83 protein-coding genes and 2 tRNA genes are annotated in these 83,299 nt (G+C 71.7%); 46 read left to right on the forward strand and 39 right to left on the reverse strand.

Going from position 1 to position 83,299, the window contains the following annotated elements; translation table 11 throughout:
• The first annotated feature begins 28 nt into the window (after positions 1-28).
• The 5 genes from AAHG09_RS22585 to AAHG09_RS22605 all read left to right on the forward strand — a co-directional run bounded on the left by AAHG09_RS22585 (position 29) and on the right by AAHG09_RS22605 (position 6,241).
• A complete protein-coding gene (locus tag AAHG09_RS22585) occupies positions 29-1,150 on the forward strand; it encodes a DSD1 family PLP-dependent enzyme (RefSeq protein ID WP_342109748.1) in 1,122 nt (373 codons plus the stop codon).
• A 132-nt stretch (positions 1,151-1,282) separates the two neighbouring features.
• Entirely contained in the window at positions 1,283-2,245 is a 963-nt protein-coding gene (locus AAHG09_RS22590) for an ornithine cyclodeaminase family protein (RefSeq protein WP_342109749.1), read from the forward strand.
• Between the two features lie 41 nt (positions 2,246-2,286).
• The gene (gene cobF, locus AAHG09_RS22595) at positions 2,287-3,087 is read left to right on the forward strand and encodes a precorrin-6A synthase (deacetylating) (RefSeq protein WP_342109750.1); all 801 of its coding nucleotides are present in this window, start codon (positions 2,287-2,289) and stop codon (positions 3,085-3,087) included.
• Between the two features lie 222 nt (positions 3,088-3,309).
• Positions 3,310-5,040: a DEAD/DEAH box helicase gene (locus AAHG09_RS22600; RefSeq protein ID WP_342109751.1), complete on the forward strand. Its 1,731-nt coding sequence runs from the start codon at positions 3,310-3,312 to the stop codon at positions 5,038-5,040.
• A gap of 856 nt (positions 5,041-5,896) precedes the next feature.
• Positions 5,897-6,241, forward strand: a complete 345-nt coding sequence (locus tag AAHG09_RS22605) for a hypothetical protein (protein ID WP_342109752.1) — start codon at positions 5,897-5,899, stop codon at positions 6,239-6,241.
• A 43-nt stretch (positions 6,242-6,284) separates the two neighbouring features.
• Here the strand turns inward: AAHG09_RS22605 and AAHG09_RS22610 are convergent, their stop codons facing one another.
• The 3 genes from AAHG09_RS22610 to AAHG09_RS22620 form a co-directional block, all read right to left on the reverse strand.
• Entirely contained in the window at positions 6,285-6,503 is a 219-nt protein-coding gene (locus tag AAHG09_RS22610) for a hypothetical protein (protein WP_342109753.1), read from the reverse strand.
• Positions 6,504-6,776: 273 nt separating this feature from the next.
• Positions 6,777-7,415 carry a hypothetical protein gene (locus AAHG09_RS22615; protein WP_342109754.1) on the reverse strand — a complete coding sequence of 213 codons (639 nt, stop codon included), beginning with the start codon at positions 7,413-7,415 and terminating at the stop codon, positions 6,777-6,779.
• A 117-nt stretch (positions 7,416-7,532) separates the two neighbouring features.
• On the reverse strand, positions 7,533-8,627 hold the full coding sequence (locus tag AAHG09_RS22620; RefSeq protein WP_342109755.1) for a replication protein RepA: 1,095 nt from the start codon (positions 8,625-8,627) through the stop codon (positions 7,533-7,535).
• Positions 8,628-9,385: 758 nt separating this feature from the next.
• Here AAHG09_RS22620 and AAHG09_RS22625 point away from each other — a divergent pair.
• Together AAHG09_RS22625 and AAHG09_RS22630 are read left to right on the forward strand one after the other, a co-directional pair.
• A complete protein-coding gene (locus AAHG09_RS22625; protein ID WP_342109756.1) occupies positions 9,386-10,243 on the forward strand; it encodes a TrmH family RNA methyltransferase in 858 nt (285 codons plus the stop codon).
• A gap of 121 nt (positions 10,244-10,364) precedes the next feature.
• Entirely contained in the window at positions 10,365-10,619 is a 255-nt protein-coding gene (locus tag AAHG09_RS22630; protein WP_243997257.1) for a hypothetical protein, read from the forward strand.
• 65 nt (positions 10,620-10,684) lie between these two features.
• Here the strand turns inward: AAHG09_RS22630 and AAHG09_RS22635 are convergent, their stop codons facing one another.
• The gene (locus AAHG09_RS22635) at positions 10,685-11,581 is read right to left on the reverse strand and encodes a polysaccharide deacetylase family protein (protein WP_342109757.1); all 897 of its coding nucleotides are present in this window, start codon (positions 11,579-11,581) and stop codon (positions 10,685-10,687) included.
• Positions 11,582-11,791: 210 nt separating this feature from the next.
• Positions 11,792-12,991 (reverse strand): acetylornithine deacetylase, encoded by a 1,200-nt coding sequence (argE, locus tag AAHG09_RS22640; protein ID WP_342109758.1) that lies wholly within the window; start codon positions 12,989-12,991, stop codon positions 11,792-11,794.
• A gap of 159 nt (positions 12,992-13,150) precedes the next feature.
• Here argE and AAHG09_RS22645 point away from each other — a divergent pair, with 159 nt between their 5' ends.
• The 5 genes from AAHG09_RS22645 (at position 13,151) to AAHG09_RS22665 (ending at position 18,054) form a co-directional block, all read left to right on the forward strand.
• The gene (locus tag AAHG09_RS22645) at positions 13,151-13,495 is read left to right on the forward strand and encodes a hypothetical protein (RefSeq protein WP_342109759.1); all 345 of its coding nucleotides are present in this window, start codon (positions 13,151-13,153) and stop codon (positions 13,493-13,495) included.
• 69 nt (positions 13,496-13,564) lie between these two features.
• Positions 13,565-14,431, forward strand: coding sequence for an alpha/beta hydrolase (locus AAHG09_RS22650; RefSeq protein ID WP_342109760.1), 867 nt, complete (start codon positions 13,565-13,567; stop codon positions 14,429-14,431).
• Positions 14,432-14,673: 242 nt separating this feature from the next.
• On the forward strand, positions 14,674-16,587 hold the full coding sequence (locus AAHG09_RS22655) for a sensor histidine kinase (protein WP_412760075.1): 1,914 nt from the start codon (positions 14,674-14,676) through the stop codon (positions 16,585-16,587).
• Positions 16,588-16,957: 370 nt separating this feature from the next.
• Positions 16,958-17,275, forward strand: a complete 318-nt coding sequence (locus AAHG09_RS22660) for a hypothetical protein (protein ID WP_342109761.1) — start codon at positions 16,958-16,960, stop codon at positions 17,273-17,275.
• A 104-nt stretch (positions 17,276-17,379) separates the two neighbouring features.
• Positions 17,380-18,054, forward strand: a complete 675-nt coding sequence (locus AAHG09_RS22665) for a carbonic anhydrase (protein WP_342109764.1) — start codon at positions 17,380-17,382, stop codon at positions 18,052-18,054.
• A 237-nt stretch (positions 18,055-18,291) separates the two neighbouring features.
• Here AAHG09_RS22665 and katG read toward each other — a convergent pair whose 3' ends face one another.
• From katG to AAHG09_RS22685, 4 genes are all read right to left on the reverse strand, one after another.
• The gene (gene katG / locus AAHG09_RS22670) at positions 18,292-20,613 is read right to left on the reverse strand and encodes a catalase/peroxidase HPI (RefSeq protein ID WP_342109765.1); all 2,322 of its coding nucleotides are present in this window, start codon (positions 20,611-20,613) and stop codon (positions 18,292-18,294) included.
• Between the two features lie 258 nt (positions 20,614-20,871).
• Positions 20,872-22,035 carry a hypothetical protein gene (locus tag AAHG09_RS22675; RefSeq protein WP_342109766.1) on the reverse strand — a complete coding sequence of 388 codons (1,164 nt, stop codon included), beginning with the start codon at positions 22,033-22,035 and terminating at the stop codon, positions 20,872-20,874.
• Positions 22,036-22,156: 121 nt separating this feature from the next.
• The gene (locus AAHG09_RS22680; RefSeq protein ID WP_342109767.1) at positions 22,157-22,522 is read right to left on the reverse strand and encodes a CCDC90 family protein; all 366 of its coding nucleotides are present in this window, start codon (positions 22,520-22,522) and stop codon (positions 22,157-22,159) included.
• 312 nt (positions 22,523-22,834) lie between these two features.
• Positions 22,835-24,076, reverse strand: coding sequence for a sensor histidine kinase (locus AAHG09_RS22685; RefSeq protein WP_342109768.1), 1,242 nt, complete (start codon positions 24,074-24,076; stop codon positions 22,835-22,837).
• 149 nt (positions 24,077-24,225) lie between these two features.
• Between AAHG09_RS22685 and AAHG09_RS22690 the strand changes: the two genes are divergently transcribed.
• Entirely contained in the window at positions 24,226-24,489 is a 264-nt protein-coding gene (locus AAHG09_RS22690) for a hypothetical protein (protein WP_342109769.1), read from the forward strand.
• A gap of 12 nt (positions 24,490-24,501) precedes the next feature.
• On the opposite strand, the gene AAHG09_RS22695 is transcribed toward AAHG09_RS22690, so the two are convergent.
• A complete protein-coding gene (locus tag AAHG09_RS22695; protein ID WP_342109770.1) occupies positions 24,502-25,143 on the reverse strand; it encodes a DNA-3-methyladenine glycosylase family protein in 642 nt (213 codons plus the stop codon).
• A 206-nt stretch (positions 25,144-25,349) separates the two neighbouring features.
• Here AAHG09_RS22695 and AAHG09_RS22700 point away from each other — a divergent pair, with 206 nt between their 5' ends.
• The 3 genes from AAHG09_RS22700 to AAHG09_RS22710 all read left to right on the forward strand — a co-directional run bounded on the left by AAHG09_RS22700 (position 25,350) and on the right by AAHG09_RS22710 (position 26,650).
• A complete protein-coding gene (locus AAHG09_RS22700; protein WP_342109771.1) occupies positions 25,350-25,907 on the forward strand; it encodes a metallophosphoesterase in 558 nt (185 codons plus the stop codon).
• 35 nt (positions 25,908-25,942) lie between these two features.
• A complete protein-coding gene (locus AAHG09_RS22705) occupies positions 25,943-26,248 on the forward strand; it encodes a hypothetical protein (protein WP_342109772.1) in 306 nt (101 codons plus the stop codon).
• Between the two features lie 153 nt (positions 26,249-26,401).
• Entirely contained in the window at positions 26,402-26,650 is a 249-nt protein-coding gene (locus AAHG09_RS22710) for a hypothetical protein (protein WP_342109773.1), read from the forward strand.
• Between the two features lie 234 nt (positions 26,651-26,884).
• Here the strand turns inward: AAHG09_RS22710 and AAHG09_RS22715 are convergent, their stop codons facing one another.
• Entirely contained in the window at positions 26,885-27,673 is a 789-nt protein-coding gene (locus AAHG09_RS22715; protein ID WP_342109774.1) for a sigma-70 family RNA polymerase sigma factor, read from the reverse strand.
• A gap of 138 nt (positions 27,674-27,811) precedes the next feature.
• Entirely contained in the window at positions 27,812-28,795 is a 984-nt protein-coding gene (locus AAHG09_RS22720) for an SDR family oxidoreductase (protein ID WP_342109775.1), read from the reverse strand.
• Positions 28,796-28,990: 195 nt separating this feature from the next.
• Here AAHG09_RS22720 and AAHG09_RS22725 point away from each other — a divergent pair, with 195 nt between their 5' ends.
• From AAHG09_RS22725 to AAHG09_RS22750, 6 genes are all read left to right on the forward strand, one after another.
• Entirely contained in the window at positions 28,991-30,160 is a 1,170-nt protein-coding gene (locus tag AAHG09_RS22725; RefSeq protein ID WP_342109776.1) for a YihY/virulence factor BrkB family protein, read from the forward strand.
• Between the two features lie 449 nt (positions 30,161-30,609).
• Complete coding sequence (locus AAHG09_RS22730) at positions 30,610-31,320, forward strand: Crp/Fnr family transcriptional regulator (protein ID WP_342109777.1); 711 nt, start codon at positions 30,610-30,612, stop codon at positions 31,318-31,320.
• Positions 31,321-31,443: 123 nt separating this feature from the next.
• Positions 31,444-32,802 carry a nickel pincer cofactor biosynthesis protein LarC gene (gene larC, locus AAHG09_RS22735; RefSeq protein WP_342109778.1) on the forward strand — a complete coding sequence of 453 codons (1,359 nt, stop codon included), beginning with the start codon at positions 31,444-31,446 and terminating at the stop codon, positions 32,800-32,802.
• Positions 32,799-33,620, forward strand: coding sequence for an ATP-dependent sacrificial sulfur transferase LarE (gene larE / locus AAHG09_RS22740; protein ID WP_342109779.1), 822 nt, complete (start codon positions 32,799-32,801; stop codon positions 33,618-33,620). The genes larC and larE overlap by 4 nt, the downstream gene beginning before the upstream one ends.
• The gene (gene larB / locus AAHG09_RS22745) at positions 33,617-34,297 is read left to right on the forward strand and encodes a nickel pincer cofactor biosynthesis protein LarB (RefSeq protein WP_342109780.1); all 681 of its coding nucleotides are present in this window, start codon (positions 33,617-33,619) and stop codon (positions 34,295-34,297) included. The genes larE and larB overlap by 4 nt, the downstream gene beginning before the upstream one ends.
• A gap of 55 nt (positions 34,298-34,352) precedes the next feature.
• Positions 34,353-35,477, forward strand: coding sequence for an aldo/keto reductase (locus tag AAHG09_RS22750; RefSeq protein ID WP_342109781.1), 1,125 nt, complete (start codon positions 34,353-34,355; stop codon positions 35,475-35,477).
• 213 nt (positions 35,478-35,690) lie between these two features.
• Here the strand turns inward: AAHG09_RS22750 and AAHG09_RS22755 are convergent, their stop codons facing one another.
• Positions 35,691-37,967: a xanthine dehydrogenase family protein molybdopterin-binding subunit gene (locus AAHG09_RS22755; protein ID WP_342109782.1), complete on the reverse strand. Its 2,277-nt coding sequence runs from the start codon at positions 37,965-37,967 to the stop codon at positions 35,691-35,693.
• Between the two features lie 537 nt (positions 37,968-38,504).
• Entirely contained in the window at positions 38,505-39,074 is a 570-nt protein-coding gene (locus tag AAHG09_RS22760) for a PepSY domain-containing protein (protein WP_342109783.1), read from the reverse strand.
• Positions 39,075-39,234: 160 nt separating this feature from the next.
• Between AAHG09_RS22760 and AAHG09_RS22765 the strand changes: the two genes are divergently transcribed.
• Positions 39,235-39,483, forward strand: a complete 249-nt coding sequence (locus tag AAHG09_RS22765) for a hypothetical protein (RefSeq protein ID WP_342109784.1) — start codon at positions 39,235-39,237, stop codon at positions 39,481-39,483.
• A gap of 171 nt (positions 39,484-39,654) precedes the next feature.
• Here the strand turns inward: AAHG09_RS22765 and AAHG09_RS22770 are convergent, their stop codons facing one another.
• Positions 39,655-40,419 (reverse strand): 3-hydroxyacyl-CoA dehydrogenase, encoded by a 765-nt coding sequence (locus tag AAHG09_RS22770; RefSeq protein WP_342109785.1) that lies wholly within the window; start codon positions 40,417-40,419, stop codon positions 39,655-39,657.
• Between the two features lie 342 nt (positions 40,420-40,761).
• Between AAHG09_RS22770 and AAHG09_RS22775 the strand changes: the two genes are divergently transcribed.
• Together AAHG09_RS22775 and AAHG09_RS22780 are read left to right on the forward strand one after the other, a co-directional pair.
• The gene (locus AAHG09_RS22775; RefSeq protein WP_342109786.1) at positions 40,762-41,604 is read left to right on the forward strand and encodes an SGNH/GDSL hydrolase family protein; all 843 of its coding nucleotides are present in this window, start codon (positions 40,762-40,764) and stop codon (positions 41,602-41,604) included.
• A 59-nt stretch (positions 41,605-41,663) separates the two neighbouring features.
• On the forward strand, positions 41,664-41,924 hold the full coding sequence (locus AAHG09_RS22780; protein ID WP_342109787.1) for a hypothetical protein: 261 nt from the start codon (positions 41,664-41,666) through the stop codon (positions 41,922-41,924).
• A gap of 45 nt (positions 41,925-41,969) precedes the next feature.
• On the opposite strand, the gene AAHG09_RS22785 is transcribed toward AAHG09_RS22780, so the two are convergent.
• On the reverse strand, positions 41,970-42,842 hold the full coding sequence (locus AAHG09_RS22785) for a GNAT family N-acetyltransferase (RefSeq protein WP_342109788.1): 873 nt from the start codon (positions 42,840-42,842) through the stop codon (positions 41,970-41,972).
• 356 nt (positions 42,843-43,198) lie between these two features.
• On the opposite strand from AAHG09_RS22785, the gene AAHG09_RS22790 reads away from it, so the two are divergent.
• Positions 43,199-43,594: a DUF3307 domain-containing protein gene (locus AAHG09_RS22790; RefSeq protein ID WP_342109789.1), complete on the forward strand. Its 396-nt coding sequence runs from the start codon at positions 43,199-43,201 to the stop codon at positions 43,592-43,594.
• A 283-nt stretch (positions 43,595-43,877) separates the two neighbouring features.
• Here the strand turns inward: AAHG09_RS22790 and AAHG09_RS22795 are convergent, their stop codons facing one another.
• From AAHG09_RS22795 to AAHG09_RS22805, 3 genes are all read right to left on the reverse strand, one after another.
• Positions 43,878-44,300: a DUF2852 domain-containing protein gene (locus AAHG09_RS22795; protein WP_342109790.1), complete on the reverse strand. Its 423-nt coding sequence runs from the start codon at positions 44,298-44,300 to the stop codon at positions 43,878-43,880.
• A gap of 210 nt (positions 44,301-44,510) precedes the next feature.
• Positions 44,511-46,754 (reverse strand): cyclic nucleotide-binding domain-containing protein, encoded by a 2,244-nt coding sequence (locus AAHG09_RS22800; protein ID WP_342109791.1) that lies wholly within the window; start codon positions 46,752-46,754, stop codon positions 44,511-44,513.
• Between the two features lie 743 nt (positions 46,755-47,497).
• Positions 47,498-47,860 carry an acyl-CoA dehydrogenase family protein gene (locus AAHG09_RS22805; RefSeq protein WP_342109792.1) on the reverse strand — a complete coding sequence of 121 codons (363 nt, stop codon included), beginning with the start codon at positions 47,858-47,860 and terminating at the stop codon, positions 47,498-47,500.
• On the opposite strand from AAHG09_RS22805, the gene AAHG09_RS22810 reads away from it, so the two are divergent.
• From AAHG09_RS22810 to AAHG09_RS22820, 3 genes are all read left to right on the forward strand, one after another.
• The gene (locus AAHG09_RS22810) at positions 47,859-48,653 is read left to right on the forward strand and encodes an enoyl-CoA hydratase/isomerase family protein (RefSeq protein WP_342109793.1); all 795 of its coding nucleotides are present in this window, start codon (positions 47,859-47,861) and stop codon (positions 48,651-48,653) included. The two genes, AAHG09_RS22805 and AAHG09_RS22810, sit on opposite strands and share 2 nt — an antisense overlap.
• A gap of 197 nt (positions 48,654-48,850) precedes the next feature.
• Positions 48,851-49,021, forward strand: coding sequence for a hypothetical protein (locus AAHG09_RS22815; RefSeq protein ID WP_342109794.1), 171 nt, complete (start codon positions 48,851-48,853; stop codon positions 49,019-49,021).
• A 409-nt stretch (positions 49,022-49,430) separates the two neighbouring features.
• On the forward strand, positions 49,431-49,676 hold the full coding sequence (locus tag AAHG09_RS22820) for a hypothetical protein (RefSeq protein WP_342109795.1): 246 nt from the start codon (positions 49,431-49,433) through the stop codon (positions 49,674-49,676).
• Positions 49,677-49,729: 53 nt separating this feature from the next.
• Here AAHG09_RS22820 and AAHG09_RS22825 read toward each other — a convergent pair whose 3' ends face one another.
• Positions 49,730-51,301 (reverse strand): GGDEF domain-containing protein, encoded by a 1,572-nt coding sequence (locus tag AAHG09_RS22825; RefSeq protein WP_342109796.1) that lies wholly within the window; start codon positions 51,299-51,301, stop codon positions 49,730-49,732.
• Between the two features lie 232 nt (positions 51,302-51,533).
• Between AAHG09_RS22825 and AAHG09_RS22830 the strand changes: the two genes are divergently transcribed.
• Complete coding sequence (locus AAHG09_RS22830; RefSeq protein WP_342109797.1) at positions 51,534-51,761, forward strand: hypothetical protein; 228 nt, start codon at positions 51,534-51,536, stop codon at positions 51,759-51,761.
• A 167-nt stretch (positions 51,762-51,928) separates the two neighbouring features.
• On the opposite strand, the gene AAHG09_RS22835 is transcribed toward AAHG09_RS22830, so the two are convergent.
• Positions 51,929-52,186 (reverse strand): hypothetical protein, encoded by a 258-nt coding sequence (locus AAHG09_RS22835; protein ID WP_342109798.1) that lies wholly within the window; start codon positions 52,184-52,186, stop codon positions 51,929-51,931.
• Between the two features lie 211 nt (positions 52,187-52,397).
• Between AAHG09_RS22835 and AAHG09_RS22840 the strand changes: the two genes are divergently transcribed.
• Positions 52,398-52,688: a hypothetical protein gene (locus AAHG09_RS22840; protein ID WP_342109799.1), complete on the forward strand. Its 291-nt coding sequence runs from the start codon at positions 52,398-52,400 to the stop codon at positions 52,686-52,688.
• A gap of 112 nt (positions 52,689-52,800) precedes the next feature.
• On the opposite strand, the gene AAHG09_RS22845 is transcribed toward AAHG09_RS22840, so the two are convergent.
• The 7 genes from AAHG09_RS22845 to AAHG09_RS22875 form a co-directional block, all read right to left on the reverse strand.
• Entirely contained in the window at positions 52,801-53,604 is an 804-nt protein-coding gene (locus AAHG09_RS22845) for a class II aldolase/adducin family protein (RefSeq protein WP_342109800.1), read from the reverse strand.
• A gap of 401 nt (positions 53,605-54,005) precedes the next feature.
• On the reverse strand, positions 54,006-54,374 hold the full coding sequence (locus AAHG09_RS22850; RefSeq protein WP_342109801.1) for an HVO_A0114 family putative DNA-binding protein: 369 nt from the start codon (positions 54,372-54,374) through the stop codon (positions 54,006-54,008).
• A complete protein-coding gene (locus tag AAHG09_RS22855) occupies positions 54,371-54,670 on the reverse strand; it encodes a toxin-antitoxin system TumE family protein (protein ID WP_342109802.1) in 300 nt (99 codons plus the stop codon). Before AAHG09_RS22855 ends, AAHG09_RS22850 begins: the two co-directional genes overlap by 4 nt.
• 901 nt (positions 54,671-55,571) lie before the next feature.
• Positions 55,572-56,858, reverse strand: coding sequence for an amidase (locus tag AAHG09_RS22860; protein ID WP_342109803.1), 1,287 nt, complete (start codon positions 56,856-56,858; stop codon positions 55,572-55,574).
• A gap of 153 nt (positions 56,859-57,011) precedes the next feature.
• Positions 57,012-57,791 (reverse strand): SDR family oxidoreductase, encoded by a 780-nt coding sequence (locus AAHG09_RS22865; RefSeq protein WP_342109804.1) that lies wholly within the window; start codon positions 57,789-57,791, stop codon positions 57,012-57,014.
• A gap of 87 nt (positions 57,792-57,878) precedes the next feature.
• Positions 57,879-58,187 (reverse strand): hypothetical protein, encoded by a 309-nt coding sequence (locus AAHG09_RS22870; protein WP_342109805.1) that lies wholly within the window; start codon positions 58,185-58,187, stop codon positions 57,879-57,881.
• Between the two features lie 86 nt (positions 58,188-58,273).
• Complete coding sequence (locus AAHG09_RS22875) at positions 58,274-58,411, reverse strand: hypothetical protein (protein WP_342109806.1); 138 nt, start codon at positions 58,409-58,411, stop codon at positions 58,274-58,276.
• A 197-nt stretch (positions 58,412-58,608) separates the two neighbouring features.
• Between AAHG09_RS22875 and AAHG09_RS22880 the strand changes: the two genes are divergently transcribed.
• Positions 58,609-58,863: a hypothetical protein gene (locus tag AAHG09_RS22880; protein WP_342109807.1), complete on the forward strand. Its 255-nt coding sequence runs from the start codon at positions 58,609-58,611 to the stop codon at positions 58,861-58,863.
• Positions 58,864-58,876: 13 nt separating this feature from the next.
• Here AAHG09_RS22880 and AAHG09_RS22885 read toward each other — a convergent pair whose 3' ends face one another.
• A complete protein-coding gene (locus tag AAHG09_RS22885) occupies positions 58,877-59,341 on the reverse strand; it encodes a hypothetical protein (RefSeq protein ID WP_342109808.1) in 465 nt (154 codons plus the stop codon).
• On the reverse strand, positions 59,338-59,883 hold the full coding sequence (locus AAHG09_RS22890; protein WP_342109809.1) for a hypothetical protein: 546 nt from the start codon (positions 59,881-59,883) through the stop codon (positions 59,338-59,340). Before AAHG09_RS22890 ends, AAHG09_RS22885 begins: the two co-directional genes overlap by 4 nt.
• A gap of 194 nt (positions 59,884-60,077) precedes the next feature.
• On the opposite strand from AAHG09_RS22890, the gene AAHG09_RS22895 reads away from it, so the two are divergent.
• The gene (locus AAHG09_RS22895) at positions 60,078-60,335 is read left to right on the forward strand and encodes an SMP-30/gluconolactonase/LRE family protein (RefSeq protein WP_342109836.1); all 258 of its coding nucleotides are present in this window, start codon (positions 60,078-60,080) and stop codon (positions 60,333-60,335) included.
• A 61-nt stretch (positions 60,336-60,396) separates the two neighbouring features.
• On the opposite strand, the gene AAHG09_RS22900 is transcribed toward AAHG09_RS22895, so the two are convergent.
• Positions 60,397-60,675 (reverse strand): hypothetical protein, encoded by a 279-nt coding sequence (locus AAHG09_RS22900; RefSeq protein ID WP_342109811.1) that lies wholly within the window; start codon positions 60,673-60,675, stop codon positions 60,397-60,399.
• An 89-nt stretch (positions 60,676-60,764) separates the two neighbouring features.
• Positions 60,765-60,839, reverse strand: a tRNA-Val gene (locus tag AAHG09_RS22905).
• Between the two features lie 442 nt (positions 60,840-61,281).
• Between AAHG09_RS22905 and AAHG09_RS22910 the strand changes: the two genes are divergently transcribed.
• The 8 genes from AAHG09_RS22910 (at position 61,282) to scpA (ending at position 72,578) form a co-directional block, all read left to right on the forward strand.
• A complete protein-coding gene (locus AAHG09_RS22910) occupies positions 61,282-63,468 on the forward strand; it encodes a glycosyltransferase family 2 protein (RefSeq protein ID WP_342109812.1) in 2,187 nt (728 codons plus the stop codon).
• 156 nt (positions 63,469-63,624) lie between these two features.
• Positions 63,625-64,956: an MFS transporter gene (locus tag AAHG09_RS22915; protein ID WP_342109813.1), complete on the forward strand. Its 1,332-nt coding sequence runs from the start codon at positions 63,625-63,627 to the stop codon at positions 64,954-64,956.
• A gap of 179 nt (positions 64,957-65,135) precedes the next feature.
• Entirely contained in the window at positions 65,136-66,326 is a 1,191-nt protein-coding gene (gene cyoA, locus AAHG09_RS22920; protein ID WP_342109814.1) for a ubiquinol oxidase subunit II, read from the forward strand.
• A 75-nt stretch (positions 66,327-66,401) separates the two neighbouring features.
• Complete coding sequence (cyoB, locus tag AAHG09_RS22925; RefSeq protein WP_342109815.1) at positions 66,402-68,402, forward strand: cytochrome o ubiquinol oxidase subunit I; 2,001 nt, start codon at positions 66,402-66,404, stop codon at positions 68,400-68,402.
• Between the two features lie 4 nt (positions 68,403-68,406).
• A complete protein-coding gene (gene cyoC, locus AAHG09_RS22930) occupies positions 68,407-69,039 on the forward strand; it encodes a cytochrome o ubiquinol oxidase subunit III (protein ID WP_342109816.1) in 633 nt (210 codons plus the stop codon).
• Positions 69,036-69,434: a cytochrome o ubiquinol oxidase subunit IV gene (gene cyoD / locus AAHG09_RS22935; protein WP_342109817.1), complete on the forward strand. Its 399-nt coding sequence runs from the start codon at positions 69,036-69,038 to the stop codon at positions 69,432-69,434. Before cyoC ends, cyoD begins: the two co-directional genes overlap by 4 nt.
• 14 nt (positions 69,435-69,448) lie before the next feature.
• The gene (locus tag AAHG09_RS22940) at positions 69,449-70,240 is read left to right on the forward strand and encodes an SURF1 family protein (RefSeq protein ID WP_412760076.1); all 792 of its coding nucleotides are present in this window, start codon (positions 69,449-69,451) and stop codon (positions 70,238-70,240) included.
• Between the two features lie 172 nt (positions 70,241-70,412).
• Positions 70,413-72,578: a methylmalonyl-CoA mutase gene (gene scpA, locus AAHG09_RS22945; protein ID WP_342109819.1), complete on the forward strand. Its 2,166-nt coding sequence runs from the start codon at positions 70,413-70,415 to the stop codon at positions 72,576-72,578.
• Positions 72,579-72,787: 209 nt separating this feature from the next.
• On the opposite strand, the gene AAHG09_RS22950 is transcribed toward scpA, so the two are convergent.
• Positions 72,788-73,900: an alpha/beta hydrolase gene (locus AAHG09_RS22950; RefSeq protein ID WP_342109820.1), complete on the reverse strand. Its 1,113-nt coding sequence runs from the start codon at positions 73,898-73,900 to the stop codon at positions 72,788-72,790.
• A gap of 209 nt (positions 73,901-74,109) precedes the next feature.
• Here AAHG09_RS22950 and AAHG09_RS22955 point away from each other — a divergent pair, with 209 nt between their 5' ends.
• On the forward strand, positions 74,110-75,744 hold the full coding sequence (locus AAHG09_RS22955) for an alpha-D-glucose phosphate-specific phosphoglucomutase (RefSeq protein WP_342109821.1): 1,635 nt from the start codon (positions 74,110-74,112) through the stop codon (positions 75,742-75,744).
• 84 nt (positions 75,745-75,828) lie between these two features.
• Here AAHG09_RS22955 and AAHG09_RS22960 read toward each other — a convergent pair whose 3' ends face one another.
• Complete coding sequence (locus tag AAHG09_RS22960; protein WP_342109822.1) at positions 75,829-76,329, reverse strand: GNAT family N-acetyltransferase; 501 nt, start codon at positions 76,327-76,329, stop codon at positions 75,829-75,831.
• A 190-nt stretch (positions 76,330-76,519) separates the two neighbouring features.
• Between AAHG09_RS22960 and rpsD the strand changes: the two genes are divergently transcribed.
• Complete coding sequence (gene rpsD / locus AAHG09_RS22965; RefSeq protein ID WP_091716735.1) at positions 76,520-77,137, forward strand: 30S ribosomal protein S4; 618 nt, start codon at positions 76,520-76,522, stop codon at positions 77,135-77,137.
• A 67-nt stretch (positions 77,138-77,204) separates the two neighbouring features.
• Here the strand turns inward: rpsD and AAHG09_RS22970 are convergent, their stop codons facing one another.
• A complete protein-coding gene (locus AAHG09_RS22970; RefSeq protein ID WP_342109823.1) occupies positions 77,205-77,522 on the reverse strand; it encodes a hypothetical protein in 318 nt (105 codons plus the stop codon).
• A gap of 114 nt (positions 77,523-77,636) precedes the next feature.
• On the opposite strand from AAHG09_RS22970, the gene AAHG09_RS22975 reads away from it, so the two are divergent.
• Complete coding sequence (locus tag AAHG09_RS22975) at positions 77,637-78,005, forward strand: DUF2293 domain-containing protein (protein WP_342109824.1); 369 nt, start codon at positions 77,637-77,639, stop codon at positions 78,003-78,005.
• A 74-nt stretch (positions 78,006-78,079) separates the two neighbouring features.
• Positions 78,080-78,289, forward strand: coding sequence for a TOBE domain-containing protein (locus AAHG09_RS22980; protein WP_342109825.1), 210 nt, complete (start codon positions 78,080-78,082; stop codon positions 78,287-78,289).
• A 76-nt stretch (positions 78,290-78,365) separates the two neighbouring features.
• Here the strand turns inward: AAHG09_RS22980 and AAHG09_RS22985 are convergent, their stop codons facing one another.
• Positions 78,366-79,376, reverse strand: a complete 1,011-nt coding sequence (locus AAHG09_RS22985; protein WP_342109826.1) for a 1-aminocyclopropane-1-carboxylate deaminase — start codon at positions 79,374-79,376, stop codon at positions 78,366-78,368.
• Positions 79,377-79,626: 250 nt separating this feature from the next.
• On the opposite strand from AAHG09_RS22985, the gene AAHG09_RS22990 reads away from it, so the two are divergent.
• Positions 79,627-80,091: an Lrp/AsnC family transcriptional regulator gene (locus AAHG09_RS22990; RefSeq protein WP_342109828.1), complete on the forward strand. Its 465-nt coding sequence runs from the start codon at positions 79,627-79,629 to the stop codon at positions 80,089-80,091.
• Positions 80,092-80,097: 6 nt separating this feature from the next.
• Here the strand turns inward: AAHG09_RS22990 and AAHG09_RS22995 are convergent, their stop codons facing one another.
• From AAHG09_RS22995 to AAHG09_RS23005, 3 genes are all read right to left on the reverse strand, one after another.
• Positions 80,098-81,441 (reverse strand): replication-associated recombination protein A, encoded by a 1,344-nt coding sequence (locus tag AAHG09_RS22995; RefSeq protein ID WP_342109829.1) that lies wholly within the window; start codon positions 81,439-81,441, stop codon positions 80,098-80,100.
• A gap of 60 nt (positions 81,442-81,501) precedes the next feature.
• Positions 81,502-82,953: a Do family serine endopeptidase gene (locus tag AAHG09_RS23000; RefSeq protein WP_342109831.1), complete on the reverse strand. Its 1,452-nt coding sequence runs from the start codon at positions 82,951-82,953 to the stop codon at positions 81,502-81,504.
• A 229-nt stretch (positions 82,954-83,182) separates the two neighbouring features.
• Positions 83,183-83,259, reverse strand: a tRNA-Met gene (locus AAHG09_RS23005).
• Positions 83,260-83,299 lie beyond the last annotated feature (40 nt).

Genomic DNA, 83,299 nt, shown 5'->3' on the forward strand with positions numbered 1-83,299 from the left:
GACGCAACAAGATCCGGAGGAGACACCCATGCGCAACAACATCCCCGCCACCGTCGGGATGCCGGTCGAGGCGGTCGACACCCCCTGCCTGCTGGTCGATCTCGACGCCCTCGAGCGCAACATCGACAAGCTCGGCGGCTTCATGAAGGAGCGCGGCCTGCGCCACCGGGCGCATGCCAAGACCCACAAGTCGTCCGACATCGCCACCCTGCAGATCGAGCGGGGCGGCGCCTGCGGCGTCTGCTGCCAGAAGGTCAGCGAGGCCGAGGCGCTGGTGAGCGCCGGCATCCGCGACGTGCTGGTCTCCAATCAGGTGACCGCACCGCAGAAGATCGAGCGCCTCGCGGCCCTGGCCAAGCGGGCGCGGGTGCTGGTCTGCGTCGACGACCTCGGCAATGTCGACGACCTCTCGGCGGCGGCGGTCCAATACGGCGTCACCCTCGAATGCCTCGTGGAGATCGATGTCGGGGCCGGCCGCTGCGGCGTCGCGCCGGGCGAGCCTGCGGTGGCGATCGCCAAGAGGATCGCGGCGGCGCCGGGCTTGAGCTTCGGGGGCCTGCAGGCCTACCAGGGCAAGGCCCAGCACGTGCGCGATTTCGGCGAGCGCAAGGCCCTGATCCAGACGGCGATCGACGAGACGAAGCGCACCGTCGACCTGCTCAAGGCCGAGGGGCTCGCGTGCGCCATCGTGGCGGGGGCCGGCACCGGCAGCTTCGCGATGGAGGGCGGCAGCGGCGTCTACAACGAGCTGCAATGCGGCTCCTACGTCTTCATGGACGTGGACTACCAGCGGGTGAAGGACGCCGAGGGGCGCCCGATCACCGATTTCGAGAACAGCCTGTTCATCTATACGGCGATCATGAGCAAGGCGAAGGCGGATGTCGCGATCTGCGACGCCGGCCTGAAGGCGCAGAGCATCGACAGCGGCCTGCCGAAGGTCTTCGGCCGGGACGACGTGGAGTACATCAAGTGCTCCGACGAGCACGGGGTGCTGAGCGATCCCGGCAACGTGCTCAAGCTCAACGAGCGCCTGAAGCTGATCCCCGGCCATTGCGACCCGACGGTCAACGTCTACGACTGGTACGTGGGCGTGCGGGACGGCCGGGTCGAGGCGATCTGGCCGGTCACCGCCCGCGGCATGACGCTGTAACGGGATCCCAAAGGGCCGAGGCCCTTTGGCGGGTTCTCAGGGCGGAGCCCTGAGGTATTCACCAGGGCTCTGCCCTGGACCCGCAAAAGGTCTCGACCTTTTGAAACCATGACTCGGGAGGTCCAAGAACCCATGCGCTTCATCTCGGAGGAGGAATCGGCCGCGCTGGTCGATCACGCCATGGCGTTCGACGCGGCCCGGGAGGCGCTGATCGCCGCGGTGGCGCCGGGCACCACCCTGTTCCCGGCGGTGCTCGGGCACGGCTCGGAGCCGACCAACCGGTTCTCGATCAAGTCGGGCGCGACCGCCGACTATGCCGGGCTGAAGGTCGGCTCGTTCTGGCCCGGCAACCCGGACCGGGGCCTGCCCCGGCACAATTCGGTGATCCTGCTGTTCGACCAGGATGTCGGCCGGGTCGACACGGTGATCGAGGCGGGCCGCGTCAACGCCTACCGGACCGCCGCCGCCGATGCGGTGGCGGCCAGCGTGCTGGCCCGGCCGGATTCGGCGGTGCTCGCCGTGTTCGGCGCCGGCAACCAAGCGGAGTTCGAGGCCGCGGCTTTGGCCCGGGTGCTGCCGATCCGGACCGTGCTGGTCGTCGCCCGGGATGCCACCAAGGTCGCGGGCTTTGCCGAGCGCCTGGCGGGGCAGGGGGCCTCCGGGCTCGACGTGCGGGCGGTCTCACCGCAGGAGGCCTGCGAAGCCGCCGACGTGATCGTCACGGCGACGCCGGCCCGGGCGCCGCTGTTCGAGGCCGCATGGGTCCGCCCCGGCACGCATGTCGCCGCCATGGGGGCCGACGCCAGGGGCAAGCAGGAACTGCCCCCGGCCCTGCTGGAGCGCGCGGCCCTGTTCTGCGACCTGCCCGAGCAGTCGCGCACCATCGGCGAGTTCCAGCACGCCTCCGCACAGGCTCAAGGCGGTCTCACGGCGATCGGCGACGTGCTGCGGGGCGGGCAGGGGGGCGAGAAGGGGGGCGGTAACAGGGGTCGCGCCAGTGCAGAGGCGATCACCGTGTTCGACTCCTCCGGCATCGCCCTGCAGGACCTGACCATCGCCCGGGCGATCCTCGCCAAAGCCGACGCGCGCCTGTAGGGCAAGCCGGCGCCGGCCCTCCCCTGTCGGCGGAGGGCGGCATGCAGGACAGACAGATCCGGGTCATCGGCATCGGCACGGGCGATCCCGAGCACCTGACCCTCCAGGCGGTGCGGGCGCTCGCGGATGTCGACGCGGTGTTCGTGCTCGACAAGCGCGCCGAGACCGCCGACCTCGTCGCGATCCGCCGGCGGATCTGCGCGGCCCATATCGCCAAGCCCCATCGCGTCATCACCGTGGAGGATCCGCCCCGGGAGCGCCGTCCGGCCGATTACGGCAGCACCGTCGCGGCCTGGCACGCGGCCCGGGCCGAACGGCTGGAGGCGGCCTTCGCGGAGCATCTCGGGCCGGGGGAAGTGGGGGCGATTCTCGCCTGGGGCGATCCGGCCCTCTACGACAGCGTGCTGCGCATCCTCGACCGCATCGCCGCCCGCGGGCAGGTGGCGTTCACCCGGACGGTGATCCCCGGCCTGTCGAGCGTGCAGGTGCTCGCCGCCCGCCACGGCGTGCCGCTGAACGGCATCGGCGGATCGGTGCTGATCACCACCGGCCGGCGTCTCGCGGCGGGCTGGCCCCAAGGGGTCGAAGACGACGTCGACAGCGTCGTGGTGATGCTCGACGGCGATCCCGCCTTCGGCCCTCTCGACCCGGACCTGACGATCTTCTGGGGCGCCTATCTCGGCAGCCCGGACGAGATCCTGATCGCCGGACGGCTCGGTGACGTGGACGCGGAGATCCGCCGGGTCCGGGCCGAGGCCCGGGAGCGCCACGGCTGGATCATGGACATCTACCTGCTGCGCCGTGACCGCGCCGCCACGGACAAAGCCGACGGGTCCCGTTAGAGGGCGCTTCCACCGCGCAAGAATCCGGGATTCAAAAGGTCTGCGACCTTTTGCGGGTCCAGGGCAGAGCCCTGCTGTCGGGCTTCGCCCGATCGTCGGGCTCTGCCCGAGATCGGGGCTCTGCCCCGACACCCCGCCAAAGGGCCGAAGGCCCTTTGGGATCCCGGGATCAGGACCGATCGGGCTGGGGTGAAGACGGGCATGTCGGGACCGGAGCAGGGTATGCGCCTGCGGGATTATCAGCGGGCCAGCCTCGACGCGCTCGCGGCCGCCTGGGGGCGGGGAGGGGTGGAGACGGCAGCGCCCGGGCACCTGATCGTGCTGCCCACCGGCGCCGGCAAGTCGCTCGTGATCGCGGCGCTGGCCCGGGAGACCTTGGACGAGAACCCCCTCGCCCGGGTGGTGATCGTCACCCACAGCCGCGAGCTCGTCGCCCAGAATTTTTCCGAGCTCACCCGCGCCTGGCCGGAGGCGCCGGCCGGGATCTTCTCCGCCGGGCTCGGGCGGCGGGAGGCGGGCGCGCAGGTGCTGGTCTGCGGCATCCAGTCGGTGGCCGACCGGCTCGACGCCGTGGGGCCCCGCGACCTCGTGATCGTCGACGAGGCCCACCTGATCCCCCGGGCCGCCGAGACCCGCTACGGCCGGTTCCTGGCGGGCCTGCGGGCGCGCGCACCCGGGATGCGGGTGGCGGGCTTCACCGCGACCCCCTACCGGCTCGATTCGGGCCGGCTCGACGAGGGCCCGCATCGGCTGTTCTCCGGCATCGCCTACGAGGCCGACACCTTCACGCTGATCCGGCAGGGTTTTCTGGCGCCCCTCGTGTCCAAGGCGACGCTCACCCAGCTCGACGTCTCGGGCGTCGGGCGGCGCGCGGGCGACTACATCCCGGGGGAGCTGGAGGCGGCGGTCAACCGCGACGCCATCACCCGGGCCGCGGTGGCCGAACTCGCCGACTATGGACGCGGGCGCCGGGCCTGGCTCGCCTTCTGCGCCGGGCTCGCCCATGCCGAGGCCGTGCGCGACGCCGTGCGGGCGGAGGGCTATGCCTGCGAGACCGTCTCGGGCGAGACGCCCCGCCGGGAGCGCGACCGGATCGTCGCCGCCTTCCGGGCCGGACGGATCCGGTGCCTGACCTCGGTCGGCGTGCTGGGCACCGGCTTCAACGTCCCCGAGGTCGATCTCGTGGCGCTGCTGCGCCCGACCCGCAGCACCGGCCTCTACGTCCAGCAGGTCGGCCGGGCCCTGCGCCGTGCGCCGGGCAAGACCGACGCGCTGATCCTCGATTATGCCGGGCTGGTGCGGATGCACGGTCCGGTGGACGCGGTGACCGCCCGGAGCGCCGGGGAGATCCAGAGCCAGTTGCTGGGCGGGGCAGGGGGCCTGCGGGCCAAGCCCTGCCCCGGCTGCGGCGCCCTGATCCCCCTCAACGCCTCGACCTGCGAATCCTGCTGGACCGAGCCGGAGGTGGACGCGGAGGCGGATGCCCCGCACGCGGCCGCGGCCGACGACGAATGGCCGATCCTCTCGGCCGATCCGGGCGCCCAGGACCCCGGATCGGCCGGCCCCGCCCCCGCGGCGGACGGCGGCGGACAGGACGCGCCCAGGGACGCGCCCTGGCATCCGGTCACGGCGCTGGGGCTGGAGGCCGCGCCGGACGGGCTCGATCTCGTGCTCGGCTGGCGCGACGGGGCCGTGGAGGCCGCTTGGCACGTCCGCCTGCACCCGGAGCGCAGCGGCTACGCGCGCGAGAAGGCCGTGCAGTGGTGGCGCGGCCTCGGCGGCGGCCGGGATGCGCCCATGAGCAGCGCCGGATTCCTGGAGCGCGCCGATCGCCTGGTCCGCCCCGTGGCGATCCGGATCCGGCCGGGCCGGCTGACGGAGCAGATCGAGTGCCGGGCGGAGGACGGGCGCATCCTCGGCGATACCCGTCGGCGGTCCGGACGTGCGGCGTGACACGGGTGCGGGGAGGGGGCCGGGACCGCCCTCACCCGGATCCGCAGCGCCTCGGCCTGACGCCGGGCGGCTGGAAACCGGCACGCGCCCACGACGCGGCGTCGATCCGCCGACCGCTCCGGCCGGGAAACGCCCGCCTCGGCCGGCCGCGCCCCCGTCAGGCGTGCTTGCGAGGAGGCGGGTCGAACCACGGCGTCTCGTCGAACCACGGCGTGTCGAACTGGCATACCAAGCCCCCCTCACCCGGGCGGCGCAGCGCTTTGGTTCCATAATATATCTTATGCGAACACCGGATGGGGCGGCCGGGGGTTGGTCGGTGGAGGTCGTCGGGTGGCGTCTGGCTCGGCGGCATGATCACGGGTAGCGGGACGCCGGGCGGGCGCCCGCAGATGCCCGGCTGGAGCCTCCACCGGAGGACCTGCGGCGCGACAGGATTGGCGGTGCGCCACCGGGCGAGGGCCGTTCGGGCGCCCTCCCCGCCAAGGCCGCATCCGAGGCCATTTCCAAGACCGGCCCTGAGCAAGACCGGCCCCGAGAGCCGCACGCCCTCAGGGCCGCGCGCACCCGCGATATCGGCTGCGCGGCTTCGGGCAGGACGTTCGCGGCGAACGGTGTGGGGCAGGCGGTTCACCCGCACCCGTCAGCCGGGTCCGGGAGCGGTGCAGGGCGCCGCCGGCCTCGCGCCTGGGTCCTGATCAAGATTGATCGATCAGGCCCAGGACCGCCGGGAAATGATAAACCCTTGTTCATCCTAAATCTTTGTCCGTCCTTAACGGGCTCCGCCCTAGATTCGACCGCCGCCCGGTCTCGGCCCGAGAGTCGGGCGGCGGGATCGTTCGCATCAGGAGCTTCGTCGATGCTCAGGTTCCTCACGGCTCCGGCCGCCTGTCTGATCCTGTGCGGTGCCGCCGCCGCGCAGGACATGCCCGGGCTCGCGACGCTGGCCCCGCCCGATCTGGCGCAGTCGAGCGACCGGGCCCCCGAGCTGAAGGTCGATACCGGCCCCATCGAGACCCGTGCCCCCGAGGGCGATCCGTCCGTGTCGCGCGTGCTCGCGACCGGCGAGAGGCCCCCGCGTGGCGCCGAGGCGGGCGCGGGCCAGGCCGTCGCCGATCTGAAGGCCCCGCCCGGCCCTGCCCGGCCCTGGTGCGCGCAGGAGCGCCGGATCGGAACCGGGGCCGGCTTCTGCATGATCAACTGAGCCGCCCGGCCGGCGCATCACGGGGCCGCCTCATGGGACTGCTTCACGGGGCCGCGTAGACCGTGACTTCGTCGAAGCTGCCATCCGGCCCCGGCGCGTAGGTGAGGGAGGCGGCGAGCAGCAGCAGCACGGTCGTCCCGATCGCCACGGCGACCAGCAGGCGCGTGAGAACCTCCGCGTGGGCCCGGGCGGCATGGATCACCGCGCAGCCGAGCACGAAGGCACAGGCCTGCGCGGCCGGATTGGCGAGCGCCCCCGTCACCGCGCAGGTCCCGGCGCGCGCTCGAGGCCCCGATCCCCGCCGTTTCCGTCCATGACACCCCTACCCGGCCCGTCCGCGGCCCGGGCCCGAGCCCGGGCCCGGCATGGCCCCGCCGCGCCGCCAGCGCGCCCTGCCGGCGTGGAGACCGGCGCGACGGACGCGCGCGTCGCACCACGCGCCCGGAATCGATCCGATTGTCCGGCGCTGCACGACCCCACTATGAAGGACGCGGGGCCGGGCCGGGCCGGCCGTCGCGCATTCGTGACCGGCCGATCAGGCCGAGACCCCGTCCGCCGCCAGGGCGTAGGTGGCCTCGCCGACCCGCCGGAGGGGGCCACCCGGTCCGGACCGTTTCCACAACCGGGTGTTGAGGGCCGCCACGGGGTCGCGGCCCGGCAGGGTGAAGCCCTGCGCCGAGAGGGCGTCGAGGATCTCCGCCGCGTGCAGCGGCCGGCCGGCCCGCGCGAGGGCCGCGCAGGCGGCCTCCACCAGGGCCCGGCCGTAGCGTCGAGCCCCGGCGACGTCGTCCGCGAAGGCGATGGCCGGCGGGGCCGCCTCCGGTTCCGCCCAGGCCTCGGAAGGCCCCGGCGGGGGCGATCCGGTGGGCGCGCTTCCCCGGCCGGCCGCGCGCGCCGCGCCCGGCGCGGGATCCTCCGGAATCGCTCGGGCCGCAGCGGGGTGGGGGGCCGGGCTCGTGTCCCGCGGGCCGGTTCGCTCGGGCACCGGCGCCGGGACAGGCCCGGGGTCCGGAGCAGCATCCGGATCGGGTCCGCCGGCCCCTGCCCTCACGGACCCGAAGCGGCGGCCGAGTTCCCGATAGAGCACGAGATCCGCGATCTCCCGGTCGAGCGCCTCGCGCTGGCGCCGCAGCGCCGCCAGCCGCATCTCGATCTCGGCATCCGACAGGCCCATCGGTCATTCCTTCGCGTCGGAAGGAATATAACGCCTGTTCCAGGCAATGGGAATATCCCGGGCCGCGAATTCGGCCCCGGCAAGGGAATGTATCTTCCTTCCCGACCCAGCACCATTCTATTCCCTGTGGCGCGCCCGCATTCCCTTCGAGGCCGGCCGGGGCGGCACCAGCAGGGTGCTGGGATCGGCCGGATGCAGGGTCAGGCCGTTGTCGTCGAGCACGACCGGCAGGCGCGGAAAGACCTCGCGCAGATGGGCGAGATCCGCCTTGAAGGCCTGCCGGAAGCTGCGGATCGAGGCGTTCTCGGCCCCGAACTGCGCGTGGAGGTTGGTCCAGGTCAGCCGGAGCGGGCGCTGGAGCGACCGCAGCCGGTAGCCGGTCCAGAACAGCAGGTCGAGCTTGCGCGCCGAGCCCGAGAAGGCCCGGGCGGCCCGGATGTCGACCGGCAGGGCGTGCCGGATCAGGGTCTCGTAGAATTCCGGATCGAAGCGCACGGTGCGCTCCGCGGTCTCGTCCCCCTCGCCGGCCCGGGGGCGCCACAGCTCCAGGCTGCGGAAGGGCGGGACGTTGAGGGTGGTGGCGCTGTCGCGCCCGTCCCAGAGGCCGATCTGCATCGAGCAGGCGGCCAGCCGGTTCAGCTGTTCCTTGAACTGCCGGATGGTGCCGCGCTCGCCGCCGGTCACCGCGAACCCCATCTCGCGCATGAAGCCCGACAGGGTCTCGGCGACCTTCACGGTGGGGCTGCGCTGGCGCACCGCCTCGGTGCAGAGGTGGAGCAGCATCAGCCGGGCCTTCGGCCCGTAGGGCAGGCCCTGGGGCTCGAAGGCGCCGGTCTCCGGATCCTTGATCCGCCCGGCGATCAGGCTCAGCGAGTTGCGCCCGTAGGTGCGGGAGAATTCGCGCACCGGCCCGGGATCGCGGTAGGGCAGGCCGCACAGCGCCAGCACCGAATGGATGTGCTGCAGGCTCGACGGCAGGGCCGGCTCGCTCTCGATCACGAGCCGCACGGCGTCGCGGCGGCGCTGGTCGCGGGACAGGTTCGACCGTCGGCGCTCCTCCTCGCCGAGGAGGGCGGCCTGCGCGTCGCGCTCGCGCTGCCGGTGCAGCACGTGCTCGACGATCTGCGCGAACAGGAAGCCGCCGCGCGCCGCCTCGACCTCGGCCCGCAGGTCCGGATCGTGGATCCCGGCGATCTTCTCCTCGATGGTCATCGCCCCTCGGCTCGCGTCGCCCGGACGCGCCCTCCCCCGTGGACGGGATGGCGGCCCGATCCTGCCATGCCACGATTCGGCCGCCGGGGCCCGGGTCCGATCCGGTTTGTCCCGGCAATCCACGCTTCCCCACGGGGTCGCCCGAGGTGGTTGCCCGAAGTGTTGCCCGAAGAGCTGCCCGCGGGGTTAGAAGCGGAACCGCGCAGAGTCGCATACGGCCCGCGCCGGCCCGGTCCGGTCACGCAGAGTTCGATACGCCCCGGTCCCCGCATTCCGTCCCCGTTATCCACCGCCGCCGGCCGGATTCCGCGCCGAATTCGATACGCGGATGCGCAGACTCCGATACGGCACCCCGCCGACCCGGCGCAGACTCCGATACGCGGGCGCGCAGAGTTCGATGCGGCCCCGCGCAGAGTCGGATGCGCGAAGTGCCACCAACCCCCTGGCAGGACTGACGGATTTCGGACCGCATATAACCCACTGAACTGACTCTCTGAAAGACTCTTCCAGATAATCTTCCTACGTCGCCGAGCAGCGTTCGTTTCATCGAACGGCGCTGGGCAGAAGGAATTTTCACAGGGATTGAAGGGAATATCCGCGCCTTGTCCACAATCCGGGGGGACCCTCGATCGCGGGACGCGCCGACGCTCTGTGCCGAAGGCCCGCTTGACGTGGACGATGACGCCCGGTTTCTCGGGTCCTCCGAAGAGGGCGCCGCGAAAGGCCAAGCCGATGTCCCGCTCACCCGTCGCGTCCCCATGACGGACCGCCGCAACGACGATCGCCCGGCCAAGGGCCGGTCACCGGGCGGGCGTCCGCCCGGTTCCTGGCGACCGGGCGGGCGGCCCGGCCATCACCCCGCCCATCACCCCGCCTCGGCCGGTCCCCGGCGGGAGGCCGGGGCCGACGGGGCTGCCGTGCTCTACGGCTGGCACCCGGTGGTCCAGGCGCTGGGCAACGCGGACCGGGGCCTGCACCGGCTGCTCGCCACCGAGAACGCCGCCGCGCGCCTGGAGGCGGAGTTCGGCGGTGCCCTGCGGATCGCGCCCGAGCTGGTGCGGCCGAGCGAGATCGGCCGGCTGCTCGGGCCGGATGCGGTCCACCAGGGCCTGTATCTCGAAGCGGAGCCCCTCCCCGCCCCCGGGCTCGACGACCTGCCGGCCGACGCCCTGCTGCTGGCGCTCGATCAGATCACCGACCCGCACAATGTCGGGGCGATCGTGCGCACCGCCGCGGCCTTCGGGGTCGCGGGGATCGTCACCACGGCCCGCCACGCGCCGGGCGCCACCGGGGTCCTGGCGAAATCCGCCTCCGGCGGGCTGGAGCACGTGCCGTTCGTGACCGTGCGCAACCTCGCCGAGGCGCTGATCGAACTGGGCGAGCGGGGCTATACGCGCGTCGGGCTCGATTCCGAGGCGCCGGAAAGCCTCGACACCCTGACGGTCGCCCGGCCGCTGGTGATCGTGCTGGGCGCCGAGGGCAAGGGCCTGCGCGAGCGGACCCGGAGCTGCTGCGACGTGCTGGCCCGGATCCCGTTCTCGGGGGCGATCCGCAGCCTCAACGTCTCGAACGCCGCCGCCATCACCCTCTACGCCCTGGGCCGATCGAAGGCTTGAGCGGGCCGGATACATCCGGAAACACGGTCTTGGCGCGGTGTGGTGTTGTTTCATCTAGGCGATTACGGGAACCTGCCGTAAACTACGCGACGAGGGGGGCGTAGCCTCGAGGCGGCGCCGGATGTTGGACGATGCGTTTACCTACGGGGGCTGGGCCATCAGCCTGGTCGCCGTCGGCGTGTGGCTGTGGCTCGCGCGGCGGGCCTTCCCGAGCTTCGACGCCTTCGTGAGGGGGTTCGAGGACGAATTGCAGCTGGGCGCGAGCTCGGAGGAGCGCGCGCGCCATGCGCGCTGGCATCAGGTCCGGCAGGCCGCCGTGGCGCTGACCGCCGTGGCGGCCCTGTGCCTGTCGATCGGCTTCGCGATCCCGGACTGAATCGGGCGAGACCCGAGCGTCGGGGCCTGAGCGTCGGGGCTCGGCCCCGACACCCCGCCCAAGGGCTATCGCCCTTCGGGATACCGTGATGCGGCCGCGTAGGCTTGTTCGGCGATCGCCCCTGCCGTGGTGAGCCAGATCCGGTCCCGGTGGGCCGCGATGTGGGCGAGCGCCGCCCGCAGGGGCCGCAGCCTTTGGGGCTGCCCGACGATGTAGGGGTGGAGCGCGATCCCCATCACCAGGGGCGCCGCCGCGGATTGTTCCAGCATCTCGTCGAAGGCGTCGACGATCGCGTCGGCGAACTGGCGGCCGGTCTCCTTGCGGGCGACGATCGCCGGGATGTCGTTCAGCTCCTGGGGGTAGGGCACCGCGAGGATCTTACCCCCGCCGCGGGTCGCCATCCAGGTCGGCTGGTCGTCGTGGCACCAGTCGAGCAGGTAGCGGTAGCCGGCCTCGGCCAAGAGGTCGGGCGTGACCCGGGACTGCGAGATCCACGGGCCGAGCCAGCCCGCGGGCGCCCGCCCCTCCGCCCGGGTGAGGATCGCGGTCGCCTCCGCGATCAGGGTGCGCTCCTCCGCCTCCGGCAGCGTGCCCTGCCGCTCGGCATTGGTGCGGCCGTGGCCGACGATCTCGTCGCCCCGCGCCCGGAAGGCCTCGATCAGGCCGGGGCAGTCCCGGTAGAGCCGGCTGTTCGCCAGGACGCTCGCCGGCAGGCCCAGGGCGTCGAAGGTGTCGCGCAGCCGCCACGCCCCGACCCGGTTGCCCCAGTCCCGCCAGGCGTAGTTCAGCACGTCGGGCTGCGGGCCGCCCGGGGCCAGCTCGGCGCCGAGCCCCGTGCCGAAATCGAAGGTCTCGAGGTTCAGCGCGACATAGACGGCGAGCCGCCGCCCGCCGGGCCAGTCGTAGACCGGGCGGTCGGGCAGGGCGCTGTAGCCGTAGCGGCCGTGTCGGGCATCGTCCATCGCAGGGTCCGGGGTTCGGATCAGATCCCCGCGAGATAGGGCGGCGCACCGGCGAAGGTCATGGTTTCGAAAGGTCGAGACCTTTCGCGGGTGCAGGGCAGAGCCCTGCGGTACGGATCCCGGACCCCCTTCTCGGGGGTCCGGGATCCGTATGTCGGGGTTTCACCCCGACGCCCCACCAAAGGACTCGTCCTTTGGGATCCCCAGACCTCAGGCCCGGCACGTCGCGATCAGGCGGCGTAGGAAGCCCGCGCAGGCGTCGAGCTCGGCCCGGGTCACGTACTCGTCGGCCCGGTGGGCGCGGGCGATCGAGCCGGGGCCGATCACCACCGCGGGCACGCCGCCGAGCCGCTCGAACAGCCCGCCCTCCGTGCCGTACGAAACCTTGGCGTGGCTGTTGCGGCCGGCGAGCCGCTTGGCCAGGGTCACGACCGGCGCCTCCGGGTCGGTGTCGAGGCCCGGATAGTCGATCAGCGGCTCGACCGTGACCCCGCAGGCCGGGTCCACGGCCCGCATCAGCGGCGCCAGCGTGTCGGTGGCGTAGGCGATCGCCGACGCGGCCAGCGCCCCGGCATCGTCCGCGCCGATCGCCCGGTACTCGAAGCTGACGTGGCAGGTGTCGGGCACGATGTTGAGCGCCGCGCCGCCCTGGATCACGCTCGACAGGCCGGTGGTGTGGGGCACGTCGTAGAGGTCGTCGCGGGCGCCGTCCCGGGCCAGCGCCTCCGCGGACAGCCGGACGTGCTCGATGAACCGGGCGGCGTATTCCACCGCGTTGACCCCCTGGGGCGCGAGCGCCGAATGGCTGGCCCGGCCCCGGAAGGTGAGGCGGGCGGCGGACTTGCCCTTGTGGCCGACCACCACCTCCAGGCCCGTCGGCTCGCCCACGAAGCAGCCGAGCGGCGTCGGGTAGCGCTCCAGCATCCGGGCGATCAGCGGGCGCACGCCCAGGCAGCCGACCTCCTCGTCGTACGAGATCGCGAGGTGGAGCGGGGTCGCGAGATCCGCCGCGACCATCTCGGGCAGGAGCGCGAGGCAGACCGCCAGGAACCCCTTCATGTCGGAGGTGCCCCGCCCGTAGAGCCGCCCCCCCTCCTCCCGGAGGGTGAACGGGTCCGACGACCAGGGCTGGCCCTCCACCGGCACCACGTCGCTGTGGCCGGACAGAACGTAGCCGGGGCGGTCCGCGGACGGGCCGACGCTGAGGAGCAGCGCCGCCTTCTGGCCGGTGGCGTCCGGCACCCGCTCCACCGCGGCGCCGTGGCGGTGGCCATAGGCCTCCACCCAGTCGATCAGCGGCAGGTTCGAACGGTCGCTCACCGTGTCGAACCCGACGAGGGTGGCCAGCAGCGCCGCGGGATCGGGGGCGTCGGCGGGGGGCAGGGCGGTGGAGGGATCGGATTCTGGCATGGACCGCGCGACTCGTTCCGGGACAGACAGCTGTGTACGGGGTTTTCGGGCCGCCGGGGATCCCGGAACCGGAGCGGCCTGTGTCGCGTAGCTGCCGCAAGGCCCCTCCCCCGCCGGGCCCGCCCCGGACCTGCCCCGAACTTGCCCCGAGCCCATCGCATGCCCCCGTCGCCCCGGGCCCTCTTCGCCCTCCCGATTCGTGCCCTGTCGATCCTTGCCCTGCCGATCGTCGCCCTCCCGGTTCTGGCGGCGCTGCTGCCCGCCCCGGCCAAGGCCCGCCCGCACCGGCACCACCCGCGCCACGCGACCGACACCGACCGCACGATCGCCCGGATGGCCGCCCGCGACCGGCTCCGGGACTGGCAGGGGTGGCAAGAGTCCTGGCAGCAGGCCCGGCCGCTCGCCCGGATCTTCGCCCCGGCCACGCGGGAGCGGGTGGCGGCCCCGCCCTTCACCGGCTGGGGCTACGGCGGCACGATTCCCGGGGCGCCCCCCGGCTTCTGAACCCACCTCGACCCGGCTCCCCCACCCTGCCATGGTGTGCGAGCCGGGAGGTGCCGGAGACAACCCACAATGGTTCAAGCGTTCCGCCTCGACGATCCGACCCCGGCGGATCCGCGCCGCCGCTGGGCGTCCCTCGATCCCGACGCCCGGGACGCCTGCTACGACAACACCCGCGCGGTGGCCGACAGCGCGCAGCGGGTCGCCGCCCGGGACGCCGCCTCGGCGGCCTACCGGGCCGCGCATCCGGGGGCCCTCGACCGGCCCTACGGCCCGGGGCCCCGCAACGCCGTCGACCTCTATCCGGCCCGGGACGGCACGGCGCCCTGCCTCGTCTTCCTGCACGGGGGCTACTGGCAGCGGGGCGCCCGGGAGCTGTTCGCCTGCTTCGCGCAAGGCCCCAACGCCGCCGGCTGGTCGGTGGCGATGGTCGGCTACACCCTCGCCCCGGAGGCGAGCCTCACCCGGATCGCGGCCGAGATCGGGGCGGCCCTCGATTGGCTGGCCGCGCAGGGGCCGGGGCAGGGGATCCGCGGCCCGCTCGTCCTGTCGGGCTGGTCGGCGGGCGGGCTGCTCGCCGCGCTGCAGCTCGGCCACCCGGCCGTGGCGGCGGGTCTCGCCATCTCGGGCGTCTACGACCTCGCGCCCATCCGCGAGACCTATCTCGACGCCAAGCTCGCCCTGACCGACGCGGAGATCGAGACCCTCTCGCCCCTGCGCCGGCCGGTCTGCCCAAAGCCCCTGTGCATCGCCTACGGCACGGCCGAGCTGCCCGCGCTGATCCACGACGCCCGCAACCTCCACGCCCTGCGGGCGGCGGCCCATGCCCCCGGCCCCCTGCTGCCCGTGGCCGGGGCCGAGCATTTCTCCGTGCTCGACGCCCTGCGCCGGCCGGACGGGATCCTGGTGCGGGCGGCGCACGCCCTGCTCGGGGGCTGACGAGGAGGGTGACGACGCGGCTGACGACCCCGGACATGTCGAGTCATATTTGCAACTGGGGATAGAGATTCCGAGCTGCCGGATGACGATCGCACCTTGCTGAGCGCCCTGTCCCATGGTGAGACAGGCATCGGGACGACGGGGCGCCGAACCGGTTCGGCGGGCGCGGTCTCCGGCGGGGTCGGCCGGATCCGAGGGGGGATCGGATGCGGGTTTTCGCGCGATCGGACGCCCCTGCTGCCGTGCTGCCTCCGACGGCCCCACCTCTGTCCGAAGCCCCGGCCGGTCAGGCCGAGCCCCGGGTTCAGCCCTCGGTCGATCCCTCGGTCGATCCCGGGGCCGATTCGGGGGCCGATTCGGGGGCCGATGCCCGCATCCGCACCGGCCTGCGCCGCGGATGGCCGGTGCCCCGGCTGCGCGTGGTGCTGGCGCTGGGCTTCGGCACCCTCGGCCTGCTCGCCACCCTGGTGCTGGCCGCCCTGGTGAGCCGCGACGCGACCGCCCGGCTCGAGGCGGAGGTCGGCGGCCAGCTCGCCGAGATCGCCGGCCAGATGGCCCGCAGCCTCGATCTCGGCATGTTCGAGCGCTGGCGCGACATCCAGATCGCCGCCGCCTCCGACAGCCTGCGCGATCCGCGGTCCGGCACGGCGGCCAAGCGCGCCCTGATGGCGCGGCTGCAGGCGACCTACCCGGCCTACTCGATCATCGGCCTGATCGACGCGGACGGGCGCGTCGCGGTGACCAGCACCGGCGCCCTGGAGGGGGCGGACGTCTCCGGCCGCGACTATTTCCGCGCCGGCCGCGAGAAGCCCTTCGTGGGCGACGTGCATCCGGCGAAGCTCCTGCAGAGCCCGACCGCGCGGGAGCCCCTGCGTCTCCTCGACCTCGCGGCCCCGGTGCGGGGTGCGGATGGCCAGCCTGTCGGGGTGCTGGCCGCCCATCTCGACTGGACCTGGGCGCGCGACATGGCGCGCCTGCTCGAAGGCGCGTTCCGCGGCCATCGCGCCGGGGCCGAGATCCTGATCCTGGCGCGCGACGGCAGCGTGCTGCTCGGGCCTGCCGCCCTGCAGGGTTCCCCCCTCCCCGCGGATGTGCTGACCGGCGGGCGGCCCCTCGATCCGCAGGGCGCGAGCCGGGTCGGCCTGTGGCCCGATTCGACCGCGTCCTATCTCAGCGCCCGCGCCGCCACGGCCGGACACCGGGACTATCCCGGGCTCGGCTGGCAGGTGGTGGTGCGCCAGACCGCCGACCGGGCCCTGGCACCGGCCGCCGCCCTGCGCCGGCGCATCCTGATGGCGGGCAGCGCCGTGGCCCTCGCGGCGGCTTTGCTCGCCTGGCTGCTCGCCGGCCTGATCGCCCGGCCCCTGCGGGAGCTGGCCCTGGCCGCCGGCGCCCTCGGCAGCGACCGGCCGTTGCCGCCCCTGCCCCGCTCCCTGGTGCGCGAGGGCGCGCTGATCGCCGATGCCCTGGGCCATGCGGCGGACGAGCTCGCCCGCCGCGGCGAGGCCCACCGGCTGCTGATCGACGAACTCAACCACAGGGTGAAAAACACCCTGGCCACCGTGCAGTCGATGGCGGCGCAGAGCCTCAAGGATCTCGGCGGCGGCGCCGTCGCCGGGCGCGACGCCTTCGAGGCCCGCCTGCTCGCCCTGTCGCGCGCCCACGACATCCTGACCCGGGAGAGCTGGGCGAGCGCGGACCTGCGCGGGATGGCCGACCAGGCGGTGCGCCCCTTCCAGGGCGAGCCCGGCCCCGGCCGGGTCCCGCGCGTCGCCCTGGACGGGCCGGACCTGCGGCTGCCGCCCGAGGGAGCTCTGGCGCTCACGATGATCCTGCACGAATTGTGCACCAACGCGGTCAAGCACGGCGCCCTGTCGGTCCCGGGCGGCCGCGTGGCCCTGGCCTGGACGCTGGAGAGCGCTCCGGAGGGCCGGACCCTGCGCATGACCTGGCGCGAGCGCGGCGGTCCCCCGGTCGTGCCGCCGTCCCGGATGGGGTTCGGCACGCGCCTGCTGGAGCGGGGTTTTGCGGGGCGGAACACCGCGAGCCTGACCTACGCGGCCGAGGGTCTCGTCTACGCGGCGGCGAGCCCCCTGCCCGCGGGCTGCGCGGAGACCGGGCCGGCGCCGCGGCGCCTCCGGGCCGGGCGCGCTTAGGCGGGGCGCCTCCCGAGTGGGAGCGCGTTCGGACAGGGGGGTCTACTGACCTGCTTCCGAGCGCAGGGGCGAAGCAGAGGCTGCTCAGCCCTCCTGATGACACGGCACGAAGCGTCTGCCGTCCGGAAGTCTTCGCCGCTACGCGCAGCCGCACGACGCAATCCCATCGTGCGGCGTAATCCCGCTGCCGCGGGCGGATGTATTTCAACGTGCGCCTACGCACACAGTAATACTTGAGCCAAGGATTAAATTTCTCCCAATTCTACTGTGCTTAGACGCACATCGGTCCGGTCTGGTCATGCCTATGTTCACGACATCAGCGGCGACGCCCGGTCGTCCGCAGAGCCAGACCAGACATGGAGACACGACGATGCGCGCACGCCCCCTCTCCCTCCTCCGCCCGGCCCTCGGCCTCGCCGCCCTGGCCGCCGCCGTCGCGGCGCCCCTTGCGGCGCAGGCCGGCGAGGGCGGCGGCGGGAGCCGCCAGGTCGCCGGCGGCGGCCATATGAGCTCCTACGTCAGCGATCCCCACCACGATCCGCGCTCGCTCCACTCGCAGCGCCTGGGCACCGGCCAGATCCTCGGGGCGCCGATGCTCCACGAGCGGGCCGGGGCCGCGATGGTCCGCCGCCCGGTCGAGCCCCACTGGGCCTCCGGCACCGCGCCGCGCCGTCAGGTCCTGCGCTGACGTTATCCGGCCGCCGGGCCACGGCCCGGCCGGCCCTCCCCGCCCCTTCCCCGCTTCCTTCCCCGCTTCCTTCCCCCGCTTCCGCCCGTGTCAGGGATCCGCTCATGAACAACCTCGTCCAGGGCATCGCCAGCTTCCAGGGCACCGTCTTCCCCGGCCAGCGCGCGATGTACCAGCAGCTCGTGCGCGACGGTCAGCACCCGAGCGCGCTGATCATTGCGTGCGCGGATTCCCGGGTCTCGCCGGAGCACATCACCCAGGCTGGGCCGGGCGAGCTGTTCGTCTGCCGGAACGCCGGCAACATCGTGCCCCCGGCCTCCGACGTGATCGGCGGCGTGTCCTCAGCGATCGAGTACGCCGTGGTGGCCCTCAAGGTGCGCGACATCGTGGTCTGCGGCCATTCCGATTGCGGCGCGATGCACGGGCTGATGCACCGGGACGCGCTGGCGCGGATGCCCGCGGTCGCGGCCTGGCTGCGCCACGCGGAGGCCGCCGAGCGGATCGTCTGCGAGGCCTATCCGGAGGACATGGACGAGACGGCCCGCCACCACGCCCTGGCGCTGGAGAACGTGGTGGTGCAGCTCGCCAACCTGCGCACGCATCCGAGCGTCGCGGCCGCGCTGGCCAAGGGGACGCTGCGCCTGCACGGCTGGTTCTTCGAGATCGAGACCGGCGCCCTCCTGGCCTATGACGGCACGGACGGCCGCTTCCGGCCGATCGCGGAGGCCGACATGCCGGTGGCCCAGGCGTCCGGCGGCAGCCACCGGCGGGCGGCCTGAGCGGGCGGCGCCGGTCCTCTCTTCCCCTCCCGCCTGCGGGCCTTGCGGATTTACACTTTTAAGTCTGACGTCAACGCGCTGAAATGACAGCGCTTTTCCCCTCCCCCTTGTGGGGAGGGGCCAGGGGTGGGGGCGGTGCAGGATCGAACGTGACGGTGCCGTCTGCACCACCCCCACGCGGGATCTGCGATCCCCAAACTCCTCCCCACAAGGGGGAGGAGAGAGAGCTGCCCGATCTCAGGCCGCCATGGGCGCGTAGCGCTTGTGGCCCTTCACGTCGTAGCGGTCGAGCATCATGACCTTGTCCCAGACCCGGACGAAGTCCCTGACGAACCGCGCCTCCCCGTCGCGGCCCGCATAGGCGTCCGCGATGTTGCGCAGCTGCGCGTTCGACCCGAACACAAGGTCGCTGCGCGTGGCCTGGTACTTCGGCTGACCCGTCGCCCGGTCCTTGAGCGTGAAGGTCATGCCCTCCGCGTCGGCCTTCTCCCAGACGAGGTCGGTGTCGGTCACCGCCTTGAAGAAGTCCGTGCTCAGCACGCCGACCCGGTCGGTGAAGACGCCGTGGCGTCCGCCGTCGTGGTTGGCGTTCAGGGCCCGCAGGCCGGCGGTCAGGACCGCCCATTCCGGGGCCGTCAGGGTCATCAGGTTGGCCTTGTCGAGGAACAGCTCCTCCGGCGAGACGTTGCGGGCCACCGACCCGAACCCGTCAGCGACGTAGTTGCGGAACCCGTCCGCCACGGGCTTCAGCCACTCGAACATCTCGATGTCGGTGAGCTCCTGCGTGGTGTCGACCCGGCCCGGGGTGAACGGCACCGGGATTGCGGCGCCGGCCTCCGAGGCCGCCTTCTCCACGGCGACGCAGCCCCCGAGCACGATCAGGTCGGCGAGCGAGACCCGCTTGCCGTCGCTGCGGCGATCGTTGAACGCCGTCATCACCCCGCGCAGGGCCTCGACCACCGGGGCGGCCCTGCGGTTGACCGCCCAGTCCTTCTGGGGCGCCAGCGCCAGCCGCCCACCATTGGCGCCGCCGCGCTTGTCGCTGTCGCGGTAGGTCGCGGCCGCCGAGAAGGCCGTGAAGGCGAGGTCCGAGACCGACAGGCCCTTGTCGAGGATCGCCTGCTTCAGCGCGGCGATCTCGGGCTCGCCGACCGGCGCGTAGGCGGCGTCGGGCAGCGGGTCCTGCCACAGGAGCCCGTCCTCGATCGTCACCTCCGGGCCGAGGTATCGGTGCTTCGGCCCCATGTCGCGGTGGGTGAGCTTGTACCACGCCTTCGAGAAGGCCTGCGTGAAGGCGTCGAAATCCCCTAAGAACTTCTCGCAGACCTTGCGGTACTCCGGATCGACCTTGAGGGCGATGTCGGAGGTCATCATCATCAGCGGGTGCATCTGGCCCTCGACATGCGCGTCGGGGGTCTTGGGCGCATTCGGGTCCTTCGGGGTCCACTGCAGGGCGCCGGCCGGGCTCTTGGTCTGCTCCCACTCGTACTTGAAGAGGTTCTCCAGGTAGGCATTGTCCCACTGGGTCGGATCGGGGGTCCAGCTGCCCTCGATGCCGTTGGTCATCGTGTCCTTGCCGGAGCCCGCGCCTCGCGGGTTGTGCCAGCCCAGGCCCATCGCCTCCATGGGCGCCATCTCGGGCGGCGGGCCGATCTCCTTGGCGGGGGTCATGCCGTGGCTCTTGCCGAAGGCGTGGCCGCCCGCGATCAGCGCCACCGTCTCCTCGTTGTTCATGGCCATGCGGGTGAAGGTGACGCGGATGTCGTTCGCCGAACCCTGCGGGTCGCCGTTCGCGTAGGGCCCCTCCGGGTTCACGTAGATCAGCGACTGGTGGGAGGCGGCCAGCGGGTTCTCCAGGTCGTAGTCGGCATCGCCGTTCTTGCCGCGCCAGCGCTTGTCGCGGTTCACCATGTCGTCGAAGCTCGACACGCTGCCCATGTCGACCACCTCGGGCCCCCAGTAGGTGGCGTTGTCGGCCTCCCAGGCGTCGAGCCGGCCGCCGGCGAAGCCGTAGGTCGGCAGGCCCATGATCTCCAGGGCGCAATTGCCGGTGAGCACCATCAGGTCGGCCCACGACAGGGCGTTGCCGTACTTGTGCTTGATCGGCTGCAGGAGGCGGCGCGACTTGTCGGTGTTGCCGTTGTCCCACCAGCTGGAGATCGGCGCGAAGCGCTGCATGCCGGTGCCGGCGCCGCCCCGCCCGTCCGCGATCCGGTAGGTGCCGGCCGAGTGCCAGGCCATGCGGATCATCTGCGGCCCGTAATTGCCGTAGTCGGACGGCCACCACGCGACCGACGAGGTCAGGAACTGCTTGATGTCGTCCTTGAGCGCGTTGAGGTCGATCTTGGCGAACTCGGCGGCGTAGTCGAAATCCGGGCCCAGCGGATCGGCGGCCAGCCCGTTCTGGTGCAGCAGCTCGACCCGCAGGCGATGGGGATACCAGTTCTCCAGGGCAGGGCGGCCGCCGAAGGCACCGCCGATCCGGTCGCCCCCGAAGGGACACTGGCCCTTCATCTCGAACGTCTCGGTGTTGGTCTTGTCGATCCGCATGTCGTCCATCGGGAATCCCCTGTCTCGCGCGACCGGCGCGGACGGCCTGCGCCACAGTCCCGGAGGACGCGGCGGGCGAGGCGCCCGACGGCGGTCGGTGTCTGTCAACGTTCAGACTCCCGGCGAAATCTGGCCGCGGCCCCGGAAATCAAGGGCCTCCCGGCCCGCCGCGGGCTGCGCGGGTGTCGCCCGGCGTCACGTTCCGGCGACCAAGCCCATGGCCGGGCCGGTGGCTTGGCCGGCCGGCAGCGGCATTTTGCCCGATCGTCAGGGAAACCGCGGCCGCAGCCGGGCGAGGAGGTTTTGGCCCGGAAACCGGGCCGGCGGCCTCGGCAGGGCGGGCTCGGGGGCATCCCCGGGGATCGGGCCCACGGCGAAGCGCGCGCCGATCGACCAGAAGCCGTCCCGGCGGGTTCCCACCATGCCGAGGCCGATCGGCTCGGCCGTGACCTCGGGGCGCAGCCGTCCCGCGGCCCAGACGCGCTGCCAGCAGCCGCGCCGCGACAGGTCGGCGTCGCGCCAGCCGAGCCGGGCGTAGCCGGCCGCCGCGAAGATGCGCGTCCCGGAAAAATCCTCCGGGATCCAGACCCAGCTCGAGAACACGTGGATCGCGTCCCGGTCGAACCCGGCCGGATCGACCGTCCGGGTGAAGGCGCTGATCGCCGGCTCCCGGTGGCGGCCGACATGCCGGCGCAGGCGGCCCGACAGCGCCAGCGCCTCCGGGAAGGCCTCGGCCCCCAGGCGGGTCGGGCCTGCGCCGTGAACCAGCGCGTAGGCCCCGTCGACGAGGTGCATCCAGGGTTCCAGATCGGGTTCCCAGGCCTGCTCCGCCGGCGCGAACCGGCGCACCCGTCCCGCGATCAGGTGATCGCCGACGCGCCGGACGGGCTCCGGCCTCCAGGCTTGCCCGGCCTCGGTGACGCAGAGCAGCGTCGCGGGCCCATGCGCCCGGACCGCCTCGGCGAGGCGCGCGAAGCCGGAATCCGGCGCGTCGCGGCCGAGCTTGCGCACCAGGATCTTCGAGCCGTCGGCGAGCTCGTCCAGGAACTTGCGCTTGAGATGGGCGAGCCGGCCGTATTCCCGCTCCAGCAGCGCCTCCGGGGCGATCGAGCCGGCCGGGTGCCCGGTATTGGCCCAGATGTTGTACGCGAGGCTGTGGCAGTAATAGGTGCCGCCCGCGCTCACCGACAGGCGCAGGTCACCCGGCCCGCCGAAATCCGCGAAGCCGCAGCGCAGGCCGCGGATCAGGTCCTCCAGCGGCGTGTAGGAGAAGCGCAGCAGGCCGGAGGGCTCGACCCCGCCGTAGCGCTGCACGAACCCGAACTCGCAATTGTCGCCGAGGCTCCGGAAGGCGTGGAGCCGCCGGGCGAGGGCCTTGGCTGTCCCCTCCCCGCCCCCGGTCTCCGCCCCTGTCGTGTCGTGTTGCGCCATCGCGCCAGATCGCGGCGGCACGGGGTGTTTGTCCAGCCCTGCGGTTCGATCCGGAAGCCGGGCGTGAGCCTTTCGGGATGATCCGCGCCTCCGAGCCGGGAGCCCGGCGGGCGCGCGTGGCTCAGTGCAGACCCCGCGCGAGGGCCACGACCGCGCCGACGATCACGAGCGCCTGAAACCCGATCGAGCCGACCACCCATTTGATGATCTCGCCCTTGGTGGCCTCGATCCTGGCCTCCAGGCGCAGCTCCGCCTCGCGCAGGTCGGCCTTCGTGGAAAGCCGCAGTGCCTCGACATCGGTCTTCGTGGAGAGCCGCAGCGCCTCGATATCCGTCCGGACCATGGCGATGTCGGTCTTCGTCGCCAGATCGTTCTGGATCGCCTCCGAGACGGCATCGGCCAAGCCCTCCGCCTGCTCCGGCGACATCTTCGCCTTCTCGCGGAGCGTGCGGACGAAGCGGAGCGTATCGAAGGCGACGGCGGTCATGCGCCGAGACCCAGCCCGTGACCGGGCCTCTGCGCCATCGCCTGCGGCTCGGGGGCGGTCATCGGGGTCGGCCAGCGCGGCGGTTCGGATGCAATGACCGTGAGCCTAGCGATGCGCGCATCACGTGCAAGGGTCTCGTCCTGAAGGATCAGGTCCCGATCCCGGAAAAAAAGGATGCGTACACACAGTCTCAGCCCAGGGTTTTAGCCTTGGTCACACGTCCAATCTTTCGGGCGATGCCGACAGGGGCCGGATCCGGGCGGCGGTGATCGTCCGCTGCGCGGATCGTACGTCTCGATCGCCCTGCGCGGCTCAGGTGCCCAGCGGCACCTCCAGCCGGAAGCAGGCGCCCCGCGGCGTCTCCGGCGTCGTGAGCTGGCCGCCGAGCTGGCGGGTCAGGCTGCCGACGACCCGCATGCCGAGGCTCTTCGAGGCGCGCCCGATCTCGAAATCCGGCGGCAGCCCGACCCCGTCATCCGCCACCTCGACCACGAGGCTGCCGGGCCGGGGCTCCGCCCGGACCCGGATCTCGCCGCCCTCCGGATGCGTGTCCGGCGGGTAGGCGTATTTGAGCGCGTTGGTGACGAGTTCGTTGACCAGGAGCCCGATCGGGATCGCCCGGTCGGCCGAGATCCGGTACGGGGCGGCCGCGCAGGCGATCCGCTGGTCCGGACGGCCGCCGGCGAGGTTGGCCACGAGCTTCTCGAGGAACGGCGCGAGGTCGAGCTCGCCCGGGACGCCTTCCCCCTCCCCGTCACCCTGCCGCCAGAGCTGGTCGTGGACCCCCGCGATCGCCTCGACGCGGCTGCGCGCATCCGTCAGGGCGGCCTGCACGGCGGGCTCGGCCTCGGCGGCGCGGGCCTGGAGGGCGAGCAGGCTCGCCACGATGGCGAGGCTGTTCTTGACCCGGTGGCTCATCTCGCGGGCGAGCAGGTCCTGGCGGGCGAGCGCCGCGCGCAGCAGGCTCTCGGTGCGCTGGCGCTCGATGGCGCCGCCGAGCAGGTTGGCGAAGCCCTGCATGAAGGCGATGTCGGCCTCCGCGAACATGCCCTCGCGGGTGTCGTCCACCTCCAGCACCCCGAAGGCACCCTCCCGGTTCTCGATCAGCACGTTGATCGCCCGGCGGATGCCGTGCTCGGCCATGAGCTGGGGCGTGCGGAAGCGGGTCTCGTCCGCGAGGTGGTTCGAGATCACCGGCCGGCCCGTCTTCAGCGCGAAGCCCGCCGGCGAGGCGAGGTCGGCGCCGACCCGGGCCTTGCCGATCACGTCCGGTCCCCAGCCGACGCCCGCCCGCACCAGCAGCGTGTCGGCGCCGGGCCGGTATTCCAGGGCCTTGCAGAACTCCGCGCCCATGCCCTCCGCGCACAGCTCCGCGGCCCGCTGCAGCAGGTGGTCGACATCGGTCCCGCGCAGGGCCTCGACGCCGAACTCCGACAGGATGATCTGCTGGCGCAGACGGTAATCCAGATCGGGGTGCCCGGCATCGGGGCGTGCGGGCTCGGGGGGCGCGCTGGGGCTGGGTTCCACGGCGGTGAGGTCGGGTTTTGCGGTCATGGATCCCGACAGATTAGCAGGAAGGGCGTCCCGGCGCGACGCGTGCGTGCGGATGCCGCCGCACCCGTCGTCGCACCCCCGCCGCCGGCCGGAGCCCTCGGGGTCCGGCCGGCGTTCGTCCGTCGAACCCGATGCGAGGAGCGCACAGCATGGCCGACGACGTGAACGGACTCTCCGACAAGGCGCTCTCGATCTTCGCCTTCGCGGCCTACCATCGGCTGGTCAGCGGCGAGCGGGTCACCTCGGTGATCCGCAAGGACGGCGCCGGCCACGAGGCCGACCCGCAGGGCGTGATGGAGCTGGAGGAGCGCGGCCTCGTCACCGCGGGCGAGACCGATATCGAGCTCGGCGAGGCGGCGCAGCAGGCGGTCGAGACGATGGTGGCGGCGCTGCGCCGGGAGGTCGGCCGCTGAGGCCGAGGGCCGTCACGCGGGCGGCGCCTCCGCGGCGGGGCCTGCTTCCTGGCCCGTATCCTTGATGTGCCAGAGGGCGCGGGCCAGGATCGAGCGGTACGGCGCGAAGCCCGCCGCGACCGCGCGCGTGTCGGTCCGGCCGATCAGCCGGCGCAGGCAGCCCGCAGCCGCCACGTCGCCCTCCGGCCAGATGTCGGGGTCGTGGAAATGGAAGATGCCGACCATGTCGGCGGTCCAGGGGCCGACGCCGCGGATGCCGCACAGGATCGCGGCGCGCTCGGGATGCGGCAGCCCGGCCAGCTCCGGGCCGAGCAGGCCCGCCGCCTCGGCGGCGACGATCGCCTGCAGGGCCCGGACCTTGTTGCCCGAGAGGCCGCAGGCCCGCAGGCGATCCGGGTCGCCAGCCGCGAACAGCCCGCGCGGATCGCAGGCGGCCGCGACCGCGGCGGCCTCGATCCGCGCCCAGATCGCCCCGGCGGCCCGGGTGGAGAGCTGCTGGTTGACCACCGCGACGAACAGGCGCTCGGCCACGCATGCATGCGCCGCCGGCGCGATCCGGATCGGGCCGGTCCGCGCCAGGGCATCCCGCAGGGCCGGATACGCGCCGGCCGCCGCCAGGAGATGGGCATGGATGGCGGGATCGAGGGGTTCCAAAGGGCTACGCCCCTCGGTGGGGTGCCGGGGCGAAGCCCTGGCGCGTCGGGCGAAGCCCGACGACCGGGCGCTGCCCTGCACCCGCAAAAGGTCGCAGACCCTTTGAAACCAGGATGTTCGAGATGATCGCCATCGTGTGGAGCTATGATCTTGAGCCCGTTCGATAAACGGCTCTCGGCCAGCGGGCAATCGATCGGGCGGGCGTCATGACGGTCTTCTTCACCGCGGACACGCATTTCGGCGATCCGCACATCCTCCGGCACCAACGGCCCCGGTTCGGCACGATCGAGGCCCACGACGAGGCCCTGATCGCCCGGTGGAACGCGATCGTCGGCCCCGGGGACAGCGTCTGGCACCTCGGCGACTTCGCCGCCCATGCGAGCCGCGCGCATTGCGCGGCCGTCTTCGACCGGCTCAACGGGACGAAGCGCCTCGTCCGCGGCAACCACGATTCGAACCGCGTGCTGGACCTGCCCTGGGCCGAGCCGCCCGTGGACAGCGCCCGCCTGTCGCTTCCGGACGCCGAGGGCCGGGAACACCGGCTGTTCCTGTCGCACTACGCGCACCGGGCCTGGCCGGGCCTGTGGCGGGAGACGCGCCACCTCTACGGCCACAGCCACGGCTGGCTCGCCGACACGACCCGGTCCTGCGACGTCGGCGTCGATGCCTGCGAGGGGCGTCCGGTCACCCTCGACGCGATCCTGGCGCGGCAGGCGGCGGCCACCCTCGTGCCGGAGGAACTCGCCGCCCACGGTCAGCGCTGATTCCCATGCCGATTCCCTCAGGAGGCCGCACCGCCATGACCGACACACCTGCGCCACCGCCCGGCTGGGCCGAAGCCGCCCTCCAGGCCGGGACCGAGCTCGGACTCGGGAGCGCCTTTACGGCGATGGACCCGGCGGATCGGGACCGGGTCTGCCGCCGCGCCGGGCAGATCCTCGCCGGCCAGGGGCAGGCCCTGCCGCCCGGCGGGGACCGCGCGATGACGCGGCTGCTCGGCGGCGCCGATTCGGATGCGCCGGCCGACGACGCGCTCGCGCGCGACACGGCCGACACCGTCCTGGCCGAGACGGGCGAGGTGTTCGCGCCCGAGGACGACGCCTGAGAGCCCGGGCCCTGAGCTGCTCGCCAGGGCCCTGCCTGGACCCGCTTTCGAAACCGGAACGGGCTCGAAAAGGCCGGTGCACAGCCGGACCTTCGAAAAACTCCGTGGTGCCGGACGGTTGCCGTCGCCCGGGCCGGGGCCGATGTAGGGGGCATGCCCCAGTTCGACCCGCAGCGCGCCGACACGAGACCCGCCGCACGGACCGCCCCCGGCGGGACACAGCCCGCCCTGCGGGTGGTCCCGATCGCGGGCCGTCCGAACCTCGACGCGCAGACGCGCGTGCGCCTCGGCCACGAGCTGCGGGCGCTGTACGATCCGGTGATCGACGAGGCTCTGGATCCGCGGCTGGCGGAGCTGCTGCAGCAGCTCGACGCGGACCGGGCGGGGGGCGCTTCGGGCTGACGGCCCGGCCCGGGGAGCCGACGGGCCCCCTGAAGGGGGCTCCCATCGGTGGATCGGGGGGATGTCACACCGACGGGAGCCGAGCCGAGCCGACGGATCGACCCAACCCGCTTCATATCGCCCAGGTCTGCACCCGGGCGCTTTCACCTAAGTCAAATTCCGCGCCGAATACATCCGGATAAGCGCCGAATTTTCATATTCGGCGTTGAAAACCCGGCCCGGTGCGGGCGCCGGTCAGGCCGTGGTGCCGGTCACCGACAGCATGACGCCGTCATTGCCGATCTCGGCCCCGCTGTAGCCGAGCATCCGGGCGAGCTGCTCCCGGGCGCGCCAGACCCGGCTCTTCACCGTGCCGATCCGGCAGTTCATCACGGCGGCGGCCTCCTCGTAGCTCAGGTTCTCGATCGCCACGAGGACCAGCGCCTCCCGCATCATCGGCGCGAGCCGGTCCAGGGCGGCACGCACGTCCTGCAGGTCGAGATGTCCGCCCTGCTCGGGGATGCTGGTCAGCCGCTCGGCGTGGTTGCCGTCGGAATCCGCCACCTCCCGGCCCTGCTTGCGGTGCTGGCTGTAGAAGACGTTGCGCAGGATCGTGAACAGCCACGCTTCCAGGTTGGTGCCGGGGGTGAAGCCGCCCCGGCCGCGCCAGCCGCGCAGCAGCGTGTCCTGCACGAGGTCGTCGGCCGCCGCCGGGTCGCGGGTCAGCGAGACGGCGAAGCGGTGCAGCGCCGGCACCACCTCCAGCAGCCCGGCGCGGAACGTCGCCTCCCGCTCGCCCGCGGCCTGGGCGAGGGCGGTCTCGAGCCGGGCCAGGAGCTCGGCGAAGCGGTCCGAGGCGGTCCCCTGCGCCGGGCCGATCCGGTCGTAGGCGTGGCCGAGCAGGGTGCCCAGATGCGTGCGCACCGCCTCCGGCAGGCCGTGCCGGGGGTCCGCGGCGGCCACATCGTGAGCGACATCCTCGACGGGGTCCTCGAAAGGATCGGCGACGGGATCGAGGCGGGATGAGCCTTCGGGTGCGGGCATTCAGGTCCGGTCGTCGGCGATCGGGCCGGTCGGACCCGTGGACCGGTTGTGGCGCGCCGGGGCGGCCCATGCCGCAACATGGGTTAGCGGTTTGTTCGAACGCCAATCGGCCGCGGAGGCCCTGCGGGACCTCGGGCGTCAGGCCCGCCGCCGTGCCGCCGCGACCCCGGCCAGCAGGGCCGCACAGGCTGCCGCGGCGGCGAGGCCGACGCTCAGCGTCCCCGCGGAGGGCACGCCCTTGGCGGCGCGCATGCCCCCGCTGGCGGAGGTCCCCTGCGGCACCGGCTCGCGCAGGGCGCCGTAGGTGCGCGGGCCCGGATCGGCCCGGTCCAGGGCGCGGCGGAAGCCGAAGCCCATCAGGTGCTCGGTCGGGTACGGGGCCAGCGCGTAGCCGACCTGCGCGAGGCGGGCCGGCCAGCCGACCGCGACCTCGTCGCGGGGGTGGTGCACGAGGCGGAGGAAGGTTTCGGCCACCGCCTCGGGGGCGTAGAACAGGTGGCCGGGGTTGAGCCGCTTGGCCGTGACGTTGGCGCCGTGCTCCAGGCCCGGCGTGTCGACGATGGCGGGAAACACCCCGCAGACGTGGATGTGCCGGTGCCGGGCGAGTTCCTGGCGCAGGCTCGCCGAGAAGCCGCGCAGGCCGAACTTGCTCGCCGTATAGGCGGCCGCGAAGGGCGTCGGCGCCCAGCCGCCCATGGAGATCGTGTTGATCAGCGTGCCCCGGCCGCGGTCGAGGAAGTGCGGCAGCACCGCGTAGGCCCCGTGGATGGCGCCCAGCAGGTTCACCGCGATGGTCTGCCGGTGCAGGTCGAGCGGCGCGTCGAGCAGGGGGCCGAACACGCCGGTGCCGGCGTTGTTGATCCAGACGTCGATCCCGCCGAAGCCGCGCAGGGCCTCGGCGGCCAGGGCCGCCACGGCCTCCGGGTCGGTGACGTCGGTGGGCACCGCCAGGGCCTCGGCGCCGGCCGCGCACAGGTCCCGGGCGAGGCGATCGAGCACCCCGGCCCGGCGGGCGGCGAGCACCACCCGGGCGCCCCGGGCCGCGAAGGCCTCGGCGGCGGCCCGGCCGATGCCGCTCGACGCCCCGGTGATGACGACGGTGCGGCCGTTCAGGTGGGCCATGCCGGTTCTCCAGGCTGGGTTGCGATCGCCCGCGTGAGGATGGGGTGCGAGGATGGGGTGCGATGGGCTGCGGCTGCACGGCGAACCGCAGCGCGCGATGGGGCGTTCCCCCTGACGGCTGCGGCTTTTCGAACGCGCCGTCGCGCGCCGGACTGCCGTGCCTGCTCCCTGCTCCCGTCCGCCCGAGGTCCGCCGATGCCAGCCCCCGAACCCGCCCGCCCCGAGGCCGTCGGCCCGCAGGGCCCCGCATCGACGGTCTGGACGCTGGCGCTGGCCACCGCGCTGATCGGCCTCGTGGCCCTCCCGCGCCGGACGGGGCCGGCCCGGGACCGGGATTCGGATCCCGCCTCCGGCCAGGACGGCGCGCGCCGGCCCTCCCCCTCGCACGCGGGCGGCGCGGCGCAGGTCGTCGCCCAAACCCAGGCCGATCGCGGGCGCAAGGCCGCGACGCCCACCGAGATCCCCGCCAAGGGCTGGAAGGACATTGCCCTGCGCACCTACCGCGACATCGGCGAGAACCGCCTGTCGTTGATCGCGGCGGGCGTCACCTTCTTCACCCTACTGGCGATCTTCCCCGCGGTGGCGGCCCTGGTCTCGTGCTACGGCCTCGTGGCCGACGCCTCGACCATCAACGCGCAGCTCGCCAGCCTGCAGGGCATCCTGCCCCAGGGGGCGCTGGAGATCATCGGCGATCAGGTCAAGCACCTGAACGCGCAGGGCGACACCACGCTGGGGTTCAGCCTGGTCCTCGGCATCGCCCTGTCGGTCTGGAGCGCCAATGGCGGCGTGAAGCACGTCTTCGACGCGCTCAACCTCGTCTACAACGAACGCGAGAAGCGGAACGTCATCGTCCTCAACCTCATCTCCCTCGGCTTCACCGCGGGGGCGCTGCTGTTCCTCGTCCTGGCGCTGGCCGCGGTCGTGGTCCTGCCGGTGGTGCTCGCCTTCATCGGCCTCGGCACCGATGCGTGGTGGCTGACGCTGCTGCGCTGGCCGGCTTTGCTCGTGGCGGTCCTGGGCGGGCTCGCCCTGCTCTACCGCTACGGCCCCAGCCGGGACGCGCCGCGCTGGCGCTGGGTCACGCCGGGGAGCGTGCTCGCGGCCGTGCTGTGGATCGCCGCGTCGCTGGCGTTCTCCTGGTACGTCGCCCATTTCGGCAGCTACAACAAGACCTACGGCTCGCTCGGGGCGGCCATCGGCTTCATGACCTGGATCTGGCTCTCGACCATGATCGTGCTGGTCGGCGCCCAGCTGAACGCCGAGATGGAGCACCAGACCGCCGAGGATACCACGGTCGGCGAACCGCAGCCGCTCGGCACCCGCCGGGCGCGCATGGCCGATACGGTGGGGGCCGCCGCGACCTAGCGCGCCGGGGCCCGCACGGGGCAGGTCACAGAGCAGGTCACAGAGCAGGTCACGGGCCAGCTCAGCGCCGGCAGCCGCAAGCAATGACGGGTTCCGCTGCCGGACCGGGCGAGGCTTTGCGACGTATCACGCCCGGCGTGAAGGTCCCGCTGGGCATACTAACACAGGTTGGCGCGCGCTTTTCCGGTCCGGGCACAAGCAGATCAAGAACATCCTGGCTCCGCGCTCTGGGAAACCGTCTGCCGTGTGCCGATTGAAATATCCGTGCCTGACAACCTGATCGATATCTTCGACGCCGCCCCGTGCGCCGAGCCGGACGCGCGTGTCCGCCGGCCGTCCGGGTCCGGGTCCGGCTTAGCCGCGAAGCCGCGGATGCGGGCCGGGCCGGCGGCATGAGGCCGGTTCGTGCCCGCCCCGCCGGCATCGCCGCGCTCTGACCGGAGGCGGGCGTGGAGAATCCGTTCGTAAGGAAGATGGAGCGGCATGTCGGCCTCACGCCCGAGGACCGGGCGATCCTCGACGGTCTCGCGCGCCAGCACATCCGCCACATCCCGGGCCGCCAGGACATCGAGGGGCCGCACACCGAGCCGTATCACACGCACCTCATCCTCGACGGCTGGGCCTGCCGCTACAAGCAGTTCCCGGACGGTCGCCGGGCGATCGTCGCCCTGCTCCTGCCGGGGGACCTGTGCGATCCGTTCGTGTACCGCCGGGCGCGCATGGACCACGCCATCGGGGCGCTGACCCCCGTCACGGTCGCGCGGATCACCCCCGAGCAGATCGGCGACGCGGTCCGCGGCCGGCCCGCCATCGAGGAGGGCCTGTGGCGGGAGATGCTCACCACCACGGCGATCCACCGCGAGTGGATCGCCAGCGTGGGGCGCCGCTCGGCGATCGAGCGGCTGGCGCACCTGTTCTGCGAGCTGCACCTGCGGCTCGCCTGGGCGGGGCTGGCGGACGGGACCACGCTGCCCATGCCGGTGACCCAGCCGGACCTCGCCGACGCCCTCGGCCAGACGAGCGTCCACATCAACCGCACCCTCAAGGAGCTGCGCACCGGCGGCCTCATCGCCCTGCGCAGCCGGCGCCTGACGATCCGCGACCTGGACGGCCTGCGGGAGCGGGGCCTGTTCGACCCCGCCTACCTGCAGACGGCCTGACCGGAGCGGGCGATACGCCGCGGCTCCGGTCGTCGTCGGAGTCCCCCGGCGAACCTTGCCTTGGAGCCGATGCGGCCGATCTGAGCGCAATCGCCCGATCCGTGGCAGGCCGACCGGCAGACGATGCACATCCACCTCGACGCCCTCGGCGGCGTAGCCGGCGACATGTTCGCCGCCGCGCTGCTGGACGCCTTTCCCGAGCACCAAGCGGGCGTGGGCGCCAGCATCCGGGCGGTCGATGCCCGCATCGCCTGCGCGCTGCAGCCGCACAACGACGGCATCCTGCGCGGGACGCGCTTTTCCGTGTCCGTACCCGGCGACGCGGCCGAGCATGGTCACGGCGATCCCCCGCACGCGCACCACGGCCATGATCGCGGCCACAGCCACGACCACAGCCACGACCACAGCCACGACCACAGCCACGACCACAGCCACGGCCACGGCCACGGCCATGACCACCATGCGCACGATCAGGGCCACCATCACGGCCCCGGCCACGGTCACCGGCCCTGGTCGGAGATCCGCGCCGCGCTGAACGCCGCGGATCTCGCGCCTTCGGTCCGGGCGCACGCACTCGGCATCTTCGGGCACCTCGCCGACGCCGAGGCGCGGGTCCACGGCATCGCGGTCGACGCGGTCGCGTTCCACGAGGTCGGCGCCTTCGATTCGATCGCCGACATCGTGGCGGCCGCCCACCTGATCGCCGCCCTGGAGGCCCGGAGCTGGAGCGTCTCGGCCCTGCCGCTCGGTTCGGGCCGGGTGCGGACCCAGCACGGCCCCCTCCCCGTCCCGGCGCCGGCCACGACGCTGCTGCTCGACGGTTTCGCCACCCTCGACGACGGGATCCCCGGCGAGCGCGTCACCCCCACCGGGGCGGCGATCCTGCGGTATCTCTGCGGCGACGATCCCGGGCGGGGCCGACCGCGCGGCATCCTCGGGCGCACCGGCATCGGCTTCGGCACGAAGGTGCTGCCGGGCCTGAGCAACTGCCTGCGCGCCCTCGTGCTGGAGGACGCCGCCGCGTCCCGCCCGGGCCGGCGGGATCTCGCGGTGATCGCCTTCGAGGTCGACGACCAGTCCGGCGAGGATCTCGCCATGGGCCTCGACCGGCTGCGGGCCGAGCCCGGGATCCTTGACGTCGTGCAGGCGCCGGTCCTCGGCAAGAAGGGCCGGATGATGGCCCACATCCAGGTCCTGGTGCGGCCGGAGGGCCTGGAGGCGGCGATCGCGGCCTGCTTCCGGGAGACCACCACGATCGGCCTGCGTTACCACCGGGTGGAGGGCGCGGTGCTGGATCGGGAATCCCATACGGTCGAGCAGGCGGGCCGGCCGGTCCGGGTGAAGGTCGTTGACCGCCCGGGCGGACGCACCGCCAAGGCCGAGGCCGACGACGCCCGCGCCCATGCGGGCCACGCGACGCGGGCGGCCCTGCGCCGCGAGGCCGAGCGGCTCGCGCTGGAACAGGAGCAGGAGGAGCGGTGACGCGCCAGCATCTCGAAGCAATCCTCGCCGGGCTCGGCCCCGTGGCGGTGGCGGTGAGCGGCGGGGTCGACAGCCTGACGCTGGCCACCCTCGCCCACCGGCTGGCGCCGGGGGCGGCCCTCATGGTCCACGCGGTCTCGCTGGCGGTGCCCGGGGAGGCGACCGCGCGCGTGCGCGCCGAGGCCGCCCGGGAGGGCTGGTCCTTACGGGTGATCGAGGCCGGCGAGTTCGCCGACCCTTCCTACCGGGCGAACCCGGTCAACCGCTGCTTCTTCTGCAAGACCAACCTGTACGGCGCGGTCCGGCGGGTGACCGACCGGCAGATCCTGTCGGGCGCCAATCGCGACGACCTCGGCGAGTACCGCCCCGGCCTCGACGCCGCCCGGGAGCACGGCGTGCGCCACCCCTACGTGGAGGCCGGGTTCGACAAGGCCGCCGTGCGGGCGCTCGCCCGCGACCTCGGCCTCGGCGCGGTGGCGGAGCTGCCGGCGGCGCCCTGCCTGTCGAGCCGGGTCGAGACCGGCATCGCGATCGAGCCGGAGACCCTGACCTTCATCCACGCGGTCGAGCGGCTGGTGGGCGGTGCCCTCGGTGCCGGGGCCGGCGCCAAGCGGGCGGTCCGCTGCCGGGTGCGCGCCGAGGGCGTGGTGGTGGAACTCGATCCCGGGAGCTTGGCGGCCCTCGACGCCGCAGATCGCGAAACGCTCGGGGCGGACATCCGGACCCTCGCGCCGCCGCGTCTCGCCGGCCCGGTCCGGTTCGCGCCCTACCGGGTCGGCAGCGCCTTCCTGGTGCAGCGGGGAGAGGCCCGGACATGAGCGTCGCGGAGGAATTCACCCTCGATTTCGCCCGGTCCGAGCGGATCGGCCTGGAGGAGGCGATCTTCTGCGCCGGCAAGAGCCCGGAGCAGATCGACGCGATCCTGGAGGCCGCGCGCGCCCGCGGCGCCCCGCTCCTCCTGACCCGCCTCGATCCGGAGAAGCGCGACCGGCTCAACCCGGCGGCGCGGCTCGACTATTGCCCGGTCTCGCGCACGGCGGTGTTCGGGGAAGCGCCCCGGGTCACCGGCCCCGCCCGGGTCGCCGTGGTGGCGGCCGGCACCTCGGACGTGCCGGTCGCCCGCGAGGCCCTGCGGGTGCTGGCCTATGGCGGACGGGCGGCCTCGCTCTTCGCCGATGTCGGCGTCGCCGGCCTGTGGCGGCTGACCACGCGCTTGGAAGACATCCGCGCGCATCCGGTGGTGATCGTCGCCGCCGGCATGGACGCGGCTTTGCCCAGCGTCGTCGGCGGCCTCGTGGCCGGCGCGGTGATCGCGGTCCCGACCTCCGTGGGCTACGGCGTCGCGGCGGGCGGGCGCGCCGCCCTCGAGGCGGTGCTGGCGAGCTGCGCGCCGGGCATCACGGTGGTCAACATCGACAACGGCTACGGCGCCGCCTGCGCCGCCCTGCGCCTGCTCCACGCGGCAGGACGCCTCGCCGAGGAGCGCGAACGATGACCCCGCCCGACGCATTACCTCCCCGCACCCCGACATTCTCGAACGGAGACAGCCGATGGAACGCCGCAGCTTCCTACAGGGCGCCGTGCTCGGCGCCGGACTTTCCGGCGCGAGCTTGGCTGGCACCGGCAGCGCAGGTGCGGCCGTGAACGCCCCCGCGCTCCCTGGCAACCGCCCGCAGGACCCGGCGGACCTGCCCTTCGTCACCGATCCCGGCGAGCGCCGGGGCGAGATGCTCTACCGGACGTTCGGGAAGACGTCGGAACAGATCTCGGCGATCGGCATGGGCGGGTTCCATCTCGGCAAGAGCGCCGTGACCGACGACGAGGCGACGCGGCTGATCCATGCCGGGATCGACCGCGGCATCACCTTCATGGACAATTGCTGGGACTACAACGACGGGCGCTCCGAGCTGCGCATGGGCGCGGCCCTGGCCCAGGGCGGCTACCGCGACAAGGTCTTCCTGATGTCCAAGATGGACGGGCGGACCAAGGAGGAGGCGATCAAGCAGATCGACCAGTCGCTCCTGCGCCTGCGCACCGACCGGATCGACCTCGTCCAGCACCACGAGATCCTGCGCTACGACGATCCGGACCGGGTCTTCGCCGAGGGCGGCGCCATGGAGGGCTTCCTGGAGGCGAAGAAGCAGGGCAAGCTCCGCTACATCGGCTTCACCGGCCACAAGGACCCGCGCATCCACCTGCAGATGCTGGAGGTGGCGGCCGAGCGCGGCTTCCACTTCGATTCCGTGCAGATGCCCGTCAACGTGATGGACGCGCATTTCCGCTCGTTCAGCCACCTCGTGCTGCCGTATCTCGTGCAGAACGGCATCGCGCCGCTCGCCATGAAGACGTTCGGCGACGGGGTGATCCTGAAGGCGGACGCGCCGATCAAGCCGATCGAGTACCTGCACTTCTCGCTGAACCTGCCGGTCTCGGTGGTGATCACCGGCATCCAGAACCAGCGCGACCTCGACCAGGCCTTCGAGGCGGTGAAGACCTTCAAGCCGATGGACAAGGCGGCGGTGGCCGAGCTGCTGTCGCGCTCGAAGCCCTACGCGCTGGAGGGCAAGTACGAGCTGTTCAAGACGAGCGCCACCTTCGACGGCACCGCCAAGAACGCGGCGTGGCTGGGCGACGACGTGCAGAGCGTGAAGAAGCTCGCGCCGACGATGGAGTAGAGCGGGTCGCAGAATGACGCGCCCACCCTCCCCCCTTTGCGGGGGAGGGTGGCCCCCGAAGGGGGTCGGGAGAGGGGCAGCGCGACGGTGCAGAACGGACCTGTGCCAGACATGAAGGCGGCGCCTTGTCCGGAAGCGTCGCTCCCCTCTCCCGGCCCCTGCTGACGCAGGGGCCACCCTCCCCCGCAGAGGGGGGAGGGAGAAGCGGCCCCCTCACGCCACATCCTCCAGCCGGATCGGCAGGCTGCGGATCCGGCGGCCGGTGGCGTGGTGGATGGCGTTGGCGATGGCCGCGTTCACCCCGATGATCCCGAGCTCGCCCAGGCCCTTCAGCCCCAGCGCGTCGACCTGGTCGTCGGGATCGGGCACCAGCAGCGCCTCCACCTCCGGGGCGTCGGCCGCGGTGGGGACGAGGTACTCGGCCAGATCCGGGTTGCGGTAGGTGGCGCCGTCCACCACCGTCTCTTCGAGGAGCGCCGAGCCCAGCCCCCAGATCATCCCGCCTATGAGCTGGCTCTTCGCGGTCAGCGGGTTGAGGATCCGCCCCGCCGCGAAGGCGCCGGTCAGCCGCGCCACCCGGATCTCGCCGGTCTCGGCATGGACGTGAACTTGCGCGAACTGCGCCCCGAACCCCCAGGACACGGCCTTGCCGCCCCCGCCGAGGGTGAGCCCGATATGGCCCCGCCGCAGGCCCGCGAGCGCCTTCTCGTGGTCGCCGCCCGCCGGCACGAAATCCGCGACGGTCTCGACGCCCTCCGGGCCGACGGCCTCAGCCAGCGCGATCCCGGTCCCGTCCGGCGCCGCGAGCCGCCCGCCCGCGAGGCGCAAGGAGCCCGGATCCCGGCCGGCGAGGCGCCCGCCCTGCCCGGTCGCGGCCTGCGCCAGGGTCTCGCGGATCTGCCGGCAGCCGAGCGCCAGGGCGTTCATCAGGCTGGTCGTCGTGCTCGACCCGCCCGAGATGCCCGCCGGCGGCAGCTCCGTGTCGCCGAGCCGGACCGTCACCCGCTCCACCGGCACCCCGAGCCCGTCCGCCGCACCCATCGCGAGCAGCGTGGTGATGCCGTTGCCGATCTCGTGGTGCGCGCAGGCCACCTCCGCCGACTCGTCCGGGCCGAGCCGGACCCGCATGGTCGCGGCGGCGATCTTGACCGGTCGCACCGAGGTCGCGCAGCCGAGCCCCACCCGCCAGGGGCCGTCGCGCATCGCGCCGGGGCGCGGCACCCGGCGCGACCAGCCGAAGGCCCGCGCCCCCGCGTCGAAGCAGGCCATCAGCGGCCGGGTCGAGAACGGCTTTTTCGAGACCGGATCGACCGCCGTGTCGTTGCGCCGGCGCAGTTCGATCGGGTCCATGGCGAGCGCCACCGCCATCTCGTCGACGGCGCTCTCCAGGGCGAACAGGAACGGCACCTCCGGCGGCGCCCGCATCGGCCCCGGCGTGTTGCGGTCGACCCGCACGGCCCGCTCCTCGGTGCGGATGTTCGGGCAGGCGTAGAGGCTCGCCGTCACCTCGGCGCCCTCCATGACGAAGGGATCGAAGCGCGAGGTCACCGTCTCGGCCTCGTGGACGAGGGCGGTGAACCGGCCCGTCCGGTCGGCGCCGAGGCGGATGGCGTGGCGCGATTCCGGCCGGTAATTGGCGATGGTGAAGCATTGCCGCCGGCTCGGCACGAGGGAGACCGGCCGGCCGAGGCGCCTGGCCGCGAGCGCGACCAGCGCGGTGTGCTGCGACAGGGCGAATTTCGAGCCGAAATGGCCGCCGATCAGGCCCGCCACCACCCGCACGTTGCCGGGATCGAGCCCGAGCTGCGCCGCGAGCCCGTGCTGGACGGCGCCGACATAGCGGGTCGGCTCGTGCACGGTGAGCGTCTCGCCGTCCCAGGCGGCCCGGGTGGTGAACAGCTCGATCGGGTTGTGGTGCTGGACCGGCGTCTCGTAGCGCGCCGCGATCCGCAGGGCCGCCTCCGCTAAGCCGGCTTCGGCGTCGCCCCGTTCGATGTCCGCGTGCTGGGCTTTCAGGTCGGCGAGGCGCACGGTCTCGGCGCCGGGGGCGTCGAAGCCGCCGGCGGCGGGCTCGGCCGCGTAGGAGACCTTCACGGCGCCCGCCGCCGCCTCGGCGGCCTCCTGGGTCTCGGCGACCACCAGGGCCACGATCTGGCCGGCATAGGCGACGGCGTCGGACTCCAGGGGCCGGTGCGAACTGTTGGCGTAGCCGCCGGCCATCAGGTGCTTCACCGGGGCGACCGCGCCGGCAAATTCCCGATGGGTGAAGATGGCGAGCAGGCCCGGCACGGCCTTCGCGTCATCGAGGTCGAACCCGGTGATCCGGCCCCGGGCGATGGTGCTGGTCACCAGGGCGGCGTGGGCAACGTTCGCCTCAGCGCCGGTGCGATCGGAACTGTAGAGGGCCCGGCCGGTGACCTTGTCGGGGCCCTCGACCCGGGTGTGGGGGCGGCCGAGATGGCCGCCGGTGTCCTGCGCGCCCGAATCCATGCCGCCCTCCCCGTCCGCGGCCGGTGGGGCCGCGTCAGGGGGAGAATCGCCGTGGGGGCGGTTCGGCTCCCCGGATGGTGGGGCGACAGGATGCAGCGGCGGCCGTGCGAGAGCTTCCCCAAGCAGATCTGCGTCGGCAGGCCCGACGGTCACGACACAGGCTCAGGAAGCCTCGGCAGACCCGCTCTCCGATCCTCCACCTCATCCTGAGGTGCCGGAGCGAAGCGGAGGCCTCGAAGGAGCCCTCCAGGGGCGCAGTGCTTTCTGGAGCCCTCCTTCGAGGCCCGCTTCGCGGTCGCCTCAGGATGAGGTGGTTGGGTGGGATCGCCTGATGAGCTTCGGATGGAAGAGACAGCGGCGAATTCCTCCGCGGTCAGGACGTCGCGGGCCGGGCGCATCTCCCGCAGCTCGGCTTCCGTCGGGACGGGGGCGTCCGTGTCGGTCAGGGGCGGCTTGCGAGCCATAGCGCGCGTTCCTTACGGGGCGCGCGAAGGATACCGGCCGCGCCGATGGCACACCAGCGCGGCCGGGATCGGATCAGTTCAGGACCTTCCCGTCCGGGCCGACCTTCACTTCCTGTTCCTTGTCGGCGCCGGCGACCTTGATCTCATACTGGACCGCGGAGCCGTCCTTCTCGACCTCGGCCTCGTAGGCCTTGCCGCCGCCGGCCTTCTGCTCGGCGATGGCGAGGGCGTCCTTCAGGGAGGTCTTGGCGTTCTGGAAGTCGGAGGCCTTCAGGCGGGTGAAGTAGCGCTCGAAGGGCTGGTTCTCGGTCTTGTAGAGCGCGCCGGTGTCGGCGTTGATGCCGTACTCGACCAGCTTGCCGCTCGGGTAGACGACCTTCACGCTGTAATGGGCCGGGTCCTTGCTGTCGGCCTTCTCGAAATCGGCGTCGATGGCGCGGCCGCCCTTCTCGTCGCCCTGCGACTCGGCGGTGGTCAGCGCCTGGGCGAGGCCGACCTTGGCGATCTTGGCGACCTGCCACTCCTTCATGTTGCTGTCGGCCTTGGAGGCCGGCTCGGCGGGGGTCGAGGTGGCGGTCTGGGCCAGCGTGAGGCTCGTGGAGAGCGCGAGCAGGCCGGCTGCGGCGGCGAGACGGGTGATCATGGCGGGTATCCCTGTTCCGGGTTCTTTCACGGGAGCGTGAAACGCCGGCTCCGGGATACGGTTGCCCCCGCGCGGGAAAAAATGCCGCCCGGCGCCCCGGATGGCGCGGCCCGCCGCTCCGCCTGTATGAGGGGCCGACCCACCCGACACGGAGCCGCCCATGACCGCGAACGAACCCGAGGCGCTGGACGAATTCACGCGCCTGCACGCCAAGCTGTCGGCCCTGGAGATCGTGCTCGGCGTCCTGATCGGGCGGCTCTCCGAGGAGAACCCGGAAATCCGCGAGGACGTGAAGCGCGACGTGGCGGCGATCCTGTCGGACCTGCCGATCGACGGCCCGAGCGAGGACATGATCGCCGCCGAGGTCCGCCGGGCCGCCGAGGTCCTGACCAGCGTGTCGATCGGCTAGCGCATCGGATCGGATCTGAGATCCGGTCCGATGCGCTAGGTCTTTGTTTTTGCATCATCCCGAAAGCCGGTGTCCACCTTTCGGGATGATGCTCCATCCCGGTCCGGGGATCCCAAAGGGCAAGCCCTTTGGCGGGGCGTCGGGGCAGCGCCCCGACATCACGCTGCGCCCTCAGCGCGGCGGCATCCGCAGCGCCCCGTCGAGGCGGATCGTCTCGCCGTTGAGCATCGGGTTCTCGCAGATGTGCCGGACCAGGGCGGCGTATTCGTCCGGCCGTCCGAGCCGGGGCGGGAACGGCACGCTCTGGCCGAGCGTGTCCTGCACCTCCTGGGGGAGACCCGCCATCATGGGCGTCTCGAAGATGCCGGGGGCGATCGTCACCACGCGGATGCCGTGCCGGGCGAGTTCCCGGGCGATCGGCAGCGTCATGGAGACCACCCCGCCCTTCGAGGCCGCGTAGGCGGCCTGCCCGATCTGGCCGTCGAAGGCCGCGATCGAGGCGGTGTTGACGATCACCCCCCGGGCGCCGTGTTCGTCCGGCGCCTCCCGGGCGATCGCCTCGGCGGCCAGCCGGATCATGTTGAACGTGCCCACGAGGTTGATCGAGACCGCCCGGGCGAAGCTGTCGAGCCGGTGCGGCCCGTCGCGGCCGACGACCTTCTCGCCCGGCGCGATCCCGGCGCAGTTCACGAGCCCGTGCAGGTGCCCGAACGCGTCGAGCGCCGTCCGGACGGCCGCCGCGCCATCGGCCTCGCGGGTGACGTCGGTCTCGGCGAAGCGCGCCGCCGTGCCGAGTTCCGCCGCCACCCGGGCGCCGGATTCCGGGGCGATGTCGGCCACCACCACCCGGGCGCCCGCCGCCGCGAGGCCGCGGGCCGTCGCCGCCCCCAGGCCCGAGCCCGCCCCGGTGACGATGAAGACGCGATCCTGGATCATCCTGGCCTCCCCCGATGGGTCCGGGCCGCCGCGGATGCGCCGCGCCCGGCCGTGACGGACCCGACGTAGCGCGCCCCGGCGGGACCCGGAAGCCGCCGGCGCCGCGATCGGGGTGTGGTCCGGCCGATTGACGTGTGAAAAATTCCCACATATAGATCCGACCAGAAGCGGCGCTGTATTGATTCGTCTATCCAAATGTTTCCGGCACGGAAACATCGTTTCGTAAGCTAGTCTCGCGCGCGTTTCCGCTCGAAGACTGTCGAGTCGCCTTACCGAAATCCCGACCCGTGCCCGCACCGGCCTTCCGGGCGGCCGATGCCTCACGCCTGCACAGGACAGCCCATGCGCGCCCCCTGGTTCGAGACCGTCGCCCGCCGCTGGCATCATGGAAGGCGCGTCGGGCGGTACTGGGCGGTGCGGTCGCCCGAGATCCGCGCCGCCCTGCGCGCAGCCACGCCGGACAGCGTGTTGCTGGTGGGCAATTCCCATGCGGAATACATCGGGCGCCCGGATCTCGGCGGCCGGCCCAGCCTCAACATCGCGGTCGGCGGCAGCACCGCGGCCGATTGCGCCCGGCATCTCGCGACGCTGCACCGCACGGTCCTGCACCGGGCGGACCGGCACGTGCCGGTCCGCTGCGCGGCCTCCGTGCTGATCATCGGCACCAACGACATCATGGGCTGGCGCCATCCGGAGCGGCCCCGGAGCGCGGATCGGTTCGCCGCGGAGGTCCGGCGCATCCTGGGCTTCCTGGAGGCGTGGTCGGCGCAGGTCTTCGTCGCCGCCGTCCCGCCGGTCGGCGCCTGGGCGACCGGCCGGGATCCGGAGGCCGTCGCGGTTTTTTCCGAGCGGCTCGCGGCGCTCTGTGCCGAGCGGGGCCACGGCTTCTTCGACCCGTTCGCGGCGCTCCGCGCCGGCCAGGGGGGACGCATCGAGGGACGCATCGAGGGACGCATCGGGGGACGCATCGGGGGATGCATCGGGGAACGCGTCGGGGGCCTTGCCGGATCGGGCCTCTACCGGGACGGCGTGCACATGGCCGATTACACGCGCCTGGCCGCCGAAATCGCCCGACTGGTGGTGATCGACCCGCGTCCGCCCGGACCACCCGCCGCCCGCCCGGCCACCCCAAACCGGGCGGCTCCGCTCCGGGTCCTCCGGGCGGCCTGGGCCGGCCGGCCGTGAGGTGTCTGGGCCGCCCGTTCGCGCGCCTTCGGCTCCGGCCGAGGCGCCGCCTCCGCCCGGTGCGCGTCTGGCCCGGGGAGGCGGCGCTGTGGCTCGACGAGAACGGCGTCCGGCATCCCCGGGCGGCGCGGCACGTGCTGGCGGCCCTGGCGGGCCGCGTCACGGGCCGCCTCACTCATGGCCGATACGCCGCCCGCACCGCGGAGGGCAGCACGATCCTGACCGGTCCGGTCAGCGCCCTGGCGCTGCACGACGCGGAGGCCACGATCCAGTTCGTTGTCCGGGTCACGCCCTATGGGTATGGCGAGGAGGCCTTTTAGGGCGGGCCGTCCACGTCCGGCGGGTGCGACCGTCCCTCCGGGCCCCTAGGGCGGGCTCGTGCACAGCAGGACCGGCGTGCAGGCCGTCCGGAAGCCCGCCCGGGTGAGGAGCGCCTCGACGGCGGCGTCGGCCGGGCCGTGCAGAAATACGGGCGCGAACATAGGCGCGAACACGGGCGCGAACACGGGCGCGAACACGGGCGCGAACACGGGCGCGAACACTTGGGCCGCCCCGCGCGCCCGCGCCGCGCGCAGGGCCGCGACGGTCACGGCGGTGCCCAGGCCCCGGCGCTGCCGGTCGAACCGGGTGGCGACGTTGTACAGCCCGGCCGTGTTGCCGCGCAGGTAGAGGCTCGCGCAGGCCGCCGGGCCGGCGGCGTCGCGCAGGACGAGGTGGAGCGGCGCGAGGCCGGGCCGGGCCTTCGCCGCCCGCAGGGCCGGCAGATAGGTGCGGCGCAGATGCGTCCGCACCGCCGGATCGTCCGACAGGTTGGCGAAGACCCCCTCGAAATCCGGCCCCGGCGCGGGCGTGGCCTGCAGGGTGAGGGCGCCGTCCGCCGGGGCCGGCGCCGGCAGCGGCCGCGCCACCATCCAGCGCGCCGGGCGGAGGATCGCGGGCTCGAACAGGCCGCGCAGCAGGGCGACCTCCGCGGCATCCCGGGCCAGGAAGGCCGGCGTCCGGGCGCGCCCCAGGGCCGCCGCCCCCGCCCAGGCGAACTGGTCGGGCCGGCGCACCCCGTAGGCGAAGTTCAGGGTCGGGTCCGGGACGCTGCGCGACCAGACGTAGCCCGCGCCCCCGGGCCCCTGCGCGACGCCGTCGATCAGGGAGCCCGTGAGCGCGGCCACGTGGGCGTCGCGCAGGACCGCGAAGGCGGGCGCGCCGTCCCGCATGGTCAGACGGCCGGACCCGGCGCCCACGCCGCCCGTGTCTTGCTCAGGTAGCGTCTCAGGATCGACACGCGCGCCCTCGTGGTACTCTCGCGAAGACCGGGCTATCATGCACAGGATCGGCACACCAAGGATTATTGTCCGGAATTGGAACGATTAAAATCTAAGTTCTATTGCCGGTCATGATCCTGGACCGACAGATCTGCTGTCGAATCGGCTCGAAAGTTTATCAGAATACTGCCCTTGATCTGCCGGCCGGCACGGCGCGGATCGATTCACGGCGCGCCAGGATGCGGGCGGCCGTGTATGCTGGCGGCCTATCGATTCGGATCGTACGGCGGGTGCGGACCGTCAGCCCGCGCGCGGCAGGAGACTTGAGCCCGGCGATGCCGTCCTTCGATACGCCCGTTCCGGTCGGTACCTTCGCGCTGCTGGTCTTCGCCTTCGCGGTGAAGCAGCTCGGGGCGGATTTCCTGCTCCAGACCACCTGGATGGCGTACGGGAAGGACCGGGCTTCCGCCTGGATCCTCCCGCTCTGCGCCCATACCGGCCTGCACGGGCTCGGCACGCTCCTGATCGCGCTGCCGGTCAAGCCGGCCCTGTGGTGGCTGGCGCTGGTGGATTTCGCGGTCCACACCCTGATCGACCGCGGCAAGGGGCTGATCGGCCGGCGCACGCACTACCCGCCCACCGACACCCGGTTCTGGTGGCTGATCGGCATCGACCAGTTCCTCCACACCGTGACCCATATCGGGCTGGCGGCGATCCTGGCGGTGGCCTGAACCGGGCGGGGTCTATGCTCGCGCCTGATCGGCCCGGGTGTGCGGCCGGCGGCCTCGACCCGGGCCGGACGCGCCGATGCCCGGCGCGGCGTCCCGAAACCGGCCCCCTGTGACGGCCTGCCGAAGCCGTTCCGGCCTCGACGATTCCGCAACAGACCGGCGGCCCGCGCCGCCGGCGCAGCTAGAGCCGTGCCCGATCGCGTTGCCATCGTGCGCGGCTCTAAGCCTTTGTTTCAACGCGCTCTCTTACGCCGAACCGGTGTCCACTTCGGCGGAGAGCGCTCTAACCGGGTCGGTGATCGGGGTGATCGGCGGGGCCGGCGCCATCGACCACCGTCCCGGAGGCATGGGGATGATCCGCCATGAAGCGCTCGAAGGTGGCGCGGTCCTTGGCGCGCTTCAGCGTGTCGACGAAGCGCTCGAAATCCTGGAGCCGGGTTTCGAGCGCGCGGCGCTGCGCCTCGATCCGGTCGATCTCGCCCGCGCGCCACGCGTCGAAGGCGGTGTTGCCGCTGGTCCGGGCCGATGTGAACCAGGGCCGTTCGCGGGGCGCAAAGCCACGCCCGAACGGCCGGCGCAGACGGTCCAGGCCGGGGAGGCCGGACAGCCGGAGATCGTACCGGCCGAGCGCCTGCCGCGCCACGACGACGAGGCCGGCAAAGCCCCCGATATAGAGGGCCTCATGGATGACGGGCATGATGGGCATGTGAAAGCTCCCCGCGCGCCGCGGCGCCGTTGACGAGAGCCGGAGCATGCCGCCGTGGTCCGCATGCAGCCTGAACCGGCCGGTTCAGACCGGGTTAAGCTTCGCGGCGATGAACGCGGCACCGGGTGACCGCAGGCGAAGCCGACGCGGATGGACCGGCCGGGCAAGGCCATTCAGACCCCGCCGCTCCCGGTTTCCGCAGGACGCCGCTCAGTGCAGCTCCACCTCGAGCAGCCGGTTGGTGTCGGTGAGCTTGCCGGCCAGTTCGAGGATCAGGAAGCGCTGGACGCGCAGCGCGAGGTCGGGGCGCTCCCGCTCCATCCGGGCGAGGCCGTCCCGGTCGATGCCGACGACCCGGCAGGGGCTCTCGGCCACGGCCGTGGCGGTCCGCTGGCCGCCCTGCACCAGCGCGACCTCGCCGATCACCGTGCCGGCCGCGGTGGTGCGCAGGCGCATGTGGGGCCGCCCCGGCAGCGCGATCTCGACCGAGACGAGGCCCTCTTCGAGGAAGTACAGGGCGTCGGCCGCCTCGCCCTGGCGCATCAGGGTCTCGCCGGTCTCCAGGGCGCGGATCGTCACGTAGGGCGCCAGCTCGCCGGGCTCGATCGTGCAGCCCAGCTGGTCCGACAGGTGCCGGGCGAAGGACGCCGTCGCGCCGGCCTCGGGGATCCCCGCCTCCGCCAGCAGCGTCGCCTCCGCGTCCCGCAGGGCCTCGTCGAGGGTCGGCAGGGCGCGGATCCGCGGCCCGGCCATGAGGCCGTTGCGCGCGATCTGCCGGAGCATCGTCGGCCCGAGATGGGCCAGGAGCACGTCGAAGCCGCGGGCCTCGGCGCGCTGCCCGATCTTGCGGAACGCCAGGAGGGCGGAGCTGTCGAGCCCGACGCAGTCCCGGAAGTCCAGGATCAGCACCCGCAGGGTCGCGGGCTCCGCGGTGACCCGCCGGTGGATCGCCCGGCCGTTGAGGAAGAACAGGAAGCCCTGCAGCGTGTAGATCCGCGTGCGGGTTCCGGCCTCGCGCAGCCGGGCCGCGGTCTCGGGGGCGCGGATGATGCTGCTGCGCCGCTCCGCCCCGGACAAAGCCCGGCGGATGGTCGGGATCTGCGCGTACTGGACGGCGAAGATCAGCATCGCCAGCAGGATGCCGGTCAGGAAGCCCGCGGTCGCCCCGAACAGGGCGGTGGCCGCGCACACGGCGGCCGCCACCGCGACCTCCCAGGGCAGCAGCGTCCGGTGGGCGCGGGAGAGGTTGAGCAGGTGCCCCAACGCGATGGCGATCAGGGCGCCGCCGGCCAGCGGGCGCGGCAGCAGGCCCAGGGCGCCCGCGCCGAACAGCAGCAGGGCCGCCATGACGGCGAGCGTCAGCCACCGGCCGAGCCACTGCCCGCCGCCGATGTTGTGCAGGTGCAGCGTCGAGGTCCGGTCGAAGCCCATCACCGGGCTGCCGAACAGGCTGCCGAGGGCGTTCGTCCAGCCCGAGGCGACGAACACCCGGTCGATGTCGAAGTCGCGCCGCAGGTCCAGCTCGACGCTGACGACGTAGAGGATCTGGAGGATGACCGCGACCAGGATCGCGGTGGCGATCTTCGGCAGGACCGGCAGGAGCAGGGCGGGGTCGAAGGCCGACAGGCTGGCGATCGCCGGGGCGCGCAGCAGCGGACCCGGCGGCAGCGGGTCGATCAGCCAGCCGGCCGCCTGCGCGGCGGCGGTGTCGAGGCCCCGCACCGACAGGCCGAGATGCACCAGCGCGAAGCTGGCGATGACGACGGCCGGGACGGTGCTCCAGTGCGGGACGCGCCGGGGCAACAGGAAGGCGCAGACACCGATGCCGAGCGTCAGGGCGATGCGCCCGAGCGTGCCGGGATCGGCGAGGCCGGCCGCCGCCGATCCCGGGTCGAACAGGCCGAGCACGGCCGCCACCGCGTCGTCGAGATGGGCTCCGATCTGCACGCCGCTGCGCAGGAGCAGCAGGCCGACGCCGCCGAGGAAGCCGGTGAGGATCGGATAGGGCAGCAGCTGGGCCACCAGCGAGGCCCGCAGGGTGCCGAGCGACACGAAGGCGAGGCCGGTCAGCAGGGTCGTGGTGCCGCAGGCGAGCAGGACGATCGGGCCGATCGCGTCCGGATCGGTCACGCCCGCCGCGCGCAGCTGGCCGGCGACCGCGGCCGCGATCGCGGCCTGCACGATCGCGGCCGCCCCGAAGAACGACAGGGAGACCACCGCGTCCCGCTTGAGCACCGCGAAGACGAGCCCGCCCAGCACGTAGGCCGACAGCATCGCCGCCACGCCGGCATTGAGGCTCGCGGTGAGCGGGCCGGAGAAGATGAGCTGCGCGAAGACGATCAGATCGAGCACGACCATCATGGTGGCCACGCAGCCGCCCAGGATCGTCCGCGACAGGTGCGCCGAGGCCGCGCGCGCCGCGCTTCCGGCTGAGATCGTGTCGGTGGTGGTCATCGGCGCGGGATCCAGAGCTTCGCGATTCCCGCGGGGCCGGGACACGGACCAGCGCGCGATCCCGTGGGACCGTTGGAATCAGGCTCGCCTGGACTAGCGCCTCGCCATCGCGGCCGCACGCTTAAAAATTCGTGTTGATCGCGGGTCGTGTCCAGACATTCCGGCCGCGTGATCCGAGGGAGATCTGGGCGCAGGGGGGCCGAGTCTGATTTGGGATCCGGGCGATGCGCCGCGGCGGCCGCCAACACTTCGCGCGGACCTGCCGGCGTGCCGTCCTGGCAGGATGTGCGCTCCGCACCCTGTTCCCGGCCGGGGCGGACCGGTTCCGCGCGGGTGGTCGTCGGGCTCATGCATCTTCGCCGACGCGCTCTCCTCCCCTGGTCCCTCCCCACAAGGGCGACGGGCTACACAGGTTTGCGGTCTCGGCGGGGCGCGCTTGCCCGCCCGGAGGAGCGCGGGGCCCCTCTCCCGAGCGGGAGAGGGACAGGGTGAGGGTCGAGAACCGTCAGAATGAAGCGCCCAGCCTCGGCGCATCGATCCTCTGCTCGATCCTGAGAGTTCTCATCCCTCACCCCAACCCTCTCCCGCACGGGAGAGGGGGCCCGTCGCGCGCGCTCATGAGCCGCCGACCTGAAACCTGTGTCGCCCGCAGCCAGAAGGGGACATGAAAAGCGCTTTCTTCCGAGAGGGCTGGTCGCGGACCCGGATGCGTGAAGCCGCCGGCCTGCCCGCCCCGGCCCGCGTCAGGCCAGCAGCTTGCGGGCGATCAGGACGCGCTGGATCTCGCGCGTGCCGCCGCCGATCCGGGCGTGCCGGAGCACCCGGTCGAACAACGTCAGGGGCAGTTCGCGGGATTCGCCCATCGCGCCGCGGATCTGGATCGCGCGGTCGAGGCGGCGCGCGCGCCAGTCGGTCGCGGCCATCCTCACGAGGGCGGCCTCGGCCCGGACGTCCTGCGCCTCGCGGTCGCGCGGGAGGCCGAGATCGGCGGCCCGGGACCGCGCCGCTGGGCTGGCCGACCCCGAAGCTCGGGGAGCATAACGCCATCCTGTCCGATTGATCGTCCGATCGCCTGTCCGACCGAGGCTTCCATCCGAGGCATCCATGCACGAGACCTACGCCACCCTGACGACCGAGCGACCGCACGCCGACGTGCTCCTCGTGACCCTCAACCGGCCCGAGGCCGCGAACGCGATGAACACCCAGATGGGCCGCGACCTGTTCACGCTGTTCGACGGGCTCATCGCCGGGCCGGACCGGTGCCGCGCCGTCGTGCTGACCGGGTCCGGCGAGACGGCGTTCTGCGCCGGCGGCGACCTCAAGGAGCGCAACGGCATGACCGACGCGGCCTGGCAGGACCAGCACCTCATCTTCGAGCGCGGCATCCGGGCCCTCGTCGAGTGCCCGGTCCCGGTCATCGCAGCGGTGAACGGGGCCGCCTATGGCGGCGGCTGCGAGATCGCGCTGGCCTGCGACTTCATCTACGCGGCCCGGCACGCCCGCTTCGCGCTGCCCGAGGTGACGCTCGGCATCATGCCGGGGGCGGGCGGCACGCAGACCCTGCCGCGCGCGGTGGGCGAGCGGCGCGCCAAGGAACTGCTCCTGACCGGCCGCCCCTGGTCGGCCGGCGAGGCGGCGGCGTGGGGCATGGTCAACCGGGTCTGCGACGGCGGGCAGCTCCGCGCCGAGGCCCTCGACACGGCCGCCGCCATCGCGGCGAACGCGCCGATCTCCATCCGCCAGGCCAAGCGCGCGCTGCACCACGGCCTGTCCCTGTCGCTCGCCGACGGGATGCTGTTCGAGATCGAGGCCTACAACCGCATGGTCCCGACCGAGGACCGGCGCGAGGGCATCCGCTCGTTCAACGAGAAGCGGAAGCCGGTCTTCACGGGCCGCTGAGAACGCGCCGGGCGCGGTCGAGCTCGGCGCGGACCATCCGGAGCGGCACGACGCGGTCCGCCGGGTCTGCGCCCGGTATCCGGGCGCCTATGGGCGCGACCTCGACGCGTCCTCCGGCGCCCCGACGGACGTCGTCCGCGACCTCACGGGGGGCGGGTTCCGCGGCGCGCTGATCCGTCCCCGTCGCCTCGGAATGCGTGGGCGACGGGAACGGCCGCTTCGGGCTTCACACGCTGCGGGCGACCCGGATGCCACATCCGGGTCGGGCATCGCCGTTCCTGGCCGTGGACGGGGCCGGGCACCGGGTCGCCTGCGCGGCGCCACCGGTCGTCGCGCAGGCGCTGGACGCGTGGCTGAACCCGGCCTGAGCCCCCCCCGGTCACCACCCCGCCGATCGAAACGCCGGGCCTGTGTGCGAAATGTCGCATTCATCCGGCAGTCAGGACGCTAGCGTTAATCTATGGCCACGCTGGTGGAAACACTTTGTTACATCAGCACTGCTTCAGAGTTCGCGCCAATGATCGACCGAGCGGGGCACGGTCCAATATCGAGATTGTTTCGCCGGGTCCGGAACTGGTACGAGAGTTTGCCCGTGTCGGCTGCTGTCTCGTTCCGGGCCTGTTTTCTGCTTGTCTGGACCATGATTGTCACGGTGGTCACGTACAGCCTGGTTGATTTGATGCCGTCCTGATGGTGCGCCGCAATATTGGATCTGCTTGCTAAGCTAGAAGGGATCGGTCTACGTAAGCAGACCCTATCGGCAGTCCGGTGGACGGCATGCTCTACATCCTGATCGCGGCCCTGGGCGTTGCCGTCGCCCGCCAATTCTCGTGGTTCGGCGTCTTCGCCATCAGCACGGTGCTGGCCGTCGCCCTGGGGGTCGAGGGTGCGCTCCACGACCGGACCCTGCTGAAGGTGCTGCATCGGGACTGGGAGGTCATCGTCACCTTCCAGTCGGCCTATGTCGCCCATATCGTGTGGGACGCGTACGGCCCGCGCCTGATGGCCCGGTTCGGCCGGTAGGCGGCCGCCCCTCCCCCCCCTTTCCCCTCCGCCCTTCGCCGGTCCGTCCGCGATCAGGCGCGGCCGACGAGCTGCAGGCCGCCCCGCTTGGGCGCCGTGGGCGGCGCGGGATCCTGTCCGGCCGCGATGCGGGTCTGGTTCCGGCCGCCCGCCTTGGCGGCGTAGAGCGCACCGTCGGCGAGCCGGTACAGGTCCACGGTCGTGCCCCCCGGCTCCGCGCTGGCGAGCCCGATGCTGACCGTGACGGCCCCCGCGCCGATCCCCGCGGACGGGACCGCCAGTGCGGCGACCTCCGCGTGGACCCGGTCGGCGATGCGCCCCGCGCCCGCGCCGTCGGTCTCCGGCAGCAGGATGGCGAATTCCTCGCCGCCGATGCGGCTGACGAGATCCTGCGGCCGGTGGACGCTCGCGGCGAGGCGGCGGGCCAGCGCCTTCAGGATCGCGTCGCCCACCGGGTGCCCGTACCGGTCGTTGTAGCGCTTGAAGTGATCCGCATCGACGATCAGCAGGGCCAGCGGCCGGCCGTCGCGCCGGGCCGTCTCGGTCGCCGCCGCGAAGGTCTCCTCGAACCGGCGGCGGTTCGGCAGGCCGGTGAGCGCGTCGGTGCGCGACAGGGCGGCCAGCTCCGCCTGGGCCGCCTCCCGGCGGCGCAGCTCCCGCCCGAACAGCAGCGAGAGCGCGATCGTGAGGCCGCACAGCACCAGCGTGATGCCGCCGATGATGAGCGCCTTGGCGAGCCAGGCCGCCTCCACGTCCCGGGTCGCGAGGGCGACGTTCAGGATCAGCGGCAGCGTCCCGATCGGCGCGAAGGTGTAGAAGCGCTCGACCCCGTCGCGCACGGAGGTGCTGATGAAGCTGCCCTGGCGGTCATGCACGAAGCGCCGGAAGGTCGGGGCCTGCGCGATGTTCGCCCCGAGATCGGCCTCCGCGTGGGGGTAGCGCATGAGGCGCGTGCCGTCCGCGAGGTACAGGTTGATCGCGCCGCCGGGCCCGAGGTCGAGCTCGCCGAACAGGTGCTGGAAGTAGGACAGCTTCACGGTGCCCAGGACCACGCCGCCGAAGCTGCCGTCGGGCCGGTTGATGCGCCGGCTGAACGGCAGCATCCGCTCCCCGGTGAGCCGCGAGACGATCGGGGCGCCGATCGACAGGCCCAGCCCGTCGCGCGCCTGATGGACCGTGAAGTAAGCGCGGTCGGCGTAGTTGCCCGCCCGCGGCGGCAGCGCGCCGATGTCGTCGGTGACGTTGCCCTGCGCGTCGAGCACCAGCATCACGCCGAGGTCGCGGGCGGTCGCGGCGCGGTCGAACAGGATCAGCTGGCGCATCCGCGGGTCGGCCTGCGCGAGGCCGGGCGCCGTGAGGTTCTCCACGGTGGCCTGGAGCGAGAGGTCGTAGAGCTCGACGGTGCGCGCGATGTCGCGTTCCAGGACCTGCAGGAGGTTCCGGGAGGTCTGCTCGGCCCGGTCCCAGGCATCCCGGCGCAGGTCGGCCAGCATCAGGCCGGTGACCGCCACCATGCCGACCGGGGCCAGGACCCCCAGCGCCATCCACGTCCGGGCCGACCGGAGCCAGACGGAGAGGCGGCCCAGGGGGATGTGGCCCAAGGGGATATGGCCCCACGGAACCATCGGTCTATCCACGCAAACTTACCAATCAATATTGGTATATCTGGAGTCATGACCAAATCGTTACGTGAATTCGGCGGATCCGAGCGGGATGCCGATGCGCCGCCCGGTCCCGGGCCGGTCTGCCGGCCGGTTTTAAAGTATCCACAGCCGATCTTCGGGCGCGCAATTCTGTACCGATACCCGGAAGAGCTGCGATGAACTATATGACGCGTCTGTGGAGCGCGAGACCGGCATGTCGGACGAGGATGCCTTCGCCCAGGAGATCGCGGCGCTCCTGATCGCCGACATCAAGACCTCGGGGGCGCGCAGCCGGGCCGAGCTGGAGGAGGCCTGCCGGGTCTCGCTCCGGAGCCTGCTGGGCGACGCCGCGGTGCCGCAGCAGATCGCCGTGCTGATGCCGATCGGCCTGGAACGCTGGCCCCGGGTGGTCGTGCAGGGCCGGCGCCTGCCGGACGTCTGAGCGCGATGTCTTGGTTTCGAATATCTTGGTTTCGAAAGGTCTGCGACCTTTCGCGGGTCCAGGGCAGAGCCCTGGTGCCGGACTTCGTCCGGTGTCGGGCTTCGCCCTGACAACCCACCAAAGGGCCCGGCCTTTGGGAACCCCGACTTGGAAACCTCGACCTGGGCTCAGCGCCCGATCACGCCGGTGCCGGTGCCGGGGGGCAGCGCGTTCGGGCCGGTGTTGGGGGCCGGCGTCGCGGCCTGGTTCCGCTGGATGTCCATGCGCAGCATGTCGGACTGGGTGGTCTGCTCCTGGCGCAGGCCGCGCAGCTGGCTGTTCGTTTCCATCGCCCGGTTGGCGGCGTTGGGATTGGTCTGCTGGACCTGGGCCAGGGCGGGCGTGGCGGCCGCGAGGCAGAGGCCGGCGAGGAGGAGGGTGCGCATGGCGGTGCTTCCGGTGGGATGTCTCTGCCGGGGTGACGGATCGCGGGCCCGCCCAGTTCCGCGAACGCCCCCGGGGGCGACGCCATGGCCCATCCCGCACGACCCACCCCACACGGCTTGGTTAGCCGATCCCTCCCGGGCGGCGCGCCTCTTTACGCGTTGTTAACGGCTCCCGGAGGACTCTGCCGGCGACGCGGGGGAGTGGTCGGGGATGCGTGTTCTCACGGAGGCGGACGAGCAAGCGGTCGAGCGTCTGACGCTCCAGCTGCTCAACGACGCCTATTGCGATCTCGCGGCCGTGCTTCGCGGCGCGCAGCCCCAGGCGGCCGCCGCGATCCTCGGCGTGATGGAGCAGCGGGTGACCGACGTGCTCAGCCGGATCTGCCAGCAGGGCCTGGAGGGCCCGGCCTCGGTGGCGATCGCGATCGCGGTGGGCGAGCGGATCGGCGCGATCATGGATCAGGCCCACGGCCGCGACGCGCGCTCGGCCCTCGCGGCCTGACGCTGATACCCCGTTGCCATGATCCCGACCCGGGGCCAGGATCATGGCGCCCGGCGGACGAGAGCCGCCGCGCGGGCGAACCGCGCTGAGCCGGGCTCACCGCGGTTCGATCTCAGCCCTCTGCGAAGACCTCCGGATCGGTGCGCGCCAGCATCCGCTTGAACGCGGCCCACTCGTTGTCGGGCGCGCCCTGGACGACGACGCGGTCGTAGCCGGCGGCGTATTGCCCGGCGGTCTTGGTGGCGATCGCGGCCGAGGGCCGGATCACCGGCGCCCCCGCGGCCTGGATCGCGAGCTGCGCCCGGCACGACCGCTCCATGTTGTGCATCAGCCGGAACGCCTCGCCGACGGTGCGCCCGCAGGTCAGCAGCCCGTGGTTGCGCAGGACCATGACGGGCTTGTCGCCGAGATCGGCCACGAGGCGCTGGCGCTCGTCGAGGTCGAGGGCAATGCCCTCATAGGCGTGGTAGGCGAGCCGCCCCGTGAACTGCATCGACCACTGGTTCAGGGGCAGGAGCCCCTCCTCCTGGCAGGAGACCGCGACGCCCGCCACCGTGTGGGTGTGGAGCACGCAGACCGCGTCGTGGCGGGCGGCGTGGATGGCGCTGTGGATCGTGAACCCGGCCGGGTTGATGCCGAGCCCCATCGGATCCTCGATCACCCGCCCGTCGATATCGACGGTGACGAGGTTCTGAGGCGTCACCTCCTCGAAGCGCATCCCGTAGGGGTTGATGAGGAACCGGTGCCCGCCCCCCGGCAGCCGCGCCGAGATGTGGGTGTAGATGCTGTCGTCGAGCCCCAGCCGGTGGATCAGCCGGTAGGCCGCCGCGAGATCGACCCGCATGGTCCGGGTCTCGGCGGCGAGGTCGGGGTTTTCGTGGTCGTTCGCGACGAGGGCGGGTGAGGCGGCGTTCATGCGACGGCTCCCTGGTGGGGCTTGGGATCGCGGGGCGACGCGGGCGGTCCCGGTACAGCCGCAAGGTGCACCATCGCTTGTTCGGCGTACAGGGCGGTCGGTTTCGAGCCGGCCCAGAGGCTCACCCAATCGCGCTGCCCCAGGACATGACGGTGAGCACGGACGGATTTGGCGTGCGCGACGGGCCCCTCTCCCGGGCGGGAGAGGGTCGGGGTGAGGGACGAGAAGGTCCAGGATCGAGCACGCCCTCAACGCGCGTTCACGGCGCGCCTCTTCCGGAAAGTCCTCATCCCGCACCCGGCTTTCTGCGAAAGCAGACCTCTCCCGCACGGGAGAGGAGACCCGCATCCCATCCGGCAACGATGGCATCGCTGTCGTGTCCGATGCGCATTGCCATCGCGTCAGGCGGGCTCGCCACTCAGATCGAGACGGGCCTGAACGGAGCGTGCGGCCACGCTCAGGCGCAGGCCGTGCTGCTCGATGAGGCCTGCCTCGACCAGGGCGGTCACATCCTCGTGGACGCGCCGGTAATCCCGGCCGACGCTTCCGGCCAGGGCACGGATCGAGGGGGCCGGCTCGCGGGCGAGGTGCTTGAGCAGGCGCAAGCGGGTCGCGGACAGGACCGAGAGCAACGTCTCGAAGTCATGGAACACCAGCACGCGGCGGGGTTCGCGCACCTCACCCCGCTCGGCGGCTTCCCACGCTTCGACGAATTGCTGCCCCAGTTCCTCGGCCGAGGTTCCGACCTCGACGTCGATGTCGCCGCTCATAGCTCACCTCCGCGCATCGCGCGCACCTCGTCGAGGAACACGCGGACCAACTCGCGCACCGATACGAACGTGTAAGGCGTCTCGACGTCCCCTCGATGCACGTGATCCCCCTTGCCGGCTTCGTTGTCGTAGCTCAGGAGCCGGGTCCCCGGCACGCCGTAGAAGAGGCGGTACTTAAACCCGTGTGTCGAGCCGCGAACGCACTCCGTGCCCGGCAGTCGCCACGCGACGAGTTGAAGGATCGCCCCGTCCGGATACGTCTTCTTCGCATCGAGAATCAGAGTCGCAGCCGCCATGCCAACATATGGCAACGCGGGCATATGTCAGGCAAGACATCATGACATATACGGTCTGCGGCCGCCCTTCCTGCGTATCCTGATTTGCAGCTCCCGGTACGCCGCAATCCTATCAAGCTACCTTGACAAAATTCCTAATACATGCTCCAAGTCTCTCACCCCGCCGCGACGCGTCGTGAGACGCTTCGGGGCGTCGGTCCGGTCAGCCGCCGGGCCGGCGGCGGTGGGGCGGTGCCCGCGTCTGCCGTCGGCTGCGGCAGCCCCGGGCGCGGGAGCTCGACACCCCCCGGCTCGGGCTGGGCGGCGGCCGGCGGAGGAAATGCCCCGGTCGTACACCCGAGGAGGGCGACCCTGTCCTGGGCGGTGCGGCGGTTAGACGGCGCCTTCCATTACGAGGAGGCGTGCGACGAAGGCTCGCTCGGAAGCCGCCGGGGTGCCGCAGGGCAACCCGGAGGACTTAGCGTCTGCGAGCCCCCCGCGTGACGGACACCGGATGCAGGATCGGACGCAGGGGTCGAGACCGGCCCCGGCGTCCGCGGGACGCCGGGAAGCCGGCATTTGCAACGTTGCGTTCGGGCTTCGCGGCGTCCCGCGTCACCCCGGCGGCGTGCGGGTTTGGCCATGTCCCCGGCGGCGCAGCGCGCGGGGCCGCGCGGGTGTGCCCGAAGGGCCTCCATGAGGGACTGCTTACGGCGGCAGACCGGAGCGCGGGTCCCCTCTCCCGAGCGGGAGAGGGACAGGGTGAGGGACGAGAACCGTCAGAACGAGGCGCGCCCTGTCGGCGCATTGATGGCGTGCCTTATCCTGAGACTTCTCGTCCCTCACCCCAACCCTCTCCCGCTCGGGAGAGGGGGCAGGTCGCGCCCCGCAGGGTCGATGCGTGACCGTCGCGGCCCGCCCCCTACCCCGCCAACACCGCCTCGATCCCCGCCCCGAGCGCCAGGAGCCGCCGGTCCTGCCCGTTCCGGGCGAGGAGCATCAGCCCCGCCGGCCGGGCGAGGTCCGGCATCGGCAGCGACAGGCCGGTGAGGTCGAAAAAGTTGCCGAAGGCGGTGTTGCGCAGCATCAGCCGGTTGGCCGCCAGGAAGGTCGCATCGTCGGCCTCCAGCGGGGCGATGAGCGGCGCCGTCGTGGCGGTCGCCGGCAGCGCCAGCAGGTCGAGGGGCGCGAGCCGCCCGTCGAGGGCCGCGATCAACTCGGCGCGGCGGCGCAGCGTCCGGATGTAGCGCGTCGCCGGGGCCGCCCGGCCGGCCAGGATCCGGCGGTGGACCCGCGGGTCGTAGCGGTCGGCCTGCGCGTCGAGCCAGTCGGCGTGGATCGCGGCGGCCTCGATCGCCGCCAGCGACCCGTCCGGCAGGGCCGCATCCATCGCGGCGAGCAGATCGTCGATCGGGTGGTCGATCACCCGGGCGCCCGCCGCCGAGAGCCGCGCCAGCGCCCGCTCGAACGCCTCGGCCACCAGGGGCTCGGTCTCGGTGAACAGCAGGCCCCGGGGCACGCCGATCCGCAGGCCCGCCACCGGCAGCGCGTCGAGGGTTGCGGGCTCCTCGCCCGCCATCACGGCATCGGCGGCGGCGCACTCGGCCACGGTCCGGGCGAGCGGCCCGAGGGAATCGAGGGCGTAGGAGAGCGGGAAGGCGCCGGCCAGGGGCACCCGCCGGGCGGTCGGCTTGAACCCGACCACGCCGTTGAGGGAGGCCGGGATCCGCACCGAGCCGCCGGTGTCGGAGCCGATCGAGACGTCGCTCGTCCCCTGCCCCACCGAGACCCCGGCCCCGGCGGACGAGCCCCCGGGGATGCGGGCCGGATCGGCGGCGTTGCCGGGGGTGCCGTAATGCGGGTTCAGCCCGAGGCCCGAGAACGCAAATTCCGACATGTTGGTCTTGGCCAGGATCACCGCCCCGGCCCGGCGCAGGCGGGCGACCACCGGGGCGTCGGCCGCCGCCGGGGGCGCTCCCGCCAGCAGGACCGAGCCGGCCGTGGTGGTCTCGCCCGCCACGTCGAACAGGTCCTTGATCGAGACGATCGCGCCGTCGAGCGGCCCGAGGGAGAGCCCGTCCCGGCGCCGGGCATCGGCGGCATCCGCCGCCGCCCGGGCGGAATCCGGGTAGAGGCGGGTGAACACCGCCGGGTCCCCCGTCCGGATCCGCTCCAGACGCTCCTCGAGGGTGTCGCGTACGCTCATCATCCTCACCGCATGTTGCTTCGAAGGGCCCCCGTCATGGTTTCGAAAGGGCTCGCCCTTTCGCGGGTCCAGGGCGGAGCCCTGGTGTCTCGGGGGCTCTGCCCCCGAGCCCCGCCCAAGGGCTCGCCCTTGGGAAACCCGGACTCCCGGGTCAAATCAGAGCGTACCCGGATAGGCGCCGCCGTCCATCAGCAGGTTCTGGCCGGTGATGAAGCCGGCGTGCCGGCTGCACAGGAACGCGCAGGCCGCCCCGAACTCGTCGGGATCGCCGAACCGGCCCGCGGGATTCTCCCGGGCGCGGGCCTCGAGGAACGCCTCCACGCTGAGGCCGGCCTTGGCGGCCAGCGCCCCGGCATTGCCGCGGATCCGGTCGGTGTCGAACGGGCCGGGCAGCAGGCCGTTGATCGTCACCCCGTGCCGCACGGTCTGCCGGGCGAGGCCCGCCACGAAGCCGGTCAGCCCCGCCCGGGCGCCGTTCGACAGGCCGAGATGGGCGATCGGCGCCTTCACGGCCGCCGAGGTGATGTTGACGATCCGGCCGAACTTCCGGTCGATCATCCCGTCGACGGTCGCCTTGATGAGCGCGATCGGCGCCAGCATGTTGGCGTCGAGCGCCCGGATCCAGGCGTCCCGGTCCCAGTCGCGAAAGTCGCCCGGGGGCGGGCCGCCCGCGTTGTTGACCAGGATGTCGGGCTCCGGGCAGGCGGCGAGCGCGGCGGCCCGGCCGGCCTCGGTGGCGATGTCGCCGACGGCGGTGGTGACGGCGGCGCCGGTCTCCCGGCGGATCTCCTCGGCGGTCCGCTCCAGGGTCTCGGCGGTGCGGCCGGTGATCGTCACCGCGACGCCCTCCCGGGCGAGCGCCAGGGCGCAGCCCCGGCCCAGCCCCTTGCTCGCCGCGCAGACCAGCGCCCGGCGCCCGCTCAAGCCGAGATCCATCGTGAAGCCTCCCTGAGTCGGCCCCTTCGCGGGGGCGTCCCGAGGGTCATAGCGCGCCGCGGGGCAGACCCGAAACCCGCCGCGCGTTCAGGCGCAGACGCGCAAGCCCGCCCGCTCGGCCTCCTGGCGGGCGAGGCTGAGGACGCGGCGGCGTGCCTGGCCGTCGCCGATCGCCAGCCAGTGGCGCACCAGGGCCAGGAGCTCGCCGGCCTCCACGTCCAGGGCGTCCGGGTCCGGGGCCGCATCGGTGAGGAAGGCCTCGACCGGCAGGTCGAGTTCGCGGGCGAGCCGCTCGAGCATGGCGCTCCGGCGTCCCGACCGATGGGCCGTCGCGGGCTTGCGCGCGCTTCCGGCAGGCAGCGGCTGAGCCGACGCCACGAGCGTGAACTGGGTCATCCCCCGAAACCGGCGGCGGCGCCGGAGGGTTTCGCCCCGCCCCGGCGGGGTGGCGGCAGGGTAAACGCGCCCTTAACGGGCTATCCTCACCACGTGCGCGGGTCGCGGGGGCCGGTGAGGTCGGGCAGCGTCTCCCGCTCCGGGGCGACCCACCCGGCCCACAGCAGCGCCACCACCCCGGCGAGGAGCGGAAGCGCCGCGCTGAGGACGATGCTGAGCGTCACGGCGATCCTGCCGGCAGAGTGCGAACGGATCCGGGAATCCTGCCCCGACAGGCGTATGCGCGGCCTTAAGGCGGTCGCTCGCATTGCGTCGACCCGGACACGGGCACAGCCCCGCCGGGCCGGGCGGCCGGCTTCATCGGACTGTTACAGGGCCGGATTACGGGCGGCCGATACGGCTGGCACGGAGGGGGGCCCGAATGACGGCGCGTTACTGCATCGATCCGCTCGATCCGTACGCGCAGGCGCAGGTGCTCGTCACCTACCGGGAGGGCCGGCCGCTCCCCACCCTCACGTCGGTCCTCGACCGCCAGGGCCGCGATCTGCTGCCGGACCTGTCGGAGGCCTGTATCCGGATCCTGCAGCTCGAGATCGCGGTGTATTACGGCCCCGGCGATCCCTTCGCCTGGGCGCTGCACGCGGTCGACGTCGTGGCCGCCCCGGCGCGCGCGTAAGGCCAGGGCCGACTCAGGCCAGGGCCGGTTCCCCGGTGAGGGCGCTGAACTCGCTGACCATGCATTCGTGCATGCGCCGCAGCCACGCCCGCGCCTCGGCGGTCTGGGCCTCCGCCCGCTCGATCCGCTCGGCCGCCGCGCGGACCTGATGCTCGGCGCGCTCCGCCCGGGCCACCGCCTCGCGCAGCAGGGATTCGGCGTGCAGCGCCCGATCCTCGGCGGCGCGCGCGGCCGATTCCGCCTCCCGCACGGAGCGCTGGGCCTCCCGCATCGAGTCCCGGGCGCTCGTCTGAAGGTTGCGCACCCGGGTCGCGAGGCCGCGCACCGCGGTCAGGGAGGCCGACCAGTCGTCGGGCTCCGGGGCGGCGATCGGGCCGGCAAGCGCGGCTTGCCCCGAGAACAGGGCGACCACCCGGTCGACCGGATCGCCCCGCCGGTCGGGCGGCGCCGCGAAGGCCGCGCTGGCGGAGCCGCTCATGCCGCGGCCTGATCGGTCATGTCGGAGAATTCGGCCAGGATCGCCTCCTGGACGCGCCCGAGCCACTCCTCGGCGTGCCGCGCCCGCTCCTCGGCGGCCCGGGCCCGCGCCTCGGCCGCCTTGGCGCGTTCCTCGGCGGCGATGACCTGCGCCTCGGCGCGCACCTGGACGTCCCGGGCCTGCATCTCCGCGATGCGGGCCCGCTCGTTGGAGGCGTTGATGTCCTCCCGGACCCGCTCCAGCACGTGCTCGATGCGCTCCTCCCGCTCCCGGGCCTGCGCCTCGACCCCGCGCGCCTGCCGGGCCGCGGCCTGGACCCGCAGGATCAGCGCGTCCCAATCCTGCGGCGGCGCGGGCGGTGTCGCATGGGGCTGTGCGTGAGGCTGCATCTGCGGCGATGCAGGCTCGGCCGGCTCCTGCACCGACGAGACGACCCGCAGGATGCTGCCGGGGCCGGCCTCGGGCACGGCGCCGAATTCCTGCTTGAGCCGTTCCGCGGGCCGGAAGCGCGGGTCGTTCAGAAGCCTCTGCAGCTCGCTCACGGACCTACTGCTCCCTACAGGCCAGATCTGATCCAACTAAACCGGTAAAAATGGTTAACGGACAGTTAAAACCGGGCTGATCCGACGCGAATGTTGGGGCAGATGCGATCCTCATGAGCCGTCTCAGGGCATTCGCGCGGCGGCGCGCACGCATCGCCGGAGGATGTTCATCAACGACAGGATGGTGAACCCCCATCTCCGGGCGCAAAGCGCCGTCCCGGTGGCTCCGGGCGGTCGAGCGCGGCGCGCCGGACGGCTTCCGCGTGGATCGCCGGGACTGGATCTGGACGAGTTCCGAGGCCGGGGTGCAGGTCTTCTCGGCGGAGGGGCACCGGCTCGGGCTGATCCCGACCCCGCAGACCGGCTCGAACTGTTGCTTCGGTCCCGGCGAGGCCCGACTGTTCATCACCGCACAGCAGTCTCCCCATGCGATCGATCCGGTGGGTGGGTGAGCCGCGGCGTCGAGGCCGACCTGGCCGGGCCTGGGCCTTCCTCGGGTCACCCCGGGACCCGTCAGCGCCACTGCTCCTTCGTGCAGGCCAGGAGATAGACGGTGCGCATGCAGCGCTCCTTGTCGTCCTGCGAATGGGCGTTGCCCATGCAGGCATCCATCCCGGAGGTGAGCAGCAGGCGGTCGATGTCGTTCTTGGATTCGCAGGTGAAGATCGGCTGGAAGCCCTCGAACCGGCTGACCTGCCAGAAGATTGCGACGAACAGCAGCAGGCAGAAGGCGCAGACGAGGAGCCGGCTGTCGTAGAACCAGTGCCTGCGCTCGTCCGTCATGACGGCCATACGAACTTTCGGCTGCGGTTCGCTGAACCCGCTTCAGGTCCGCCGAACCTGAGATCACTGCGCCGCGTCTGGGTGGACCGTCTGGTGAGTGGTGGAGACGACAGGGATCGAACCTGTGACCTTTCCCATGTCAAGGGAATGCACTACCGCTGTGCTACGTCTCCCCATCGACTGCGATCAGGTTCATCGAACCTGGAGGCTGTCGAAGAATCCAGAGATCTCAGCGACTAATGAGGAGGGTCCACCACCCTGTCAAGGTAGCGCTCTCCCGCTGAGCTCTGGCCCGGGCCGGAGCCGTGCGGGCTCCGGTGGGCGGGGCCTATAGCCCTTGCCCGGCCGGGGCGCAAGCGGAACCTACTTTCCAAGACGCCACGCACGGCCGGTCCGGGCGCCGGGCCGGGCGCCGGTCCGGGCAAGGTGCACGGGCCCGGAAAAATGCGCTATGGGCCTGCCACCCGGCATCCGGCCGCGCCCCAGGGCGCCGGCCCGCCGCCTCACGCTTCGAGACATGCGCCGCATCTTCGACCACGATCAGGGTGATTCGACCCGCGAGCTCGGATCCGCGGGGACCGGGATCGTCGCTGCGGCCGACGAGAGCCGGCGCTGATGGCGTCCGTGTCCAGGTCCGATAGTCCCGAGCCCACCCTTCCGCCGGCGCAGATCACAGGCTTCGGCCGCGCACCGCGCTCCCTTCCGGCGCGCGCGGCGGCGGACGGCTTGCGCGTCGCCCTGCCGGGCCTCGCGGGCCGCTGGGTCGAGATCGTCCTGGCGAACGACCCGGCCGAGGGCCGCGAGGCCGTTCCGGACATCAGCTTCGTCGGACCCGACGGGCGCCCGGGCTCGCTCCTGCCCCAGGAGGCGCGGGGCGGTGGCGCCTTCGCGTGGATCGGTCGCCTGCCCGAGGACGTGACGGAGCTGCGCGTCGTCGACCCGTCCGGTCGAGTGCCGGCCCGGCTGCGCCGGATCGCCCTGCGCCCCCTCGCCCGGCCGATCCTGGCCGGGCGCGGCCTCCTGCGCGAGCCGGGCCTGACCGCGCAGGCCCTCACCTGGCGCGTCCTCGGCAAGAAGGTCCGAGCCCGGGGCTTCCTCGGCCGGGCCCTGCGCCACCGGCGGGTGAGCGGCTACGAGGCGTGGCTCGGCACCCACGCCCTGCGCCGGCCCGAGCGGGACGGGATCTCTGCCGAGATCGCCGCCTGGGCCGATCCGCCCCTGATCTCCGTGCTGATGCCGGTCCACGACCCCGACCCGAAGGTGCTGAAGGCCGCCCTCGCCTCGCTCGGCGCGCAGCTCTATCCCCATTGGGAACTCTGCGTCGTCGACGACGCCTCGACGCGGCCCGCGATTCCGAAGATCCTGTCCAAAGCGGCCGGGGCCGACCCGCGCATCCGCGTCCTGACCCGATCCGAGAACGGCCACATCGCCCGGGCGACCAACGACGCGCTGGGGCTGGCCCGGGGCGTCGCCTGCGCCTTCATGGATCACGACGACGCGCTCACCGTGGACGCGCTCTACGAGGTCGCCCGGGCTTTGCGCCGCGATCCCGACCTCGTGCTGGTCTACAGCGACGAGGACAAGATCGATCGCCGCGGCCGCCGCTTCGACCCGCATTTCAAGGCGGGCTTCGACCGGGAGCTGCTCTACGCGCAGAACTACATCAACCATCTCACGGTGGTGCGCACCGAATCCCTGCGGGCCGTCGGCGGCCTGCGGCCCGGCTTCGAGGGCAGCCAGGATCACGACCTGCTGCTCCGGCTCACCGACGGCCTCGATCCGGCGCGCATCCGCCACATCCCGCGGGTGCTCTACCACTGGCGCGCCGCGCAGGGCTCCGGCACCTTCTCGGACCGGTCGCTCGCCCGGGCGGAGGCCGCGCGCCTGCGCGCCCTGGCGGAGGTCGCAGCCCCCTGGGGCGGGCGGGCCGTGCCCGGGCCCAACGGCTTCAACCGCCTGATCCGGCCCCTGCCGGAGCCGCCGCCCCGGGTCTCGGCGATCATCCCGACCCGGGACCGCGCCGAGATCCTGTCGGTGACCCTCGACGGGCTCCTGACCGCCACCGACTACCCCGACATCGAGGTCATCATCCTCGACAACGACAGCCGCGAGCCCGAGACCGCCGCCCTGTTCGCCCGCTACCGGGACGATCCGCGGGTGCGCGTCGTGCCGGTGCCGGGGGCCTTCAATTTCTCCGATCTCTCCAATCGAGGTGCGGCAGCGGCTACGGGGTCGGTGCTCCTGTTCCTCAACAACGACATCGAGGTGCTGGAGCCGGGCTGGCTTACCGAGATGGTCCGCCACGCGGTCCGGCCGGACGTCGGCGCCGTGGGGGCGAAGCTTCTCTATCCCGACCGGACCATCCAGCACGGCGGCATCGTGCTGGGGATCGGGGGCGTGGCCGGGCACAGCCATCTCGGCGTGCCCGACGCGGATCCGGGCTATTTTTGCCGCATGGTGATCGCCCACGAGGTGTCGGCGGTGACGGGCGCCTGCCTCGCCATGCGGGCGGCGGTCTTCGCCGAGGTGGGCGGTTTCGACGCGGTCGCCCTGAAGGTCGCCTTCAACGACGTGGACCTCTGCCTGAAGATCCGCCGGGCCGACTACCGGATCATCTGGACGCCGTTCGCCAAGCTCATTCACCACGAGTCGAAGAGCCGCGGCGCCGAGGATACGCCCGAGAAGCAGAAGCGCTTCGAGGGCGAGGTGCTCACCATGCTCGACCGCTGGGGCCCGGAGCTGCGCGCCGACCCGTACTACAACATCAACCTGTCACGGAATTCCGCGCACTACCGCGTCTGAACGGCCCGGCCGACTCGGCAGGGCGGGCACGGTGCTATGCATGCGTCAGTGGGTGAACTTGCGTCCAGGGCCGGTTGCGATACCTCTGGACATGCCGCAAGAGGCAGTTCCGGCCAAGGCGCCCCGATCGGCGCGCGGCGAGGGCGACAATCCGAGATGAGCGCGAACACCCCGACGGTCACAGGCCTTGAGCGCGATGCCCAGCAGGCGATGGGGGACCACAAGGTCCATCCCAACGAGATCGCTATTGGTGTCGTGATCGGGCGTGCCTCCGAATACTTCGACTTCTTCGTGTTCGGCATCGCCTGCGTGCTGGTCTTCCCAAAAGTGTTCTTTCCCTTCGTGGATCCACTGAAGGGCACACTCTACGCCTTCGCGATCTTCGCCCTCGCCTTCATCGCCCGCCCGATCGGCACCGTGCTCTTCATGGCGATCGACCGGCGCCACGGGCGCAGCGTCAAGCTCACCACGGCCCTGTTCCTGCTCGGCGGATCGACGGCGGCGGTGAGCTTCCTGCCGCGCTACGACAGCATCGGCATCTCGGCGGTCTACATCCTGGCCGGCCTGCGGATCCTGCAGGGCCTCGCGCTGGGCGGTGCCTGGGACGGCCTCGCCTCGCTGCTCGCCATGAACGCCCCCCGGGAGCGGCGCGGCTGGTACGCGATGATCCCGCAGCTCGGCGCGCCGCTCGGCTTCATGGTGGCGAGCGCCCTGTTCGCGTTCTTCCTGGTCAACCTCGATGAGGCCGACTTCATCGACTGGGGCTGGCGCTTCCCGTTCTACTGCGCCTTCACCATCAACGTGGTGGCCCTGTTCGCCCGGCTGCGCCTCGTCGCCACCGACGAGTTCGCCCGGATGATGGACCTCGACCGGCTGCGCCCGGTCCCGGCGCTGGAGCTGTTCCGCCACCACGCGGGCGACGTGATCCGCGGCGCCTTCGTGCCGCTGGCCGCCTTCGCGCTGTTCCACCTCGTGACGATCTTCCCGATCGCGTGGCTGGCGCTGAACAGCACCACCCGCTCGCCGGGCGAGTTCCTGATCGTGCAGTTCTCCGGTGCCATCGTGTGCGCCGGCGCGGTGGCGGCCTCCGGGCTGATCGCTGACCAGATCGGCCGCCGCAACGCCCTGATCATGAGCAGCGCGCTGATCGCGTTCTTCGCGGTCGGCAGCATCATCGCGCCGCTCCTGTTCGGCGAGAGCGCGATCGGCCAGACCATCTACGTCACGATCGGCTTCATGCTGCTCGGGCTCGCCTACGGCCAGACCGCGGGCGCGGTCACGGCTCGCCTCGGCAACCACTACCGCTACACGGGCGCCGCGCTGACCTCCGACTTTGCGTGGCTGCTCGGGGCGGGCTTTGCCCCCCTCGTCGCGCTGTTCCTGTCGCAGCGTTACGGGCTGGCGATGATCGGGGTCTACCTCCTGTCGGGCGCGGTCTGCAGCCTCGTGGCCCTGTTCACCGATCGCTCGGAACTGCGCCAGATGTAGCCGATGCGGCCGGCGGCGCAGGCCGCGCGGCCCCTTCGATGGCTGACAGGAACGCCGCCTCGCGCGGCACGGCTGAAACGCCGCGGCAGCGGCATGGCAGAAGCGCCGCGCAAGCGGCCTGGGAAGACGAGACGCGTGCTGTGATCGTAACGACCCATCAATCGGACAGGACCGACCGGATGCGTGCCCCGGCTCGCCGCGGGCGGCGCCTGCTGCCGCTCCTCGCCCTGCCGCTCCTGACGATGCTGGGCGGCTGCAACTTCGTGGTGCTGCACCCGGCCGGCTACGTGGCCGAGCAGCAGCGCAACCTCGTGCTGGCCGCCACCGGGCTGATGCTCCTGATCATCGTGCCGGTGATCGCCTTCACGCTGATCTTCGCGTGGCGCTACCGGGCCACCAACGAGGACGCGGTCTACGATCCCGAATGGCACCACTCGACCCAGCTCGAGGTGCTGATCTGGACGGCGCCGCTGATGATCATCATCGCGCTGGGCGCGCTGACCTGGATCGGGACTCACACCCTCGATCCGTTCCGGCCCCTGAGCAAGATCGACGCGAAGCGCGACGTCCCGGCGGGCACGCAGCCGCTGGAGATCGAGGCGGTGGCGATGGATTGGAAGTGGCTGTTCCTCTACCCGCAATACGGGATCGCCACGGTCAACGAGGTCGCCGCGCCGGTGGACCGGCCGATCCGTTTCAAGATCACCGCCACCGACGTGATGAACACGTTCTACGTGCCGACGCTCGCCGGCATGGTCTACGCGATGCCGGGCATGCAGACGCAGCTCCATGCGGTGATCAACCGCGAGGGCGCCTGGGAAGGCCGCTCGGCGCATTACAGCGGCGCCGGCTTCTCCAACATGTTCTTCAAGTTCCACGGCCTGACCAACGAGGGCTTCGACCAGTGGATCGCCAAGGCCAAGGCCTCGAACGGCGTGCTGACCCAGGAGGCCTACCTGAAGCTCGAGGAGCCGAGCGAGGCCGAGCCGGCCCGCTACTACAAGTCCTATATGCAGGGCCTCTATGACCGGATTATCGGCATGTGCCCCCGGCCCGACCAGATGTGCGTCGGCGAGATGGTGAAGATCGACGCGCGGGGCGGTGCCTCGGGTGAGGAGGCGGAGGCGAACTACAAGCGGCTGCAATACGACAACCGCCTCGCCGAGCGCGGTATCGAGGGGCCGGGCGCCACGGCGCCGGCCTCCGGGACCGGCCCGCACGGCCAGACGCAGCCCGAGGGCATGCGGCCGCGGCCCGATATGGGCAACCCGGATGTCCGGGGTCAGACGTCGCCCGACAGCCAGGGCAAGGGCTCCGGTGAGGGCCAGAGCGAGGGCGGCCAGATCGCCCCGAAGCAGCTGAACCAATGAGGCCGCGCGCGATGCCAGAGGACTCCACACACATAACCGGCGGTCGCCGTCGAACCCACTGAACGGGCCGATCCCATGTTCGCAAACCTGGACTTACAGCAACTGCTCTTCGGACGATTTACGATCGAGCAGATCCCCTATCACGAGCCGATCCTGCAGGCGACGTTCGCCGGCGTGGCGGTGGTCGGCCTCGCGGTGCTCGGGGTCATCACCTATTACCGCTTCTGGGGGCCGATGTGGCGTGACTGGATCACGTCGATCGACCACAAGAAAATCGGCATCATGTACTGCATCTTCGCGTCCGTGATGCTGCTGCGCGGCTTCGCCGACGCGATCCTGATGCGCTCGCAGCAGGCGGTCGCCTTCGGCGACCAGCAGGGCTTCCTGCCGCCGCACCACTACGATCAGATCTTCACTGCCCACGGCATGATCATGATCTTCTTCGTGGCGATGCCGTTCGTCACGGGGCTCATGAACTTCGCCGTGCCGCTGCAGATCGGCGCCCGCGACGTCGCCTTCCCGTTCCTGAACAACTTCAGCTTCTGGATGACGGTGGCCGGCGGCATGCTGGTGATGGTCTCGCTGTTCGTCGGCGAGTTCTCCCGGGCGACCTGGCTCGCCTACCCGCCGCTCTCGGAGGCCTCCATGAGCCCCGGCGTCGGCGTCGACTACTACATCTGGGCGCTGCAGATCGCCGGCATCGGGACGCTGCTGTCGGGCATCAACCTGATCGCCACCATCGTGAAGATGCGGGCGCCCGGCATGACCATGATGAAGCTGCCGATCTTCGTCTGGTCGTCGCTGTGCACCAACATCCTGATCGTGGCCGCCTTCCCGATCCTCACGGCCGTTCTCGCGATGCTGTCGCTCGACCGCTACGTCGGCACGCATTTCTTCACGAACGACCTCGGCGGCAACGCCATGCTGTACTTCAACCTGATCTGGATCTGGGGTCACCCGGAGGTCTACATCCTGATCCTGCCGGCCTTCGGCGTGTTCTCGGAGATCACCTCGACCTTCTGCGGCAAGCGCCTGTTCGGCTACACCTCGATGGTCTACGCGCTGGTGGTGATCACCATCCTCGCCTACCTCGTGTGGCTGCACCACTTCTTCACGATGGGCTCGGGCGCGGACGTGAACTCGTTCTTCGGGATCACGACCATGATCATCTCGATCCCGACGGGCGCGAAGATCTTCAACTGGATGTTCACGATGTACCGCGGCCGGATCCGGTTCGAGGTGCCGATGATGTGGGTGGTGGCGTTCATCGTCACCTTCGTGATCGGCGGCATGACCGGCGTCCTCCTGGCGGTTCCCCCGGCCGACTTCGTGCTGCACAACTCGCTGTTCCTGATCGCGCACTTCCACAACGTGATCATCGGCGGCGTGCTGTTCGGCATGTTCGCCGGCGTGACCTTCTGGTTCCCCAAGGCCTTCGGCTTCAAGCTCGACGACTTCTGGGGGAAGGTGGCCCTCGGGTTCTGGGTGACCGGCTTCTACGTCGCCTTCATGCCGCTCTACGTGCTCGGCCTGATGGGCGTGACCCGGCGCATGCAGCATTTCGACGACCCGTCGCTGCAGATCTGGTTCGTGATCGCGGCCATCGGCGCGGCGCTCATCGCCTGCGGCATCGCCTCGCAGATCGTGATGTTCGTGGTCTCGATCCGCAACCGCGACAAGCTGCGCGATCTCACCGGCGATCCGTGGGGCGGCCGGACCCTCGAATGGTCCACCTCCTCGCCGCCGCCGGACTACAACTTCGCCTTCACGCCGGTGGTCCACGATTCCGATGCGTGGTGGGACATGAAGAACCGCGGCTTCGCGCGGCCCATGACCGGCTACAAGCCGATCCACATGCCCAAGAACACTGCCACCGGCGCGATCCTGGCGGGCCTGAACTTCGCCTTCGGCATCGCGATGATCTGGTACGTGTGGTGGCTCGCGGCGCTCAGCTTCCTGGCGATCTTCGTCGTGGCGATCGCCCATACCTTCAACTACAAGCGCGACTACTACATCCCGGCCGACACGGTGAGTCGGACGGAAGGTCAGCGGACGCGCGAACTGGAGATGGCGTGATCCGATGATGCACGCAGACACCGCACCCCCCGGCGCCGCGGCGCCGGTCTTCTACCAGACCGACGAGGAGGGCCATCACTCCGAGGGCTCGACCATGCTCGGGTTCTGGCTCTACCTGATGAGCGACTGCCTCATCTTCGCGACCCTGTTCGCGACCTACGGGGTGCTCGGGCGCAGCTACGCGGCCGGGCCGACCCCGAAGGAGCTGTTCGACCTGCCGGGCATCGCGGTGAACACCGCCATGCTGCTGTTCTCGTCCATCACCTATGGCTTCGCCATGCTGGAGATGGACCGGGACCGGGTGAAGCAGACGCAGATCTGGCTGGCGGTGACCGGCCTGTTCGGCGCGGCCTTCGTGGCGCTGGAGATCCGGGAGTTCGTTCACCTGTTCCACGAGGGCGCGCCGCCCTGGCGCAGCGCCTTCCTGTCCTCGTTCTACACCCTGGTGTCGACCCACGGCCTGCACGTCTCCATGGGCATCCTGTGGCTGATCGTGCTGATGGTGCAGGTCAGCAAGCACGGGCTGATCGTCGAGAACAAGCGCCGGCTGATGTGCCTGTCGATGTTCTGGCACTTCCTCGACCTGATCTGGATCGGGGTCTTCACCGTCGTCTACCTGATGGGAGTGCTCGAATGAGCGCCGACGCGCACCACGTGGCCGCCGCGGGGCACGGCCACCACGACGCCCACAGCGAGGGCGGCCACGGTTCCTTCCAGAGCTACATGACGGGCTTCGTCCTGTCGGTGATCCTGACGGTGATCCCGTTCTGGCTGGTGATGGGCAACGTGCTCGACAACAGCCTCGTCACCTCCCTGGTCATCCTGGCGCTCGGCGGCGTCCAGATGGTCGTGCACGTCATCTACTTCCTGCACATGAGCACGAAGTCGGAGGGCGGCTGGACCTTCATGGCGCTGATCTTCACCATCACGCTCGTGGTGATCATGCTCGCCGGCTCGGTGTGGGTGATGTACCACCTCAACCACAACATGATGCCGATGGATGCCCACGACGTCATGAACAACGCCCGCTGAGCGCGCGTCCGGAGATGGGTCCCGCGGGGCCGGGAGGGGGCTCAGGTCCCTCCCCGGCCCCGATTTCGTTGCTGCGGCGCATCGTGTTCGGCGTCGGCGCGGCGCTCGTGTTCGTCGTCCTGCTCGGGTTGGGCACGTGGCAGGTGGAGCGGCGGGCCTGGAAGCTCGACCTGATCGCCCGGGTCGATGCGCGGGTCCACGCGCCGCCCGTGCCGGCCCCGGGCCCTACGGACTGGCCGCGTGTCGGCCCCGACGACGCCTACCGGCACGTCCGTCTCTCCGGCACCTTCCTCAACGACCGCGAGACCCTGGTGCAGGCCGTCACCGAACGCGGCGGCGGCTTCTGGGTGCTCACGCCCCTGCGCCGGCCGGACGGCAGCCTCGTGCTGATCAACCGCGGCTTCGTGCCCGGCGACCGGCGGGATCCGGCGACCCGGGCGGCCGGGCAGGTCGCGGGCGCGACCACGGTGACCGGCCTCCTGCGGCTGACCGAGCCCAGGGGCGCGTTCCTGCGCTCCAACGACCCCAAGGACGACCGCTGGTACTCCCGGGACGTCGCCGCCATCGCGGCCGCGCGCGGTCTCACCGACGTCGCCCCCTATTTCGTGGACGCCGACGCGGCGCCCAATCCCGGCGGCCTGCCGGTGGGCGGCCTCACGGTGATCGCCTTCCCCAACAACCACCTCGTCTACGCGCTCACGTGGTACGGGATGGCGCTGATGCTGGCGGGGGTGGTGGTGTACCTGCTGCGCAGTCGGCGCAGGGAAGTCCGGGTTTCCAAAGGGCGAGAGCCCTTTGGCGGGTGATCAGGGCAGAGCCCTGATGTTGGGCTTCGTCCGAACCCAGCAGGGCTCTGCCCTGCACCCGCAAAAGGTCCCGGACCTTTTGAATCCGGACCGAAGGCTCGACCACAGGGGAGTAGCCCCCTCCGAGCGCGTCTCTATAATGGCATGACAAACGCCAGAACGAGTCAACGCCATGACCTCCCGCATCCCGAACTTCGCCGAAATCCCGCTCGCCGGCGAATCGCTCGCGATCGTGGCCCCGGCGCTCGGTGAGCCCTGGATGACCCCGGAGGGCATCCCGGTGAAGGGACAGTACGGTCCGGAAGACCGGGAGGGTCTCGAGTTCCTGAACACCTATCCGGGGATCGCGCCGTTCCTGCGCGGCCCCTACCCGACCATGTACGTCACCCAGCCCTGGACGATCCGGCAATATGCCGGCTTCTCCACGGCCGAGGATTCGAACGCCTTCTACCGGCGCAACCTCGCGGCCGGTCAGAAGGGCCTGTCGGTGGCCTTCGATCTCGCCACCCACCGGGGCTACGATTCCGACCATCCCCGCGTCTCGGGCGATGTCGGCATGGCGGGTGTCGCGATCGACTCGATCTACGACATGCGCACGCTGTTCTCCGGCATCCCGCTGGACGAGATGACCGTGTCGATGACGATGAACGGCGCGGTGCTGCCGATCCTCGCCCTCTACATCGTCGCCGCCGAGGAGCAGGGCGTGCCGCCGCAGAAGCTCGCCGGCACGATCCAGAACGACATCCTCAAGGAGTTCATGGTCCGCAACACCTACATCTATCCCCCCAAAGGATCGATGCGGATCATCTCCGACATCTTCGCCTACACGTCGAAGAACATGCCGAAGTTCAATTCGATCTCGATCTCCGGCTACCACATGCAGGAGGCCGGGGCGACGAACGACCTCGAGCTTGCCTACACGCTCGCCGACGGCGTCGAGTACATCAAGGCGGGCCTCGCCGCCGGGCTGACCATCGACCAGTTCGCCCCGCGCCTGTCGTTCTTCTGGGCGATCTCGACCAACTTCTTCATGGAGGTCGCCAAGATGCGGGCCGCGCGCCTGATCTGGGCGAAGCTCGTGAAGGGGTTCGATCCCAAATCGGAAAAATCGCTCGCCCTGCGCACCCATTCGCAGACTTCGGGCTGGTCGCTCACCGCGCAGGACGTGTTCAACAACGTCACCCGCACCAACATCGAGGCGATGGCGGCGACGCAGGGGGGTACGCAATCGCTCCACACCAACGCGCTCGACGAGGCGCTGGCCCTGCCGACCGACTTCTCGGCCCGGATTGCCCGCAACACCCAGCTGTTCCTGCAGCAGGAGAGCGGCACCACGCGGATCGTCGATCCCTGGGGCGGTTCCTACTACGTGGAGAAGCTGACCGCCGACATGGTGGCGCGCGCCTGGGAGCATATCCGCGAGGTCGACGGGCTCGGCGGCATGGCCAAGGCGATCGAGGCCGGCATCCCGAAGCTGCGGATCGAGGAGGCCGCCGCCCGCGCCCAGGCGCGGATCGATTCCGGCCGGCAGACGATCGTCGGCGTGAACAAGTTCCGGGCCGACGACGAGATGGCGATCGAGCTGCTGCGGGTCGACAACGGCAATGTCCGGCGGCTGCAGATCGACAAGCTGAAGCGCCTGCGCGCCGAGCGCGACGAGGCGGCGGTGACGGCCCGGCTCGACGCGCTCACCCAGGCGGCCGACGGCGCCGGCAACCTGCTGGAACTCGCCGTCGAGGCCGCCCGCGCCAAGGCGACGGTGGGCGAGATTTCCGAGGCCCTGGAGAAGGCCTGGGGCCGGCACCGCGCCGAGATCCGCTCGATCTCCGGCGTCTACAAGCGTGAGGTGGGGGGCATGTCGCCTGTGGTCGAGGAAGTCCGGGCGCTGGTCGAGGCGTTCGAGGAGAGCGACGGCCGCCGGCCGCGCATCCTGGTCGCCAAGATGGGCCAGGACGGGCACGACCGCGGCCAGAAGGTGATCGCCTCGGCCTTCGCGGATCTCGGCTTCGACGTGGATATCGGGCCGCTCTTCGCTACCCCGGCGGAGGCCGCCCGGCAGGCGGTTGAGAACGACGTGCACATCGTCGGCGTCTCGTCGCTGGCGGCCGGCCACCTGACGCTGGTGCCGGAGCTGAAGGCGGCGCTCACCGAGCAGGGCCGCGACGACGTGATGATCGCCATCGGCGGCGTGATTCCGCCGGGGGATTACGAGGCCCTGACGGCGGCGGGCGCGGCGGCGATCTTCCCGCCCGGCACGGTCATCGCCGAGGCGGCGGCCAAGCTGATCCGGGCCTTGAACGAGCGGCTGGGCTACGGGGTGCGACAGGCCGCGGAGTAGGGCGACCTTCCCGAGGCGGCCGGACGGGCCGCCTCGATCCCTCCCACCCACGCCCTCATCCTGAGGTGCCGGAGCGCAGCGGAGGCCTCGAAGGAGGTTGCCAGTCCGCTGCGCGATCCCCGGAGCCTTCCTTCGGGACCCGCCGGCGCGGGCGCTTCGGAGATGAGGGGTTTGGGTTGGATTCCGCCGGTGCGACCGGGATCGACCGCTCAGTTCAGCGCCTGCGGGTCCGCCTCCGTGAGGAAGGCCCCGACGGCGTGGAGGAACTGCATGCGGTTCTTCTCCATGATCACCGTGTGGGTGCCCTCCCCCAGCTCGACGAAGCGCTTGTAGGGGGCGTGCGTCAGCTTGGTGAAGTACTCCTGCGCCTGATAGCTTGGCAGGTCGGCGTCCCACTCGGCGTGGATGATCAGCACCGGCACGCGGATCTCGCCCGGATCGTAGAGCGGCTTGCCGGCCTGCCAGTATTCCTTCGAGTCGGCCACGACGCCGTTCGGCGCCCGCAGCACGGGCGGTGACTGCTTGGCGCCCACCGCATCCGTCGCGAAGGTCGCGTCCGCCCATTGGTCGAACCAGCCCGGGGGGATCAGCGCGGCGGCCTTGTCCTCCGGCACGCCCGTCAGCCAGCGCGCCCTGGCGCTGTCCCGGCTCACGCTGCGATAGGCGCCGAGGGGCCCGCTGCTGCCGATCAGGGCCGGCGTGCGCGCCAGCCATTGCGGCGCGTAGAGGACGAGCCGGTTGACCGTGTCGTTGTGGGTGCTGGTGTAGAGCCCCATGGTGGAGGTGCCCCACGACCAGCCCATCAGGTCGATCTTCTCGACCTCGCGTCGCTTCAGGATGAAGTCGACCACCTGCCCCACCACCTTGGCGGCATCGGGCGTGCGCATGAAGGGTGCGTTGTCCGAGGCCGATGCGTCCATGACCTTGGGGCGGCCGGACAGTCCATAGCCGGGCAGGTCCACGAGGTAGACGTCGAAACCCAGGCCCGCGAAGTAATCCATCGCCGACATCCCGCCGAGCGGCAGGTCGAAGGCCGTGGAAGCCGGGTAGGTCGCACCGTGGACGTAGAGCAGGATGCGGTCGCCCGGGAACCGGTCGATCCCGGCGGGTCGCTTGTTGCGCACGTAGATGTCGATGCCGGGCTCGCTCCAGGGCAGGCGAAACTCTTCGGTCTCCAGCCGGTTCGCCGGTGCGGCCGCCGCCGGAAGGGCCGTGACCGCCGCGCCGGCGGCCAGGGCCCCGATCAGATGACGCCGCGGAAGGCCTTGCCCCGGCTGCGGGCCGTCACGATGCGGTCGCGTCCGCGATGATCTGTCCGACATGGCGTTCTCCCACCCGCCTTCGCGGCGGCGTCCGGGACTTGAACCGGTCGCACGGGCCCGGCGCAACGGTCCGCGGCGCGCACCATTGGACAGCGGACCGGTTCCGTCTCCCGAAACGTTTTGAAAAAGCCCGCGCTGCGCGCTCCGCCCTGGTGACGCCGCGCCTCTGGACGGGCATGGAAGCGCAGGATCCCGGGAGACGCCCGCTCATGACGACTCCGACCACCGTCGCCACCACGCCCTTCCCCGACCAGAAGCCGGGCACCTCCGGCCTGCGCAAGAAGGTGCCGGTGTTCCGGCAGACGAACTACGTCGAGAACTTCGTCCAGGCGATCTTCGATACCCTGCCCGACAAGGACGGTGCCACCCTGGTGCTCGGCGGCGACGGCCGGTTCCTCAACCGCGAGGTGGTGCAGACAACGCTGCGGCTGGCCGCCGGCAACGGGTTCGGCCAGGTGCTGGTCGGGCAAGGCGGCCTGCTCTCGACGCCGGCCGCCTCCTGCGTGATCCGGAAGGCCAAGGCGCTCGGCGGCATCATCCTGTCGGCGAGCCACAATCCGGGCGGGCCGGAGGGCGATTTCGGCATCAAGTTCAATGCCGCCAATGGCGGGCCGGCGCCGGAATCCCTCACCAACGCCATCTTCGCGCGCGCCAAGGCACTGACCGAATACCGGCTCGTCGAAGCCCCGGATCTCGACCTCGACACCCGCGGCGACACCCGCCTCGGCGCCATGACGGTCACGGTGATCGACCCGGTGGCCGATTACGCCGAACTGATGCGCACGCTGATCGACTTCGACGCGGTGTCCCGCCTGTTCGCCTCCGGCTTCCGCATGCGCTTCGACGCCATGAGCGCGGTGACCGGCCCCTACGCGACCGCGATCCTCGAAGGGATGCTCGGCGCCCCGAAGGGCACGGTGGTCAATGCCGAGCCGAAGGAGGATTTCGGCGGCCACCACCCGGATCCGAACCCGGTCCATTGCCACGACCTGTTCGAATTGATGCAGGGTCCCGACGCGCCGGATTTCGGCGCAGCCTCGGACGGCGACGGCGACCGCAACATGATCGTGGCGCCGGGCCTGTTCGTGACGCCGAGCGATAGCCTCGCCCTGCTCGCCGCCCATGCCCACCGGGCGCCGGGCTACGCGGGCGGTCTTGCGGGCGTCGCGCGATCCATGCCCACGAGCCGCGCCGCCGACCGGGTCGCGGCCGCGCTGGGCATCAAGGCCTACGAGACGCCCACCGGCTGGAAGTTTTTTGGCAATCTCCTCGACGCGGGCCTCATCACCCTGTGCGGCGAGGAGAGCGCCGGCACCGGCTCGAACCACGTGCGCGAGAAGGATGGGCTCTGGGCGGTGCTGCTCTGGCTCAACATCCTCGCCGCCACGGGCGAGCGGGCCAACGCGCTGGTGCGGGCGCACTGGCGCACCTACGGGCGCGACTATTACGCCCGCCACGACTACGAGGAGGTCGATTCGGACGCCGCCAACGGCTTGATGGACGGCCTGCGCGACAAGCTCGCCGGGCTGCCGGGCACGCGGATCGGCGCGCTCACCGTCTCGACCGCCGACGAGTTCGCCTATCGCGATCCGGTCGATGGCTCCCTCACCGAGCACCAGGGCATCCGGATCGGCTTCGCCGAGGATGCGCGGGCGGTGTTCCGTCTCTCGGGCACCGGCACCGCCGGGGCGACGCTGCGGGTCTATCTGGAGCGCTACGAGAACGCGCCGGACCGGTTGGACCTGCCCGTGGCCGAGGTTCTGGCCCCGGTGGTGGAAGCGGCGCGCGCGATCGCCGAGATCGAGCCCCGCACCGGCCGGTCCGAGCCGAGCGTGGTGACCTGAACGGGGTTTCCGAAGGGCAAGCCCTGTGGCGGGGTGTCGGGGCAGCGACCCGGCATCGCCACCGCGTCGTGGCGGTATCAACGCTCAAGCTGCGGGCAGGCCGATGCCGGGGATCTCCTTCACCATGTGCACGGTGATGTCGTCGTCCCGGGTCCGGCCCGGGCCGTCATAGAGCGCCTCCCGCTCCACCCGGTAGCCGAGCGACGCGTAGAGGCGCAGGTTCGCGACGTACTTCTTGTTGGTGTAGAGGCGCAGCCGCGCCAGCCCCGCCTCGGCGGCGATGTCCTCGGCGAGGCCGAGCAGCCGGGTGCCGAGGCCCCGCCCCTGGAAGGCCGGATGCACGGCGACGTTGACGATCAGCAGATGGTCGCCCTCGGCCTGCGTCTCGATCAGCGCGGCGAGGTCCGCACCGGCCCGCAGCAGATCGAACCGGTGAACCCCCACGGAGGTGGCGTAATCCGCCTGCATCGGCGTGGGCAGGCGCCCGATCAGCGGGATCCACTTGGTGTAGGCCGCCTCGACCAGCGCCCGGATCGCCTCCGCGTCCGCCGGCCCACCGCGCCGGACCACAACCCCCTCGTCCATCCCAAATCCCCCGGTGGTTGACCGCACGGCGGCCTTCCCCTATGACGCAGCCCGTCGATGGGGCTCCGCACGGGGCCCCTTGGCGTTTTCACGCGCACCCGTGGGCGGGATTCCCCGCCCTGTCGTCCCGGGCCTTCGCCCGGGAAAAGGAGGGCGCGTTCCTCAATCCCGTCACGCGAGGACGCGAAACATGTCGAAGCGGATTCAGGCGAAGCACAAGCTCGACCGCCGCATGGGCCAGAACATCTGGGGCCGCCCGAAGAGCCCCGTCAACCGCCGCGAGTACGGCCCGGGCCAGCACGGCCAGCGCCGCAAGGGCAAGATGAGCGACTTCGGCACGCAGCTGCGCGCCAAGCAGAAGCTCAAGGGCTATTACGGCAACATCACCGAGAAGCAGTTCCGCCGCTACTACGCCGAGGCGATCCGTCTGCGCGGCGATTCCGGCGAGAACCTCGTCGGCCTGCTCGAGCGCCGCCTCGACGCCGTGGTCTACCGGGCGAAGTTCGTCGCGACCCCGTTCGCGGCGCGCCAGTTCGTCAACCACGGCCACGTCAAGGTGAACGGCGTCCGCGTCAACATCCCGAGCTATCAGGTGAAGGCCGGCGACCTGATCGAGGTCAAGGAGTCGTCCCGCCAGCTCGAGATCGTGATCGTGGCGACTCAGCTCTCCGAGCGCGACGTGCCGGACTACATCGAGGCCGATCACGCCAAGATGACCGCTCGGGTCACCCGCATCCCCACCCTGTCCGAGGTGCCCTACCCGGTGCAGATGGAGCCGAACCTCGTCATCGAGTTCTACTCCCGCTAAGATCCGACCGGAGACGGTCCTGACGGAGGGGCTGCCCATCGGGCGGCCCCTTTGCGTTTGTCCGGTCTCAGCAACCGTGGCAGATCGAGCCCATCGTGTTGCGCATCTTGCTGTCCCAGGCCTTTGAACGGGCTTCCGCCGCCTTCTGGGCCTTGACCATCTCCGCCTCGTTCACGGGGCGCGGCGTCCCGGTGACCGGCATGCCGGTGCCGGGGGGCTTGGTCTGGCCGGTGGCGGTGATCTGCCGGCCGTGCGGGACGGCGAGGGCCTGATCGGCGGCCGGTGCGGCAGGCGTGGCGGCGGAACCCCGGTTCGGTCCCTGGGCCAGCGCCGGAGCCGCCCCGAGCAGGACGCCCAGGATCACCGCGTGACGGATCGTTGCCATGAACCAGATCTCCCCGGCGGGGTCCCGTAGACCTGCCCCGCCCCCTCTCGCCACGATCCTAGCGGATTCGGACTCCGAAATCACACCGTCGGCGGGGCCCCGATGAGCGGCGCAATGCCCCCCCGGAACCGGCGCGAAGCGGTGGTGGCGGCGCTGGCGCGACTCGCCCCACGCCTGCCGACCTTCGAGGCCGAGGCCATCCTGGACCGGGCGCTGGCGAGTCCGGGTCTGCGCCGGGCCGCGCCCGAGACCGCGGCGCGCCTTGCCCTCGTGACCTATGCCCGCCACGTCTTCACCGATTACGACGACCTCCTGGCTGACGGCTACGACCGGGACAGTGCCCGGCACTTCGTCCTCGATGACCTCAACGCGGCGCTCGTCGCCTGGGGCGCCGCGCCGATTCCCGAGGCGGAGGCTGAGCAGGACGCCGGGGCAATGGGCGTAGACGAGCCGCACGAGGATCCGGACCCGGATCTGCGTTGAGGCGGTCGCGCGCAGGGTGAGCTTGCTGTAGGAAACCAGCCGGGCCGCCCGGTGCGGCAGGGGAAGCCAAACCCATGAAGATCAGCGCGCGCAACGTCCTCAAGGGCACGGTCGTCTCGGTCGACAAGGGGGCGACCACGTCCCACGTGAAGATCGAGATCAGCCCCGGGCAAGTGGTCACGGCCTCGATCACCAACGAGGCGGTCGATGCGCTCAAGCTCGTCGCCGGCGGTTCCGCCTACGCGGTGATCAAGGCCTCCGACGTGATGGTCGCGGTTGATTGAGTCCGCATCGCGCGGACGGATCGCGGCGGGGTTTCGAAAGGGCGAGCCCTTTGGAAACCCCCGGCCTTGAGAGGTCTCAGCCGTTGCGGAACGTGTAGCTGTAGCCGTTCAGCGCCGGCGCGCCGCCGAGATGGGCGTAGAGCACCTTCGAGCCCTTCGGGAAGAAGCCCTTCTGCACGAGGTCGATCATGCCCTGCATCGACTTCCCCTCGTAGACCGGGTCGGTGATCATCCCCTCGAGCCGGGCCGAGAGCCGGATCGCCTCCACGGTCTCCTTCGAGGGCACGCCGTAGACCGGGTAGGCATAATCCTCGTTGAGCACCACGTCGTCGGCGACGATGTCGCCCGCGCCGACCAGGGCGGCGGTGTTCTGGGCGATGTCGAGGACCTGGGCCTTGGTCTGGGCCGGGGTGCAGGAGGCATCGATGCCGATGACGTTGCGGGCGCGGCCGTCGGCCGAGAAGCCCACCAGCATGCCGGCATGGGTCGAGCCCGTCACCGTGCAGACCACCACGTAATCGAAGCGCAGGCCCATCTCGGCCTCCTGCTTCCGGACCTCCTCGGCGAAGCCGACATAGCCGAGCCCGCCGTACTTGTGCACCGAGGCGCCGGCCGGGATTGCGTAGGGCTTGCCGCCCTCGGCCTCGACCTCGGCGAGCGCCCGCTTCCAGGAATCACGGATGCCGATGTCGAATCCGTCATCCACGAGCTGCGTCTGCGCGCCCATGATCCGCGACAGGAGGATGTTGCCGACCCGGTCGTAGACCGCATCCTCGTGGGGCACCCAGGCCTCCTGGATCAGCCGGCACTTCATCCCGATCTTGGCGGCGACCGCCGCGACCATGCGGGTGTGGTTCGACTGCACGCCGCCGATCGACACCAGCGTGTCGGCTCCGCTCGCGATGGCATCCGGCACGATGTATTCGAGCTTGCGCAGCTTGTTGCCGCCATAGGCGAGACCCGAATTGCAATCCTCGCGCTTGGCGTAGATCTCCACCTCCCCACCGAGATGCGCGGTCAGGCGCTTCAGAGGCTCGATCGGCGTCGGGCCGAAGGTCAGGGGATAGCGCTCGAATTTGTCCAGCATCGGGTCTCTCCGGGTCTCGGGTCGCGTCCGGGGGCAGGAGTGGTCTCCGTCGGGCCCGGATGCGTCGAAGCGAGGCCTCGACGATGGCCCGGCTCGAGCCGGGCTCCGTTTTCGAGGCGCAGGGAAAATTACCCGATCCGTGATGAAAGGTGCTCTCGATCTTTCCGTCCAGAAAAGCGCCTGCTTGCGCAGTTGCGCGAATTGACTGCAAAGAATTCCGGATCTTGCGCCGTTTCTGAAAGAAACATCCATGTCAGTAGGGCTCGACCGGATCGACCAGAAGATCCTCCGCCTTCTCCAGGCGGACGGGCGCATGGCCAATGCCGAGATCGCCGAGCGCGTCGGCACCAGTGCGGCCACCTGCCATCGCCGGATCCAGCGTCTGTTCGCCGAGGGGTTCGTGCGGGCGGTCCGGGCGTTGATCGATCCGATGCGGGTCGGGCGCGGCACCCTGGTCTTCGTTGGCGTCGTGCTCGACCGTTCGACGCCGGAAAGCTTCTCGGAGTTCGAGGCCGCCGTGCGGGCGATTCCCGTGCTCCTCGACTGCCACCTCGTGGCCGGCGATTTCGACTACATGCTGAAGATCCGGGTCTCCGACATGGCCGATTTCAACCGCCTCCACAGCGCCACGCTGATCGGCCTGCCGGGCGTGCGCCAGACTCGCACCTTCTTCGTCATGAAGGAGGTGATCGACAACGCGCCGCTCGACCTGTGAGGTGCCCTACCCCTCTCCGCGCCGCACCTTCCGAAAAGCCTCCCACCGGTCGAGCCGCTCGGCGATGCGGGTCTCGTAGCCGCGCTCGGTCGGCTGGTAGAGATGCTGGCGGCCCAGCGCGTCGGGCCAGTAATCCTGTCCCGAGAAGGCGTCCGGCTCGTCGTGGTCGTAGCGGTAGCCCTCGCCGTAGCCGATCCGCCTCATCAGCTTGGTCGGTGCGTTGAGGATCGTGCGCGGCGGCGGCAGGGAGCCCGCCTCCTTGGCGAGGCGCGTCGCGGCCTTGTAGGCCTCGTAGACCGCGTTCGATTTCGGCGCGCAGGCGAGGTAGATCGCCGCTTGGGCCAGCGCCAGCTCGCCCTCGGGGCTGCCGAGGAAGTCGAACGCGTCCTTGGCGGCGTTGGCCACCACCAGGGCCTGCGGATCGGCAAGCCCGATATCCTCCACCGCCATCCGCACCAGCCGGCGGGCGATGAACAGCCGGTCCTCGCCGGCATCGAGCATCCGGCAGAGATAGTAGAGCGCCGCGTCCGGATCGGACCCGCGGACGGTCTTATGGAGCGCCGAGATCAGGTTGTAATGGCCCTCCTGCGCCTTGTCGTAGATCGGCGCCCGCCGCTGTACGATCTCTTGCAGAGAATCGGCGTCGAGGGTCTCGCCTGCTTGCGCCGAGCGCCAGACCTCCTCGGCGAGCGTCAGGGCCGCCCGGCCGTCGCCGTCGGCCATGCGGACGAGGACGCCGCGCGCCTCCTCGGTGAGCGGCAGTGCCTGGCCGGTCAGCGCCTCGGCCCGGACCAGGAGCCGCGCGATCGCCCCCGGGTTGAGGGCCCGGAACAGCAGCACCCGGGCCCGGGACAGGAGCGCGGCGTTCAGCTCGAAGGAGGGGTTCTCCGTCGTCGCGCCCACCAGCGTAACGGTCCCGTCCTCCATCACGGGCAGGAAGGCGTCGAGCTGCGCCCGGTTGAACCGGTGGATCTCGTCCACGAACAGCAGGGTCCCCTGCCCGGTCGCCCGGCGCTTGCGGGCGGCCTCGAACACCTTGCGCAGGTCGGGCACACCCGAAAAGATCGCCGAGATCTGCTCGAAATGCAGGTCGGTGCCCTGGGCGAGCAGGCGCGCCACCGTGGTCTTGCCGGTGCCGGGCGGTCCCCAGAAGATCAGCGAACCGAGCGTCCGTCCGCGCAGCAGGCGGGTGAGCGCCCCGCCCTCCCCGGTCAGGTGCTCCTGGCCGACGACTTCGGCGAGGGTCTGCGGGCGCAGCCGGTCCGCCAGCGGGCGGGCAGCCTCGGCACCGGGGGCGCGGGCGGAATCCGGCATCGCGGGCGGCTCTGCGGAGGCGAACAGGTCGGACATCCGCGCATCAACACCGGCCGTGGGCGGGGGCGCAAGCCGGTCGCCCGCGATCGCCTGGGATCAGCCGCCGACCACCGAGGTGATGACCTCGCCGTTGCGGTTGATCGTGATCTCCCAGGCGTTGAGGCTGTTGCGGGTCACCCGCTCGAGATCCTTGGTGGTCGTCACCGGCACGCCGTTGACCGCCAGGATCAGGTCGCCCTTCTGCAGCCCGACCCGGGCCGCGACGGAGTTGTCGTCCACCGCCTGCACGGCGACGCCGTCGGCGGGAAAATCGACCTGCATCTCCTCGGCCATGGCGGGCGAGGTGTTGACCAGCGTCGTGCCCAGGAAGGGCGAGCGGGTCTTCACCTTGAGCGCGTCCCGCGGGCGCGTCTCCGGGGCGGGCGCCAGCTTGACCGTCACGGTCTGGCGGGTCGTGCCGCGCAGGATGCCGAACCGGGTCTGGCCCTGGACCCCCTTGAGCGCGAAGCGGTAGCCGAAGGCCTCCGGGTCGGCGACCTCCTGGCCGTCGACCGTGAGGATCAGGTCGCCGCGCTTCAGGCCGGCCTCCTCGGCCGGGCTCTTGGCCTGCAGGCTCGCCACCAGCACCCCGGTCGGGTGGTCGAGGCCCATGCTGTCGGCGATGTCGGGGGTGACGCTCTGGATTCGCGCCCCGAGCCAGGGCCGGCGCACCACGCTCGCCCCCTCGCGGGCCGCGTCGACCACCGCCTTGACCATGCCCACGGGGATCGCGAAGCCGATGCCGTGGCTGCCGCCCGATTGCGAGTAGATCGCGGTGTTGATGCCGACCAGCTGCCCCTTCAGGTCGACCAGGGCACCGCCGGAATTGCCCGGGTTGATCGCCGCGTCGGTCTGGATGAAGTACTGGTAATCGGCCGAGCCCACCTGCGTGCGCGCCAGGGCCGAGACGATGCCCTGCGTCACCGTCTGGCCGACGCCGAACGGGTTGCCGATCGCCATCACGAAGTCGCCGACCTCCAGGGCATCGGCATCGCCGAACGGCATCGGCACGAGGCCCTTCGGCGGATCCTTGAGCTTGAGCACCGCGAGGTCGGTGCGGGTGTCGCGCATCACGATCGTGGCCTCGAACTCCCGCCGGTCGGCGAGCGCGATGCGCACCTCGTTCATGTTGTCGATGACGTGGTTGTTGGTGATGACGAGACCGTCGGCATCGACCAGCACACCCGAACCCAGGGAGCGCTGCGCCCGGTCGCCCCGGGGGCCGCGGCCGCCCTCTGGCTCGCCGAAGAACCGGCGCATGAACTCCTCCATGGCGCTGGTGCGGGCGCTGGAGCGCTTGTCCACGTGGGAGGCGTAGACGTTGACCACCGAAGGCGCCGCGCGCTTCACCACGGGGGCGAAGGAGAGCTGCACGTCGGCCTTGCTGAGGGGCACGACCTTGCTGGGCGTCCCCTCCTTCGCGCTCTCCGTGCGCGCCATCTGAGCCGCGGCCGGGCCGGCGGCCAGCAAGGCTGCGACGAGGGCGGGCAGGGCAAGGCGAGTCAGCATACAGAGGCCTCCGACGACTGGGCGGCGCCGTCCAGGACGAGGCGGACGCGCACGCTGTGGCCCTACGCTATCGAGGCCGATTGCGGCAGGTCCACGACACCGTCGCCGCAGGCCGTGCAGGCCATGACCGTACCGCGGGCCAGGCTTTGACGCGGAATCGAAACGAACGAGGCCGAGCAACAAAAAACCCGCCCGTTCTGAGGAACGGACGGGTTTTTAGGGATCGATTTGGTTGCGGGGACAGGATTTGAACCTGTGACCTTCAGGTTATGAGCCTGACGAGCTACCGGGCTGCTCCACCCCGCGCCAAGTGTGTGCGGCTGGTCCGGGGCGCCGGCTCTGTGTG

It is taken from the genome of Methylobacterium guangdongense (genome assembly GCF_038442355.1).
GTDB lineage: Bacteria > Pseudomonadota > Alphaproteobacteria > Rhizobiales > Beijerinckiaceae > Methylobacterium > Methylobacterium guangdongense.

Bases quoted from the DNA above. Each gene is read 5' to 3' on its own strand.
- AAHG09_RS22770 (WP_342109785.1), bottom strand. From the start codon at position 40,419: ATGATCCAGGATCGCGTCTTCATCGTCACCGGGGCGGGCTCGGGCCTG.
- AAHG09_RS22760 (WP_342109783.1), bottom strand. From the start codon at position 39,074: ATGATCACCCGTCTCGCCGCCGCAGCCGGCCTGCTCGCGCTCTCCACG.
- AAHG09_RS22810 (WP_342109793.1), top strand. From the start codon at position 47,859: ATGCACGAGACCTACGCCACCCTGACGACCGAGCGACCGCACGCCGAC.
- AAHG09_RS22865 (WP_342109804.1), bottom strand. From the start codon at position 57,791: ATGGATCTCGGCTTGAGCGGGCGCCGGGCGCTGGTCTGCGCGGCGAGC.
- AAHG09_RS22985 (WP_342109826.1), bottom strand. From the start codon at position 79,376: ATGCTGGACAAATTCGAGCGCTATCCCCTGACCTTCGGCCCGACGCCG.
- AAHG09_RS22830 (WP_342109797.1), top strand. From the start codon at position 51,534: ATGTCGGACGAGGATGCCTTCGCCCAGGAGATCGCGGCGCTCCTGATC.
- AAHG09_RS22995 (WP_342109829.1), bottom strand. From the start codon at position 81,441: ATGTCCGACCTGTTCGCCTCCGCAGAGCCGCCCGCGATGCCGGATTCC.
- AAHG09_RS22765 (WP_342109784.1), top strand. From the start codon at position 39,235: ATGACCGCGAACGAACCCGAGGCGCTGGACGAATTCACGCGCCTGCAC.
- AAHG09_RS22955 (WP_342109821.1), top strand. From the start codon at position 74,110: ATGACGACTCCGACCACCGTCGCCACCACGCCCTTCCCCGACCAGAAG.
- AAHG09_RS23000 (WP_342109831.1), bottom strand. From the start codon at position 82,953: ATGCTGACTCGCCTTGCCCTGCCCGCCCTCGTCGCAGCCTTGCTGGCC.
- AAHG09_RS22850 (WP_342109801.1), bottom strand. From the start codon at position 54,374: ATGAGCGGCGACATCGACGTCGAGGTCGGAACCTCGGCCGAGGAACTG.
- AAHG09_RS22870 (WP_342109805.1), bottom strand. From the start codon at position 58,187: ATGACCCAGTTCACGCTCGTGGCGTCGGCTCAGCCGCTGCCTGCCGGA.
- AAHG09_RS22980 (WP_342109825.1), top strand. From the start codon at position 78,080: ATGAAGATCAGCGCGCGCAACGTCCTCAAGGGCACGGTCGTCTCGGTC.
- AAHG09_RS22975 (WP_342109824.1), top strand. From the start codon at position 77,637: ATGCCCCCCCGGAACCGGCGCGAAGCGGTGGTGGCGGCGCTGGCGCGA.
- AAHG09_RS22795 (WP_342109790.1), bottom strand. From the start codon at position 44,300: ATGCCCATCATGCCCGTCATCCATGAGGCCCTCTATATCGGGGGCTTT.
- AAHG09_RS22590 (WP_342109749.1), top strand. From the start codon at position 1,283: ATGCGCTTCATCTCGGAGGAGGAATCGGCCGCGCTGGTCGATCACGCC.
- AAHG09_RS22680 (WP_342109767.1), bottom strand. From the start codon at position 22,522: ATGACCGCCGTCGCCTTCGATACGCTCCGCTTCGTCCGCACGCTCCGC.
- AAHG09_RS22855 (WP_342109802.1), bottom strand. From the start codon at position 54,670: ATGGCGGCTGCGACTCTGATTCTCGATGCGAAGAAGACGTATCCGGAC.
- cyoB (WP_342109815.1), top strand. From the start codon at position 66,402: ATGTTCGCAAACCTGGACTTACAGCAACTGCTCTTCGGACGATTTACG.
- AAHG09_RS22950 (WP_342109820.1), bottom strand. From the start codon at position 73,900: ATGTCGGACAGATCATCGCGGACGCGACCGCATCGTGACGGCCCGCAG.
- AAHG09_RS22615 (WP_342109754.1), bottom strand. From the start codon at position 7,415: ATGGGCCTGTCGGATGCCGAGATCGAGATGCGGCTGGCGGCGCTGCGG.
- AAHG09_RS22835 (WP_342109798.1), bottom strand. From the start codon at position 52,186: ATGCGCACCCTCCTCCTCGCCGGCCTCTGCCTCGCGGCCGCCACGCCC.
- AAHG09_RS22620 (WP_342109755.1), bottom strand. From the start codon at position 8,627: ATGACCATCGAGGAGAAGATCGCCGGGATCCACGATCCGGACCTGCGG.
- AAHG09_RS22880 (WP_342109807.1), top strand. From the start codon at position 58,609: ATGACGGCGCGTTACTGCATCGATCCGCTCGATCCGTACGCGCAGGCG.
- AAHG09_RS22940 (WP_412760076.1), top strand. From the start codon at position 69,449: ATGGGTCCCGCGGGGCCGGGAGGGGGCTCAGGTCCCTCCCCGGCCCCG.
- AAHG09_RS22630 (WP_243997257.1), top strand. From the start codon at position 10,365: ATGTTGGACGATGCGTTTACCTACGGGGGCTGGGCCATCAGCCTGGTC.
- AAHG09_RS22900 (WP_342109811.1), bottom strand. From the start codon at position 60,675: ATGGCCGTCATGACGGACGAGCGCAGGCACTGGTTCTACGACAGCCGG.
- AAHG09_RS22715 (WP_342109774.1), bottom strand. From the start codon at position 27,673: ATGCCCGCACCCGAAGGCTCATCCCGCCTCGATCCCGTCGCCGATCCT.
- AAHG09_RS22820 (WP_342109795.1), top strand. From the start codon at position 49,431: ATGCTCTACATCCTGATCGCGGCCCTGGGCGTTGCCGTCGCCCGCCAA.
- AAHG09_RS22960 (WP_342109822.1), bottom strand. From the start codon at position 76,329: ATGGACGAGGGGGTTGTGGTCCGGCGCGGTGGGCCGGCGGACGCGGAG.
- rpsD (WP_091716735.1), top strand. From the start codon at position 76,520: ATGTCGAAGCGGATTCAGGCGAAGCACAAGCTCGACCGCCGCATGGGC.
- larC (WP_342109778.1), top strand. From the start codon at position 31,444: ATGCACATCCACCTCGACGCCCTCGGCGGCGTAGCCGGCGACATGTTC.
- AAHG09_RS22845 (WP_342109800.1), bottom strand. From the start codon at position 53,604: ATGAACGCCGCCTCACCCGCCCTCGTCGCGAACGACCACGAAAACCCC.
- AAHG09_RS22705 (WP_342109772.1), top strand. From the start codon at position 25,943: ATGACCGACACACCTGCGCCACCGCCCGGCTGGGCCGAAGCCGCCCTC.
- AAHG09_RS22990 (WP_342109828.1), top strand. From the start codon at position 79,627: ATGTCAGTAGGGCTCGACCGGATCGACCAGAAGATCCTCCGCCTTCTC.
- AAHG09_RS22625 (WP_342109756.1), top strand. From the start codon at position 9,386: ATGACGGACCGCCGCAACGACGATCGCCCGGCCAAGGGCCGGTCACCG.
- AAHG09_RS22665 (WP_342109764.1), top strand. From the start codon at position 17,380: ATGAACAACCTCGTCCAGGGCATCGCCAGCTTCCAGGGCACCGTCTTC.
- katG (WP_342109765.1), bottom strand. From the start codon at position 20,613: ATGGACGACATGCGGATCGACAAGACCAACACCGAGACGTTCGAGATG.
- AAHG09_RS22720 (WP_342109775.1), bottom strand. From the start codon at position 28,795: ATGGCCCACCTGAACGGCCGCACCGTCGTCATCACCGGGGCGTCGAGC.
- AAHG09_RS22700 (WP_342109771.1), top strand. From the start codon at position 25,350: ATGACGGTCTTCTTCACCGCGGACACGCATTTCGGCGATCCGCACATC.
- AAHG09_RS22915 (WP_342109813.1), top strand. From the start codon at position 63,625: ATGAGCGCGAACACCCCGACGGTCACAGGCCTTGAGCGCGATGCCCAG.
- AAHG09_RS22805 (WP_342109792.1), bottom strand. From the start codon at position 47,860: ATGGATGCCTCGGATGGAAGCCTCGGTCGGACAGGCGATCGGACGATC.
- AAHG09_RS22650 (WP_342109760.1), top strand. From the start codon at position 13,565: ATGGTTCAAGCGTTCCGCCTCGACGATCCGACCCCGGCGGATCCGCGC.
- AAHG09_RS22660 (WP_342109761.1), top strand. From the start codon at position 16,958: ATGCGCGCACGCCCCCTCTCCCTCCTCCGCCCGGCCCTCGGCCTCGCC.
- AAHG09_RS22600 (WP_342109751.1), top strand. From the start codon at position 3,310: ATGCGCCTGCGGGATTATCAGCGGGCCAGCCTCGACGCGCTCGCGGCC.
- cyoC (WP_342109816.1), top strand. From the start codon at position 68,407: ATGATGCACGCAGACACCGCACCCCCCGGCGCCGCGGCGCCGGTCTTC.
- cyoD (WP_342109817.1), top strand. From the start codon at position 69,036: ATGAGCGCCGACGCGCACCACGTGGCCGCCGCGGGGCACGGCCACCAC.
- AAHG09_RS22585 (WP_342109748.1), top strand. From the start codon at position 29: ATGCGCAACAACATCCCCGCCACCGTCGGGATGCCGGTCGAGGCGGTC.
- AAHG09_RS22710 (WP_342109773.1), top strand. From the start codon at position 26,402: ATGCCCCAGTTCGACCCGCAGCGCGCCGACACGAGACCCGCCGCACGG.
- AAHG09_RS22840 (WP_342109799.1), top strand. From the start codon at position 52,398: ATGCGTGTTCTCACGGAGGCGGACGAGCAAGCGGTCGAGCGTCTGACG.
- AAHG09_RS22750 (WP_342109781.1), top strand. From the start codon at position 34,353: ATGGAACGCCGCAGCTTCCTACAGGGCGCCGTGCTCGGCGCCGGACTT.
- AAHG09_RS22645 (WP_342109759.1), top strand. From the start codon at position 13,151: ATGCCCCCGTCGCCCCGGGCCCTCTTCGCCCTCCCGATTCGTGCCCTG.
- AAHG09_RS22885 (WP_342109808.1), bottom strand. From the start codon at position 59,341: ATGAGCGGCTCCGCCAGCGCGGCCTTCGCGGCGCCGCCCGACCGGCGG.
- AAHG09_RS22690 (WP_342109769.1), top strand. From the start codon at position 24,226: ATGGCCGACGACGTGAACGGACTCTCCGACAAGGCGCTCTCGATCTTC.
- cyoA (WP_342109814.1), top strand. From the start codon at position 65,136: ATGCGTGCCCCGGCTCGCCGCGGGCGGCGCCTGCTGCCGCTCCTCGCC.
- AAHG09_RS22755 (WP_342109782.1), bottom strand. From the start codon at position 37,967: ATGGATTCGGGCGCGCAGGACACCGGCGGCCATCTCGGCCGCCCCCAC.
- scpA (WP_342109819.1), top strand. From the start codon at position 70,413: ATGACCTCCCGCATCCCGAACTTCGCCGAAATCCCGCTCGCCGGCGAA.
- AAHG09_RS22775 (WP_342109786.1), top strand. From the start codon at position 40,762: ATGCGCGCCCCCTGGTTCGAGACCGTCGCCCGCCGCTGGCATCATGGA.
- cobF (WP_342109750.1), top strand. From the start codon at position 2,287: ATGCAGGACAGACAGATCCGGGTCATCGGCATCGGCACGGGCGATCCC.
- AAHG09_RS22860 (WP_342109803.1), bottom strand. From the start codon at position 56,858: ATGATGAGCGTACGCGACACCCTCGAGGAGCGTCTGGAGCGGATCCGG.
- AAHG09_RS22910 (WP_342109812.1), top strand. From the start codon at position 61,282: ATGGCGTCCGTGTCCAGGTCCGATAGTCCCGAGCCCACCCTTCCGCCG.
- AAHG09_RS22675 (WP_342109766.1), bottom strand. From the start codon at position 22,035: ATGGCGCAACACGACACGACAGGGGCGGAGACCGGGGGCGGGGAGGGG.
- argE (WP_342109758.1), bottom strand. From the start codon at position 12,991: ATGCCAGAATCCGATCCCTCCACCGCCCTGCCCCCCGCCGACGCCCCC.
- AAHG09_RS22635 (WP_342109757.1), bottom strand. From the start codon at position 11,581: ATGGACGATGCCCGACACGGCCGCTACGGCTACAGCGCCCTGCCCGAC.
- larB (WP_342109780.1), top strand. From the start codon at position 33,617: ATGAGCGTCGCGGAGGAATTCACCCTCGATTTCGCCCGGTCCGAGCGG.
- AAHG09_RS22605 (WP_342109752.1), top strand. From the start codon at position 5,897: ATGCTCAGGTTCCTCACGGCTCCGGCCGCCTGTCTGATCCTGTGCGGT.
- AAHG09_RS22725 (WP_342109776.1), top strand. From the start codon at position 28,991: ATGCCAGCCCCCGAACCCGCCCGCCCCGAGGCCGTCGGCCCGCAGGGC.
- AAHG09_RS22790 (WP_342109789.1), top strand. From the start codon at position 43,199: ATGCCGTCCTTCGATACGCCCGTTCCGGTCGGTACCTTCGCGCTGCTG.
- AAHG09_RS22825 (WP_342109796.1), bottom strand. From the start codon at position 51,301: ATGGTTCCGTGGGGCCATATCCCCTTGGGCCACATCCCCCTGGGCCGC.
- AAHG09_RS22685 (WP_342109768.1), bottom strand. From the start codon at position 24,076: ATGACCGCAAAACCCGACCTCACCGCCGTGGAACCCAGCCCCAGCGCG.
- AAHG09_RS22800 (WP_342109791.1), bottom strand. From the start codon at position 46,754: ATGACCACCACCGACACGATCTCAGCCGGAAGCGCGGCGCGCGCGGCC.
- AAHG09_RS22970 (WP_342109823.1), bottom strand. From the start codon at position 77,522: ATGGCAACGATCCGTCACGCGGTGATCCTGGGCGTCCTGCTCGGGGCG.